Source organism: Novosphingobium decolorationis, assembly GCF_018417475.1.
In the GTDB taxonomy this organism is placed as follows: Bacteria; Pseudomonadota; Alphaproteobacteria; order Sphingomonadales; family Sphingomonadaceae; genus Novosphingobium; species Novosphingobium decolorationis.
This window is the reverse complement of the sequence record NZ_CP054856.1, coordinates 4235894-4351236: the sequence shown is the minus strand read 5'-3', so window position 1 is coordinate 4351236 and position 115343 is coordinate 4235894. Positions and strand designations below refer to the sequence as shown.

Genomic DNA, 115343 nt, shown 5'->3' with positions numbered 1-115343 from the left:
CCAGGCCGGCCAGCGCGCCGAGGATTTCGCCAAGACGATCCAGAGCGCCAAGGGCTGCGGCAACGTCGAGGAAGTCGCCGCCACCATCGGCGCGCAGGTCGTCACCAACGACCAGGTCAAGGCGCGCGACCTGCCCGCCCAGATCCAGTCGGCGATCCTCCAGCTCTCGCCGGGTGAAAGCCTGCCCCCGTTCGGCTCGCTCGAAGACGGCGTGCGCATGCTCATGCTGTGCGGCCGCGACGATCCGCAGTCGAGCAGCGGCCCCAACTTCGATCAGCTCATGGCGCAGATGGAAGACGAACGCATCAACAAGCGCGCGCAGATGTACCTGCGCGACCTTCGTCGCGATGCCGTCATCGAGTACAACTGACGCAAGGCCGAAACGCTGAGCCGATGGACAGCCCCGCCCCCGCTCCGACCGTGACTCCGACTGGGACGAGGTCAAGCGCCGCGCCCGTCGCGGTCTCGCTCGGCGATCCGGCGGGGATCGCCCCCGAGCTGATCGCCGAAGCCTGGCTGCAGCGCCGCGCGGCGGGACTCTCGCCCTTCTTCGCGGTCGGCGGAGCCCTGACTCTGGGTATGGCCGCCGCCTCGCGCGGACATACCCTGCCCGTGCGCCAGATCGAGCGTCCGGCCCAGGCACTCGAGATCTTCGAGGAGGCATTGCCTGTCCTGGGCGAAGCCGACTGCGCGCCGCAGTTCGGCGCGCCCGACGAGGCGGGCGCGCGCCTTGCCCTTCATTCGCTGACCGAGGCAACCGACCTTGCGCGCACCGGCGCGGCAGGCGCGGTCGTGACGGGCCCGATTGCCAAGGCGCGGCTTGCGACCGTCGGTTTCGCCCATCCGGGGCAGACCGAGTTTCTGGCCGAAGCCTGCGCGCTGGGCCCCGACGATGCCGTGATGATGCTCGCCGGACCCAACTTGCGCACCGTGCCGCTGACCGTGCATGAACCGCTTGCCCGTGTTCCCGGACTGATCACGCCGGAACTCATCACCCACAAGGCCCGCATCGTTGCCCGCGCACTGGTGCGTGACTTTGGCCTTGTGGCCCCGCGTATCGCGATCACCGGCCTCAACCCGCACGCGGGCGAGGACGGGCGCATGGGCGAGGAGGAAATTCGCATCATCGCGCCCGCCATTGCCCAGCTGCAGGCCGAGGGGCTGGCCGTCACCGGTCCGCATCCGGCCGACGCGCTGTTCGCCGCGCACGAGCGTTCAGGCTACGACGTGGCCTTGTGCATGTACCACGACCAGGCGCTGATCCCGATCAAGACGCTCGACTTCGATGCGGGCGTCAATGTGACGCTCGGCCTTCCCATCATCCGCACTTCGCCCGACCACGGCACCGCCTTTGGCATCGCGGGCCGCAACATCGCGAGCCCCGGCGCCATGATCGCGGCGCTGCGCATGGCCGGCGAATGCGCCGCCCGCCGCGCTGCGGGCCTTCTTCCATGAGCGATCCCCTGCCATGAGCACGCTTCCCCCCCTGCGCGAGGTTATCGCCCGCCACGGCCTCTCCGCCTCGAAGGCGCTGGGCCAGAACTTCCTCTTCGACGAGCAGCTGCTCGACCGCATTGCCGCCATTCCCGGATCACTCGCGGGTGAGAAGGTGCTCGAGGTCGGCCCCGGTCCTGGCGGCCTCACCCGCGCGCTCCTGCGCGCAGGGGCCGAGGTTACCGCGATCGAGATGGACCGGCGCTGCCTCCCCGCCCTCGCCGAAGTGGAAGCCGCCTTTCCCGGCAAGCTCAAGGTGATCGAGGGCGATGCGATGAAGATCGCGCCCGCCACGCTCTTCGACGGGCCCTACCACATCGTCGCGAACCTGCCCTACAACGTGGGCACCGCGCTGTTCACGGGCTGGCTTTCAGGCGAGGAATGGCCGCCGCAGTGGCGCTCGCTCACGCTCATGTTCCAGGAAGAGGTCGCCCGGCGCATCGTCGCCGAGACGAACACCTCGGCTTACGGGCGCCTTGCCGTGCTTGCGCAATGGCGCGCGAAGGCAAAGCTCGCGCTCAAGGTCCACCGCAGCGCCTTCACCCCGCCGCCCAAGGTCATGTCCGCCATCGTGCACGTGGTACCCGGCGAAGCCCCCGAAGGCGTCTCGATGCGCCTGCTCGAGCGCGTGACAGAGGCCGCTTTCGGACAGCGCCGCAAGATGCTGCGCCAGAGCCTCAAGGGCGTGCCCGGCGCGCTCGCCGCGCTCGAGGAACTGGAGATCGACCCCCAGCGCCGCGCGGAAACGCTCTCGGTCGCCGAGTTCGTAGCGATTGCCCGCACACTTGGTCAGTCAAAAAGCGCGTAAGGCGTCGTTGGCACGCCCATCACGGGCGGCGCGCTCAGCCGCGAAATCGCGAGCAGCGTGCAGAGTAGCGCAAGGACCAGCAGCGCCCCATTGAGCACGCGGCCCGATGGCGGCCCCTCGTGGATGATCGTTCGCAGGATACCGCGAGGCCCCCGATAGCTGTCACCGCGATGGGCCATCGGCGGTGGCCCGGCGGGTAGCAACCGGCCCACTTGCAGCGCCGTAACGTCAATCGTCTCGCGAAACGCGATACCGCAGCGATCCGCCCCGCGCCAGCGCACCTGCCCATCAAGATGACGACCGGCCACCCTCAGCGAAACCGCCGTTCCGCGCGGTGGCGGCGTATCGAGGAGAACCAGCACGCCTCCCGATGCGGCATTCACCAGGGTCACGGGGCAGTCGCGATCACCGACCTCGAGAATGGCCTCCAGATCCAGATCGATCCGCTCTTCGCGACGCTGTTTGTGGAACGGCATGGCAGGACCCTTTTGCGTGACGCGCCAGCTGCGTCTGCCCATCAATCTACCAGAAAATGCTATCCTGCAGATTAAAAAACGGAAACCTGCGCAAGACCTGAACTATCGGATCATTCCAACCGGTACGAATTTCTGCACCCTGCGCCCGGTTCCAACCTCGGTTGTGTAGACATTGCCGCGGCTATCGACCGCGACGGAATGAAGCCAGAAGAACTGGCCCGGATAGCGCCCGACGCGTCCGAAATTCCCGATCACCTCGCCGCTCTCGCGCCCCAGGATCCAGACCTTCGCATTGGCCATATCGGCGACGTACATATAGGTCCCGTCAGGAGAGAAGGCGACGTCCGAGGCCGAGCGCAGCCCTCCGGTCCCCGGCGCGATGACGATGTCGCGGACGAACTCCAGCCCACCCGAGGCCTCCCCATCGCCCTGCGTTTCCCGGAAGACCTGGATGCGGTTGTTGCGCCGATCGCAGACGTAGATGAGCCCCTCCGGCCCCCGCTCCACGCAGTGCACGATGTCACCGAAGGAGCGCGAGGCAGGATCCGCGCCGCCATCGCCGGTGCTGGCGGCCTGGCTCTGGTCGAATGGCTGCGCGCGCGTTCCACCTCCGGGCCTGGCACCATACGCCCCCCAGAACCGCAGGAACGACAGGTCCTTCTCCCTCAACTGCACGATCCGCTTGTTGATATAGCCATCGGAGACCAGCACGCTGTCCCCGTCGGCGAAGACATCGGACGGATTGCCGAGATAGCGCGAACTCTCGTTACCTTCGCTTTTCCCGCGCTGGCCGAACTGGCGCAGAAACCGGCCATCGGCAGTGAACTGAAGGACGACGTGATCGTCCTTCCCATTCCCGCCGATCCAGACCGTGCCATCGCGCGCGGCAAAGAGGCCGTGGACATTGGCCGGCCACTGCGAAGTCCCCCCGATATCGGGAGCGTGGCTTTCCCCGCCCCAGGCGCGGCGCAGCGTGCCATCTGGCGCGAAGTTGATGACGTGGGGCGCGGGCCGGCAGCAGCTGAGCGTCGTGGGGGGATCGGCGGCCAGCCCCGCCTCGTGCACGTCAAGCGAATTGGGCCGCTGGACGATCCACACGCTGTCGTCGGGCCCGACCGAGAGCCCCGGGATCTGCCCCAGGATCGTGTCGGCCGGAAGTCGTGGCCAGCTCGCATCCGCCTTGAAACGCGGCATCGGGACGGCAGGAGCCAGGTGCTCGCTCTCGACCGCAACCAGCGCAGCCTCAGGATCGCCCTGCCCCGAAACCGCAGCGCCTGTGCAAAGCGCCACGCTGCCCAGCAGCACGCCAAGCGACAGACGAAGTGAGCGTCGTAGAGCCATGAAAGATCCTCCCGGCAGCAGCCCTTGGCGGGCCTTGCACACGGGAGGATACCTTTCAGGCGGCAGCGCGCCTAGCCCTGCCCTGCGAGCAGGACCAGACGGCCACAGAGATCAGGCCGCGAGGACCAGCGACTTCTTCTTGAGGCGCCAGGCGTGCAGCAGGGGCTCGGTGTACCCGCTCGGCTGCTCGACTCCCTTGAAGACAAGGTCGCACGCCGCCTGGAAGGCAAGACTGCGCTCCCAGTTTCCGTCCATCGGCTCGTAGAGAGGATCGCCTGCGTTCTGCGCATCGACCTTGGCCGCCATACGCTGCAGCGAATCCAGGACCTGTTCGCGGGTACAGACCCCGTGCAGCAGCCAATTGGCCATGTGCTGGCTGGAAATGCGCAAGGTCGCGCGGTCTTCCATCAGGCCCACGTCGTTGATGTCGGGAACCTTGGAGCAGCCGACACCCTGGTCGATCCAGCGCACGACATAGCCCAGCAGCCCTTGCGCGTTGTTGTCCAGCTCCTCGCGGATCTCCTCGGGCGACCAGTTGGCCCCGTTGGCGAGCGGGATCTGGAGCAACTGGTCGAGCCCCGGGATCGCCTCCTGCGCAATTTCCTCGCGCAGGCCGAAGACGTCGACCTGGTGGTAATGCATGGCGTGGAGCGTCGCGGCCGTGGGCGAAGGAACCCAGGCGGTGTTGGCGCCGGTGCGCGGGTGGCCGATCTTCTGCGCGAGCATGTCGTGCATCCTGTCGGGCGCCGCCCACATGCCCTTGCCGATCTGCGCGATGCCGGACAGGCCGTGCTTGAGGCCGATCGCGACGTTGCGCGTCTCGTAGGCGGCAATCCAGGTCGAGCCCTTGATGTCGGCCTTGCGGATCATCGGCCCTGCCCGCATCGAGGTGTGGATCTCGTCGCCGGTGCGGTCAAGGAAGCCGGTGTTGATGAAGACGACACGCTCCTTCACCGCCGCGATGCAGGCGGCCAGGTTCGCCGAGGTGCGGCGCTCCTCATCCATGACGCCAACCTTGATGGTGTGACGATCAAGACCGAGAAGATCCTCAACCGCGTTGAACAGATCGTCGGTGAAGGCGCATTCCTCGGGCCCATGCATCTTGGGCTTCACGATGTAGATGGAGCCCTGGCGGCTGTTGCCGTACCGCGTCAGCCCCTTCACGTCCTGCGTCGAGATGGCGCTGGTGACGACGGCATCGAGAATACCCTCGGGGATCTCACCGCCATCGGGCAGCAGGACCGCCGGGTTGGTCATCAGGTGGCCGACATTGCGGACGAATAGCAGCGAGCGGCCGGGAAGCGCGGTGCGTTCACCTTCGCGCGTCACCATCTGCGTGTCGGGCGCGAGCGTGCGGGTCTGCGTCTTTCCGCCCTTCTCGAAAGTGTCGGACAGATCGCCGCGGATGACGCCCAGCCAGTTCGCATAGGCCGCGATCTTGTCCTCGGCATCGACCGCGGCAACCGAATCCTCCAGATCGACGATCGTCGTGAGTGCGGCTTCGAGCACGATATCGGACAGGCCCATACGATCCCCCTGCCCAACCGGGCTCTGGGGATCGAAGACAAGCTCGATGGTGAGGCCGTTGTTGGTGAAGACCAGGCCCTTTTCCGTCTCGCCCAGGTACTGGGTCTCGTCGGCAAGTTCGCGCTCCGCGACATCGCTGAGGTCGGCCCAGGAGCCGTGTGCCAGCGGGATCGCGCGGTCCAGGAAATCACGTCCGGCCGCGATGACAGCACTCCCGCGCTGCGGATCGTAGCCGGGCCCCTGCGCGGGCGGCGCGTCGAGCGCATCGGTGCCATAGAAGGCATCGTAAAGGCTGCCGCGGCGCGCATTGGCCGCGTTGAGGAGGAAGCGCGCGTTGAGAACGGGCACGACGAGCTGCGGCCCGGCCATCGTCGCGATCTCGGGATCAACGTTCTTCGTGGCGATGGTGAAGTCCCCCGGCTCGGGGACGAGGTAGCCGATCTCGCGCAGGAAGGCCTCGTAGGCCTGCGCGTCAAGCGGCTGGCCAGCGCGCTCGCCGTGCCAGGCATCGATGCGCGCCTGCAGATCCTCGCGCGTTTGCAGAAGCGCGCGGTTACGCGGCGCGTATTCGCCCACAAGTGCGGCAAAGCCACTCCAGAACGCATCCGCGTCCTGGCCGATCGGGGGCAGAACCTCGTTCTCGATGAACTGCGCGAGAGCTGCATCGACGCGAAGGCCGCAGCGTTCGATCCTCTTGGTCATAAATCCTCACACCATGATGCGCGCGAGCTCCAACCGAGTCGGGCGCACTTCAGACAGTACCATGTATGTCCTGGGGAGGATTGAGCGCCCTATGCCGCAAATTCGCGCGATGCGCAAGTCTCGGCAAGGCGCAAGGCCCGCACGTTCCATCGGAAACGGTGTAGCCTCGTATTACACCAGGCGTCGGCATGCCTTACAAGTAAGGAGCTGTTAGTGATCGAGTCCCCCGGGATCGCGGTACTGGCACGCCCCTTGCTTGACAGGAGGAGCGCCAAGAGGATGGAAATGCTTCGAAAAGTCGCCCGCCTGTTCGTAATCAAGACCCATTGGGAAGCGTACATGATCATCTACGCTCTGGCGACGGGCGCCGTGCAGCGTGGACAGGCCTATCTCGTGCAGTTTCCCGGGACCGGGGGCAAGCTCCTCTTCCTCGCCTGCACGGGCGCGGTCTTCATGGCCGGCGCCAAGATCCTCGACTGCATCAAGTATGAGAAGGCCGCGTTTCTCGCCCGGCCTAGGCACGGCACGCCCAATGTCGCGACCATCCGCCACAGCGCGCCGCAGGACGATGCCCTTACCGCCGGACGCGAAGCGGCCTGACGCCGCGCCGCGGCGCGGTATCGCAAACCATCTCGAAATGTCGGAAACGGTGGGGTGATTCTGTTGCCAGGCTCACCCCGGGCCCCTGGAATCCGCTTCTGTTGCCCGGTGGGTCCAACCGCGCTTTAGCTTTGTAACTTCAGGGCGTTAGCCCCTAGAATTACGCGGCGAGAGCGAGTGCTTCGTTGTCGTTGGCACTTATGAGTTTTGAGCCTTTAACGGGTTACTCAGCCCGGACGAAAACACCGCTTTTCAACACACGTCGATCCTAGTTCGGCCCCGTCAACACCCCTGCGACAACAGGGTTGTCCCGCCCTTCCAAGGAAGCTGCGGGACGGGTGATGGTGGAGCCGCCGGGTACCGCCCCCGGGTCCGCTGTGCCTATTGCACGGTACACTTTATCGTCATAGTCGACCGAAGCCGACAGGTGCCCATATAGGGCGTTTTATCGGAATGTGAAGGGCGTGCGTCACGCCGCCGGAGGGGCTTTCCCCGACTTGCGCAGTTCCTCGAGAATCTCGCGCAGCGTGTCGAGCTGGGGATCGGTGGGAACCGCGGGTGCCTCAGCGGTGACCTCGGCCTCCTTCTTCTTGGATTCCATTTCGTCGATCACCTTGTTGATCGTGCGCACCAGCATGAAGAGCACGGCAGCGATAATCAGGAAATTGATGATCTGCGTAATGAACACGCCATACCCGATCATCGCGACGCCCGCCGCCTTGAGCGCGGTGTAGTCGGTAAGCGAGCCGGTATAATCTGCCGGGATCTCGCCCAGCAGGATGAAGTATTTGGAGAAGTCGAGATCGCCCATCAGGGCGCCGATGACCGGCATGATGACGTTCTCGGTGAGCGAGGTCACGATCTTGCCGAACGCGGCGCCGATCATCACGCCAACCGCCAAGTCGAGCACGTTTCCGCGCGAAATGAACTTCTTGAATTCTTCGAAGACTGTCATGCCTTTGCCCCATGGTGAACACGATGGCGGGACTATGCACAGGCAGCCCCGGCACACAAAGGTTTGTTGACGCTTGCGAACGCATAACGGTGTGTTTTGTTGCCCACAGCATGACCCGCTGCGGTTGAACCGTCATCCCCGAACGCTATCTAGGCTATATCGTGGAGAGTTTTCGCCTTCCCGCGCGAGGACTTCAAGTGGAGGACATACCCCAATGACCCTGTCGAACGCGGCCCGCAAGGGACGTATCCTGCTCGTCGGCCTCGCGGCGCTCTCGCTTGCGGCCTGCGGCTTCAACTCGGTGCCCACCAAGCAGGAAGCGGCCAAGGCCAAGTGGGCGGACGTCGAAGCCAACTTCCAGCGCCGCGCGAACCTTGTCCCCAACCTCGCCGCCGTCGCCAAGGGCGCGGCCGAGCAGGAGAAGGAAATCCTCACCGGCGTCACCGAGGCCCGCGCCAAGGCGACCTCGATCCAGATCACTGGCGATGACCTGGGCGATCCGGCCAAGATGGAGCAGTTCTCGCAGGCGCAGAGCCAGCTCTCGGCAGGTCTGGGCCGCCTGATGGCCAGCTTCGAGGCCTATCCCAACATCACGTCGAACGAGAATTACCGCATGCTGCAAAGCCAGCTGGAAGGTACCGAGAACCGCATCGCGGTCTCGATCCGCGACTACAACGCGGCCGTCCAGGACTACAACACCGAGGTGCGCACCTTCCCCTCGATGATCGGCGCGCAGCTGCGCGGTGCGGATCCGCTGGTCCCCTACAAGGCGACCACGCCCAACGCGGACGTAGCCCCTTCCCTCGAAGGCAAGCTCTGATCCGGTGACCCGTCTCCGGCAGGTTTTCGCCGCTCTCGCGCTGGCCCTGTGCTCCCTGCTTTTCGTGCAAGGGGCACAGGCCGCGCCGCAGTTTCCCAAGCTGACGGGCCGCGTGGTCGACCAAGCCGGGATCATTCCCGACGCCGAGGAAGCCCGCCTGACCCAGAAGCTTGCCGCGCTGGAAAAGCAGTCCGGCCGCCAGTTGGTCGTTGCCACGATCCCCGATCTGCAGGGCTACGACATTTCCGACTACGGCTACCAGCTGGGCCGTGCCTGGGGGATCGGCCAGAAGGAGACGAACAACGGCGCGCTCCTCATCGTCGCGCCCAACGCGCGCAAGGTCCGGATCGAGGTCGGCTATGGCTTGGAGCCGATCCTGACCGACGGCATGAGCCGCCTCATCATCGATGAGAACATCCTGCCCGCCTTCAAGAAGGGCGACTATCCCGGCGGCATCGCGGCAGGCACAGCCGCCATTGCCAAGCTCATCATGCTCCCGCCCGAAGAGGCCCGTAAATTGGCCGAGCAGGCCGACCAGCAGGCGCGCGAGGGCGGCAGCGGCATCTCGGCCGGCACCGTATTCTTCATCCTTCTCGTTCTCTTCTTCGTCGTCGCCCCCATGGTCAACGAGGCCCGGGGCGGGCGCGGACGGCGCCGTTCGAGTGGTCCCGGTTTCATCTGGATCCCCGGCGGAGGCTGGGGCGATGATGACGACCACTGGGGCGGCGGAGGCGGCTTCGGCGGCGGAGGCGGCTTTGGCGGCGGCGGATTTTCCGGTGGCGGCGGCAGCTTCGGCGGTGGCGGCGCGAGCGGCAGCTGGTAGGAGAGACGAGAATGAAACCTGCTCCCACCTATCTTACCGAGGCCGATCACGCGCAGATCAGCGCGGCGGTTGCGAAGGCCGAACTGCAGAGCGCGGGCGAGATCGTCACGATCCTCGCGGACCGTTCGGACGGCTACACCGATGTCGCGCTGACGTGGTGCGCGGGCGTGGCGCTGCTGGCCCTCGCCGCGCTCAGCCTTTTCCCCGAGTTCTACATGGGGCTTTACGACTGGGCGCTGGCCGACTGGGGCCACGAATGGACACCGCGCGCGATCGTGGGTCTGGCCGCAGGCTTTGCCACACTCAAGTTCGCGGGCGCCTACCTGCTGCAGCTGTGGACGCCGCTCAAGTTCGCCGTGATCCCGGGCCCTGTGAAGACCGCCCGCGTCCACGAGCGCGCGGTGCGCGCTTTCCGCATCGGCGCCGAGCAGCGCACCATGGGGCGTACCGGCGTCCTCATCTACCTCTCCATGCGTGAACACCGCGCCGAGATCCTCGCCGATCAGGCCATCGCCACCAAGGTGGACCCCGAGGTCTGGGGCGATGCCATGCAGGCGATGCTGGGCCACGTGCGCGAAGGACGCGTCGCAGACGGCATGTGTGCGGCTGTTCTCAAGGTGGGCGCCATCGTCGCGCCCCACTTCCCGCGCGCGGACGATGACATCAACGAACTTCCCGACAGGCTGATCGAAGTATGACCCTTCCCCCCGACGCCGATGCTCCCGAGGAAATCCGCTGGGAGGGACGTTTCATCACCGCCAAGACCCGGGGGCGCTGGGAGTTCGTCGGCCGCGCCCGCGGCATCAAGGCTGCGGTGATCCTCGCCATCGACGAAGAGGACAACGTGATCCTTGTCGACCAGTACCGCGTACCGCTCCAGCGCCGGTGCCTCGAACTTCCCGCAGGCCTTGTCGGCGATGAAAGCGACATGGCGGACGAGGACCCGGCCAATGCCGCCATCCGCGAGCTGGAGGAAGAGACCGGCTACCGCGCCGGGACCATGGAGAACATGGGTGAGTTCTTCTCCTCGCCGGGCATGGTGAGCGAGAGCTTCACGCTCTTTCGCGCCCGCGATCTCGTCAAGGTCGGCGAGGGCGGCGGAGTGGACGATGAAAACATCGTGGTGCACCGCGTGCCGCTGTCCCGGATCGGCGAGGTCATCGCGGACTTTCGCGCGAAGGACTATGCGATGGACGTGAAGATGCTCGCGCTGCTCGGCCCCGCGCTCCTGCGCTGACACGCCAGCCATGCGCACCCGGCCAGGCATCTGCCAGCGCAAGAAGCGCTTTGCGAATGAGGAAGAGGCCCTGCGCGTCGCCGAAAAGGCACCCTTCCCTTTGCGCCCTTATCGCTGCGAACTGTGCGGGGACGTTCATCTGACCGGGCGGACAAAGGGCATGAAGCTACCCGCCTTCGAGTTGGCCCGGCGGCGTGCTGCGAAGGCGGCCCGCGAGAATGCCGCGCGCTAGAGCGTCGTCAGGATCGCGCCGAAGTCCTTGCCCCCGCCGCCACTTTCGACAAACGCCTCGTAGATCGCCTTGGCGTGTCCGCCCAGAGGAACCTTCGCCCCCGCCCCTTCGGCTCCTGCCATCGCCAGCTTCAGGTCCTTGAGCATGAGCGCGGCGGCGAAACCGCCCGCATAATCGTTGTCGGCCGGGCTCGCCGCCCCCACCCCCGCCATCGGCGTGTAGTCGTTGAGCGACCAGCAATAGCCGGTCGATTTCGACGAGATATCGTAAAAGGTCTGCGGGTCGAGCCCGGCCTTCTCGGCCAGCTTGAGCGCCTCGCAGGTGCCGATCATGTGCACCGCCAGCAGCATGTTGTTGCACATCTTGGCGATCTGTCCGGCGCCACTTTCGCCCGCACGGATCACGGCCTTGGCCATGGGTTCAAGGACCGGCTCGGCGCGCGCAAAGGCCTCGTCCGAGCCGCCAACCATGAAGGTCAGCGTCCCTGCGCTTGCAGCCGCGATCCCGCCCGAAACGGGCGCATCGACCATCGGGTAACCCGCCTCCCGCGCCAGCAGGGTGACCTCGCGCGCGGTTTCCAGATCAATGGTCGAGCAGTCGATCAGCACCGCGCCTTTCGGTGCCACGCCGAGCACCTCCTGCGTGAGCACCGCCTTCACGATGGCGCCGTTGGGGAGCATCGAGAGGACCGCTTCGGCCCCCGCGACAGCCTCTTCCACGCTCGCGCACGGCGTGCAGCCCTGCTCGGCGGCGCGGGCCAGTGCCTCGGTCGAGAGGTCGAAGGCACGGACCGCGTGGCCCGCCTTGACCAGGTTCGCGGCCATGCCGCCGCCCATGTTGCCTAGTCCGATGAAGGCGATGTTCATTGCACAACTCTCCCGTCTTCGGGGGCGACGTCTTCGCCGTCCCCCGGTGATCTTCCCAAGTTATCCGGCGCGGTAGCCCGCGGTTACTTGCCCTTCCAGACGCCCGGACGCTTCTCGACGAAGGCCGCCATGCCCTCGGTCTTGTCCTCGGTGCCCGCGACGACCTGGAAGATGCGGCGCTCCATCAGGAGCCCGGCATCGAGCGTGGTTTCAAAGGCGACGTTCACCGCTTCCTTGTTCGCCTTGACCGCGAGCGGGGGCAGCGAAGCGATCTTCTCGGCGGCCTTCATCGCCTCGTCGAGGAGCTGGTCGGCGGGCACGATGCGGGCGACGAGGCCCGCGCGCTCGGCTTCCTGGGCATCCATCATGCGACCCGTCAGGCACAGGTCCATGGCCTTGGACTTGCCCACCGCGCGGGCAAGGCGCTGCGAGCCGCCCATGCCCGGAATGACGCCGAGCGTGATCTCGGGCTGGCCGAACTTCGCGTTCTCCGAGGCGATGATGAAGTCGGCCATCATCGCGACCTCGCAGCCACCGCCCAGCGCAAAGCCGTTGACGGCCGCGATCCAGGGCTTTCGGGTGGCCTTGACGACCTTGCTCGTCCACTCGGAGAAGAAGTCCTCCGAAAAGAATTCCGCGCCCGACTTGGTTGCCATCTCCTTGATGTCCGCGCCTGCGGCAAAGGCCTTTTCGCCAGCCCCCGTCACCACAGCGCAGCCCTGCGTGGGGTCGGCCTCGAACGCGGCCATGGCAGCCACCATCTCGGTCATCACGGTCGAATTGAGCGCGTTCAGAGCCTTGGGACGGTTAAGCGTGATCAGCGTTACGGCGCCCCGGGTCTCGACCAGGAGGGTTTCGTAGGTGGGCTCGGTCATAGGGGATTCCATTCCTCGGTTGGGGCAAGCGGCGCGAAGATGGCCGCGATGGCCGCATCTGTCACGCCCTCGGGCGTCGCCGGGTTCCAGGCCGGCGCATTGTCCTTGTCGACGATGACCGCGCGCACGCCCTCGGCAAAATCGGGCAGGACCAGCACGCGTGCCGCGATCCGGTATTCCATCGCCATTTCCTCGGCGAAGCTCTCCAGCGTGAGGGACTGGGCCAGTTCGTGCAGCGCGACCTTGCAGGCCTGCGGGCTCTTGGTGCGCAGCGTGGCCAGTTCCTTCGCAGCCCATTCGCTGTCGTCGGCTTCGAGCGAGGCGAAGATTTCTTCCAGCGTATCGAAGGCGAAGTGCCGCGCGATCCGCGCTTCATTGGCCGCAACCCTGGCTTCTGGCGGGACCTCGGCCAGGTCTGAGAGCACGGTCTCGATCCCCTCCCCCTCGCCGATCCGGCGCTTGGCCTCATCCTGCGCCGCAACGGGCAGATAATGCGTGGCAAGACCGGTGTGGAGGCACTCCGCCCCGTCAAACCGCGCGCCGGTCAGCGCCAGGAAATGGCCGATCCGCCCCGGCAGGCGCGAGAGGTACCAGCCCCCGCCCACATCCGGGAACAGACCGATGCCGGTTTCGGGCATGGCAAAGCGCGTATTCTCGGTCGCCACGCGGTAGGTCGCGGGCTGTGCGATACCCACGCCCCCGCCCATCGTGATCCCGTCCATGAAGGCCACGACCGGCTTGGCGTACGTGAACAGCAGGTGGTTGAGACGGTATTCGTGCAGGAAGAAGCGGCGGCCCGAAATGCCGCCGTCCTCCAGCGCCGAGCGGCGCAGGAGGTTGATGTCGCCCCCCGCACAGAAACCCCGTCCTTGCGCGTGCTCGATAATGACAACGCCCACGCTGTCGTCCTCGGCAAAAGCCTGGAGGGCCTCGATCATCGCCTCGCACATGGCCGTTGTCAGGGCGTGGATCGCCTTGGGACGGTTGAGCGATATAATGGCGGCAACACCCTCGCGCCGGGTCAGCACTTCATCAGTCATTTCATCACCCTAACGCCTAGTTCAGGAGGTCGCGACCGATAATCATGCGCATGACCTCGTTCGAGCCCTCGAGGATGCGATGAACCCGCAGATCCCGCCAGAACCGCTCGATCGGGTAGTCGCGCAAGTAGCCGTAGCCGCCGAAAAGCTGGAGCGCGCGGTCGACCACCGAGGAGCCGGTGTCGGTCGCCATCATCTTGGCCATGGCGGCAAAGCGGGTCTTGTCAGGCGCCCCGGTCGTAACCTTGGCCGCCGCCAGATAAAGAAGCGCGCGCGCGGCCTCGAGTTCGGTTGCCATCTCGGCAAGCTGGAACTGCGTGTTCTGGAACGCGGCGAGCGGCTGGTCGAACTGCTTGCGGTCCTTCACGTAGGCAATCGCCTCATCGAGACAGCGCTGCGCACCGCCAAGCGAACAGGCCCCGATGTTGAGACGCCCACCGTCGAGTCCGGCCATCGCGAACTTGAAGCCGTCGCCTTCCGCGCCCACGCGGTTGGCCGCGGGGACCCGGCAGTCCTCGAGGATCACCTGGGCGGTGGGCGAGGCGTTCCAGCCCAGCTTCTTCTCGGGCGCGCCGAAGGAGAGGCCCTCCATGCCTTTTTCCAGGAGGAAGCAGGAAATCCCGCGCGTCTTGTGCTCCCCCGTGCGCGCCATGACGAGGTAGATATCGTTCACCCCGCCGCCCGAAATGAACTGCTTGGTGCCATTGAGAACGTAATCGTCACCCTCACGCCGCGCGGTGGTCTTGAGCGCGGCCGCGTCCGAGCCCGAGGAGGGTTCGGTGAGGCAATACGACGCAATCGTCTCCATCGCGACGAGGCCGGGAAGATAGCGCTCCTTCAGCGCGGCATCGCCAAAGCTGTCGAGCATCCAGGTCGCCATGTTGTGGATGGAGATATAGGCGCTCGTCGCCGGGCACCCATAGGCCATCGCCTCCATGATGAGCGCGGCCTCCAGCCGGCCAAGCCCGATGCCCCCGCCTTCTTCCGAGACATAGATCGCCCCGAAGCCGAGTTCACCCGCCGCCTTCCAGACATCGACGGGGTAATGGGCGCTCTCATCCCATTCGGCCGCGAACGGGGTGATCTTCTCGGCGGTGAACTTCGCGGCCATGTCGCGGATCGCGACCTGGTCCTCGCTGAAGGCAAAGGGATCGGTCATCTTCGTTCAGGGCTCTCTCATCGAATTGCGGCCTCTTACGGGCACTTGGTGTAGGTCAGCGGCTCGGGCGCGGCGTCCGCGCCCTTGTCGGTGCGCACGAGGGTGGCGCCCCCGTCGGGCGAACGCAAGGTGACATCGAGGTCCCAGGTCTGCCCCTCCCCTTCGAAGGCAAAGGCACCTGTCACCGCGTTCTCGGCAATGGACTCGATCTCGCCCAGATCCGCCATCGATTCGTAGAATTCAAGATCCTTCGCACCGACCGTCATCAGCCCCTTGGCCGCGGCTGGATCGCCCGTGCAATCGAGCTTCACCAGCCCCCAGCGTCCACGCAACATCGGCGGGATCGAGGTGGTGTCGGCGAGGTCGGTTGCCGAGGCCGTGGGTTCGGGCAACGCTGGTTCGGTCATCCCGCCCGCCCCGGCCGCCGCAATTTCGCTGGCGGCTCCCTGCGGTTCGGGTTCGGAGGAGCAGGCCGCAAGCAGCGCGGCGAGAGGAAAGGCGAGAACGAGGCCGCGAGGTATCATGGAGCACTCCTGCAAGGCTGGATCGGCCGGCGCGGCCGACGAGAAGACATGCGACAAGAACCCCCGTTCCCCCGTTCGTGTTCCTTCTTGCTGCGCGGGCAGCGACTTTCCAAGTTCAGGCCTCAGGCCATCGTCGGGATGATGAAGGCGCTGTCCCCTGCCCCGCCGCCATCGGGCCAGCGCTGGGTGACGAGCTTGGTCTTCGTCCAGAACCGCAGCCCTTCCATCCCGTACTGGTTGTGATCGCCAAAGGCCGAGCGCTTCCAGCCCCCGAAGCTGTGGTAGGAGACCGGCACCGGGATAGGCACGTTGATGCCGACCATGCCCACCTCGACACGGGCGGCAAATTCGCGCGCGGCATGACCGTTGCGCGTGAAGATGGCCACACCGTTGCCGTACTGGTGACGCGAGGGAAGCGCGAGCGCCTCCTCGAAGCTCTCCGCCCGCACGATCTGGAGCACCGGCCCGAAGATCTCCTCCTTGTAGGCCGACATCTCCGGCGTCACCCGGTCGAACAGCGTAGGACCGAGGAAATAGCCCGCCTCAAAGCCCTGGAGCGTGAAGCCGCGTCCGTCCGTGACCAGCTCGGCCCCTTCCTTGACGCCGGTTGCAATCCAGTCCTCGATCCGCGCCTTGTGCTGCGCGGTGACGACAGGGCCGTACTGCGCCTCGGGATCGGTCGAGATACCGACCTTCAGCCCTTCAATGGCGCGAACGAGCCGGGCGCGCAGAGCCTCGGCGGTATCCTCGCCCACGGGCACGACGACAGGGAGCGCCATGCAGCGTTCGCCCGCCGAACCGAAGGCCGCGCCGACAAGGTCCTCGACGGTGCGATCCAGGTCGGCATCGGGCATGACAATGGCGTGGTTCTTCGCCCCGCCCATCGCCTGGACGCGCTTTCCGGCCGCGCTCCCGCGGCTGTAGACATAGTGCGCGATGTCCGAGGACCCGACGAAGCTGACCGCCGCGATATCAGGGTGATCGAGGATCGCATCGACCATGACCTTGTCGCCGTGGACGACCTGCAGCACGCCTTCGGGCGCGCCCGCCTCGCGGAACAGTTCGCACAGGCGGTTGGGCACGGACGGGTCGCGCTCGGAGGGCTTGAGGATGAAGGTATTGCCGCAGGCGACGGCGGGCGCGAACATCCACATCGGGATCATCGCGGGAAAGTTGAACGGAGTGATCCCCGCGCCCACGCCGAGCGGCTGGCGCATCGAATAGACATCGATGCCCGGCCCTGCGCCAAGGCTGTAGTCACCCTTCAACGCCTGTGGGATGCCGCAGCAGAATTCGACCACCTCAAGCCCGCGCTGGATATCGCCCTTGGCATCCTCGACCACCTTGCCGTGCTCGCTGGAGAGGAGCTCGGCCAGCTCCTGCATGTTCGCCTCGATCAGCTGCTTGAAGGCGAACAGCACGCGCGCCCGCTTTTGCGGGTTGAGCGCGGCCCAGGCGGGCTGGGCTTCCTTCGCGGCCGCGACGGCGCGGTCCAGGACGGCATCCTCTCCCAGGACGACTTCGGCCTGAACCACGCCGCGGTTGGGATCGTACACTGGTGCAGTCCGGGGCGCTCCGAAGCCGCCGCCCGCACCGCCTGCGATCCTGTGTTCGATCCGTCGCATCCTCTCTCCTCTCATCGTCGCCATGGGTAGCGCCCAAAGGCGCTCCCACATGCGCTGTGCCGCATCTTTTCAAGTTTGGCTGCAACCGGGATAAGACCCGCCGAATTTGCAGGCAAGGTGCAGTTTTGTAATACTGTACTGCAAATTTGCAGTCACAATCATACCCGCGAACGCAAGGTGCCCCATGCCCATTTCCGACGCCGACTGGAGCGACTTCCAGGCCTTCCTTGCCATCGCCCGCAGCGGCCAGCTGGCCCGTGCGGCCCGGCGCCTCGGCGTCAACCCGACCACGATGGGCCGCCGCCTGCGCCGTCTTGAAGCGGCGCTGGGCACTACTCTCTTCGAGCAGACACGCACCGGGCAGGTCCTCACCGAAGCGGGCGAGGCGCTGCTCGCCGCGGTCGAGCAGATGGACCGCGCCGCAGCCGGTATCACGGGTTCGGGCGAAGGCGAGGACGGGCTGACCGGCACCTTGCGGATCGGAACGCCGGAAGGCTTCGCCACCGATTTTCTCAGCCCCCGCCTTGCGCAGTTCCAGTCACGTCACCCCGGCCTTGCGATCGACCTTGTCTCCGCGCCCGGCGAGGCGCTCAGTCCCGGGCGGCGCGAGGCCGATGTCGCCATTGTCCTCGCCCGGCCGCGCAAGGGCCCGCTCGTCGCGCACAAGCTCGCCGACTATGCGCTCGGCCTCTACGCTTCGGCGGATTACCTTGCCGCGCACGGCGTTCCCCGGGCGCCCGCCGACCTCCTCGAAGGGCACCGCCTCGTGGGGTACATTCCCGACCGGCTCCACGCGCCCGAATTGCGCTATCTCGACGAGATCCACCCCGCCCTGAAAGCCAGCCTGCGCGCGCCCAGCATCACCGCGCAGCACAGCCTCATTGCCAACGGGGCCGGTGTCGGGGTGCTCCCCGCCTTCATGGCCCACACCGATCCCCGCCTCGTCCCGGTGCTGTCCGAGGTTCGGTTAGAGCGCGCCTTCTGGTTCGTCACACACGAGGATATCCGCCGTTTGCCGCGCATCCGCGCCTTCCGGCAATGGCTTGACGAAACGGTCCGTGCGGGCGAGGAGGTCCTCATGCCGCGAGGCGCACGCGCCGCGCCCGAAAACGCACGTAAAAAGGAACTTCCATCTTGACGACAACCACGATCGATCCGGCCGAATTCCGCAAGGTCCTCGGCAGCTACCCGACGGGTGTGTGCGTCATCACCGCGCTGGACGGCGAGAAGCCGGCCGGCATGGTCGTCGGCTCGTTCACCTCGGTCTCGCTCGATCCGCCGCTTGTCGGCTTCTTCCCGGACAAGTCCTCCTCGTCCTGGCCGCTGATCGAGAAGCACGGCCACTTCTGCGTCAACGTCATGGGCTCGGACCAGCAGGACGTGTGCCGCTCGGTCGCGGCCAAGGGCGCCGAGAAGTTCGTCGGTGTCGACTACGTCCTCTCGGACAACAAGCTGCCGGTCATCGCCAACTCGATCGCCAGCATCGAGTGCGAGCTCTACTCGGTCACCGAGGCGGGCGACCACTGGTTCGTACTGGGCCAGGTGCTGAAGATGGAGACCGTGCGCAACGAGGATCCCATGCTCTTCCACCGCGGCCGTTACGGCGGTTTTGCCGAGCGCATGTAAGCGCTGCCTACAACGCGGAACCGAAAAGGCCGCGCCCCCCGGATGGGTGGCGCGGCCTTTTTCATGGGGCCTGCCGGTCCGCCTCAGGTGCCGGGCGTCGGTGCCGGATCGGTCTTGGGCAGACGGTGCGTCTTGTGCCGCTTGAGCCCGATCAGCGGGCGCAGCGGCCCGACCTCGCGCCCGACGAGGTAGAACAGCCAGGACCCTATCGCGACCGAGCCGCACAGGATCGCGAACTCAGGGAGCGCGGTCAGCCCCCAGTCGCGGATCGGGTACATGACCAGGACCATGATCGTCTGGTGCGCGATGTAGACCGGAAACACCGCCTCGGACAGCGTCTGGCGCCAGGGGTGGTTGAAGTTCCAGAAGCGGTCCGCAATCCCGAACAGGGCGATGACCGCCGCCCAGCTCTCCACCGACTTGGCCAGGATCAGCGCGTGGCGCCATTCCTGGGGCGTCGCGATCCGGCCCGGGTAGAGCCAGGAATCACCCGCGACCCAGAAGAACCCGGCCATCGCGAGTACCGCCGCGATCGGCCACTGCCGGGCAATCGAGGCCCGCAGCGCGGACGAGCCGCGCAGGAGGAAGCCGAACAGGAACATGCCCCCATAATGGAGGTGTGCCGCACGGTCATTCAGCAAGTTGTGCATGTCGGTCCAGCCATAGGGCACGTAATTGCGCACCAGGTAGACCAGCAGAATGCCCGCCGGGATCAGCAGCGGCCCGGCAAACAGCCGCTCGAAACCAAGGCGCAGCGCCGCCTGCCAAGACGCGGGCAGCACCAGCATGATCCCGCACATCGCCAGCGTGTAGGCCAGCAGGTGGATCACGAACCACAGGTGCATGATGCGCGGCACGTATTCGTAGCGGATCTTCTGGAAGCTGAAGGCGTCGTGCAGGAAATAGTAGAGGTAGTCGTGCTCGTATCCGCTGTTGACGAGGCCCATGTAAGGCTGGGGCGGCACCACCACGATCAGCCCGAAGGCGAGCGGAATGCCCAAGCGCTTGATCCGGCTCCAGCCGAACTGCGACACCTGCCCCTTGTCGCGCACCAGCAGCGCCGCACTGGCATAGCCCGAGATCGCGAAGAGAAGCGCGAGGCGCCAGGCGCTCATGCCCAGAAGCGGGATCTCGGCCCACCACACCACGCCGCGCGTGGGCGTCTGGTAGCCCCAGGCGGTGAAGGAATAGCCCACGTGGTAGAAGATCAGGAGGATGAACGCACCGATGCGCAGCCAGTCCATTCCGTAGTGACGCTGTGAAGGGGCGGGAGTCATCGAGGTACCATCTCAGAGCCGCTCGGGCGGCAGGAAGGTTGGTCCTTTAGGCGGGTTCATCAGGCGGCGCAATTGCCGCATCCCCGCGCGGGAGGCCGCCGGCGGAGGAACGAACCTCTCCGTTTCGGATCGAACACCCTTGGCCAGCGCTGTCAGGACCGGGCACCAGTGTCTGCATGGCCAAGTCCGCCCCCACTTCTGCCACGCCGCCATCCGAAACCGGAGACACGGGCGAGGCCGCCGCGCCCACACATCTCACCGTGGCGGAACTGGCCGGTCTCGCGGGCGTCTCGGCCCAGACCATCCGGCGCTTCTTCAAGGACCCAACCTTGCTGGGCACGCGCATGCGCACACGTGTCGCGGCCGTGCTGGGCGAAATCGGGCTCGCAACTCCGCAGCTGGAAGAGAGAGCCGCCCAGGCACCTGAGCCAGAGCCAGAGCCGGAGCCAGAGCCGGAGCCGGAGACGGAGACGGAGACGGAGACGGAGACGGAGACGGAGACGGAGACGGAGACGGAGACGGAGACGGAGACGGAGCCAGCCGAAGCGCCGCCGGACGTGGCGGTCAAGGACGATGACCCGCATTTGTCGGACGCGCCACCGTCCGCCCCGCCTCCCGCCGAACCGGACGAACCCACCCCGCGTCCCCCGGTAAAGGATCCGGCACCGGATATCCTGCCCGCACCAGACACCATGGCGGACGACGGGCGCCTCACCATCAACGACATTGCCCGGCTCGCCAGCGTATCGACCAAGACGGTGAGCCGCTATCTCAACGACAGCCCGCTCCTCAGCGATACGATGCGCGCCCGCGTGCGCCGCGTGATCGAGGAGACAGGCTTCGTCCCCAACGCGCAGGCGCGCGCGCTGGCGCTGCGGCGCAACTTTCTGCTCGCGCTGGTCCACACTGGGGACGAGCGCGCCCGCGTCGAGCAGGTGGAGGACGGGATGCTCGCCGCCATGGCCGGAGGCGAACTTGCACTTCTCATCCAGCCACTCGAAGGCCCCGCCAGCCGCCGCCCGGCGCAGCTCCACACATTCCTGACCCGGCACAACCCGAGCGGCGTCGTCCTGCTCCCTCCCCTGGCGGAGGACGACAGAATCATAGAGGCCTGCAGGCACGCGGGAACACCCTGCATTCGCCTCGGCCCCTCGCCCGATGGCGCAGGGCTTTGCAGCGCGGACCGGGCCGCGATGGCGCAGGCTGTCGCCTGGCTTGTCGGACTTGGTCATAGCCGCATCGGGCTGGTCGCTGGCCCCGAGGGCGCACGTCTCGCCCAGGCGCGCGAACTGGGCTATCTCGATGCCATGGCTGACCACGGCCTCGACCGGGGCGCGGCCCTGATCGAGCCGGGCGACAACTCCTTCACCTCGGGGCTCGCGGCGGGCCGGGTGCTCCTCGAAGTCAGCCCGCGCCCCAGCGCCATCATCGCCTGCAACGACGCCATGGCCGCCGGGATTCTTCACGCGGCCGCCGAAGCGCGGATCACGGTTCCCGATGACCTCTCCGTGATCGGCTTCGATGACACCCCTCTCGCCCAGATGACCTGTCCGCCGCTCACCTCGATGCAGATCCCGTGGGCGGCACTCGGCGCAGAGGCTGTTCGCCGCCTGCAGGATGACCCACGTCAGGTCACGGACGATGCCGCGCCCCCACATTTCGGTGCCCGCCTCATCGAACGCGGATCAGTGGCCCCTCGCAAGGGGGCGCAGGAGGACAGCCGGGCCTCGCTTTCCGCAACCTGAGTGCGTCTTGCTGTCCAATTTTTACCGTTTGTTGCTGCAATTGAAACGGGCCGTTCGCACCCTAGATTCAAGGGCACGAAGTTTCACGAAACACAAGGAGTTGATGAAGCCGTGAACGGTTTGAAGACAGTCATGCTACTGTCGGCGCTGACCGCGCTTTTCATGGGGCTGGGCTACCTCTTCGGGGGAGCCGGCGGCGCCATGCTGGCGCTGCTCGTGGCCGCGGGCATGAACCTGTTCACCTTCTGGAACGCGGACCGCATCGTCCTTCGCATGCACAACGCGCGCGAGGTCGACGCCAGCAGCGCGCCGCGGTTCTACCGCATGATCGAGCGGCTCGCCCGCAACGCCGAGCTCCCGATGCCGCGAGTCTACATCGTGGACACCCCTGCCCCCAACGCCTTTGCCACCGGGCGCAATCCCCAGAACGCGGCCGTCGCGGCGACCACCGGCCTTCTCGACATGCTGGACGAAGACGAAGTCGCCGCCGTCATGGCCCATGAACTGGGCCACGTGCGCAACCGCGACACGCTCATCATGACGATGGTTGCGACGATTGCAGGCGCCATCTCGATGCTTGCCAATTTCGGCCTGTTCTTCGGGCATGGCGGTGGTGGGGGCGAGGATCGGCCCAACCCGGTCGCGGCCATTGCCGCCGTGTTCATGGCCCCCTTCGCCGCGATGATCGTGCAGATGGCGATCAGCCGCACCCGCGAGTACGGTGCCGACAAGGCTGGCGCGGAGATCTGCGGCGACCCGCAGGCGCTCGCCTCGGCGCTCTCCAAGATCGCCGGGCCCGCCGCGCACACCCGAAACCCCGCCGTGGAGCGCAACCCGGCGACGGCGCAGCTCTATATCGTGCCCTCCAGTGTTTCAGATCTCTTCTCCACCCACCCCGCCACGGAAAAGCGCATCGCAGCATTGATGGCGATGGAGGGCGGGAGCCGGGTCGTGCGCCACGCTTCGGGCGAACACCTTGAGGCGCCGTCGCGAAATTCGGCGCCCACGTCGTCGAACGCGGGGGGAAGCCGGCCTTCGGTTCCCTCCTCGCGCAAGAGCTCACCCGGGCGCTCCGCGCTCGATCCCAACCGCAGGCCCTGACCGCACCCTTCTTCCCGCCCCTGCGCCCTGTTGGTCGCTTGCCAAACTCTCACCTTGGCAAGCTCGCCCCACAGGCTGGAAATCGGACGTCCAGCGCCTTTGCCGCGCGCGGCCAGGTTTTCTCGGCCACGCGGGCACCTGATGGCGCCCACATCGCCATGAGGGTACGCGTGAAGGATGAAGTCCGCGTCAGCCTTTATGACGCCGCAACGCTTACCCCCTGACGCTCCTTCGCGGTGAGCAAGGATCAGGATGCCGACTGGCGGCACCGGGCCGGAAAGGATCGCCTGCTCGTCTCGCTCAGCCAGTCCGTTCCCTTTTACGATACCTATAACGCAAGCGATGTTCTCCATGGCGATCCGGACAGGCGGTTCCTGCTGATGAGCCTCCTCGCCACCGCCTACCACGCCCCTTGGTCCTGCGTTTCGAGGACGTATCTCCGGCCAACCAGATCGCCCGGCTGACCCGGCCCATCCTCGTTTCCCATGGCAAGAAGGATGGCCGTATCCCCTACAGCCAGTTCTACCTGCTCAAGAAGGCCGCCAAACTGGCGACCATCGCAATGGAGGCTGATCTTCGAGGATGAAGGCCACGGTTTCTCGGAAGCCGAGAACGAGGCCAACTGGTACGAAACGCTCGGCGCGTTCCTCGTCAGGCACAACCCGGCGGACAAGCCTTCGCAAAGGCTCACCCGCACGCGTTGAAAAGGCTCAGTCCTCGCCCGTGATGCCGTGGCGTTCGAGGAAGTCGAAGATCGTGTTCCAGACATGGACGCTGATCTTGGGACCACCGACCGAGTGGGTGTGGCCGGGGTAGAACATCATCTCGAAGGGCTTCGCCTCGTTCTGGAGCTTTGCGGCCAGCGCGGTCGAGTTCTCGAAGACGACGTTGTCATCGGCCATGCCGTGGATCAGCAGCAGCGGATCGGCGATCTTGGGCGCGTCCTCGATGGCGGCTGACGCCGCGTAGGCCTCGGGCACCTGGCGCGGATCGCCCATGTAGCGTTCGGTGTAGTGGGTGTCGTAGAGTTCCCACTTGGTCACCGGCGCGCCGGAGATACCGGCCGCGTAGAGCCCCTGGTCGGCTTCGAGCATCTTGAGCGTCATGTAGCCGCCATAGGACCAGCCATAGGTCACGATCTTGTCGGGATCGACGAAATCGAGCGTCTTGAGATACTGCGCGCCTGCCTTCTGGTCGGCCACCTCGACGGTGCCCATGGCCTCGCGGATCTGCTTTTCGAACTCCACGCCGCGATGCGCGCTGCCCCGGTTGTCGAGGCGGAAGTAGATGAAGCCCTTGTCGACGATGGCCTGTGGGCGCGCGCCCAGCCAGTCCTTCGAGACGGTCTGGACGTGCGGGCCGCCGTAGTGCTCGAAGAACACCGGGTAGGTCTTGCCCGGCTTCAGTTCGGGCGTGATCATCATCCAGTGCAGGTCCGAACCGTCCTCGGCCTTCACCGTCCCAAAGCTGGGCTCGCGGTGGCTGGCGAGATAGGGCGTGTAGGGATGCTCGGCGTCGAGCTTGTTCTCTTCCACCCAGGCGAGACGCGCGCCGGTGCCGTCCGCGATATAGCTCTGCGTTGGCTGATCGGGCGAGGATCGCGAGATGACCAGCGTCGAGGCGTCCTGACTGGCGACCGCCGAATTGGCCCATTCCAGCTCGGTCAGGCGCTCGGGCGCGCCGGGATTTTCGAGGTCAATCGCATAGACCTGGGGCGCCAGCACATCGTCGCGCGTGCCGGTGAAAATGACGCGGCCCTTGGCCTCATCCACGCCGACGAGGCTGGAGACTTCCCAGTTGCCGCTGGTGAGCGCCGTCCAGGCCCCGTCCTTGAAGCGGTAGAGGTGGCCAAAGCCGCTGCGCTCGGACCACCAGACAAGGCTGCCGTCCTTGAGGAAACGGTAGCTGTCGGAAAGGTTGGTCCAGCCTCCCTCTGCCGCAGTCTCGGTGAAGAGCACCTGCGAGGCGCCGGTCGCGGGGTCGACCGCCAGCATGTCGAGCCGGTCCTGCGCGCGGTTCTGGCGCTGAACGTAGAGCGTCTTGCCATCGCGCGACCAGTTGACGCGCGCGATGTAGATGTCCGGGTCCGCGCCCAGGTCCACCTCGACGCGGCCCGAACCATCGGGCTTCATCACATGGAGCGAGACGAGCACGTTCGGGGTACCCGCTGCGGGATAGCGCTGCGCGTAGATCTTGGTGCCTTCGGCGCCGATGGCGGCACGCTGGACCACCCCGACCGGGGCCTCGTCGTAACGCTCGACCGCGATGTGCGCCTCGTCGGGCGCCCACCAATAGCCAGTAAGGCGCGCCATTTCCTCCTGGGCGACGAACTCGGCCTCGCCCCAGTGGACCGTCTCGGATGTCTCTTGCGGCGTCACCGCCTTCTGCCCGCGGCCCGTCTTGCCCACAAGGAGCCGGCCGTCGCGGACATAGGAGACATAAGTGCCCGAGGGGCTCAGCGCGGGGTTCAGTTCATCGCCCTCATCATCGGTCAGGCGGGTAACCTTGCCATCGAGCCCGGCGAGAAAAAGATCGCCATCGAGTGGTACGAGCAGCGAGGCCGAATCCTCGTTCCAGGCGTAGTCGACGATCCCCTTGAGGTCGCCGATGCGCTGGCGTTCGCGCTGCATCTTCTCGGCTTCGCTGAGCTCGCGGCCGGTCCCCAGCGACAGCGAATCGACCAGCATGCGCCATTCGCCGCCCTTGCGGTCATAGCCCCACAGGTCATAGCGCTCGCGGTCATCCGGGCGGTTGCGCAGCAACGTCAGGTACCGGCCATCGGGCGAAATGCGCACCTGGCGCGGGCTCGGGCCATTGAGCGCGGGGCTGGCAAAGACACGCGTGAAATCGAGCGTGGCAGCGGAAGTCGGATCGGGCATGGACGTCTTTCCGGCGGTATCCGCCTTGGCGAAGGACAGGGTCGGCAGGGCAACCGGCAGGGCGGCAACAAGGCCGGCCATCAGCAGATGTCGTGTTTTCATGGCAAGGGGGATAGCAGACTGGCCGGGCGATGCCAGATGCCCGCGCGCCTCAATCCGCAGCGGTCAGCGCCGCCACCAGGTCCTTGACCTTCTTCTGACGCCATTGCGGGCGCGGGGCGAGCAGCCAGTAGGCCCGCCGACAGGGCTTGGCCTTGGCTTCCAGTTCCTGCGCGCTCCAGTTGGCAAGGCCTTGCGCCAAAAGCGCGGGCACGCGCACGCGGCCCATGCCCGCGTTCGCCGCGGCCACCGCCTGTCCGGCATCGCTGACGATGATCGGGGGCTTGTTCTCTTCGCTGTCCTCGCCCTGGCCGCAGGGATCGGGATCGCCCGGCCAGCCAATCCAGTCGCCCTCGCCGATCTCAACCCAGTCCGCGGTACCCAGTTGCACCCCTTCCAGATCGCCGGGACCATCGGTCCAGCGCACGGCGAGATCGAGATTGGCTTCGGTGAAATCGGTCATCTCGCCATCGACAAGCGCATAGCGCACCTGCGGGTTGGCCTTGCGGAACGCGGCAAGGCGCGGCGCAAGCCAGGCTGCGAAGAATTCGCGCGGAGCGGCAATGGTGTAGACAAGGCTCGACTGGCCCGCCTGCATCGACTGCACCGCGTCCTCGAACTGGAGAAACCCGCTGCGCAGCGCGGCAAGCCCCGCACCCGCCTCATCGGTAAGCTCCAGTCCCTTGCTGGTGCGGCGGAACAGGACAACACCCAGAACATCCTCGAGCGCGCGGATCTGCTGGCCGACGGCCGCAGGCGTCACCGCCAGCTCGTCAGCCGCGCGGGTGAAGGAGAGGTGTCGGGCCGCCGCGTCGAAAACGCGCAGGGCATTCAAGGGCAGGTGCGAACGCTTCATGGCGCTTTTCTAGGCCTGCGCGCGGCTACGGGCAAGCCGCTCCGCACCGCTTTGGCCTTCCTGTAAGGTGCGGAAAAATCAGCCTGCCGTCGCGGGTGCGGCGAGCGGGAAGAAGGGGATCTGTGTCTGCAGCTCCGAACCATCGTCGCGGCGGAAGATGTAGTGGCCTTCCATGCTGCCCTGGGGCGTGGGCAGAGGGCACCCGGACACATAGTCGTGCGAGGCACCGGGCGCGAGGACCGGCTGTTCGCCAACAACCCCGTCGCCATCCACCACACTGACTTCGCCATTGCCATCGGTGATGCGCCAGTGGCGGCTCATCAGCTTGATGGTGCCTTCCGTCCCGTTCTCGATACGGATGTGGTACACCCAGAACCATTTGCCCGCTTCGATCCGCGATTGCTCAGGAAGGAAGTTCACCGCGACGCGAACCGTCACGCCTTCGGAAATGGCGGCATGCTGAAACAGTTCTTTCATGGGTATAGAGTAGCGACAAAAGCCCGCCGGGACAACCTCGTTACCCACGTTCCGAACCCTTGTGCACGCTAGTCCAGTTCGGCCGCCCGGCATTCGAGTTGCCAGCAGAAACCGGCGACATCGTACGAGGTCACAACCTCTGCACTGAGTTTGACCCGCGGCACGTCAACGATGATGCGCGTGCCAAAGCCCTTGTGCTGCGGCGCCTCTACCGCCGGCCCGCCCCGCTCGCACCAGCGGATGCGGAAAATCGCATCGTCCTCTTCGCCGGTGGGTCCAGGTTCGCGCGTCCAGGATATCGTGACCCGTCCGCCCGGGTCGGAAAGCGCGCCATACTTGAGCGCGTTCGTACCCATCTCGTGCAGCGCCATGGCAAGCGCCTCGGCCGCGCCCGGCGAGAGCATGACGTCCGGGCCCTCGCACGAAACCTGCGCGCGCTGCTCACCGAGCGAGCGCAACTGCGCCTCGATCATCTCCATCACCGGGATGTCCGACCAGGCCCGGCGCACGAGCACGTCCTGGTTGGCGGCCAGCCCGCGGATGCGCTGCTCCAGGCGTTCGATGAAATCGGGGCGGCTGGCATCGCTGCGCCGCGCCAGCGACTGGATGATCGCCAGCATGTTCTTGGAGCGGTGGTTGACCTCCTGAAGGAGCAGTTCGATGCGCTGCTCGGCATCGCGCATCTCGGTCACGTCGGTGTTGGTGCCGAACCAGAACACGATCGCCCCATCTGCGTCCCGGATAGGCTTGGCGCGGGAAAGGAACCAGCGCCACTCCCCTTTGGCCGAGCGCAGGGGAAAGGTGTCTTCCCAGTCCGCGCCGGAGCGGTAGCAGGCGCTGATCCGCGCGACCACGCCCTCGACGTAGTCCGGGTGGTGCACACTCCTCCAGCCCCAGCCCCGCATCTCATCCAGGGTCGTTCCGGTGTAGTCGAACCAGCGCTTGTTGTACCAGAAGATTGCCCCCTCGCTGTCCGCGATCCAGGCCAACTGGCTCATGTTGTCGGCCAGAAGCCGGAAGCGCTGCTCGCTCTCGGCAAGCTGACGCTGGGTGGCCTTCTGGCCCGAGATGTCGCGCGCGATCTTGCTGGCCGCGACGACCTTCCCTTCGCGGTCGAGCAACGGCGACACGGTCACCGCGACATCGACAAGACTGCCGTCCTTGCGCAGGCGCACGGTCTCGAAGGTTGGCATGCGCAGGCCCTGCCGGATCCGCGCGATGATCGCGTCCTCCTCGTCCTGCCGGTCCTCGGGGATCAGCGTGCGGATGTTGCGCCCGACGATCTCATCGTGCGGCCAGCCGAACACCCGCTCGGCGGCCGCATTCCAGCTGAGGATCGTGCCGTCGAGCGTCTTGCCGACAATGGCGTCGTCGCTCGACTCCACGATGGCGGCAAGAAGCGCCGCCGGGTCGGTTCCGTGGGCGAGCGTGCTCAGAGCCCCGCCCGGTTCAGCGCCTGATCGACGTCCTCGATCAGATCGTCGATGTCTTCGAGGCCGACGTTGAAGCGCAGCATGCCTTCCGAGATGCCCATCGCCTCACGGCCCTCAGGCCCCATGTTGTGGTGGGTGGTCGAGGCCGGATGGCACATCAGCGAACGCGCATCACCGATGTTGTTCGAGATGTCGACCAGTTCGAGTGCATCGAGAAGCGCGTGCGCCTTCTCGCGCCCGCCTTCGACTTCGAAGGCGAAGATCGGGCCGCAGGCGTCCATCTGCTTTTGCGCCAGGTCCTTCTGCGGGTGGCTGTCGAGCCAGGGGTGCAGCACACGCTTGACGCGGCCTTCGATGAACTGGCCCATCTTGAGCGCGTTCTCGCTCTGACGCTTGGCGCGAAGGTCCAGCGTTTCCAGGCCGTGCATCACCACCCAGGCGTTGAAGGGCGAAAGGTTAGGCCCGGTGTTGCGCTGGAAGGGCAGCAGCTTGTCGTTGATGAATTCTTCCGAGCCACAGACTGCACCGGCGAGGACCCGGCCCTGCCCGTCCATCATCTTGGTTGCCGAATAGGCCACCACGTCGATGCCGTATTCGAGCGGACGCTGCAGCACCGGCGTGCAGAAGGCGTTGTCGACGACGGTGGTGATACCGTGCGCCTTGGCGATCTCGGCGATGGCGGCGAGATCCGCCACGTCCATTGTCGGGTTCGCCGGGGTCTCGAAGAAGAAGACCTTGGTGTTGGGGCGGATCGCCTCCTCCCAGGCCTTGGTGTCGCGCGCGTCGACGACGGTCACGTCGATGCCGAAGCGCGGCAGCAGGCTGTCACCCAGCCAGCGGCACGAACCGAAGGCGGCGCGCGCGGACACCATGTGATCGCCGGCCGAGAGCTGGCACAGGAGCGCCGTGGTCATGGCCGACATGCCCGAAGCCTGGGTACGGCACGCCTCGGCCCCTTCCATGAGCGCAATGCGTTCTTCCAGCATCTGCACGGTCGGGTTCTGCAGGCGCGAGTAGGTCATGCCGTCGTCCTCGCCCATGAAGCGGGCGGCGGCGGTGCCGGCGTTGTCGTAGCTGTACCCCGATGTCAGGAACAGCGCCTCGCTGGTTTCTCCCATTTCGGAGCGCCAGGTGCCTCCGCGAATGGCCTTGGTTGCGGGGCGCCAGAGGCGGGTCTTGCTGCGGTCCTGTCCAGTCGTGCGTTTCATGGTGCAACGCTCTAGGAGGCCAGACGAGTCGGCGCAAGCGACTGCAATGCAACACGCACGCGCTTGCGCGCGCGCCGGCCAGCGCCTATCCCGCTCAACCGATGCCGCTCAACACCCGTCCCGACCGCGATCCCCTGCTTTGGTGCACCGCGATCGCCTTCGCATTCCTGGCGCTGCTGCTCTGGCGCATCACCTTCCCCGTCGAGTTCTACTTCGACGAGATCCATTACGTGCCCGCCGCGCGCAAGCTCCTGGACCTGGTACCCGCGAACCGCGAACACCCCATGTTCGGCAAGGAAGTGATCGCAGGCTTCATCTGGCTGCTGGGCGACACCCCGCTGGCCTGGCGGCTGGGGCCGGTGCTGACAGGTGCGCTGGGTCTGTTCGGTTTCGGCCGCTTCTTGTGGCATGTCTCACACAAGCGCCGCGCCACGGTCCTGGGCATGGTCCTTCTCGCGACCAACTTCATGTGGTTCGTGCAAAGCCGCATTGCCATGCTCGACATGATCGAGGCGGGACTGTGCATGGTGGGCCTGTGGCAATTCGCCGCCGCACTCAGAGCTTCGAGCACAAGGAGCGCGCGCACCCACCTGCTCGCCGCCGGACTGGCGATGGGGCTTTCGCTCGGAGCCAAATGGTCGAGCGCGCCTGCCCTGATGGTCCCGGGCCTTGCCTTTCTCGCCCTGCGGCTTGCCGAAGGCGGCCCCTTCTTCTGGGGGCGCAAGGGCGGTGCGGGCACGATCCCGGGGATCTCGCTCCTCGAGGCGGCCTTCTGGCTCGGACTCTTCCCGCTCGCCATCTACTGGCTGACCTACCTGCCTGCGATGTTCTACGCCGACCGGCCGATCTGGTTCACCGGCTTCATCGAGCAGCACGAGTACATGATCCGCCTGCAGGACAGCGTGAAAAAGCCCCACCCCTACCGCTCGTACTGGTACATGTGGGCCACCGACTGGCGCGATATCTGGTACCTTTTCAAGGTGATCGACGGATCGCAGCGCGGTATCGTGATGCTGGGCAACCCGCTTTCGATGCTGACGGGGCTTGGCGCGCTGGTCTGGGGCCTTTGGGCGGTCCTGTTCCGACGCCGCTGGGACGTGGCGCTGCTCCTTGCGCTCTACACGCTGTGCCTCGGCATCTGGGCGATCAACGGCAAGCCGGTGCAGTTCTACTACCACTACCTGCTGCCGGGCGCCTTCCTGATGGGCATTCTGGCCTTTGCGCTCGAACCGCTGCTGGCCCGGCGCGATCGCTGGCGCTGGTTGGGCGTAGGCATTCCGGCGCTCTCGGCGCTGCTGTTCCTGGGCTTCTTCCCGATCCTCTCGGGACTGCCCTTGCCGACGCGCCAGTTCTACAATGTCTGGATGTGGCTGCCGAGCTGGCGCTGAGGCTGCCGGGGGCTCACGCGGAGCCCCCGCGGTTGCCGGATCAGTACTTGCCCCAGACGAACTTGGACGACAGCGCGAAGTTCCACACCGCACCCAGGATAATACCGACAAGAACGGCTACGAAATCGTGGAAGCCGATGGACTTGAGCACGGCGGCCGCGCCCACGTTGGTAAGCAGGCCAAGCGAGCAGGTCAGCGCAAACTGGGCCCAGCCGCGCAGCAGCGCGCTGAATCCGCGCAGCCGCTTGTCGGAATAGGTCAATTCGTTGTTGAGGACGAAGTTGAACGTCATCGCAACCACGGCCGCCAGCGTGTTGGCGGTGTTGAAGACCGCGCTCTCCGACCAGTTACCATAGACGAAGCGCTCCCCGAAGACGACGTGGAGGAGCACCCAGAGCGCCGCGAACTGGACGATGACGCCCAGAGCGCCGACAGTCCCGAACAGCGCGAAACGTGTCGGGATGATCCGGCCAAGCCACTTGTCGTAGAGGCCTACGAGAAATTCGAACACTACGGTCTGGTCCAGTTTGCTTTCGCCCTCGGCGCGGGCCGCGAAGTTGAGCGGAAATTCCTTGACGCGCAAGGGCGTTTCGGAGGTCGCCAGGATGTCGAGCAGGATCTTGAAGCCCACGCCCGAGAGGCGGTGCGCATCGGCGCGCAGGAACGCGGTGGGCAGCATGAAGAAGCCGCTCATCGGGTCGGTCAGTTCGACACCTGTCACCTTGTTGGCGATGCGGTTGGCAAGCCCGGAGACCTTCACGCGGTCGGGGCGTCCCCAGGCCTCGGTGCTCGCCCCTTCGGCAAAGCGCGAGGCGTAGGCCAGGTCGTAGTCGCCGCCCTTGAGCGCAGCGAGCATACCCACAAGCAGCGCAGGATCGTGCTGGTGATCCGCGTCCATCACCGCGACATAAGGCGCAGAGGTGGAGCACATGCCCTCGATCGCGGCGCTCGCGAGGCCGCGCCGCCCGATGCGCTGGATACAGCGCACCCTGGGATCGGTCTGCGCAATCATGCGCACTTCGTCGGAGGTGCCGTCCGGGCTGTTGTCATCGACATAGATGACTTCCCAGGCGATGCCCTGAAGCTCGCGGTCGATCCGCTCCACCATCGTCGCGATGTTGCGACGCTCGTTATAGGTGGGCAGGACAATCGCGAGTTCGAGCGGCCGTGTGGCTACGGCTGCATCGGACGGGGCGGACGCGTGCGAGACGGTATCGTTCATGGAAACGGGGCTGAAATCGGAGGAGGACAAGGGAAAACCGGAGCCTTACAGGTGCGCGAGAACCGCGTCACCGATTTCCACGGTGCCGGCCGTTCCGCCCAGGTCCCCACCCTTGATGCCCTCGGCAAGCGCCGCGGCCACCGCGTCCTCGATGCGCACCGCCTCGGCCTCCAGGCCGAAGGAGTGGCGCAGCATCATGGCGGCGGAAAGGATCGTCGCCATCGGATTGGCCAGGCCCTTGCCCGCGATGTCGGGCGCCGAACCGTGGATCGGCTCGTAAAGGCCGAAGCTGCCCTCCGCGAGGCTGGCCGAAGCCAGAAGGCCAATCGAGCCCACGCACATGCTCGCCTGGTCGGAAAGAATGTCACCGAACAGGTTGCCGGTCACGACCACGTCGAACTGCCCGGGGTTCTTCACGAGCTGCATCGCCGCGTTGTCGACGTACATGTGGCTGAGTTCGACCTCGGGGTAGTCCTTGGACACCTCGATCACGACATCACGCCAGAGCTGCGAGGTTTCGAGAACATTCGCCTTGTCGACCGAGCACAGCTTCTTGCCGCGTGTCATCGCCGCCTTGAAACCAGCATGCGCGATGCGGCGCACCTCGTCCTCGGCGTAGGACATCATATCCCAGCCCTGACGGCGGCCGTCTTCAAGCGTGCGCATGCCCTTTTCGCCGAAGTAGACGTCGCCGTTAAGCTCACGCACGATCAGGAGGTCAATTTCCTGCGCGACTTCCGGGCGCAGCGAGGTCAGACCCTCGAGCCCCTTGAACACGCGCGCCGGGCGCAGGTTGGCGAACAGGCCCAGTTCCTTGCGCAGACCCAGCACGGCCTGCTCGGGGCGCAGGTGGCGTTCAAGGTGGTCGAGATCGAAGTCGCCGACCGCGCCGAACAGGATGGCATCGGCCGAACGGGCGATCTCCAGCGTGGCTTCGGGAAGCGGGTGGCCATGCTTGCGGTAGGCCGCGCCGCCGACGTCGCCCTCCACCAGTTCGAGGTCCGGCAGGCCCAGCTTCTCGAGAACGCGCACGGCCTCACCCGTGACTTCCGGACCGATCCCGTCGCCTGCAAAAACCGCGATGCGCATGCCTGTTTCCCTAGCTGCTGTCTTAGTCAGAAATTCGCCCCAACCGCTCGCGCAGCTGGGTGCGGGCCGCCATAACGTCTTTGCGCCGTTCGGCAAGCGGATAGCGATCCAGTTCGCGCCCGATCCTGTCGAAAGTCCGCAGAATCGCGTCCCAGTCCCGGTCATCCGGACGCGGCACGGGCACGCCGTAGCCCAGTTCGCGCAGCAGCAGGACCTCGTAGGAGAGGAGCGGCAGCGCCCATCCGCGCGCGGACGGTGCCACACAGATCGCCTCCAGCAGACCACCCAGCGCCTGGTGGAGCGCGGGGTAGGCATGCCGCTCGGGCAGGCTCGCGGCGGTGAGCGAGGTCAGCCAGGAAAAGGCTGCGGCGGGCAAAGGCTCGGACAGCCAGGGGCCGCGCGAGCGCACAAGTTCGACACGCGCGAAGGGCAGCTGCCCTTCCGAACGCGCACGGATATCAACGGCAACGATGTTTCCGGGAATGAGCACGGGCCGCAAGGTGCGGCCTCGCGCTCCGGCGACATAAGCCGCGACGACGCCCTCTTCCTGGGTCAGGAAGCGGACGATGGCCGCCGCCTCGCCGTGCGAGCGCACGGCGCAGACGATCGCCTCGGTACGCAGCTCCATCATGACACGCACCCACGCGTCATGCGCGAGAGGTCCCGCATCCCGAGCCCGGCACCGTCTCGATTCCTTCGGGTGTCACCCCGCGAGGGATCAGCCGTTGCGCAGCTGCTTGGCTTCGATCTCGTCAAGACGGGCCTTGAGGGCTTCGCATTCCGCGCGGGCGGTCGCGGCCATTTCCTTGACCGCCTCGAATTCCTCGCGGCTCACGAAGTCCATGTCGCCCATGAACTCCTTGGCGCGCTCGCGCATGTTGTCACGCGCTTCGCGGGTCATGCCGGCAAACGTGCCGGCAGCGCTGTTCATCATCTTGACGAAATCGGCGACGAAAGGGTTTTCGCTTTGCATGGGAGCCTAAATGGTACAGCCCGCCCCCCTGCGCAAGAGGGTTCGATGGCGTTGGTGGAGGAGAATCGCGCGCTCACCGAGAAGATCACGGCAAAGGCCCGCCCAGCTCAGATCTCGTAGCGGATCTCCGCGCCCGAGGGCGTCTTGCCGTCAAGGTCGCGATTGATCTGGAGGAAGGCGTAGTTGAGGTACGTCGCGAAGAGAATCCAGGCGAGATAGGGCACAAGCAGCAGCCCCGCCTTGACGCGGATGCGCCAGAACAGCGCGATCGTGACGAGCACGAGGACATCGAGCACGGCGATGACCACCAGCGCGCCCGTGATGCGGTGCATCCCGAAGAAGACCGGCGACCAGGCGAGATTAACCAGGAACTGGAGCGCGAAGATGCCACAGGCCAGGCCACGCCCGGCCGCTCCGCGCGCGGCCAGGATCAGCGCGAGGGCAAAGCCCATCATGGCATAAAGGATGGTCCAGACGATCCCGAAGGCGGCGGGCGGCGGATAGACGGCGGGCTTGGCCAGCGCGGCGAACCAGACGTTCTGCGGCCCGCTCTGCGCGAGCGCTCCTGAAAGGAACCCGCACAGCACGAGCGCGGGAACACAGACCAGCGACCAGCGCAGGAAACTCGCGCGCAACTGACCGGAAGAGGCAAGCAGATTCATACCCGGATCATCTCTCAAAACGGGGAGCCGTCACAGCCGCCCAACCCTAACCGATGGTTCGTATTACGTTACTTGCGGGAATCTGGCGCACAAGGAAAGCCCCGCGCCGCTCAGGCCCCGCGCGCGATCTCGCCTGCGACCTCGCACCCGCGCGCCGCCGACACGAGAAATTCGACATTGCCTTCGGGCCCCGTGATCGGGCTTTCGACGATACCCTGGATGGTCCAGCCGCCCTCTTCCAGCCAGAGGCGCACTTCCTCGCAGACACGCGCATGGAGCGCGGGATCGCGTACGACGCCGCCCTTGCCCACCTCGCCGCGTCCGACCTCGAACTGCGGCTTGATGAGCGCGACGAGGCGGCAATCCGGTCCGGCCAGGTTCAGGGGCACTTCCAGTACCTTGGCAAGGCCGATGAAACTCGCATCGCAGACCACCCAGTTGCAGCCTTGCGTGATGTGCTCGCCTGTCAGGATGCGGGCGCTGGTCTGCTCCAGCACCGTGACGCGCGGGTCCTGGCGCAACTTCCAGGCGAGCTGGTTGGTGCCCGAATCGACCGCAAAGACGTGGCTCGCGCCCTTGGTGAGGAGCACGTCCGTAAAGCCCCCCGTGGAGGAGCCGACATCGATCGCCACCGCACCCGCCGGATCGAGCCCGAAGTGCTCGATGGCATGGGCAAGCTTGATCCCCCCGCGCGAAACCCAGGGGTGGTCGCGTCCGCGCACTTCAAGCGGCGCGTCGGCCTTGAGCGTTTGCCCCGCCTTGGCGATCTTGGTTTCCCCGGAAAAAACGTGCCCCGCCATGATCAGCGCCTGCGCACGCGTGCGGCTCTCGGCAAGGCCACGGTCGACAAGCATCTGGTCAACGCGCGCCTTCCCTGTGGATTTGCCATGCGGTTTCGCCCCTTTACCCCGGTTTTCGGGGGCGGAGGACTTTTCGGTGGATGGAGACTGGGACGCGTCGGACATGGGGCACTGCACACTTGAGAAGAGGCGCTCGTCATTCCATACCGGACGCATGAAGGCAAATCCGCGCGGTCGCGCTCTCCCCGTCCGTCTCGTTTCGGCACCGGCTCTCGCCCTGACCCTGTTTGCGGCTGGCTGCATTCCCGCGCCGCCAGCCTCGACGCCCACGCCCAGCGCCTCGCGCCCGGCACAGCCGCGGGTGCCGCCGACGGCGACACCCGCGCCCCGTCCGCTGCCCGAGCCTGCAAACTGGCGCGATGCGCCCGTAACGCCAGGCACTTGGAGCTGGGCGCAGAGTGGCCCCCGCTCGGTCGCCGATTTCGGAGGCAGTCTGTTCACGATGCGCTGTGACACGCGCAACGCCACCGTGACCCTTGAACGCCGCGCCCAGGGTGCGGCGGGCCGTGTCACCATGGGCATCACCACGATGCAGGACACGCACACCGTCACGGCCGAGGCCCGCCAGGGCTACTATGTCGCGACCCTGCCCGCGCGCAGCCCGATCCTCGACGACATGGCCTTCACCCGTGGCCGCTTTGCGCTTTCCACGCAGGGCCAGCCCACGCTCTACATCCCGAGCTGGACCGAAGTGTCGCGCGTGATCGAGGATTGCCGCTGACAGCACCTGCCAGGCGGGGCTGGCCGCATACGGGACACGCCTCGCCGAACCGCCTGTGCGATATGGGCGACACGAGCACCTTGCAGGTCGGATGCGGGGCGCCAGACACAGCCCAGGCTACCGCGAAAAACCGGCAGAAACGCGGGCTTTTCAGCTGGGGAAAACTTCAGCGAAGGCATGATAATGCCGCGAAAAAACTTGAATTCAAGTCTTGTGGTGCGCTGCGGAATAAGACACATTTTCTCTCAGGACGACGGAACCCGAGGAAGCCCTCCTCGGAGCTACCGAAGTCCAGTCGCTCTCGGGCGGCGAACCCTATGGCTCAACAGCGCGAAAGGAGGTGATCCGATGTCTCATGGTTCAGCATGGAGGTCGGCAATTTCCGTCGCGAGGCATTATCGCTGATTTCAGATACGCGATAAAGGTACTCGCTGGCGGCACTTCCGGCCGCTGACCATGTGAAAGGCCGTACCGGCGCTCCCGGTGCGGCCTTTCTCATTTCTGGCCATCCGGCGCGCGAAAGCGGCAAACCCGCGTTCTACACAATCGCGCAAGGCCGCATGCGCGCAGCGCAAGAGCGCCTCTACCCTCACCGGCGCAAGCCCCCGAATTTGCGCGCTTTCAGCAGGACACTTGCCTCCAACGCACCGCGTGCTACACCTGAAACCATACGTATCAATATTACTTTACGGTTGCGTACGGCGTAATTTTCATACACCTGCGCCTTCGCAACCCCAAGACAGAGGACTGAGTTTTCATGGCGAGTCCCGCCGAAGCCGCGCTGACGTTTTCCCTTGAGCCCAACCCCGCCCCTGCCAGCGACGCGACGCGCGCGGCGGTATTGGCCAATCCGGGCTTCGGCACGCACTTCACCGACCACATGGTCACGATCGACTGGAGCGAAGGCACCGGCTGGCACGATGCCAAGGTTTCGGCCTACGCGCCCATCCCGCTCGATCCGGCCGCTGCGGTTCTGCACTACGCCCAGGAAATCTTCGAGGGGCTCAAGGCCTACAAGCAGGCCGACAGCTCGATCTCGCTGTTCCGTCCCGACGCCAATGCAGAGCGCTTCAACCAGTCCGCCACGCGCCTGGCCATGCCCACGCTGCCCGAGAGCCTCTTCATCGAGGCGATCGAGAAGCTGGTCGAGCTCGACAAGGCCTGGATCCCCGACGCCGAGGGTGCCTCGCTCTACCTGCGCCCCTTCATGATCGCGACCGAGGCGTTCCTGGGCGTGCGCCCGGCCAAGACCTACAAGTTCATCCTCATCGCCAGCCCGGCGGGCAACTACTTCAAGTCGGGCGCCCCGGCCGTGTCGATCTGGGTCTCGGACTACACCCGCGCGGCTCCGGGCGGCACGGGTGCGGCCAAGTGCGGCGGCAACTACGCAGCCAGCCTCGTCCCCCAGGGCGAAGCCCTTGCACGCGGCCACGACCAGGTCGTCTTCCTCGACGCTGCCGAGCACAAGTGGATCGAGGAACTGGGCGGCATGAACCTGTTCTACGTGTTCGATGACGGCACGATCCTCACCCCCGCGCTGACCGGCACGATCCTGCCTGGCATCACCCGCCGCAGCCTCATCGCTCTCCTGCGCGAAGAGGGCCTGACCGTGAACGAGGGCCGCTACAGCCTCGACCAGTGGCGCGAGGATGCGACCAGCGGCAAGCTCGTCGAGACCTTCGCCTGCGGCACGGCGGCTGTCGTCACCGCGGTCGGCAAGGTCGCGGGCAATGACGGCGAATTCACCATCGGTTCGGGCGGCCCCGGCCAGCTGACCGAGAAGGTCAAAGCCCGCCTTGTCGCGATCCAGCGCGGCCAGGCCGAGGACACCCACGGCTGGGTTCGCAAGATCGCCTGATCACGCCAGTTCCTGACCCGAACGAAGAACCCGGCCGGCCCCGCGCCCGCCGGGTTTTTTCGTGCATAGCCGGCAGGCCCCTCTTGCTCCGCTGCGCGCACGTGCCATCTCGGGAGCGAAATTCCCTCCTGAAGACGAGAGCGCCATGACCGACACCGCCCCCTACCCCATCGGCACCCCCGGCACGCCCTGGGGCGCGCGTGAGGTCGAGGCCTGGCGGGCCACGCAGGCCGCCCAGCGCCGCTACGGACAGGACGTCGAGCCGCGCATCCTCGCGCTGGCCGACCGCTTTACGCTTCAGGAGTACGGCACGCTCGACTACGCGGGCGAGCGCTTCACGCTCTACGCGCTCTCGAATGGTCCGATCGACGCCAGCTTGCCCACCGCCCTCGTCACGGGCGGCGTCCATGGCTACGAGACGAGCGGCGTGATGGGCGCGCTCGAATTCCTCGAAACACGCGCGGCAGACTATGCGGGCCGGGTCAACCTGCTCGTCGCGCCTTGCGTCAGCCCCTGGGCCTACGAGCGGGTCAACCGCTGGAATTACGACGCCATCGACCCCAACCGCAATTTCACCGCCGACAGCCCGGCGGGCGAATGCCGGGCGCTGGTCGCCCTCGTCGCCGCGCAGGAGGTGCCCTTCCTGCTCCACATCGACCTGCACGAGACCACCGACAGCGACGAGGAAGAGTTCCGCCCTGCCCTCGCCGCGCGTGATGGCCAGGACTACGATCCCGACACCATCCCCGACGGCTTCTACCTCGTCGACGATGCCGACAACCGCCAGCCCGCCTTCTGCGAGGCGATTATCGAAGCGGTCGAAAAGGTCACCCACATCGCGCCCGCCGACCCGCAGGGCAACATCATCGGCTCACCCGTCGTGCAGAAGGGCGTTATCGAATACCCGCAAGGCAAGTACGGCATGTGTGCGGCCATCACGGGCGCACGCTTCACGACCACCACCGAGGTCTATCCCGACAGCCCGAGCGCAACGCCCGAGGAATGCAACGCCGCGCAGGTCGCTGCCGTGTGCGCCGCGCTCGACTACGCGCTCAGCGCCTGACAGGGCGCGCTCAAAGGCCCGCCGCCGCCATTTCGCGGCGCGCGGCGGCGAGTTGCGCCTGAAAGACAGGATCGGACTGAACGCGTGCGAATGTCGCGGCCGCCACCACGCGTCCGCCCACCGTGTCGCTCATCCAGTGGACGCGGCAGATCACGCGACTGAAGCCGAAGTCGTAGCCGCGCTGGAGCACCGCGTCGGCACGGCTCGGCACCAGTTCGGCCAGCACCAGCGCCATCATCCAACCCGCCGTGGTGTGACCGGACGGATAGGACCCGTCGTGGCGCAGGGTTTCCTCCTCCTCGGGCGTACACGATCCGCCACCATTTTCGGCGAAGGGGCGCACGCGCTGGTAGTGGTTCTTCGCCTTGTAGCTGGCGAGCCCCGCGTCGGCCATCGCCCGGCGCAGAAGCATCTCGGTATGGGGCTTGCTCCCGTCCGACAGCGAGGTGCCGACAAGCGGCTCGAAGGAACTGACGATGGCCGGCCAGTTGAGGTCGGCATCGGAGGTCGCCAGCGCAAAGCGTTCGGACGATGCCCCCTTGGCCGCTTCCCAGGCGGCTTGGTCGGCGGCCTTGGCGGCGCTCCCCGCCGCTGGCGGCGGAGGCAGGAGGGCCAGGCTGTCGGGAAGCTGTGACATCTCCAGATAGCCCTTGGGAAGCGGGATCTCGGGCGAGATCACACCGACTTCTGCCACCGTAACCGGGGGCAGCTCGGCGGAACGCGTGTCGCTCGTCGCCGTACTCGTGCATCCCGCCAGCACAAGCAGGCATCCTCCTGCGAAAATTCCCAGTGTGCCCGTGCTCTGCATATGCTCCATCCCTTCGCAGCGTATTGATCGCATGGCCCATTCTATCGGCGCGCGACGGTGTCCGGCATCGGGGTTAACCCTCGGACGTGAAAGCACGAAGACGCCGGGATCGGGCACCTGCCGCTCCCCGAACATTGGCACCTGCGCCTCTTGTTGCGCCCCTCCTCGGCACCTACCTAGCGCGTTCTCCCTCTCCCGGCGCCTGCAACAAGGAGCTCAGCGCACATGGCCGACACCACCTACACGCCCCCCAAGGTCTGGACCCACGACGCCGAGAACGGGGGCACCTGGGCCAGCATCAACCGCCCCACCGCCGGTGCGCGCGAAGAGAAGGAACTGCCCCGCGGCGAGCATCCCTTCCAGCTCTATTCGCTGGGCACGCCCAACGGCCAGAAGGTCACCATCCTATTCGAGGAACTGCTGGCGGCTGGCGTCAGCGAGGCGGAGTACGACGCCTGGCTCGTCAACATCGGCGAAGGCACGCAGTTCACCTCGGGCTTTGTCGAGATCAACCCCAATTCCAAGATCCCTGCCCTGCTCGATTGCTCGGGCGAGACGCCGGTGCGGGTCTTCGAATCGGGTGCGATCCTGTTCCACCTCGCCGAGAAGTTCGGGATGTTCCTGCCCAAGGACGGCGCCGCGCGCACCGAGTGCATGTCCTGGCTGATGTGGCAGATGTCGACCGCGCCCATCATCGGCGGCGGGTTCGGGCACTTCTACGCCTACGCGCCTGAAAAGTTCGAGTATCCGATCAACCGCTTCGCGATGGAAACCAAGCGCATCATGGATGTCGCCGACAAGCGCCTCGCCGAGACGCGCTATCTGGCGGGCGATGACTACACCATCGCCGACATCGCGGCCTATGGCTGGCTTGGCGGCTTCGTGCGCGGCGAATCCTACACCGACGCGGCGACTTTCCTCAGCGTCCACGAATACACCAACCTCATGCGCTGGGGCGAGGAACTGGGCGAACGCACGGGCGTGAAGCGCGGCCTTGTCGTCAACCGCGACGCACCGGGCAAGATCAAGGAGCGCCACAGCGCGGCCGACATTGACGCCGTCCTCGGCGCCTGACCGCTTTTCCCCGGCGCGGGGAAGGTCCGATGCGAAAAGGGCCTTTTCAGCGCCGGGATAAGCCGCTAAGCGCGCAGTCCCATCGCGGTGCACGCAGCGTGCCACCCGATCCTGCTGGGGCGTAGCCAAGCGGTAAGGCAGCGGTTTTTGGTACCGCCATGCGCAGGTTCGAATCCTGCCGCCCCAGCCATTCTCAAATCTCACCACCTCTCAAGGCCTTCATACCAAGGGACAAGACCTACAAGCGCTTCGATGCGGCCGGAGACACGCGCACTCGCCTGGACGCCGCGATATGCCGATCTCGTCACCCGAAGGCTCGAAAGCGACATCTTCCCCGCCTTGCGAACGCCACCGCCAACCTGTCACCGCCCGAAGGTTTCGGCGCACGGCCTGACGATCGAAATCTCGTGCCGTGATCCGTTCCCCCAGCAGCTTGAAGCCATGCATTTTCGTTTCGACCAGGCTGCGCAGGTGATCGCTGCTCCATCACTTCCAGTTCGCCCTGCCAAACCGCCGACTTGAGCGAACAATTTCATGGCGGGAGGTCCGGCCCCGTCTGCTCGGTTGAGAGCAATCATTCTGGCTCGCCATGCAGTAGGTGAGGCTTACACGGATCTTCGATGCAGCCGCAGCCCTCGTAGCGTTTCAAACTGCCGCATGGCGGAAAGGCAAGGCAGGCGTGTTTTGTCTTTCGGGCGCTTAGGGGCATGTCGCAAGGACCTGATAACGACAGCTCCCGGAAGGCCGCCCATGCACTTGAAACGACGTACGCTTTTGACAGGAGCCTTGGCCGGGCTGGTCCCCGGTACCGTTGGTCGGGTTTCTGCAGCCTCCAGACGCGTCTTTCCCGAGGGGTTCCTGTGGGGCGCGGCAACGGCCGCCTACCAGGTGGAAGGCAACAATACGAATTCCGATACCTGGGCGCTCGAACATGCCGATCCCACGACGTTCACCGAGGTGTCCGGCGATGCGGCAAACAGCTTCCAGCTCTGGCCGCGTGATCTGGATCTTGTCGCCACGCTGGGCCTCGACACCTACCGCTTCAGCCTTGAATGGGCGCGGATCGAGCCTGCGCGGGGGCAATTTTCGGTCGCCATGCTCGACCATTACAAGCGCATCATCGAAGGCTGCCATGCCCGCGACATCACGCCGGTCGTGACCTTCAACCACTTCACGACGCCAATCTGGTTTGCGGCCAACGGCGGCTGGAGCAGCCCCGAGGCGGTCGATCTCTTCGCCCGTTTCTGCGAGATGGCCGCGCGGCATCTGGCCGATGGCATGGCAGTCGCGACCACGCTCAACGAGCCCAATCTTGTCGGCATGCTCGAAGTCGCCCTGCCCGGCGGCCGGGGCAAGCAGCTGATGGGCCCCGACAAGGCGATGAGCGAGGCGGTTGCCCGGCGCTTGGGTGTCGATCTGTTCCTGGCCGGAAATCCGATCTACGTGCCCGACCGCCATGTGGTGCAGGCCAATCTCATTGCCGGGCACAAGGCCGGGCGCGCCGCGATCAAGTCTGTGCGCGGTGATCTGCCCGTCGGAGTGAGCCTGGCCATCAATGACGATCAGGCTATCGCGGGCGGCGAGCCCTTGCGTGATTCGATGCGACGTGAACTCTACGATCCCTGGCTGGAGACGGCGCGCGACGACGATTTCCTGGGCGTACAGAACTATTACCGCGCGGTCTGGGGGCCCGACGGCAAGGTTCCGATCCCCGACGACGCGATCGTCAATTCCAGCGGCTCGGAAATCTACGCCGCCTCGCTCGCCGGTGCGGTGCGCTATGCCTATTCACGCTGCCCGCGCCCGGTCTTCGTGACCGAACATGGCGTGGCAACCGATGACGATGCGCAGCGCGCGGCCTTCATTCCGGCTGCACTGCGCGCGCTGTATGGCGTGATGCAGGAGGGAATCCCGCTCAAGGGCTATCTGCACTGGTCCCTGCTCGACAATTACGAGTGGTTCCACGGCTATGGGCCGCGCTACGGGCTGTGCGATGTGGACCGTACCAGCTTTGCGCGCACCCCCAAGCCGAGCGCCCATGTGCTGGGCGCGCTGGCGCGGGCGAACGCGGTCTGAACCGCTGTCGGGCGCCGGGCGGGCATGGCCCGGCGCCGCGCGGGTCAGGTGATCTCTTTTTCCTGCTCAAGGCTGGCAAAGAGCGACTGACGCATGAGGAATGCGCGCCGCGCGTCCGGATCTGCGTGAACCGCGCGCATCTTGGCACGCTTGGCCTCGAGGATCTCGCCTTCGGCGCGGCCCATGTTCTCCATGTTCTCGATGGTCTGGGCCTGGATCACCGAGCGGGTAACGGCCTGGCGCTGCCGTTCGAACAGGTCGAGCGCCTCGCGTCCGGCGTCCTTGCGCAGGATCTGCCACAGCTTGTCAGCCAGGTTCCAGCCATCGTGGATACCCGAGTTCATGCCAAAGCCGCCCAATGGGTTGTTGAGGTGGGCGGCATCGCCGATGATGATCATGCGCCCCTTCACGAACTCCTGCGCAACGCGCTGGTGGACCCGGTAGATCGTGCGGTGGGTCGTCTCCACGTTGCCGTGCCCGACGATGCGGCGGAACACCGCGTCGCGGTTGGCATCGCTGATGAGGTCCTCGTCGCTGAGGTTGCCGTCCGCGGGCACCAGCACGCGCCAGACACTGGGCACCTTGAGCAGAACCAGCCATTCTTCCGGGTCGGAGATGTAGTTGACGTAGCTGAGATCGGTGATGACCTCGTTGATCGGGAAGGTCGTCGACATCGAGACGAACTTCTCCTCGTAAGTAAAGCCGTCAAAGCCCGTGCCGATCTGCTTGCGCACCGCCGAACGCGATCCGTCCGCGCCCACCACGAAGCGGGCTTCGACTTCAATCGTCTCGCCGCCCTGCTCCAGCGTCGCGATGACCCCCTCGCCTGTCTCGTGGGCCGAGATGAAGCGGCAGTTGAAGCGCAGGTCCACGTTGGGAAGCGCGTCAAGCCGCTCGCTCAGCAGCCGTGCCATGTTGTACTGCTCGCACTGAAGGCGGAAGGGAAAGCGCGTGAAATCGGCCAGTTCGCCCAGGTCGAAAAGCAGCTTCTCGCCCGTGCGGCGATCGCGCATCTGGTAGACCGGAGCCTTCAGACCAATGTCGATCAGCGGCTGTGCGGCGTCGATCTCGTCCAGCATCTCCAGCGTGGAGGCATGGATCGTGGTAGCCCGGAGATCGTGGGTGCTGGTGGCCTCGGCCTCGATGATCATGACATCCAGGCCCATCGCCGCAAGGCGCGAGGCACAGGTGGTCCCGACCGGCCCGGCCCCGACGACCAGGACTTCGCATTTCTTCATGGTGTATTGAACTCCCGCTCACATCAGGTCGGGAGTTCCGACCTCGCGAAGCCGGGGAAATGGCACCGGGGAGTAGGCCGGGGGAAGCAACGGCCGCGCATACTTCCGTATCGCGGATGCCTGCTTGACAGGAACGCGGGGCGATTCCTAGCATCACGGTGCGGGCACCAAGACCCGGCAAAGGGTTCGCAACAAGATGACACAGTCCCACCATGACCTCGGCGAGGCGCGACCGCGCGGCGAAAAGGACACGATACGCTCGTTATCGCGCTCGATTCATGTCATTCAGGCCATCAATCGCTATGGTTCTCTGGGGCTGTCTGAAATTGCCAAGGCGGCGAACGTGCCGATGCCCACCGCCTTTCGCATCATCAACACCCTGATCGAGGAAGGGTTGGTCGAACGGGAGCGGGAGCGCCGCAAGTATCGTCCCACCGCGCTCATCCAGACACTGGCCTGTGGCTTTCAGAACCATGATCGCCTGGTGAATGCCGCACGCACGGTGATGTCCGATTTCACGCACCTGCATCACTGGCCACTGTCCATCGTGACCCGCGTGGGCAACCGGATGGTGGTGCGCTACCACACGGCCGCGCAGACCACGCTTACCTACAATAACTACTATCCTGGCTGGCAGGTGCCGATTCTCGCGTCGGCTTCCGGACAGGTCTATGTCGCCTACACCGATGAGCTGACCCGTGCCCGACTGATCGACAGCGCCGCCGAACTGGAAGAAGCCTATGGCCAGTACATGCTCGAGCAGTTCCAGTCCGGCGCGGCCACCCGGCGCATTCGCGCCGACGGCTACGCCACGGTCGAGAAGTCCTGGTACTCGGCCAATCCGGGCAAGACGTCCGCGGTCGCGGTGCCGATCTTCGATGGCGAGGAGCTCATTGGTGCGCTGGCAGTCGTCTTCTTTGCCGCCGGCCTGTCGGTCGACGCGGCGGTCGAGCGCTACCTCGCGCCGATCCAGGAGGTTTCGCGCACCATTCGCGCGAACCTCGCGGCGGGGGAAATGCCCGGTCCCGTAGGGGACTAAGCCCCAGTGCGAGGCTTTGCGGGGAGAGCGGGCCTGAGCATCCGCCATGCGAAAGGGGAGGACGCGTCGCGTTGCCTTGAGGCGGCCGGAGCTTCCATCTGCAGGCCCTATTCGGTGCCAGGGAGGCAAACACCATGAGGCCGCACATTGTCGATCTTGCCGTGGATGAACTGGCCTGGGAGCCGCTTGGCCCGGCGGGTCTCTATTCCCGACTGCTGAGCCGCGACGCCGAGACCGGCGCACGCACCGCGCTCCAGAAGCTCGTCCCCGAGGATGGCTACACGCCGCCGCAGACCGCGCACTACCACCACACGTACGAAGAGATCATCGGGATCTCGGGCTGCTTCAGCTTTGATTCGCGCCGCTGGGTGGAAAAGGGCACGTATGTCTTCCACCCGCCCCAGACGGTCCATGGCTTTGCCAGCGCCATCCGGAGCGAGTCGACCTTCCTCTCCCGCGTGGGGCGCGATCTGGATTTCAACTTCGTGGAAGAACCCGAGCACGACGACCTCTACCCTGTCGAAGGGGCGAACCCGGCGCGCGCGGCCGTTGCACTCGATCATGAGGACGTGCTGACCAACCTTGCGGTAGGCTCTTTCCTGGAGAGCGAGGCGAAAGTGCGCCTGTTGAGCCGTCATCCCGAGCATGGCGAGGGCTCGGCCATAGTCCGGCTTTCGGCGGGCTGGAGCTCGCAGATCAGACGTCTCCCGCATTACCTCGAAATGTTTGTCATGGAGGGGAGCGTGGGCGTTGATGGGGCGCGTATCGAGCCCCGCCGAGCGTACTTCTTCTACCCTCCAGAAACCCCGATCAACGCTCTTTCCTGCCACACCGACGCGCTGGTCTACGTCAATTTCGGAGGGCCACTCAACCTTTGAGCCACCGCGTCTCGCGGTCTGGCGACAAGTGCAAACGGGCGGTTCCGGCGGACGGGACCGCCCGTTTGTCGTCTTGCACGCCCGAAACGGATTTCGGCAGGAGGAGCTCAAGCCGCAATTTCAGTCTGTGGTTCAGGGTTGAGAACGGCGGAGCAATATTCGACCACGCTAGCGGCGGGATAGTCCTGCTGCGGGCGGCGTAAAAGTCGTCCACCTTGAAGCCTTTCTGCCAAGTCAGGGAGGTGTGGGGATCTACAGCGTGGAACTTTATCTTCAGGTCCGTTTGGCTTGCGCGGATGGCATGAGCCAGCGGGCGGCGGCGAAGCGTTTCAATGTGTCGCGCGACACGGTGCGCAAGATGCTGTCGTTTTCATCGCCACCGGGTTACCGGCGTCAATCTGTCCCGCAGCGTCCGAAGCTGGACGGGTTTGTGGCGATCATTGATGGATGGCTTGAAGGGGACCGCTGCGTCCCGCGCAAACAGCGCCATACGGCGAAGCGGGTATTCGACCGCTTGCGCGCCGAGCATGGTTTCACCGGCGGCTATACGATCATCAAGGATTACATCCGCGAGCGTGAGCAACGCAGCCGGGAGATGTTCGTGCCGCTGGCCCACCCGGCGGGGGATGCGCAGGCCGATTTCGGGGAAGCGCTGGTGGAGATCGGCGGGGTGCAGCAGAAGGCCTACTTCTTCGCACTCGATCTGCCGCACAGTGATGCCTGCTATGTGCGGGCCTATCCGGCGGCGGTGGCGGAGGCACGGGTGGACGGACACGTTCATGCCTTCGCGTTCTTCGGCGCGGTGCCGCGCTCGATCGTCTATGACAACGATCGCTGCCTTGTGGCGAAGATCCTGCCAGACGGCACGCGTAAGCGTGCCACGCTGTTCAGCGCTTTCCTGTCGCATTACGTGATCCGCGACCGCTATGCCCGCCCGGGCAAGGGGAACGAGAAAGGCAATGTGGAAGGGCTGGTTGGTTACTGCCGCCGCAATTTCATGGTGCCGATCCCGAAGTTCCCGACCTGGGAGGCCTTCAACCTATGGCTGGAGGAGCAATGCCGCAAGCGCCAGCAGGACAAGGTGCGCGGACAGAGCGAGACGATCGGTGAGCGCTTGCAACGCGATCTGGCAGCCATGCAGCCTCTGCCCGCTACACCCTTCGAGGCCTGCGATCAGACGAGCGGGCGGGTCTCCTCGCAATCACGGTGCGCTACAGGACCAACGATTATTCGGTTCCGGTGGCCTGGGGCCATCAGGAGGTCTGGATCAGGGCCTATGTCGATGAGGTGGTGGTCGGCTGCCGCAGCGAAGTCATCGCCCGTCATCCTCGTTGTTATGCCCGCGAGGAGGTTATCTTCGACCCGCTCCACTATCTCCCGCTGATCGAGCAGAAGATCAACGCATTCGACCAGGCCGCGCCTTTGCAGGGCTGGGATTTGCCAAGCGTTCACGACACTGCAGCGGTTGATGGAAGGCCGCATGCACAAGCATGGCAGGCGTGAATATGTACAGGTGCTGCGCCTGTTGGAAACGTTCACCCTCGCCGATCTCCAGGCGGCGGTGGAACAGGCCATTGATCTTGGCGCCATCGGCTTCGATGCCGTCAAGCACCTCGCCCTGTGCCGGGTCGAACGCGTACCGCCCAGGCTGGACCTGGACGTCTATCCCTTCCTGCCACGCACAACGGTCGAGAAGACCTTTGCCAGAGCCTATCTGAGCCTGCTCTCCGACCAGCAGGAGGCCGCATGAGCGATCAGACCCCGGAGCTTCTTCTCGCTCACAATCTCAAGGCACTCAAGCTGCCTACGTGCCTGCGAGAGCACCACAAGCTCGCCCGGCAATGTGCCGCTGAAGGCGTCGATCATATCCGCTTCCTCGCCCGCCTTGTCGAGATGGAGATGATCGACAGGGAGCGTCGTATGGTCGAGCGGCGCATCAAGGCCGCGCGCTTCCCCGCCGTCAAAAGCCTCGACAGCTTCGACTTCACCGTCATCCCGAGGCTCAACAAGATGCAGGTGCTCGAGATGGCGCGCTGCGAGTGGATCGAGCGGCGTGAGAACGCCATCGCTCTGGGGCCATCGGGCACCGGAAAGACGCACGTAGCGTTGGGGCTCGGACTGGCAGCATGCCAGAAAGGGCTGTCGGTGGGCTTCACCACTGCGGCGGCGCTGGTCAGCGAAATGATGGAGGCGCGCGACGAGCGGCGTCTCCTGCGCTTCCAGAAGCAGATGGTCGGATACAAACTGCTCATCATCGACGAACTGGGCTTCGTACCGCTCTCCAAGACCGGCGCCGAACTGCTGTTCGAGCTGATCTCCCAGCGTTACGAACGCGGCTCCACCTTGATCACCAGCAACCTGCCCTTCGACGAATGGACCGAAACCTTCGGATCCGAGCGTCTCACAGGCGCGCTCCTCGATCGCCTGACCCATCACGTCAGCATCCTCGAGATGAACGGCGAAAGCTATCGCCTCGCTCACAGCCGGGCCCGCAAGGCCAAAATCAGACCCTGAAAAGCAAGCCAATGCCGGGGGGAGTGGCCCTCGGGCTACGCCCTCACGCCACTCCCCCCGGCGTGTAACACGATGGCCTGGTTTTACGCCGCCCCATGGCCGACTTTTGCTCCGCCGTTGACACTCGGTCGGCAATGAGCGCAGCGCGACCGTCGGAGACCACCAGCTCGACACGATCGGACATACCCGCCGCATCGAAGTCACCGCGCCGTCCTTCACCGCCGTTCCCTGGCTGCTTGCAGGCACGCGCCGATTGACCCTGATGCACAGCCGCTTCGCGCGCATCGTGCGCGCGCAGTTCGGCCTTGCCTGCGCCCCTCTCCCCGTCGACCTGCCGCCGCTGCGCCAGATCGTCCATTTCCACGAGACCCGCGCCCACGACGATGGCGTCGCCTGGCTGATCGCGCGGATCCGGGAACAGGCGGGCCCGAACGTCATCGATGCGGCGAGCTAGCAGGAGACGGAACGCCCCGGAGCCCTGAAGGTCTGGAAGAGGAGAAAAGGACGGTCCGAGGGCCATCGCCCTCGGGCTCCCAAAACTGGCCCCCTCACCTTTTGCCTGCCGGCTCAGCCAGGGCTGGTGAAGAGGCCAAGCGGCAATGATTGCTTCGGCTTGGGCTCAGCCCCCGGTCGCCGCGACGCGGGGCGCCTTGCCTCTCGGCGTACGCAGGAGGCTCCACAAGACGATTGCGGCCAGCACGTCGAGCGCGCCGAGCATGACGAAAAGCGGGTTGTAGCCGAATTCATCCGCGCTCTGGCCAATGATGAAGGTGAAGGCCATGCCCCCGATCCACGCGATCGAGCCCGCCATGCCGCTCGCAGTGCCAACCGCACGGGTGTCGAAGACATCGGCGCACAGCGTGATGAGCGCCCCGTTCAGCATCTGGTGAGCAAAGCCGCCCACGCAGAACAGCGCGATGGCAAGCCCCGGCGAGGTCGCAAGACCAATGCACGCCGGGCCCAGCATGCACAGCGCGCCCACCGTCATCGTCACCTTGCGCGAGGTGACCATGGCCGCGCCCCGGCGCATGAGGACATTGGGCAGGATGCCAGCGGCAAGCGAGCCGAAATCGGCCGCCAGGAACGGCATCCAGGCCCACAGCGCAACATCGCGCAGGTCCAGCTTCCACACCGTCACGAGGTAGAGCGGGATGAAGAAGCTGAAAGTCTGCCAGGCCGGTTCAGCCAGGAAACGGGGAATGGCAATGCCCCAGAATCCGCGGCTGCGCAGCACTTCCCTACGCCGGGCCGGGCGCACTTCGCTGGCGTTGGCCCTGCGGTCCTCCTCCAGCGCGGCAAGATCCTCGGCCGGCAGGCGGGGGTGCTGTTCGGGCGCGCGGTAGCCGAACCACCAGATCAGGGCCCACAGCACGCTCATGCCGCCCGTCACCAGGAAGGCCGACTGCCAGCCCCACCACAGGATGCAGAAGGCCACCAGCGGCGGCGCCAGCATCGAGCCCACACTGGTGCCCATCTGGAAGCAGCTTGTCGCCAGCGAGCGCTCGCGCGCCGGAAACCACTCGGACGTTACCTTGGCCCCGGCGGGAATGGCCGCGGCCTCGGTCGCACCAAGCGCGGCGCGAAAGGCCGCGAGGCTCGGCCAGCCGCTGGCAAAGGCGTGGCCCATGTTGGAGAGCGCCCAGCCCATCGCGAAGATGAAGAAGCCAAGGCGCGTACCCAGGATATCGAGCACCGTTCCCGCAACCGTCTGCATCACCGTGTAGCTGGCCTGGAACGCCAGGATGACCCAACTGTAATCCTCGGTCGACATCCCGAACTCGGCCTTGAGCGTGGGCGCGGCGACCGAGAGCGTTGAGCGCGCGAGGTAATTCATGATCGTGCCCAGCGTCACGAGGCTGATCATCCACCAGCGCAGCTTGATCCTGGAAAGGCCCATTCGCGTATTCATCCTCTTCCCTGTGCGGTGGCGGGCTTATCGCGCCCGTTCGACCTCGATGTTGGAGACCAGTGCCTCGGGTTTCGTGGCGCCCGCAGAGGGCGTGAAGGCAAGGTCGAGCCCTTCTCCCGCCACATCGACCTCGAAGCTGCGGGCCAGAAGCCGGTTGGTGGCCCCCGCCTCAGCGGCAATATCAAGGCTACTCAGGACCCTGGCCGCATTGGCCGACACGTCGAACCGGCGCTCACCCGGGGCGGCCTCAGGCTCGATGAAGCGCAAGGTCACGCGGTAGTGCCCCGGTGTGAGCGGCAGGTGATAGGTGAAATCACCCTTGCGGAAGCGCGCCAGCGCGTCGCGCTGCTCAGCAGGCGCGATCTCGGCGCGCAGCGGGGGGCGCCCGCGTCGCGGCGTATCGGCCGTGCCCGCTTCGCCGCCTTTGAAGAAGGCATCCGAGCCATACCCGGAGGAGGCTACGAGCGCGCCAGCGTCGATGAAGAAGGCGTGCGCGCGTGAGGCATCCAACTGCCAGTCGATCGCGTCCGTGACGTCCTGGGTCCCGCCTGCGGCGTCCGCGAAGTGGCCCGTGGCCTCGATCCGATTCGCGCCCGAGGCGAGGCGCACGCCCGGCCAGACACAGACGCGGTTCGGACAATCGCCCTTCGCTCCCAGGTCTTCTCCGTTAACGCGCAGCGTGACGGACGGGGCATTGGAATAGACCCGAACGTCGGTCACCGGATAGGCAAGCTGGCGATAGCGGCGACCCGTCACATGGACCGTGGGCGCATCCGACCACTGCGCGCGGTAGTAGTAGAAGGCGTCCTTGCGGATCGCCCCGTCGTAGCTGACCAGACCCTTGGTGTTGATGTCGGTGGAATCGCCTTCCTTGCGCGTCACGGTCGCAAAATCGAACGAATTCCAGAGCCAGCGGCCCCACAGATAGGGCCGTTTGGCCAGCTCCGGCCAGGTCTGTTCATGCACCCAGCTGGCGTATTCCTCGGGCTGGTCGCGCCCACCCATGTCGTGGGGGCCGCCCTGCGGATCATCGGTATGGATCGAGAAAGCCGCGCCTGCGCCGTACTCGGAAATGGCCTGGGGCTGGTCGGGACGCGCAGCGTGCAAGGCATCGAAGTGCCCCCCCACGAAGGCGGGCTTGCCATAGTACCACCCGAAGTAGCGATTGCCCGCCGATACCGGCACGGCGTCCGCGACCTCGGGCACCTTGGGCATACCCGTCCCTTCGCAGCAGGTCGCGAGCGTCGGAGCGCGCAAGGGGTCTTCCGCCTGCGCCAGGCTGACAAGTTCCTCCACCAGCGGCGTGGGATCGGCAGGGTCAGCGCTGTTCCCCCGGCCCAGGAACTCGGGCCGGTTGGGGCCGAAATCGACCTCGTTCGCCACGCCCCAGACCGCGACCGAGGCATGGTTGTAGTTCTGGCGGATCATCTCGGTGAGCTGCTGGCGCGCGTTGGCGACGATGCCGGCCGGAGCCGGTCCAGCCTCCGGATCGAGGCTCCAGGCGGTCACCAGCGCGATCTCGTCCCAGACCACAAGGCCATACTTGTCCGCCAGTTCATGGACCGGCTGGCCGTGCTGGTAATGTGTGAGGCGCACCGTGTTCGCGCCCATGTCGCGGATCGTGTCGATCTGCCGCGCGACGTCCGCACGCGTGAGCGCCCAGCCGTGCGCCATCGTGTCCTGATGCAGCCCCACGCCCTGGAGGCGCACCGGCCTGCCGTTGATGAGGAAGCCCTTGTCCGGATCGATAGCGAACTGGCGGATGCCAAAGTCCTGTTCGACGGTATCGAGGACATTACCCGCGCCATCCCGCAACCGCGCGACGAGAGTGTAGAGATAGGGATCCTCGACGCCCTGCCACAGGTGCGGATCCGCAACATCCAGCGCCGCGCGCACCTCCTGCCCTTCACCCACAGCCAGTTCCAGTGGACGGCGCACGCGGGCGACGAGCTTGCCAGCACGGTCGCGCAGTTCCAGCTCCAGAGCAGCCTTCGCGCGATCCGCGCGTGCGTTGGAAAGGCGGGCCAGCACCTCGATCCGGGCCCGGTCATCGGCGATCGCGGTGGTCTGCGCATAGACGCCCGGCCCGCCAAAATCGCGCATCGCAAAGTGCGCATTGGCGGTCTCGATCAGGCGCACGGGACGATAGAGCCCGCCCTGCACGAAGAAGTCCCCCGCGAGCGGCAAGGTGTTGGCCGTGGCGTTGCCCGGCGCGGGATCGGTGTTGTCGACCTTGACGGTCAGCACGTTGGGCCCCTCGGCCTGCAGTGCGGCCGTGGCCTCGAGCCGGAAGCGGCTGAAACCACCCTCGTGGCGCCCGAGATGGACGCCGTTGAGCCAGACATCGGCGGTCCGGCTTGCCGCATCGAATTCCAGCCAGGCTCTGCGCCCGGGTGCCAATGCTCGCGCAGGCAGTTCGAGCCGGTACCAGCCCACGCCGCGGTAGTCGTCAAGCTCCCGGTTCACGGCTCCGGGTACACCCGCCGCAGCCTCGTAAGTGCCGATGCGGTTCCAGGTATGTGGCACCGCCACGACTGCCCAGCCCGATGCATCGAAATCGGGAGAGGAGGGATCGGCGGAGGTGTCCAGTTCGCTGACCTTGCGAAAGCGCCAGCCCGTGGCGAGCTGCGTCACCGCGCGCCCGCTCGCGTGAAGCCCGGCATCGGCACCAAGCTGCGTGCCCGGACCCGGCGCACGGGCCTGAACGGGGCCCACACCCAGCACGAGCGGCATTCCCAGGACGATCGGCGCCAGGCCGGCCAGGGTGTTGGTCTTCACGTCAAGCATCTCCCTTGTATCCCGTGTGCTGCCGCGCGCTCCCTTGTTCCGGGTGCGTTGTTGCGCGCGGCACGGCTGGCGCTATCCGCTGGGCGCCGCCGCTGCCGGAGCCCCATAGGGAGCCCCGTGATCCCTGTCGGGGATGGCCCCCCGACGCATGATGACCCACCCCGCGATGGCATGACCGGCCGCCGCGGAACTGGCCGGACCAATCCCGCGCAGACGCCCGGCCAGATAACCCGCATTGAAGGCATCCCCGGCCCCGCTCGTATCGACGGGATCGAGGCGCTGTGGCGGCGCAAGGAGGGTTCCATCAGGAAGGCGACAGCCCTGCGCCCCCAGCTTCACCACCGTCTCGCCACAGCCCAATTCCTGCCAGTGCGCGGCCACGGCCTCGGCTGTGTCCTCACCGGAAATCTGGGTCTCGTCTTCCAGCGTGGGCAGGCCGAAATCGGCAACCGCAATCGCCGCATCGCGCCAGTGCCGGGCCGTTGCAACATCGCCCCAGAGGCGCGCCCGGTAATTGCCATCGAGCGCGACCTTCCCGCCTTTGGCGCGCACATCGCGGGCCAGGTCCAGCAGGGCTTCGCGCCCCGTATCGGGAAGGATCGCCAGGGAAATCAGCGAGAAGGACAAGAGATCTGCCCCACCCACTTCGGCGCGGGCCCGGGCCAGAGCCTCGCCCATGACCGGGCCACCTTCGAACAGGGCGCGGGCTGCGCTCGTGTCGCGCCAGTAGGAAAAGGTACGCTCGCCCGCATCATCGGTCGCGATCGCGTAGAGTCCGGGCTGGCGCGTGGGATGGCGCAGCACAAGGCTGCAATCGAGCCCCTGCGCCTGCCACTTCTCCACCAGATCGCCGCTCAGGCCATCTGTGCCCAGCGCGGTCATGTAGGCGACATCATGCCCGAAGCGCGCAAGGTGGATGGCGGTATTGAGCGTGTCCCCGCCATAGCCCATGCGCCAGGCCGTATCCGCAGGTACGCCGCCCGGCTCCCCCATTTGCGAGAGTTCGAGCATGGCCTCACCAAGGCACACGATCCGCGTCACGTCGCCGGTTCCTCCTACCAGTTCCACATCGTCCCGTCCTCGAGCCGGGCGACCGGCAGGTAGGCGGGCTTGTAGGGGTACTTCGCGGCCAGTTCCTCGTCGATGTCCACCCCGTGACCGGGTGTGTCCCCCACCGTCAGATGGCCATCGTCAAAGCTGTAGTCGTGCGGGAAGACCGCGTCGGTCTCCTCGGTGTGGCGCATGTATTCCTGGATCCCGAAGTTGGGCACCCAGGTATCGAAATGGAGTGCGCAGCCCATCGTGACAGGCGACAGGTCGGTCGCGCCGTGGCAACCGGTGCGCACCTGGTAGAGCGATGCCAGATCCGCAATGCGGCGCAAGTGCGTCAGGCCGCCTGCCCCCACCACGGTCGCGCGGATATAGTCGATGAGCTGGTTCTGGATCAGGTCCTTGGCGTCCCAGATCGTGTTGAAGATTTCACCCACGGCCAGCGGCGTTACCGTGTGCTCACGCACGAGGCGGAAGGCCTCCTGGTTCTCGGCCGGGGTGCAGTCCTCCAGCCAGAACAGCTGATAGGGCTCGAGCATCTTGCCCAGGTTCGCGGCCTCCTGCGGCGTATAGCGATGGTGCCCATCGTGCAGCAGGTGGTGATCAAAGCCGTAGGTCGCGCGCAGCTTCTCGAACATCTTGGGCACGTAATTCAGGGCCTTGCGCGTGTCCCACCCGGTCAGAGAGGGCAGCTGGGCATCGGCCGGCTCATAGTAGAGCTTGCCGCGGCCCACCCCATAGGCATCCTTGATGCCCGGCACGCCGGTCTGCGCGCGAATCGCCTTGTAGCCCATGTCGATGTACTGGCCGACTGCCTCGACGGTCTCATCGATATCGCTGCCGTTGGCATGGCCATAGACCATGACCCGCTCGCGGCTCTTGCCACCCAGCAGGTCATAGACCGGCATGCCCGCCATCTTGCCCTTGATGTCCCACAGCGCCATGTCGACCGCCGCGATGGCGCGCATGGTCACCGGACCACGCCGCCAATAGGCCCCGCGGTAGAGATACTGCCAGATATCCTCGATCCGGCGCGGGTCCATGCCGATAAGGCACGGCACGACATGGTCCTCCAGATAGGAAACCACTGCCTTTTCCCGGCCGTTCAGCGTGGCATCACCGATGCCGTAGACACCTTGGTCGGTCACGATCTTCAAGGTCACGAAATTGCGCCCGGGGCACGTGACGATCACGCGGGCCGCTTCAATCTTCATCTTGGCTATTCCCCCCCAGAGTTCTGACTGGTACGTTAGGTCCCGTCTTGACGACCTTAAATTGGTCTGTCAATCCTTCAATAATTGGTCAGACCAACGAGATCTCGATGTCCAGACAGACACATGCACCAGCCTCTGCCTCGGAAAGCGCACCCGCCAAGCCGCAGGACCGCCTCTACCAGGAACTCTCCCAGACACTGCTGCGCGAGATCTCCGAGGGCGTGTTTCCGGTGGGCTCGCGCCTTCCCGCCGAGCGCGAACTGGCCACACGCTATGACGTGAGCCGCACCACGGTGCGCGAGACGATGATCGCGCTCGAGGTGCAGGGCGTGGTCGAAGTGCGCGTGGGCTCGGGCGCCTACGTGCTGCAGATGCCCGGCGCGGCCGCCCAGCCCGGGATCAACGTCACCGCCTTCGAGCTGACCGAGGCCCGCCTCCTGATCGAGGGCGAGAGCGCGGCTCTTGCCGCTACGCAGGCAAGCGAAAAGGATATCGCCGCCATCGCCGCCTCGCTCGAGGCCATCGCGCGCGAAACCAACGACGTCACCGAAAGCGAGCTGGCTGACCGCGACTTTCACCTCGGCATCGCCCGCGCAACGCGCAACCGCGCCATCTACGAGGCCGTGGAGCACCTGTGGAACCAGCGCGAGAGCTCACCCGAATGCGCGCTCGTCCACGCCAAGGCGCGCACCGCCAATATCAAACCCGTGGTCGAGGAGCACTCGGCCATTCTCGACGCGCTGCGGGCTGGCGATCCTGCCGCCGCGCGCAACGCCATGCGCGCCCACCTGAGCGCGGTTCTTGAAAGCCTGCTCTTTGCAACGGAGGAAATGGCGGTTGAAAAGGCGCGTGAGGCCTCGCGCTCGAAGCGCGCGATCTACGCCCGGCTGACCGCCTGACACACCCATGACCCGACCGCTACGCCTGCATCCCGACCGGCTGCTGCCGGCCGATCCCGCCACGCGCACTCTCGCCCGCGACCTTTATGAGAGCGTGGCCGGCCTGCCGATCATCAGCCCCCACGGGCACACCGATCCGCGCTGGTTTGCGACCAACGCGCCCTTCGGCAACGCCACCGAGCTGCTGCTCGCGCCCGATCACTACATCTTCCGCATGCTCTATTCGCAAGGCGTGCGTCTCGAGGACCTCGGCCTTGGCGGCTCGGGCGCGGATCCGCGCGCAGCCTGGCGCCTCTTTGCCGAACGCTACCAGCTGTTCCGGGGCACGCCTTCGCGCATCTGGCTCGACTGGGTCTTTGCCGAAGCCTTCGGGATCGACGTCGCGCTGGAAGCGCAGACGAGCGATCTCTACTTCGACACCATCACCGAAAAGCTGGCGAGCCCGGACTATGCCCCGCGCGCGCTGTTCGAGCGCTTCAACATCGAGGTCATCGCGACCACAGAGAGCCCGCTCGACACGCTGGAGCACCATGACGCCATTCGCGCCTCGGGTTGGCAGGGGCGGGTCATCACCGCCTACCGCCCCGATCCGGTGATCGACCCCGAGTTCGAAGGCTTCCAGGCCAATATTGACCGTTTCAGCGCGATCACCGGCGAAGATTGCCGCACCTGGCAGGGCTACCTTGCCGCGCACCGCCAGCGCCGCGCCTTCTTCGCCCGGATGGGCGCGACGAGCACCGACCACGGCCACCCCACCGCACGCACGGCCGACCTCCCCCACGCCGAGGCCGAAGCGCTTTTCGACAGGGTCGTCACGGGCAAGGGCACATCGGGAGATGCCGAGCTGTTCCGCGCCCAGATGCTGACCGAAATGGCGGCGATGAGCCTGGAGGACGGGCTCGTCATGCAGCTCCACCCCGGCTCCTTCCGCAACCACAACGCCCGCGTGTTCGAGCGTTTCGGGCGCGACAAGGGCGCCGACATTCCGGTTTCGACCGAGTACGTCCGGGCCCTCAAGCCCCTGCTCGACCGGTTCGGCAACGAGGCTGACTTCACGCTCATCCTCTTCACGCTGGACGAGAGCGTCTACGCGCGCGAACTGGCGCCGCTGGCCGGGCACTATCCCTGCCTGCGCCTGGGCCCGGCCTGGTGGTTCCACGACAGTCCCGAAGGCATGCGCCGCTTCCGCCGCTCGGTCACCGAGACCGCCGGTTTCTATAACACCGTGGGCTTCAACGACGACACCCGCGCTTTCCTGTCGATCCCCGCGCGCCATGACCTGGCGCGCCGGATCGACTGCGGCTTCCTGGCCGAACTGGTCATGGAGCACCGCCTGGAAGACTGGGAAGCGGCCGAACTCGCCCGCGATCTCGCCTACGATCTTGCCAAAAAGGCCTACAAGCTGTGACCGACGCCCTGCCTCGCCTGTCGCCTGAGACCCTGGCCAGCGTCCCGGCAGACGCGCGCTTCACGCATGACCGTGCACAGACGCGCATGGGCATTGTCCACTTCGGCATCGGCGCCTTCCACCGCGCGCACCAGGCCTGGTACACCGACCGCGCAATGGACGCGGGCGATACGCGCTGGGGCATCTGCGGGATCTCGCTGCGCTCGGCCAGCGTGGCCGAGCAGCTCATGCCGCAAGGAGGGCTCTACACCGTCGCGGAGCGCGGTGCGGGCACGCCGCGCCTGCGCGTGGTCGGCGCCGTCCACGAAGTCCTCGTGGGCCCGGCCGACCGTGCCGCCATCCTGGAGCGCCTCGCGGCCCCGGACACGCACATCGCCAGCTTCACCGTCACCGAGAAGGGCTATTGCCGCAAGGGCGATGGGAGCCTCGACCTCGAACGCGCCGATGAAGGTTCGATCTACGGCTTCCTTGGCGAGGGGCTCGCGCGCCGGCGCGCGCTGGGGCTGCCGGGCCTCACACTCCTGTCGTGCGACAACCTCGCGGACAATGGGCGCACGCTGGAGAGGCTGCTGGGCCAATGGTGTGCGCATCACGATCCCGAACTGGGTGCCTGGATCGCACAGACCTGCACCTTCCCCGGCACGATGGTCGACCGCATCGTGCCCGCGACGACCGACGCCGACCGCGTGGCTGTCGCCCAGCAGCTTGGCCTGGCCGACGAAGCCTGCGTCGTCACCGAGGCCTTCAGCCAGTGGGTGATCGAGGATCGCTTCGCAGGGCCCCGCCCTGCCTGGGAGGATGTCGGCGTGCAGATCGTAGCCGAGGTCACGCCGTACGAAGCCGCCAAGCTGCGCATGCTGAACGGCGCGCACTCCGCGCTCGCCTATATCGGCCTCGCCGCCGGGCACACCTTCGTGCACGAGGCCGTGGCCGATCCGGCCATCCGCCCGGTGATCGAGGACCTCATGCGCAGGGAAGCCGCGCCCACGCTGACACCCGCGCCCGGCCAGGACCTGGATGCCTACGCCAAGGCCCTGCTTGCGCGCTTCGAGAACCCCGCGCTGGAGCATCGCCTCGCCCAGATCGCGATGGACGGCAGCCAGAAGATCCCGCAGCGTTGGCTCGAAACGCTTGAAGCCAACCGTGAGGCCGGGCGCTCCTGCCCGGCCATCCTCACCGCGCTCAAGGCCTGGTTTCGCCATCTGCGCGGCGCGAACGGCCCACTCGAAGACCCCATGACGGATGAGTTGGCGACGCTGGCCCGGACCCACGAGGACACCGAATTGGCCCGCCAGCTGTTTGCACCAGAGGGCCTTCTTGGCGGCACCTGGAATGCCGATACAGCGGAGGTTTTTGCCGGATGATCTCCTGACTTCAAGTTCAGGAAAAAGGGTTCCGAGGGCCATCGCCTTCGCCCTCCCCTAACTGTCGAGATCATCGTTCACCGGCCAGTTTGGTCGGGTACGGGCGAACGCACCTTTTCCTTGGGCTGTTGCGGCGGGCTCTTTGCGTATTAGGCCTATGAGAGTACGTGTGGCTTAACACGAAATTTAGCATCCTGCTCCTAACCGCCGAGGACCATGCGGCTCGCAACCATCACCAATTGGGCCTACGGGGCCACGGTTCTCCTCACGCTCGTGTCCGGAACCACGATGCTCCTTTCCTCCAGCGCGCAGGAGCAGGAGCGTGTCGCCGTGGAGCGGCGCTTTGCCCTCGACCGCGCGACCGAGCGACTTGCCGAGGATGTGTATCGGCTGACCGATCGCGCGCGCCAGTATCTCAACACCGACGATGCCACCTACCAGGTGCTCTACACCCGCGAGGCGGCCGATACCGACAAGCTGGAAGAACGGCTGCGCCGCATCGCCGAGGCCGGGGCCACGCCCGGAGAGGTCGCGGTCCTGCGTGAAGGCCTGCGCTGGGCCGATTCGCTGCGCGATGAACAGACAGAGGCCCTCGCCGCGCAAGCCGCTGGCAACACGCCGCGCGCACGCCAGATCCTGTTCGGCGCCGAATACGAACGCGAACTCGATCGCGCCATCACCATGGTCGAACGCTTTCAGGAACAGCTCGACCAACGCACCGAAATCGAGATCGCCGAGGCGACCCGAATTTCCCGTATCTGGCGCACGACTTCCGAAGTCATGCTGGCGATCACCGCGTTCCTGTTCCTGTGCGTCCTCTACTTCGTGTTCAAGCGACGGGTCCTGCGCCCGGTCGTGCGCCTCTCCGACGTCGTCAACCGTCTTGCCGCGCAGGACTACGGCGTGGAGCCCCCTACGTACGAGGATGTCGACGAGATCGGCGACATGGCCCAGGCGATCCGCGTGTTCCGCGAGAACGGCATCGAGCGCCAGCGCCTCGAAGCGGTCCAGGAGGCCGAACGTGCCTCGCGCGCACTCCTCGCCCGCATGACCCAGCGCATGCAAGGTTGCGATACCCTGGATGCACTTACTGACGTGGTCCGGCGCTTCGTACCCGAGATCGTGCCCGGCTTTGCAGGACGGCTCTATGTGCTCGACCCGGACAGCAATCGCCTGGAGGAGACCGGAAACTGGCTGGATCCCCAGCACTCGGGGCGCGCGTTTTCGACGTTGGACTGCTGGGCGCTTCGTCGCGGCCTGCCGCACCGCCCAGCGGGCGAGACCATCGACGTGCCCTGCACGCACCTCGATCTGGATGGCGCGGACGAGCTTCCCGATACACTCTGCCTGCCCCTGATTGCCCAGCGCCAGACGCTGGGGCTGATCTACTTCGAGTCGCGCAAGGCCCGCGGCGAGCAGCGGTTCCCGGAAAACTATCTCCAGATGCTGAGCGAGAATATCGGCCTCGCGCTTTCCAACCTGCGGCTGCGCGAGCGGCTCCAGGCCATGGCGCTCACCGATTCGCTGACCGGGCTGTCCAACCGCCGCAATTTCGAAGAGGAACTGCCTCTCTCGCTGGCCAAGGCCGAACGGGAGGCAGGCGTCCTCTCCTTCCTGATGCTGGACATCGACCATTTCAAGCGCATCAACGACGGCTTTGGCCACGAAGCTGGCGATGCGGTCCTGCGCGCCATTGGCACCGCGCTGCGCCAGGCCTTGCGCGAGGACACCCGGATCTTCCGATACGGCGGCGAGGAGTTCCTCGTCATGTTGCCCGGTACCGACAGCGCGCAGGCGATGGAACGCGCCGAGGATCTGCGCGCACGGATCGGCGGCCTCGAAATCCTGCATCATGGGGAGCCGCTTGGCCCGGTCACCGTTTCGATCGGACTGGCGACCACGCCCGACCATTGCCCGGCCGCCAAGCTTCTGCGCACCGCCGATGCGGCGCTCTACCGCGCCAAGGACCTGGGCCGAAACCGCGTCGAGGTAGCCCAGCCCCGCAAGGACGAGCGCCGGGCGACTTGATGCCCCCCTGCCCGCAAGCGAAAACGCCTCTCCGTCCATTCCCGACGAAGAGGCGTTTCTGCTGATTAGTCCGTCACAAGCGACTTAGTCGGTTGCGCCCGCCTGGTCCTCGACCACGACATCGGCGCCGCCCCCGAGCGAGCGGTAGAGCTCGATCAGGTTGGTCGCTTCCAGAAGCCGCGTATTCACGAGCTGCTGTTCGGCGGCATAGGCCGTGCGCTGGCTGTCGAGCGTCGTCAGGAACGAATCCACGCCGCTGCGGAACCGCGCCTCGGCCAGGTTTGCCGAGACCTGCGCCGCCTTGGTCCGGCGCATCTGCGCCGCGACCTGTTCGTTGATGCGGCCACGCTGGGCCAGGGCATCGCTGACTTCGCGAAACGCGGTCTGGATCGCCTTCTCGTACGTGGCCACCGCAGCCTGCTTGGACGCCTTGGCATAGGCCAGGTTGCCCGAACGCGCGCCGCCGTCGAACAGCGGCAAGCTGGCCGAAGGCGCGGCGTTGTAGGTGTAGCTGCCGTCCTTGAAGAGCCCCGACAGCGCGGTGCTGATCGTGCCCAGCGTGCCCGTCAGCGAGATCGTCGGGAAGAAGGCCGCGCGCGCCGCACCGATGTTCGCGTTCTCGGCGATCAGCTGGTGCTCGGCCTGGAGCACGTCGGGACGCGAGAGGAGAACATCGGAGGACAGCCCCACCGGAAGATCCTGACGCACCAGATCCTCGGTGCCCAGCGTCGAGGGCAGCAGTTCGCGCGGAACGGTCGTCCCGGCCAGCAGGTTGAGCGCGTTCTGGTCCTGCGCCAGCGCAGTCTCGAGCACGGCGATGTCGTTGACCGCGCCCTCGTAGCTGGTTTCGGCCTGGCGCACCTCCAGCTCGCTGCCGGTGCCGATCTCGAACTGCGCCCGCGTGAGATCCAGCGTCTTCTCGAAAGCGTCCTTGGTCCGGCGGGCAAGCGCCAGCTGGTCCGCATCGCTCGCCATCGTCAGCCAGGCGTTGGCGATCTCCGCGATCAGGCTGATGCGGGTGGAGCGCTGCGCTTCCTCGCTTGCGAAGAACTGCTCCTGCGCCGCGCGCGACTGGTTGCGTACGCGCCCGAACAGATCAAGTTCGAAGGCCGAGATACCGAGCGTTCCCTGATAGATCTCGATATCGCTCGAGTTCTGGGTCTGCCCCGTCATCGCCGCGAAGTTGTTGGTGTAGGTCGCGGTGCCCCCCGCGCTCAGCGTCGGGAACAACGCCGCGCGCTGGGTGGTGAACTGGGCGCGGGCCTGGAGGACATTGGCCGCGGCAATGCGCAGATCCCGGTTCTCCTCCAGCCCCATCGCGATGACCTGGCGCAGACGTTCCTCGAGGAAGAAGTCCTGCCAGCCCGTGCGCGACATGTCCGGGGCATCGCTTGCCGCACTCGGATAGACCCCGCCCTGCGGCATGGCCTGGGGAATGGCGCCGGTCGGCCGCTCATAGTCGGGTGCCATGTTGCACCCGGCCAGGAGCAGCGCGCCCGCCGCGATCGGTAGAATGCGTGTCTTCATCTCAGTTGCCCTCCGGGGCCTGGCTGCCCGAGGCAGCGCCCTGGTTCGCTTCGTTGCCTTCCTCCTGCGAGGTCTCGTTGTCGCGGCCATGTCCGAAGAGATGGCTGACGACCACGAAGAACATCGGCACGAAGAAGATCGCGAGGACGGTCGCGGTGAACATGCCGCCCACGACCGCACGGCCGATGGCGTTCTGTCCGCCCGCACCCGCGCCCGAGGAGATCGCGAGCGGGATCACACCGATGCCGAAGGCCAGCGAGGTCATCAGGATCGGACGCAGGCGCAGCCTGGCCGCCTCGATGGCCGCGCTGAAGGCATCCATGCCCGATTGCACGCGCTCTTCGGCGAACTCGATGATGAGGATCGCGTTCTTGGCCGAGACACCGATCGTGGTGATGATGCCCACCTGCAGGTAGATGTCGTTGTTGAGCCCGGTCAGCCAGGCAGCTCCCAGCGCGCCGAGCACGCCGAGCGGAACCACCAGGATCACCGCGATCGGCACCGACCAGCTTTCGTAGAGCGCGGCAAGGCACAGGAACACGACCGCGAGCGAGAGCGCGTAGAGCGCGGGCGCCTGGCCCGACCCCATGCGTTCCTCATAGGACAGCCCCGTCCAGTCGAGGCTCGTGCCCGGCGGAAGCTGGGCGTGGAGTTCCGTCATCTTGGCCATGGCATCGCCCGTGCTCAGTCCGGCCGCCGGAGCGCCCTGGAGTTCCATCGCAGGACGCCCGTTGTAGCGGGTGAGCATGGTCGGTGCATTGCGCCAGGACACATCCGAGAACGCCGAATAGGGGCTCATCTGGCCATCGGCGCCGCGCACGTAGAAGGAATCCAGGTCATCGGGCGAATCGCGGTATTCCTCCTGCGCCTGCAGGTAGACGCGCTTGGTACGGCCGCGATCGAGGAAGTCGTTGACGTAGGCGCCGCCCCAGGCGGTCGAGATCTCGGTGTTGATGGTGCCCAGGTCGAGGCCCAGCGCGCTGGCCTTGTCCTGGTCGACATCGACCTTGAGCTGCGGCGCATCGTCGAGACTGACCGGCATGATCTGCATGATCGCCGGATCGGCCATCGCCGCGCCCATCAGCTGGTTGCGCGCGGCCAGGAGCTTGTCGTGGCCGATGCCATCGGTGTCGGTCAGCCATACGTCGAAGCCTGCCGCGTTGCCCAGTTCCGAGACGGCCGGCGGGATCAGCGCGAAGATGGTGGCGTCGCGGTACTGGCCCAGTGCCCCCATCGCGCGGCCAACGATGGCCTGCGCCGCATTTTCGCTGCCCGAACGCTCTTCCCAGTCCTTCAGGCGGACGAAGGCAATCGCCGCGTTCTGGCCACGGCCCATGAACGAGAAGCCCGAAATCGTGAACACCGCCTGGACGTTGTCCTTCTCATCCTCAAGGAAGTGGCGACGCACTTCCTTGAGCGCTTCCTCGGTGCGCGGCAGGGTCGAGCCCGGAGGCGCCATGACCTGGGTCAGGACGACGCCCTGGTCCTCGTCCGGAAGAAAGCCGCCGGGAAGGCGGAAGAAAATGAAGCCGACACCCGCAACCAGCAGGAGGTAGAGGAGGCCCGAACGCTTCCAGCTGCGCGCGGTGCGCTTGACGCCCTTCTCATAGCGGTCCGTACCGCGATCGAAAGTGTCGTTGAACCAGCGGAAGAAGCGCGCCAGCAGGCCATTGCCTTCCAGCTTGGACGGATCGTGGGGTTTCAGGATCGTGGCGCAGAGCGCCGGGGTGAGGATCAGCGCGACCAGCACCGAGAGCACCATCGAGGAGACGATGGTGAGCGAGAACTGGCGGAAGATCACGCCGGTGGAACCGCTCTGGAAGGCCATCGGCAGGAACACCGCCGACAGCACCATGGCAATACCGATCAGCGCGCCGCTGATCTCGTCCATGGACTTTCGTGCCGCGTCCTTGGGAGAGAGGTGCTCGGTCTGGATCAGACGCTCGACGTTCTCGACCACCACGATGGCGTCGTCGACCAGAAGACCGATCGCGAGCACCATGCCGAACAAGGTGAGCTGGTTGATGGTGTAGCCCAGCCCCGCCATGATCCCGAAGGTGCCCAGAAGGACGACCGGAACCGCGATGGTCGGGATCAGGGTCGCGCGCCAGTTCTGCAGGAACAGGAACATGACGAGGAAGACGAGCACGACCGCCTCGACGAGCGTGTGGATCACCTGCTCGACCGAGAGACGCACGAACGGCGTGGTGTCGTAAGGATAGACGACCTTCACGTCCGGCGGGAAGCCTTCGGAGATGCGGGACACCTCTTCCTTGACGGCCTCCACCGTGTCGAGCGCGTTGGCACCTGAAGCCAGGCGCACACCAAAGCCCGAGGCAGGCTTGCCGTTGTACTGGACGTCAAAGCCATAGGTATCCGCGCCCAGCTCGGTGCGCGCGACATCGCGCAGACGCACGACCCCGCCGCCCGCGTTGGTGGCAAGGCGGATGTTGTCGAATTCGTCCGGCGAGGTCAGGCGCGACTGGACCGAGACGGTGGCGTTGAGCTGCTGCTCCTTCGAGGACGGCAGCTGGCCGATCTGGCCGGCCGAAACCTGCGCGTTCTGGGCCTCGATAGCCGCGCGCACGTCGCCCATGGTGAGGTTGTAGCTACGCAGCTTGAGCGGATCGACCCAGACGCGCATTGCGTACTGGGTGCCGAAGACCATGAGCTCACCCACACCGTTGATGCGGCTGACCGGGTCCTGGACCTGGCTGACGACATAGTCCGAAAGGTCGTTGGCGCTGTGGCTCCCGTCTTCGGAATAGAGGCCGACAACGACGAGGAAGCTCGCCGCCGACTTGGCGACGGTCACGCCCTGGCGCTGCACCGGCTGAGGCAGCAGCGACTGCGCGGCCTGCAGCTTGTTCTGCACCTGAACCTGCGCGATGTCGGGATCGGTGCCCTGCTCGAAGGTCAGGGTGATCGTCACCGCACCCGCCGAAGACGACTGCGAGGAGAAGTAGCGCAGGTTATCGATGCCCTTGAGCTGCTGCTCGATGATCTGCGTGGTCGTCTGCTCCAACGTGTCCGCATCCGCGCCCGGATAGGTCGCGTTGATGGTCACCGTGGGCGGCGCGATCTCGGGGAACTGCGAGACCGGAAGGCTGCGGATCGCGAGGATGCCGAACATCATCGCGACAATGGCGATGACCCATGCGAAGATGGGTCTGTCGATGAAATAGCGTGCCATGTGGGATCAACGCCCCTCGGACGGATTTTCAGTCTCGGCCGAGGGTGCCTCGACCTCCTTGCCCGAGCGCGCGCCGACTTCACCCGGCTTCTTCACCACCGGCTTGACAGTGCTGCCCGGACGCGCGTTCTGCGAGCCTTCGACGACGATTTTCTCGCCTTCCTTGAGGCCGCCCGTGACCAGCCAGTTGGTACCCGCGGTACGGTCGGTCTCGATCACGCGCTGCGACACCTTGCCGTCCTTGCCGACGACCAGGACGACGGGCTGGCCCTTCTCATCGCGCTGCACCGCGCGCTGGGGGACCAGCAGGCCATCGGCCTTGGTGCCTTCGACGAAGCTCGCACGCACGTACATGCCCGGAAGCAGAAGGCCCTGCTTGTTGGGGAAGACCGCGCGGATGACCTGGCTGCCCGTGCTGGGATCGACGGTCACGTCGGTGAACTTGAGGCGCCCTTCGGCCGGATAGGTGCTGCCGTCCTCAAGCTTCAGGTTGACCGTGGCGGCCGCGCCATTGCCGGCAAGCTTGCCGGCCAGGATCTCCTGGCGCAGGCGCAGCACGTCCGCGCTCGACTGCTGGATGTCGACATAGATCGGATCGAGGTTCTGGATCGTCGTCAGGGGCTCGGCCTGCGAGGCTGAAACGAGCGCGCCGGTGGTGTAGGTCGAACGTCCGATGCGCCCCGAGATCGGCGCGCGCACGGTGGTGCGGGCGAGATCGATCTGCGCGCTGCGCAGCGCGGCTTCCTGGGCCTGGACGGTGGCGCGTGCCTGGGCGGCGGCGGCCTCGGCGTTCTCGGCCTCCTGCTTGGAGATCGCATTGATCTTGACGAGTTCGCCATAACGGCGGGCCTGGGCCTCGCTCGCGGCGATCTGCGACCTGGCCTGGGCCAGCGCGGCCCGCGCGCTTGCCACCTGCGCCTCGTAGGGCGCAGGGTCGATCTTGTAGAGCGCCTGCCCGGCGCGAACGTTGTCGCCTTCCTCGAAGAGGCGGCGCAGGATGAGCCCGTTGACCTGCGGACGCACGTCCGAGGTCTCGTAGGCGCTGGTGCGCCCGGGCAGCTCGGCCTGGAGGTCGACCGTCTCGGTGCGCACGGCCATCACGCCGACTTCCGGCGGCTGCGGTTCGGCTTGTTGCGACCCGCCGCCGCACGCCGAGACGAGCAGCCCGAGGATAGGGATCAACTTCTTCATGGTTCGCACCCGATAACGATGATATGCAGTTTGTGAGTGATCGTTCACTCACGATTGCACGGCCCACTACTGCAATGCAGCAAAAAGCACAAGCGACGCACGGGATAAAAGTGATGGAAGACACCGCCAGCCACAGGACAGCGCGCTGCGACGAGCGCCGCCGCAAGCTGATTGCAACCGCGCGCCGACTGTTCGCGAATCAGGGGTTTCATCTGACCGGCGTGTCCCAGATCGCACGCGAATCGGGCATTGCGGTGGGGCAGATCTATCGCGACTTCGCGAGCAAGGAAGCGGTGATTGCCGCCATCTGCGAGGAAAGCCTGCAGGTCTGGCTCGAGGAAGAGACGCTGAACCAGGCCATCGCCGAAGATGACAAGGGCACCATCGCAGCCTGGATCACGCATCTCCTCCAGGAGGAATACGAGTTCGAGGAAAGGCGCATGCTGATGGAGATCATGGCCGAGTCGGGGCGCAGCGAGAGCATCGCCCAGATCAACGCCTGCATCCTGGGACGATTCCGCCCGCAGCTCAACCGCGCCCTCACCTCGATTGCGCCGCATCTGGACGAGAGCGCCCGCACGCTCATCATTAACCTGGTCCAGGTCCTGAGTTGGGGTATTGCCGCGGGCGAACAGCTCGACCCGGCAATGGATCGCGCAGCCTTGCGCACCTACGTGACGACGCTGGTGCGGCGCGAAATCGGTATCGACTAACCCTGCGCGAAAGTGGGTCCAGAGCGGTCAAGGCCCGACCTTCCGGGCCAACCGCTCCAGCCGCCCGGGTTCGCAAGCGCGACCGATCAGATGGATCCATCTGATCGGTCACTGCCCGGCCAACCCGGCGGAGCGCAAGGACCTGCCCCACCGAGAGGCAAAGGGATCAGTTCACGCGGCGACGGTGTTTGCCACCATAGCGCTTGCCGCAATATTCATCGAGTTCGCGCATCTCGCGCGCCGCCGCACGGGCAATGGCCGCATCACAGGGAAGGTCTGCCGATCCCGACGCTTCGGCCCGGACCGCCTTTTCCGCCCGCGCATCCTCCATCCGCGCCTCGACGCGTTCGCGCAGGACCTCGATGTCGGCGCGTGAAAGGATGTTCTTTTCGCGCAGGTAACAAATCATCGTCTGCAAGAGGATCATGGCCTTGTCGCCGCTGTCGACTTCCGCAAAGTCCGTATCGACACAGGCTCCGCCTGCAGGCGCACCCTTTCCTTCGATCATTTCAGCACTCTCCGTCATGGTCACGCCGTATTGTTCGTGCGTTTCATGCCGAAGTTACCGATTCTTCCGAAGATTTCCAGCGCGTATATATTTGTGTAGCTACCTAACTACTCCGCCTCCTTGGTGAGGGTATTGTGCGGTGCCGCGTCCGCGGCCTCCCAGCCACCGCCAAGCGCCTTGTAGAGCCGCACCAGCCCTCCCCTCACGGCCGTTTCGGACAAGGCCAGACGGTCCTCCCCCTCCAGCAGGGTTGCCTGCGCCAGGGTCACATCCAGAAGCCCCACCGCGCCTTCGCGGTACATGTCGCGCGCGGCGGCCAGGGCCGTACGGTCCTGCCCGACTTCGCGGGCCAGGCGGTCGCGCTGCGCCTGGATATCGGCGTAGGAGACCAGCGCGTTGTCAACATCGTTGAGCGCCTCGACCACCGCCTTCTGATATACCAGCGCGGCCTCGCGCTGCTCGCTCTTGCGCAGCTCCAGCGTACCCTTGAGGCGCCCGCCCTGGAAGATCGGCAGACTGATCACCGGCCCGACACTGAACGCCCGGCTTGCCCACTCGCCAATATTCTTCGCGTGGAAACCTTCGGTACCGAAGCGCCCGCCGAGGCTGATCGAGGGATAGAAGTCCGCCACCGCAACGCCGGTCTCGGCCGTGGCGGCATGGAGGCGCTGCTCGGCCTCGCGGATATCCGGGCGGCGGCGCATGAGGTCTCCGGGCAGGCCGACCGGCACACTTGGCGGCACGCCCGGCAGCGCGCGGACCGGTGCCAGCTCGGCCTCGAGTTCGCGCGGCGGCTTGGCAAGGAGCGTACCCAGCGCATTGATAAGCTGGACGCGACGGCTGTGCAGTTCAGGGAGGCGCGCCGAAATCGCCTCGACCTGCCCGCGCGCCCGCGCGACATCGAGGCGCGTACCCAGGCCATTGGCAAAACGGTCCTCGACCACCGTCAAGGTGCGCTGTGCCGTTTCGAGGTTGTCCTGCGCAATCGCCTCGCGCGCCTGTACACCGCGCAGCTCCATGTAGTGTCCGGCAAGCTCGCCCACGGCATCGAGCGCGACCGCGTGGCGCACCTCGATCACCGCGCCGGTGCGCGCGTCAGCCGCCTCCACGGCCCGGCGCACCTTGCCGAAGAGATCGAGCTCCCACGAAGCACCCAGCGCATCGGCAAACTCGTTCACTTCCGGGTTCGAGCCGGGGGCCGGCATCAGCTGCGAGAAGAGGCCCTGCGGACTGCGGCGGGTGCGCGCGTAGCTTGCCTGCGCGCCCAGCTGGGGGCGCCCTTGTGCCCCTGTCACCCGGCTCTGGGCCTGCGCCTGCTGGATGCGTTCGGCCGCGACGGCCAGATCGAGGTTCTGCGCCAAGAGGCGCTCGACCAGCGCCGAGAGCTGCGGATCCTGGAAAGTCTCCCACCAGCGCCCGTCGACTTCGCCGCCGATGGTTGTGCTCGGCGCCTCGGGACGCTCGGCCCATTGCGGCGGTGCCTTGGCCACGGGACGGGTGTAGTCCGGGCCGACCGTGCAGGCCGAGAGCGCGGCCAGGGAACTTGCGGCCAGCGCGAGCGCTGCAAAACGAGGCCCCATCACTCCACCGCCTCCTTGGCGCCGAGATAGGCGGTCTGCCTCTTGCCCCCGATCACATCGGCAAAGTGGGTCTCGATGCGGGTCTCGACTGACATGCCCATGCGCAGGTGGCGCACCTCGGGCTGCCCTGCGGCAAAGCGGATCTTGACTGGCAGGCGCTGGACGATCTTGGTGAAATTGCCGGTCGCGTTCTCCGGCCCCACCGGAGAGAACGCCGCGCCGGTCGCCGGAGGCACGCTATCGACCACGCCGTCGAGATCAATGTCGTAGGCATCGACGTGGATGCGCACGCGCTGGCCCGGCGCCACGTGCTTGAGTGCGACTTCGCGGTAGTTCGCTTCGACGAAGGTCTCCTCCAGCGGCACGACCGCCATCAGCGCTGCGCCGGGCGCCACGTAGTTGCCGGGCTCGGCCTCGCGCTGACCGACCATGCCATCGACCGGGGCGGTGATACGAGTGTACCCGAGGTCCAGCTTGGCCTGCGCGAGCCGCGCCCGGTCAGCCTTTACCGCCGACAGCGCCGCTTCGCGCGCGGCGCGCAGGACCGCCAATTCGCGGGTCGCGGCCTGGACGGCGGCCCGGGCCTCCTCCACGCGCGAAGCCTGCTCGCGCTGGGTCGCGCGCGCCTGCTGCTGGGCCTGGCGCGATCCGGACCCCGAATTGGCGAGGTTGTCATAGCGCGTGGCGTTGGCCTCGGCGAGGTCGAGACGCGCGCTGGCCTGGCGTACCTGCGCCTGTTCCTGGGCGACCAGCGCCGGCTGACGCGCCAGCGCGGCTTCGGCGTTGGCGACCTGCGCGAGATCACGGTCGAGCTGCGCCTGCGCCTCGTCCACCGCCACACGGAAATCACGATCATCGAGGCGGGCAAGGAGCTGCCCCTTCTTGACCATCTGGTTGTCCTCGACATCGACCGAGACGACCTGGCCAGCGACGCGCGGGGCGATCACGGCGTAGTGCGCAGTGACACGCGCATCGTCGGTGGTCACCTCCGAGCGCGGCACGAAAAGGCTGAACAGGACGTAGGCGATAAAGGCCAGGATCACGAACCCGCCCGCGTACCAGGGCCAGTGCGGATGGAGGACATAGCGGTCGTTGTCGCCCGGGATGATGATCGTCCCGACGATCCAGGGGCGGCGTGCCCCGCGCTCGGCGGAAGGTAGTGTGTCGGACATGTGGGGTTCCAGGAAGTTCGGCGATGGAAGAGAGATGAAGGAGTGCGACGCCCGGCTCAGGCCGGCACGGGAACGAGAGCCGGAGCTGGGGCCGGTGGCACCTCGGTCTTGGCGGGAGGCGCCTGGCCCGGCGTCGCCTTTACGAGGGCGACATGCGGGGGATAGGTGCGCACCGGCAGCAGGATCAGGACGAGGAGGACGAACCCGGCAAGCCCGGCGAGGAACAGGTACTGGTCGCTCGCCACCATGACCGCCTGCTGGCGCACGATGGCCTCGTGGAAGGCACCCAGGGCCTCGGCGCTGCGCGGGCTGCCATCTGCGGCCAGCGGGGGCGCGTGGCGCGGGTCGAGCGCAGGGCCCCGGATCAGGGCGAAGGCGTGGCTCCCGGCCCGCTCGATCAGGCGCGTGCCATGCAACTCGCCGCGGAAATGGGCCACCAGTTCGAGAAGGCATGTGCCCAGCGCCTGCGCCACCGCGCGCGGCATGTTGATGAGCGGGGAGACCTGCGGCCCCTCCTGCGGCACCACCGCGTTCGTACCCATCATCAGGAGCGAGACGACGACGAACGCCTGGCCCAGGCCCGAGATGGCCTGCCACATGTAGAACTGCTCACGGTTCCAGGCCGAGGTCAGCTGGCTGCACCCGATGCAGGCGACCATGATGCACACGAGGCCAAAGCCGTTGACCCAGCGCGAATCCACCCAGTCCTGCTTCAGCACGTAGACCGCGAGCGGCAGGTAGAGAAACTGGAGCGCGGCGATCTCCAGCATGATCGTGGCGGATTGCAGCGGGCGGTAGCCCTGCACTTCGGCGAGGTAGGCCATCGGCACCGCCGAAGACGACATGCCGATCATGATGAAGCAGAACAGCGTGATGACCGCATAGGCCACGTTGGGCCGTCCGAGCAGACGGACTCCGATAAGCGGGGCCGGACTGCGCCATTCGTTGAGGACGAAAAGCGGCACTGCCACCGCGCTCACCAGCGCCAGCACGCAGATGAGGGGCGAGTTGAACCAGTCGAGCCGGTTGCCGTGTTCCAGCATCGTCGTCAGCGCGCCCATCCCCAGGATGACAAGGGCCGTTCCGCTCCAGTCGCACTGGCGGATGCGCGCCAGGTTCATCGGGTCCTGCGGCATACCGTGCCACACCAGCAGCCCCGCCAGCGTGCAGAGAGGAATCGCTTCCCAGAAGACAAAGCGCCAGTCGACAAACTCGGTCCACAGCGCCGCAACGCCCGCGCTGAGATTGGGAAAGAAGGTCGCGGTCAGGGCGTAGCAGCACAGCCCCCAAAGCCGGATCGGCGGCGGCAGGAAGCGCAGCGCCGCAGCCATCAGCAGGGGAATCGTGAAACCCTGAGCAAGGCCCTGGAAGATGCGCAGGAGATAGAGAATCTCGATATTGGTCGCGAACGGGATGAGCACGCTGGACACGAGATTGAGGCCAATCGCGAAGAGCACCATGCGCCGCAACGTCACGACCGTGGACCAGAACGGCGAAAGCGCCATGCCGATCACCATCGCGGTGACGTAGAGGCTCTCGATCCAGGTGCCCGCGTCATGGCCGATGCCCATCGCGCCGCGCACGTCGACAAGGGCAATGGCGCTGACCTGGTCGTTGAATTCGGCCGCCATGGCCGCAACGATCGCGCCGGCAAGGCCCAGCAGGGGTTTCTTGTCCATACCCGTTCAGCCGCGCCCGTCTGCTCCGGGACAGCGGCCGCCACGTCCCACCCGCAGGACTGCTGCCCTCGTGCCTTGTACCATGAATTGAACCCAATCTTTCAGTTGATATAAGTCAACTGAAAGATTGGGTTGTCTTTGTCAACCGACAAAGGTGTGAACATGGGACAGCTTCGTTCCCACCGCAGGCACCGTTCAGCGCAGGTCTGGCACGCCCCATTGCCGATTTGTTTCGCGGCGGCCTGCAACAAGTTTCCCGTTCAAAAGTTGCCTCATCCGATCCCAATACGTAGACGATGGCCCTGATGAGCGAAGATCCCCCCCCCAATCCGAACGTCAGCGAGCTGACAGAACGCCCATCCGGGTTCCGCATGGCGGTCAATCCACCGGTGTTCTTCACCTCCGCAGTCCTGATCCTCGCCTTCGCACTGGCGGCTGTCCTTGCCCCCAAGCGCGCGGAACGGATCTTCACCCATGTCCAGGAGTTCCTGGTCCAGAATTTCGGATGGTTCTACATCCTGGCGGTGGCGGGCTTCCTCGTCTTCGTGATCTTCCTGATGCTCAGCCGGCACGGCAACATCAAGCTGGGGCCTGACGACAGCGAGCCGGAATACAGCTACCTGTCCTGGTTCGCGATGCTGTTCAGCGCAGGGATGGGCATCGGCCTCGTCTTCTTCGGGGTGGCAGAACCGATCCAGCACTTCGCCTCGCCGCCAAGCGGCGAGCCCGGCAGCATCGATGCGGCCCGGCGCGCGCTGGTGCTGACCTTCTTCCACTGGGGCGTGCACGCCTGGGCAGTCTACATCGTCGTTGGCCTGGCCCTTGCCTACTTCTCGTTCCGTCGCGGCCTCCCCCTCACCATCCGTTCGGCGCTGTTCCCGCTGATCGGGCGCAAGATCAATGGGCCCATCGGCGATGCCATCGACATCTTCGCGGTACTGGGCACAATGTTCGGTGTGGCGACCTCGCTCGGCCTCGGCGTACTTCAGGTCAACGCGGGCTTCAGCTACCTCTTCGGCCTTCCCATCGACACCGCCGTACAGCTGGTCCTGATCGCGGTCATTACCGCGCTCGCCACGCTCTCGGTCGTCCTCGGCCTCGACAAGGGCGTGAAGCGCTTGTCCGAGCTCAACATCATCATGGCCGTGCTGCTGCTGGGCTTCGTCCTCTTTGCCGGCTCGACCGTGTTCCTGCTCCAGGCCTACGTCCAGAACATCGGCGCCTACCTTGGCGCCCTCGTCTCGCGCACCTTCCGCATGTACGCGTACGAACCCAACCCCTGGCTGGCGGACTGGACGCTGTTTTACTGGGGCTGGTGGATCGCCTGGTCGCCGTTCGTGGGCATGTTCATCGCGCGCATTTCGCGCGGACGCACCATCCGCGAATTCGTGGGCGGCGTGCTGCTCGTCCCCGCGCTCTTCACCTTCCTGTGGATGACCGTCTTCGGCAACACCGCGATCGCGCTCGACATGTCGGGCGTGGCCCCGATTGCCGAAACCGTGAAGAACAACATGCCCGTCGCCCTGTTCGAGACGCTGCAGGCCCTGCCCTTCGGCACGATCACCTCGTTCATCGCGACCATCCTCATCGTCACCTTCTTCGTGACCTCGGCGGACTCCGGTGCGCTCGTGATCGACATGATCACCTCGGGCGCGGCCGAGAACCCGCCGGTGTGGCAGCGCATCTTCTGGGCGGTCTGCGCGGGCGGCATTGCTGCAGCCCTGCTCGTCGCCGGTGGCCTCGATGCACTGCAGACCGCCGCGATCGCGAGCGCCCTGCCTTTCGCGATCATCATGGTCTTCATGTGCTATGGCCTGCTCAAGGCTCTGAACGGCGAACGTGAAGGCGAGACAAGCGACCTTTCGGCTTCACTCACGCCCTCCGCTCCGCGCGCCGAAATGAACTGGCAGCGCCGTCTCGGCGCAATTGCCGGTGTCTTCCACGAGGCCGAGATCGACGCTTTTCTGACCGACACCGTCAGCCCCGCGCTCGACGCCGTGGCGGACGAGATGCGCGACAACGGGCTCGTGCCCGAACTCGACGCGGACAAGGGCCACGTGCGCCTTGTCGTGGCCCACGGCGATCGCGGCGACTTCGTCTATCAGGTGCGTAGCCGCCCCTATCTCAAGCCCAGCTTCGTCTGGGCCGAGACCCGCAAGTCCCACGATTCCGAACGCCGCCACTTCCGCGCCATGGCACAGGCCTCCGACGCCAGCGCCCCGCACGATGTCACCGGCTTCTCCCGTGCCCAGGTCATCGACGACCTCCTGACCCGCTACGGCCGCTTCCGCCACTTGCGCCGCATCTCGTGATCCCGCAGCGCTGCGCGACCGGGCCGGTTCATCCGCCCCGGTAGTGCAGCGCCTTCACGAATTCGGAGAAGGCGGGCGTGGGCTGGCGGCGGCTCGGGTAATAGAGCTGGTAGCCCTCGAAGGGCAGCGAATAGTCCTCCAGCACGGCCTCCAGGCCCCCACTTTCCAGATGCTCGGCCGCATGGATGTCGAGCACGCACCCGATCCCGGCCCCATCGAGCGCGGCCTGCATGATCGGGAAGATGCTGTTGAAGATGAGCTGGCCGCCCACGCGCACATCGAGCGCCTGCCCCTGCTCCTCGAACTCCCAGGCGTAGATCCCCCCGTTCGATGTGAAGCGGTAGTTGAGGCAAGCGTGATCGACCAGGTCACGCGGTGTCCTGGGCCGTCCATGTTTCGCGAAGTAAGCAGGTGCGGCGACGGCGAGCATCCGCAGCGGCGGCGAGATTGCGACCCCGATCATGTCCTTCTCGACCACCCCGCCAAGCCGCACGCCCGCATCGGCGCCACTCGCCACGATGTCCGTGAAGCCGTTGTCGATGGTGACTTCGACGTTGATGTCGGGAAAGCGCGGTAGGAAATCGCGCAACATCGGCCAGAGGATCTTGTGCGCGGCCAGTTCGTCCGAGTTCACCCGGATGTTTCCCGCCGGCCGGTCACGCAGCTCGGCCAGCTGGGCGATATCGGCCTCGATCCCATCGAGTTTCGCCCCGACCGACCCGAGCAGCCGTTCCCCGGCTTCGGTCGGCGAGACGCTGCGCGTCGTGCGGTTGAGGAGGCGGATGCCCAGACGCGCCTCCAGCGCCTTCATGCGGTGGCTGAGCGCTGACGGTGTCACCCCCAGCTGTGCCGCCGCACGGGTAAAGCTGCGCAGGCGCGCGATCGTCACGAAGGCAACGAAGTCGGACAGGTCATGGCGTTCCATTCCTGAGCCTTACTCATAAAGCATTCAAGAAAATACCCTCTAATTCAATTGCGAGAGATCCCCTAGAGGGCACGCTCCCCGACCACGCACGGCACAGACCTGCCCGAACCGGACCTGATAACCATGAATTCCCCGCACACCTCCCCCACCTCGCCATCGCCGTCTGAAAGCCCAGCCCATTGGGGCGCGGTCTATGCGATGGCCCTGTGCAGCTTCGTGCTGGTCGCCTCCGAATTCCTGCCGGTCAGCCTGCTGAGCCCGATGGCCGCCTCGCTTGACCTGACCGAGGGCCAGGCTGGGCAGACCATCGCCGCCTCCGGTCTCTTTGCCGTCATCGCCAGCCTCTCGCTCGGCCGTCTGACCCGCAGCCTGCAGCGCCAGCACGTCCTGCTTGCCCTGACCACGCTCCTCGTCATCGCGAGCGTGCTTGTCTCGCTTGCGCCCAGCTACGCCGTACTGATGACCGGCCGTGCGTTCCTGGGCCTTGCCCTGGGGGGCTTCTGGTCGATGTCCGCGGCCGTTTCGATCCGCCTCGTGCCCGATGCCGACGTGCCCAAGGCGCTGGCGATCATCAACGGCGGCAATGCGCTGGCGATGACGCTGGCCGCGCCGCTGGGAAGCCTGCTGGGCGGATGGATCGGGTGGCGCGGCGCGTTCTGGTGCGTTGTTCCACTGGCGGTCCTGGCCGTAGCCTGGCAGGCCTTTGCGCTCCCGCGCCTGCACCCTGACCGCAAGGCCCAGGGCGGACGCCTGCTCGACCTGCTGCGCCATGCTCCTCTGACCGCGGGCCTCGTGACGGTCGCGCTCCTTTTCATTGGCCAGTTTTCGCTCTTCACCTACCTGCGCCCCTTCCTGGAACAGGTGACCGGCGTGGGCGTCTCGTTGCTCTCCACGCTGCTGCTCGTCGTAGGCGGTTCGGGCTTCGTCGGCACACTCGTCGTCGGGCGTATTGTCGAGGGGCGCCTGTTTGCCCTGCTGGCCGCCCTTCCTGCGGTCATGGCCGCGGTCGCGCTGGCCCTTGCCCAGTTCGGCGACATGCTGCCTGTCACCATTCCGCTGCTCGCCATCTGGGGCTTCGCCGCCACGTCCGCGCCTGTCGCCTGGTGGACCTGGCTGGCCCGCACCGTGCCCGAAGACGCCGAAGCGGGTGGCGGCCTGATGGTCGCGATCATCCAGGTCTCCATTACCCTGGGCGCAACGCTGGGCGGGATCGGCTTCGACACGCTGGGCGCGGTGCACGAGTTCATGGTGAGCGCGCTCGTCCTTACCCTCGCCGCCGCCGCCGCCATCGCACTGGCCCGCTTCCAGAAGACCCGCGCAGTGACCGCCTGAACCGGACTTCCCTTGCAAGGTCGGGGGCGTGATCCGTAGAACGCGCCCCATGTCCTTGCCTATTCACGGAAGTTTGGCCGTCATCGCCGCCGCGCTCGCCGCCGCCCCAGCCTATGGCACGCCCTCCGAGGCCGTCGAGAAGCCCTACCAGCGCGACTATTCCGAAGCCGAGCTCTGCGCCGTATCCCAGCGCGACGCCTTCACCGGCATTCTCGATCTTCGCGCAGCTGACGGCAGCTTGCGCCGCCGCGTCGAGTGCCGCGACGGGCGCAAGGACGGGCTCGACCGCCAGTTCTATCCCACAGGCGCCCTGGCGCTGGAACGCAGCTGGAGCGAGGGCGCGCTCGATGGCCTCTACCGCCACTGGTCGCAAGACGGCACCCTCCTCGAACGCTGGACCTATGGCCCCAGCGGCCTTGAGGGCGACTACTACGTCTTTCACGAGAACGGCCAGCTCGCCTCCAAGGCACACTGGCACGAGGGCAAGCGCGACGGCCCCTACATCAACTACGCGCGCGACGGGCGGCTCAAGGAATTCGGCAACTACCGCCAGGGTCGCGCCGATGGCGACCAGGTAGAATTCCGGAGCTCAGGCGCGGTCGGCCACAAGCACTACGCCATGGGGCGCCCTGTCGGTCCGCAACCGCTGTGGAGCAAGGACGGCACTCTCCTCGCCTTGGCCGAATACGACGAGGCGGGGCGCTTCCTGCGCGGCGCGGCCTACAACCCAGACGGCTCGATGCGGCGCGAGAGCCATCCCCTCGACATTCCCGGGCACGGCCGCGGGCTGGAGACCACCGAGTACAACGGCTGCGAGACACGCACCGTCATCCAGAGCGGAACCGACGATCCCCGCCGCCTTGCCGAAATGGGCTATTCGCTAGCGCCCGGTGTCTATCGCCTGGAAACAATCCGCCGGTGCGGCAAGCTGGTCGAGCGGGTCGAGGCCTTCGACCATGAACTTCTCACGCCCGCTTTCCACGCCGAGCCGCCCGACGACTGTCCTTAATCGGCGCTCCCAAGCGTATGGGCGATGGCGGCCTTCGCCAGCGGGGCCATGATCGCATAGCCCTTCGCGGTGGGGTGCACGCCGTCCGAAGAAAGCCCCTCCCGCATCGCCCCGTCGGGGGCCGCAAGTGCGCTCCAGTAGTCGACATAGGTGAACCCTTCGCGCGCCACATAGGCCTTTAGCCAGGCGTTGAGCGCGCGCACCTGGGGATCGGGGTGCTTGTCGCGCGCCCAGGGAAAGGCCTTTGCCGGGGGCACCGAGCCCAGGATGACCTTGATCCCGTGCGCACGGGCGAGTTCGGCCATGGTCTCGATGTTGCCGGTGACCTGCGCCATCGTCGCCGCCCCGGTGTTCCCGGCGATGTCGTTGGTGGCCGCCAGGATATGGACCGCGCGGGGCTTCAGCTTGAGCACGTCTTCCCGGTAGCGCACCAGCATCTGCTGCGTTGTCTGGCCCGAGATGCCCCTGTCCACGCGGCCGTTCGTCCAGAAATCCGGGTCGATGTTCTGCCAGTTGTCAGTGATCGAATCGCCCATGAAGACAACCTCCACCGGAGCGTTCTTTGCCTTGAGCGCCGTGTTCGCCTCGGCGTAGCGGCACATCTGGCCGAAGTCGCGCGTCAGCATGTGGAGATTCCAGATGTGCCACCCGTCCCCGTCGCTCGGCATCGCATGGTGCGGGCACGGCTCTTCGACGATGCCCACCGGGTCCTGCACATGGGGATCGCCCTCCACGCGCGTCTGTGCACCGGCAGGCACCCCGAGTGCTGTGCTCAGGGCAAGGGCTCCGGCAATCGCGGTGGCGGCATGGCGCATGGGTCTACTCATCCTCTCGTGAGCGGGACGTTCCCGCAGTGCGTTTCATTCGGGGCAGAGCTAGACCAGCGCGGCGCACTTGAAAACGGCGAACTTTCTCAGTCCCCGGGGGCTGCCTTCCTTGTGGCCGGTCGTGGATTGCGCGGCACGAAGGACAGGCTGGCAACGTGAACGTACCGCACGGACATGCAACCAAGGAAAAGGCCCGGCCGCTCCCACGAGCGACCGGGCCTTTCTCATTCCGTCAGATGCGTGGCTTAGTGGCCGCGGCGGTCCGGGACGTAGCGCTCCCCCTTGCGGTCGGCCTCGATCTTGGCCTCGGTGTCAGGATAGAGGTCGTTCATCTTGCCCGGAAGGTTGGGCTCTGCGTACCACTCGCTCGGGAAGTCGGCCGCGCGGTGACCATCCTTGTGGCGCAGGACCAGGCCCTTGCTGGCGCGCTGCGTGTAGGGGATGTCGTGCTTGCCCCGCTGGTTGGCGAGGTCGGCATAGAGGGCGGCGCGCAGCTCGTTCTTACGGTCAAGCTGGGCGGGATCCTCGATGCGGTTGTGCAGTTCCTCGGGGTCCTGCGCCACGTTGTAGAGTTCCTCGGTATCCCAGATGCCGTGGTACTGGATGTACTTCCACCCGTCGCGCTCGATGGCGAAGGTGGTCGGTGTCTGCGGGAACTGCCAGTCCCAGTAATACTCGTAGACGAAGTCGCCCGCCTTCCAGTTTTCCGGCGCGGTGCGTCCCTCGGCGAGCGAGAGGAAGCTCTTGCCTTCCATCTGTTCAGGCTCAGCCACGCCCGCCAGATCGAGGAACGTCGGGGCGAGGTCGAGATTGCGCACCAGGTTGGGCACGGTCTTGCCCTCGGGCACGATCTCGGGCGCCCAGACCACCATCGGCATGCGCACCGAAGGCTCGTAGGCGTTGCGCTTGTCGATCAGGCCGTGGTCGCCGAACAGAAAACCGTTGTCGGAATAGAACACGATCATCGTGCTGCGATCGAGCTTGTTCTTGCGCAGGTACGTGAGGATGCGGCCAAGGCTGTCGTCGACCGAGCCCAGCGTCTCGTAATAGCGCCGGATATACTCGGGCAGCGGCTCGTCGGTGTGGTAGGGGAAGTCCGCGCCGTGCCAGCTGTTGCGCTGGTTGCGCACCCACATGGGCTTGCCTTCGTTGTTGCGCGGCGTGTCCGCCCAGCTCTCGGGCAGATCGACATCAAGATCCGCGTATTCGCCCTTGTGGCTTTCCTCGGGCGTCGGGTCGGAATGGACCGCCTTATGGCTGAGGTAGAGGAAGAAGGGCTGCTTCGTGTCGCGCTCCTTCAGCCAGTCGAGCGCATAGTCGGTAAGCTCGGTCGTGATGTACTTCTGGCGGTTCACCTCCACGCCATCGACGTTGAGCTGCTGGCGCTTGCCCGCCGCAATTTCCTCCGGCGAAAGACGCTCGGTCGGGAAATAGGTGCCCTGCCCCTGGAAGCTGACCCAGCGGTCGAATCCGGGGCGCGGGTCCGCATTGGCATCGCCCATGTGCCACTTGCCGAAGAAGCCGGTCTGGTAGCCCGCCTGCTGAAGGTAGCTGGGGAAGAAGGTGAGGCCCTTCTCGCTCGAATTGGTATTGTCGATCACGCCGTGGTTGCGCGCGGTCTGGCCGGTCAGGATCGTCGCCCGGCTCGGGCTGCACAGCGAAGAAGTCACCACCGCGTTGGGGAAATAGGTCCCGTGGCTGGCGAGATAGTCGATGTTGGGCGTGTTGAGGCCCGGCGTCAGGAAGCCCATGGCATCGAAACGCAGGTCATCGACAAGCACGAAGATCATGTTCATCGGCTTGCCATCGACGGTGCGCACCGGCTGCGCGCCGGCTTCGGCCCTTGGGGCCGCCGACTGGGCCTGCACCGGCGCCGTGGACAGCGGCAGGCTGGCAATCGCCGCCGTGCCTGCAAGGGCCAGGGCGAGCTTCTTCATGCGCGCGCCAAGTGGGCTCTTGCGCGAGGGGAGGTTCTTCATGCCACATTTTCCTTCCGGGCAGATGCCTTGAGGCCGGCCATGCCCACCAGCAGCAGGACGAGAGCCAGCGGCGAGGCCACCGCGCACACGAGCGAAATGGATTCGCCCACCCGCGCCGGGTCGCCAAAGACGAGGTCGGTCACCAGCGCCACGGCCGTCGGGCCGAGGGTGGAACCGATCAGGTTGATCGAGAGCATGTAGACGACGGAGACCATCGCCCGCATGCGGTTGGGGGTCAGCCCCTGAAGAGCAGCAAGACCGCCGCCAAAGTTGAACCCTGCAAAGAAGTTCATCGCCCCGATCCCGGCGAGCGCCAGCGAGGCGGTCGGCATCAGCGGGAAGCCGATGGTAAGCGGGATCAGCGCGGTAAAGCCGATGACGGCGGCCTTGAGGTTGCCATAGGGCGTGCGCTTTTCCAGCGCGCTCGCCACGAAGCCGCCCGAAAGCGCGCCGCCGGTGCCGCAGAAGAACACGATCCAGCCATAGGACGCGCCGATCTCGCTGATGTTCATGCCGTAGGAACGTTCCAGGAAGGCCGGGATCCAGGCGCCTGTGCCGTTGCCCACGAAGATCATCAGCGAGAAGCCGACGATGATCCCGAAGTAGGCGCGTCCGTGCGTGCGCAGCTGGCTGAAGAAGTGGCCCATGGGCGCCGCTGCGGGCTGTGCGTCGCTGACGCTGCCACGGCGCTTGGGCTCGCGCACGAGGAACATCGCAAGCGAGAGCAGCGCGCCCGGAATACCCAGCAGCAGGAAGATGATGTGCCAGCCCTTCATCGTGCCGAGCAGCGGAATGAGAACATCGGAATTGGGCGGAATGGCGCCTGCAATGAGGCCACCCAGGATCAGCGCGCCCGCGCCGCCGAAGTAGACGCCCATGTTGTAGACGCCCATCGCCAGGCCCAGCTTCTCCTTGGGGAAGTAGTCGGCGAGGATCGAGTAGGCCGAGGGCGAAAGGCCGCCCTCGCCCACGCCCACCGCGATGCGCGCGGTGAACAGGCCGGTGAAGCTGCGCACCATGCCGCAGGCCGCCGTCGCCAGGCTCCAGATGAAGATCGAGGCCGCGATGATGTTGCGCCGGTTCGAGCGGTCCGCCACCCAGGCGACCGGGATCCCGACGAGGACGTAGAACAGCGTGAACGAGAGGCCGTAGAGCAGGCTCATCGCGGTATCGCTGACCCCGAAGTCCTCCTTGATCGGCTGCACCAGAAGCGCCAGCGCCTGGCGGTCGACAAAGGCCAGCGTATAGGCCAGCATGAGCAGGAACGCGGCGGTCCAGGCTTCGCGCGCAGGTGGCCAGGGCGCCTCGGTGGCGGCCTCGGATGCGGGGGTGGCGGTCATCGGGATCCTCTCGCAGTGCGCATTATCGTTTGCGCCGTGTTCTTTAGCGTGCAGTCTGGCGACACGAAGCGATTGCACCTGTACGAACTGTCTTGCAAGACAGGACGGCATGACGCAATGTAGCGCTAAATTGCTAGTGAAAGCTCGGGCCTTTGTCAACCAGCCCGGGGAAGACCGGGGACGTGGATGATGGACAAGAAAGTGGGCACACGATCGCGCAGGCGTTCGGGCGGCGGGGTCACGATGGCCGCCGTCGCGCGCCATGCCGGTGTCTCCTCGATGACGGTTTCCAATGTTCTCAACAACAAGCCGAGTGTTCTTCCCGCCACGCGCGACGCCGTGCTGAAGGCCATCGCCGAACTCGACTACCGGCCCAACACCGCCGCCCGTGCGCTGGCCAGCGCCAGCAATTACCGCATCGGCCTGCTCCACCGCGACAGCGACAGCGCGCTCTTGAGCGCGATGCTGGTCGGCACGCTCAATGCCTCGGCCCGGCTCGGCGTGCAGCTCAACATCAAGGTCTACGACCAGAAGAACCCGCTGGATTCGGTGCGCGAGTTCCTGAACACGTCACCCGACGGCCTGCTCCTGCCCCCACCGCTGTGCGAACGGGTGAGCGCGGCCGGCCTGCCGGAGGAATACGACGTCCCCATGGTCGCCCTCGCCGCGGGCCGGGAACTGGCCAACATGCACTGCGTGCGCATCGACGACGAACAGGCGGCCTATGAGACGACCGGCATCCTGCTGCGCGCGGGCCACCGTCGCATCGGCTTCGTGCGTATTCCCAGCCTTGCCGGGGAAAGCCGCTTTGCCGGCTACGCCCGCGCGCTCTCCGACCAGGGCCTGACACTGGATGAAGCGCTGGTCTGGAACGCCCGCCCAACCTTCGATGCGGGCCTGCGCCTCGCCGAAGAAATCCTGCCCGGCAAGCGCACGATCACCGCCATGTTCGCAGGCAACGACGACATGGCCGCTGCCTTCGTGAACGTGGCGCTGCGCACGAACCTGCGCATTCCCGAAGATATCTCGGTGGTGGGCTTTGACGACACGCCCATCGCCGTAAAGATCTGGCCCGCGCTCACCACTGTGCGCCAGCCGCTCGGCGAGATCGCCGAAGTCGCCACCCGTCATCTCGTGGCCGAGCTGCAGGCGCGCGACAAGGAGACGAAGGCGGCTCCAGGGGGAACCACCTTCGTCGACTACCAGATCATCGAGCGGAATTCGGTTGCGCCCCCTTCGTCCTGAGGCGCGTTGCGACCCGAAGCGCTCCGGTTTCAGTAGCGAAGCTGCTCTTCGCCACAGAAGGGATCGACCGGGCTCACACCCGTGAACGGCGCCTTGCCGAGCAGCCGTTCGACCAGCGCGGACTGCACCGAGGGCAGCGCGCTGTAGCCATTGATGTAGGTGCGCACGTCGGGCGCATCGTAGAGATAATAGGGCTGGCCCAGCGAGATCATCAGCGTCGGGATCTCGCGCGAGAAGCGCTTCATCGCCTTGCGCGCGCCGCCGTGAAGCGCGGTCCAGTCAAGATAGATGTGCGAGAGGCTGGCGGTTGCCTCCTGGCCGATGAGGTAGACGACAAGGTCGGTGTCTTCAGGCGCCGGAGGGGTCTCGGCATCGTACATGCGCAAGTCGAAACCGGCCTGGCGCATGTCCTCGCAGAAGACATCGAGACTGCGCGGCAGCGCGCCGGAGATGAAGTTCCAGCCTTCCTCGGCCAGTAGCACCACGCGCCTGTGCCGTGCAGGGTCAAGCGGCAGCAGGTCCTGCGTGTCCTTGACCAGCGTGATCGCGCGCGCGTTGGCCTCGGCCGCCACGGCCTCGCTCTCGGGCGTGGAGAGGCGTGTGGTGCCCTCCTCAAGCGGGGGCACCCATTCATCCAGGGCCATGCGGTGAAGGCCAAGCCGGGCCTTCAGCGTCAGGATCATGCGCACGGCATCTTCAAGGCGCTGCTCGCTCAGCGCGCCGCGGCGCAGGCCGTCCATCATGTGGCGATAATCCCCGCCCGGATCGGGCGAGAACAGGAACATGTCGCAGCCGTTCTCGATCACGGCAGGCACGGCCTCGGCGCGCTCTTGCCAGCCGGTGAGCCCGCCCATGGGAGTCGCGTCGGAAACGATCAGGCCCTTGAAGCCCAGTTCGCCGCGCAGGAGTTCGAGGTTGAGGCGCTTCGAAACCGAGGCGGGTACGAACCGCCCGGCCCCGGCATCGGCGGGAAAGGCGGCGGGCAACGCGATATGCGCGGACATCACCGACATGACGCCCTTGGCAAACATCGTGCGGTAGATCTCGCCGAAGCTCGCGTGCCACGCGTCCATGGAGAGGCCGTTGACGCTGGTGACGAGATGCTGGTCGCGGTCATCGATGCCATCGCCCGGCCAGTGCTTGGCGCAAGTGGCGATGCCGCCCGCCTGGAGCACCTCGGTCATGATTCCGGCTTCGCGCAGGATCGTCGCCATGTCCGAACCGTAGGATCGCGTGCCCACGACCGGGTTGCGAAAATTGCGGTTGATGTCGACGACCGGACTGAAGGTCCAGTTGAAGCCCTGACGGCGCGCTTCGCGAAGGACGATCGCCGAGATACGGCGCGAGAGGTCCTCGTCTGCGCAGGCGGCCAGGCCCATCTGGTTGGGAACGGCGGTGGCGAAGGCCTGGCTGACCGTGCCCCCTTCGATATCACCGCTGATGAGCGGGGGAATGCGTGATCCCTGGATGGCCGCGCGGGTCGCTTCCCAGGCCGCCTTGAGGTCGTGCCCGGGGAAGCGGTGGATCCCGCCCACGCCCAGTGCGCAGTGGCGGGAAATTTCGGCGAGGTCATCGCCGATCGAACTGAGTGCGAAGAGCTGACCGACCTTGCCCTCGACGCTGAGCGTGTCGAGCGTGGCCTCGACCCAGGCCCGATCCTCGGGCGCAAGCGCCAGGGGATCGATGGTCACAGGGTCATTCAGTTCGCATTCGGTCATCTAGGCCAGGTCCATCTTGGTGGCGGATGTGCTGGCGGCGGCCCTGGGAGGAGGAGGAGAGAGCGGGCCGCCGCCAGACGGTTTTCCTGAGGGAGGGTGGGCCCTCAGAAACTGTAGGACGCGCGCACCCCCCAGTAGCGTGCGCCATCGCGCAGGACCTGCTGGTAGGTACGACCGCCATTGAAGCCGGAGTCGAAGATGTTGGACACGTTGTTCTGGTCGAACAGATTGCGCACGAAGACAGTCACCGAGTAGCTGTCATCCTTCGATTCCACACCGGCCGAGAGGTTCACCAGGCCAAAGCCCCCCTGCGCGGCACGCGGGTTCTGGTCAATCTGGTAGGACACCTTGGTCTGGTAGCTGCCATCGACCATCACGAAGCCATCGACGGGCGCGCTGTCACCGAAGGGCACGGTCTGACGCAGCGAGCCGGTGAGACGGAAGTCGGGCGCGTTGGGCAGATCGCCGCCCGCCAGATCCTGCACTCCATCGACGCAGCCCTCGGCCGCGGTCTGGCCACGATAGCACGGGCCGAGCGGGAAGGAGTCGATGCGCGCATCGAGCAGTGTCATGCCCAGGTTCACCGTGGTGAGCGAAGTCGGGCGAATGGTACCTTCCAGCTCGATACCCTTGGTCGAGGTCGAACCGGCGTTGAGCAGGTAGAACGCGACGTCACCGGGCAGCTGCGCCTGCGACTGGAAGTTCTTGTACTTGGTGTAGAACACCGCCGCGTTGAGCGACCACACGCCGTCCAGGCTCTGCAGCTTGGCGCCGACTTCGAAGGCGTCGGACTGCTCAGCGTCGACCGGCTCGTAGTTGGGCTGCGCGGCGAAGATCAGGTTGAAGCCCTTGCCCTTGTAGCCACGCGAATAGCTGGCGTAGGCGTTGCCAAGGCTGCCCAGCTGGTAGCGCAGACCGATCTTGCCGACGAGCGCGGTGTCGCTGGTCTTGCCATCGAAGTCGGCCGCAACGCCCGCAGCCCCGCCAAGCGCGCTGTCTCCGGCGACAAGCACATCGGCCGGGTCACGGTACACGTCCCAGTCCAACGTCTCATGGAGGAGGCGCAGGCCACCGAACATCTCGAGCGTGTCGGTGAGGTAGATGTTGGTGCTGGCAAAGACGGCAAGGTTGGTGTTCTTGGTCGAACCCGTGAACTGGCCGCTGCGCGGACCGGCCGGGAAGATCTGGCGACGCTGGAAGCCGGTGTCGAGGTCGAGCAGGAAGGCATAGCCGCCGAACAGCACGTCGAAGCCGCCGAGGTCACCCGAGACCACGCGCAGTTCCTGCGAGTACTGCTTGAGGTTGGTGGTGCCGGTGTTGACGTCCCACAGGTTCACGCCGGGCACCGGCTCGGAAAGCGAGGTGTAGTCGACGTCCGAACGGGCGGTGAAGTCCCAGCCGCGCACGGCGGTGATCGAGACCAGCTGGAGGTCGTCGTTCAGGCGCGCCTGGATGCGGCCCGAGACGCCCCACTGTTCGCTGTCGTTGGTGGTGTCCGCGTTGAGGTTGACGTCGCGGTTGTCGGGCGAGGCCACGACCGGCGCGATCGCGTCGGCATAGGCCTGGCCATCGACCGCGCGCAGGGTCGGGCTCGCATCGTTGGTGCCGTTGCGGTAGTCGCCGATCAGCGTGATCTTGAGGTCGTTGTGGGGCTCGTAGACGAACTTGGCACGGCCGCCGTAGTTGCGATAGCCGCCCAGCTTGTCATCGCCGATGCCCGAGACATTGTCGATGAAGCCATCGTAATCCTTGTAGTAGCCGCTGACGCTGAGGCCCGCATCCTTGGCCACCGGACCCGAGATGATGCCGCGTGCCTGCCATTCGCCGCCCTGGGCGAAGCTGCCGTCGACCTTGCCCGAGAGGTAGGAGGTCGGATCCGACGTCGTGACCGAGACCAGGCCAGCCGAGGCGTTCTTGCCGAACAGGGTCGACTGGGGACCGCGCAGGACTTCGACGCGCTGCACGTCGATGAGGTCCTGGAAGCCCTGCCCTGCGCGCGCCATCACGACGTCGTCGACGACGATCGAGACGGCAGGCTCGGTCGCGACCGAGAACACGGTGGTGCCGATACCGCGAATGTTGAGCGAGCTGTCACCCGGATTGTCGCCCTGGGTGAAGGTGAGCGAGGGAGAGACCTGGACAAGACCCTCGACCGCGCTGACGCCCGCTGCCTGCAGCTGCTCGCCGCTGACGACCGAAACCGCGATGGGGACTTCCTGAAGCGTTTCCTCACGCATGTTCGCGGTGACGATGATGGCATTGCCGGTGACGGTGTCGTCGGCGCCCGCTTCGGCTGCCATGTCCTGCGCGAAGGCCGGAGCGCCCAGCGCCAGTGCCATCACACCGGCCGCGATACCGCAGGCCAGCTCAGTCTTTCGGAAATTCATCGGATCCTCTCCACTAAACACGTCAGGCTTCAATGCGCTCCGCATCTGCCTGTTGTTTTTAGCGCTAAATCATTTGCCCGGATTTCGTCAAGCCAAATTGGCAAGTCGCTGATTGTGCGGCGGCTTTCCCGGGAATGCGTTGCAAAATGCGCACAGTGGACCGGCCTCGAAACACCCTGAAAGCCCCGATTCGTGCGGCTTTGAGGGCCTTTGCGAATCTGCGTTGAGGGGGAGCCGCGACAGAGACGATCGGTCCTGCGGCATGCAAAAAGCCCCCGGTCTGCACCGGGGGCTGAGGCACTTCCTGCGCGATGCCCGACAGGCGGCCAGGAGGGAGCGACACCTAGGCGCCGTCCCCTCCCCACCGGCCTGTCGCCGCACTTTACCACTTCACAGTGACGCTGCCCCGAAGCGCCAGGGCGACCTCGCCGTGACGGCGGTCAGCCGAGAGCTCGCCGCCCATGATGAAGCCGCTGGGGCCACCATAGGCCCGCAGGCGCCCGTACCAGCCGCCGGTCGTACCATCGGGATCGAGCCGGAACGCCTCGCCCGGCTCGACCTCACCGGTACCGAAGCGCGCCGTGGTCGCGCCAAGACCGCCGCTCAGCACCTCGCGCCAGCCGCCTTCGGTCTCGATCCGCATCCAGCCTTCATCGCCCGCCGACATGCCCAGCACATCGACGCCCACGGTCATCCCCGCATTGAGGCCAAGCTCGTCGCTGGTGCGATCCTCGACCAGGAGGCCCAGCGCATCGTCGCCGGTTTCGCCGTAGCCGTCTTCCTTCAGGCGCACGTAGTCGAGCGAGACCTGCGGGCGGAAGAAGAAGTGCTGGCTGCCTCCCTCGGCCGAGATGCCGCCGATGGCGCTGACGAAGCGGCCGTTCCAGCTGCCATCGATCGTGCGCGAGACGGTCTCCTGCGCCGTCACGCCCGAGAAGGTGCGCTCGCTGTCGAAGTCGGCATGGCCGATGGAGGCGCGCGCAAAGCCCCCGATCGGGCCGAAATGCCCACGCCAGTGCACCGCGCCCTCGACCGACTGGGACTTGACCTCGCTCGCCGCGCCGCTCGTGTGCTGGTTCCAGATGTAGGAAGCCGTCGCACCGAAATAGCCGATGCCGGTGCGGTATTCCCCGGTAAGCGACCAGGCATAGCCATTGAGGTCATAGGCCGCAGTCGCCCCGGTATCCTTCTCGCTCCCCCAGAAGGCCAGGTTCACGTTGGTCGAGAAGCGGCTTTTATCGCCTGCGGGATGCGGCGGATCCTGGAGCTGGCGGGCCAGCGTGCGTACGCCCAGGCTGATACCCTCGAAGCCTCCGCCCGCATGGTCGGGGAGCATCTGCCCCACGGTGTCGCGGAAGGTGTCGCCATCGGTGATGGCAAGGAACACATCCTCGATCTCCTCATCGGCGGCAAGGGCGGCAAAGGCCGCGTCATAGGCGCTCGCCTGCGAACGGTTGAGCCCCAGTTCCTCGCGCGTGCGGCGCGCGATGTCGACGACGATGGAATTGGCGCCGGCCTCTTCATCAAGCTGTGCCTTGAACATGAAGGGCACCAGGTCGGTGACGGTCTCGATATTGTCGCGCCCTTCCAGCGTGCCCGCCGTCAGGACCTCGTAGCTGCCTTCGGCGGTCGTGACATCGGCCAGCCGCAAGGCAAGGCGCGAGCCCTCCGCGAACCGCGCGGTACCCGCCACATTGTAGGCGCTGCCCTGTCCCGGCGCGGAATCGAGCGTGGCCACCAGGACACTGCCCTCCCCCACCTCGAGCGAGCCGATGCTGGCCGGGCTGCGCAGATCCAGCGCACCGCCCGAGAGCGTGACCGCAGCCTGGCCTGCGTTGACGAGCGCGCCCATGAAATAGGCATTCCCGGCAAGATCAAGCCGGTCCGCACCGCCGCCGAAATCGAGCGTGCCTTCATAGCTGGCCGAGCCTTCCAAGCTCACCCGATCCGCGCCCGAGCCGAACGTCACATCGCCTGTCTGCACGGCATCGCCCGAGAGCGTCAGCGTGTTGTCGCCCGCCCCGAACGCGACATTGCCGGTCAGCGTGCCATCGGCAATCGAGAGCGTGTCGTTGCCGCTGCCAAGGCGTACATCGCCCGTAATCTCGGGAGCATCGTAGCCCGCCGCGACCGCCGTCTGGCGCACCGTCACATCTCCGCTTGCCGCGGACAGGTCTATCGCCACGTTCGTGCCGTCCGCACCGCTGGCGATGATCGCGCCGCTGTTGTCGAGCGCGGCCAGCGTGCCGCTCTCATCGCGCACGGCGTAGGTCGTGCCGTCCTCGCCGCTCGTCGCCTGGATCGTACCGCTGTTGCGCAGCGCCCCAAGAGATGCGCCCTGCTCCACGTGAATGGCGCCGACCTGCTCCCCGCCCGAGGCGCGGATGGTCCCGGCATTGCGCAGTTCGGGGACATCCGCGCCCGCACCGATACGCACCGCCGTTGCATTGCCGCCATCGGACAGCGCAGCAATGGTGCCGTTGACGCCGATACCATTGGCAATCGCGACCTCGCCGCCCTGCCCGCCGATGACGAGCGCGTTTGCGTCAACGCCTTCGTAAAGGCCACGCCCCTCAATCACGCCATCGACCTGGAGCCCGTAACCACGCGCCGTGCCCTCGACCGCGCCAATGGCGATATCCCTGTCCGCTGCCCCGATGACCATGGCCGGGGCCTCGCCGTAGGAGATGACCCGGGCGCTGCCTTCGTCGGCATCGGGCAGGCCGTCGCCATCCTCATCATCGACATCAGGATCGGTGTCAGCTGGCGCGACGGCGAGCGCGATGCCGCCCGCGACATCGCCGCCAATCACGAGCGCCGAGCCGCCCTGGAGCAGGTCATCCGCATCAAGGTCCGAAGGATCGGCCGGAACACTGGTATAGCGGTAGCCGGTGGCAGCAAGCGTGCCCTGCACCACCATCGCACCGCCCACATCGCCAGAGACGCGCGCGCCAATGGCATCCTCGCCCTGCGCGCGGATCGTCCCGGCAAGGCGCACGTCGCCGGAGATGTCCCCGGCCTCGATGCCAACCGAGCGATCGCCCGTCACCACCGTTTCGCCCTCATGGACAAGGTCGCCGGTCAGCGGACCGCCAAGGGCGATACCGGCCGAATCGTTGCCCTGCACTGCAATTTCACCGCTGTTCGTGATCGTGCCCTCGTGCGCGCCCATCGTGCGGATGCCGTACCGATTGGAACCCAGCGCGAAGGGGCCGTCGAGATCGCCGTCGTTATCCTCGTCTTCAGGCGCGTAAGGCTCATCCACCGTGATCGTGCCGGTGTTGGTGATGTCGCCCTGTGTTCCGGCCTGGGCGAGGATCCCGGCCTGGCCGTTGCTCACCGCGATTTCGCCCGCGTTGGAGACGGCGTGATTACTGTCCATCGTCACCGCCGTGCCGCCCGTGAGAGTGACCGAGCCATCCTCGGTGATCGCGATGGACCCGGGCGCGCCATCGGCAATGGTCGAAGTGCGCAAAGGGGATGTGCGGGCGTCGGTGACGTCCTCGGCTAGTGCCGGCTGCGCAGCGGCGGCGAGGGCAAGAACGGCAGTAGAGGCTAGCAGGTATCGCGGCATTTCAGTCCCTTCAGGTCGTTTTGACCGATAGGACGGAGCCACGGGCGGACAGCCTTGAAAAAAATTCAGAACGCGGTGTCGAGACCGATGCGCAGCGTGCGCGGACGCAGCGGCGTGACCTGCTCGCGCCCGGTGCCAAACGGCGTCCCCAGGGCGAAACGGTTGCCGCGCACATCGGCGATATTGGTGATGCCAAGGCTCACGCCAAGACGCTCGGTGCCCACGCGCAGCAGCGCGCCGGTGTCGAGGTAATCGCCTTGCGGCGCGCCGAGTTCGGGCCCCACGCCCAGACGCGAACGCCCGACGTAGCTGGCCCAGCCCTGCGCCTTCAGCCGGATATCGCCGCCAAGCTCGCGATCCCAGCTCATCGCCACACGCGCGGCCAGATGGGCAATGTTGGGCACCTGCATCGAGCGCGTGGAGAGGAGCATGAGCGGCAGTGCAGGCTCGTCCACCTTGCTGCGGTTCCATGAAATGCCTGCCTCGGCCCGAAGTCCCCGGGCCAGCCGCAGCCCCCCGGACACGCTCGCCGTCCAGATCCGTCCGTCCCCGATATTGGCCGTACTGGGCAGGCCGCTCGCGTCGATGAAGTCGGCCTGGATGTCCTGCCAGCGCGTGTAGGAGAGCGAGAGCGCGAAATCGAACGCGCCGCGCCCCCGCTGGCCGCGACGTGCGCCCACCTCGAAGGTCTGCGTGTGGTCATCGCGAAAGCGCCGGACGTACTCGCTCTCGATGGCCAGGCCGCCGGGGCGGAAACCTTCCTGGTAGCGCAGGAAAAGCGAGGCCTCGGGCGCGAGTGTCAGGTTGAGCGCTGCCGAGGGCAGGACAGTCGTGAAGGAGCGGCGCGCGGCGATGTCCATCGCGGCATGGGCGAGCTGGATCTCGGGCCGGATGTCCTCACCCCCGCCGCCCAGCCGCGAATGGGTGATGCGCGCCCCCGCGGTCGCGACGAGCGGCGCGGCAAGGCGCAGGCTGGCCTCGCCATAGAGCGTGCCCTCGTCCACGACATTGCGCACGCCAGCCGGGATCGCGCGCAGTGCAAATGACGTCAGCGAGCGGTTGAGGCGCGTTTCGTTGTGGGTAAAACTCACCCCTGCGACCCAGCCCACGCCCCCGCGCTCGGGCTGCCAGAGCCGGGTTTCGTGCGCCACCATGCGCGTGCGGTTGGCCTGCGTGAAGAGGCGCGGCGGCCCGCCTTGCGGGGTCGCATCGAAATTCTCCCGCAAGGTCTGGCGCACGAGGCCCGTCGTCGAGCGCAGACGGACGGCCCCGAGCCTTCCCGCGACGACGAGTTGCCCCATCGCGTAGTCCGCATCGGCCCGCTCGGCCACGCGCGCGCCGTTCTCCAGCCTGGATCCCTCCCGGTCGGCATACTGGCTGTCGGCGTTGTCGGTCCGTTGGCCAAGGGCCATCAGGGTCACCGACCAGTCGGGCGCAGGTTCAAGCCGCAAGGCCACGCGCCCACCCAGGATATCGCTGCCGTTGACGTTGCGGCCATCGATACGGGCCTTGTCGATGTAGCCACCCGTGCGCTGAGCATCGAGCGAGGCCCGCAGGCCTACGCGTCCCTCGACCAGCGGCAGGTTGAGCATGGCGCTGCCATCGACGCCCGGTTCGCCATGGCGCGTGAGCGAGCCGCCCAGAACGGCGGAACCCGCGATGTCGTCCAGGTCCGGCGCATGGGGGACAAGCCGGATGATGCCGCCCAGCGAGCCAGCACCATAGAGCGTGCCCTGCGGCCCCTCCAGCACCTCGACGCGGGCCATGTCGGTGAGGCGCAGGTCCGGGTCGGGCGCATTATAGGTGAGGCGCATGTCGCCCAGATACTGCCCCACAGTCGCCTGCGTGGGGCCGGTGAAGCTGGAATCCGCGATGCCGCGAATGAACAGCTTGTTGCGCCCGCTGCCCAGGTGCGTGGAGGCCACCGTCGGAAGCTGGCGGGTGATCTTCTCGGTCCCGCCGATGCCGCCCGCCTCCAGTTCCTCGGGCTCCAGGATCGCGACCTGGGCCGGAAGGTCGCCAAGCGCCAGCTCGCGCTTGCTGGAAAGGACAATGATCGGCGCGCCGGTGATTTCGCGGGGGGCTTCGGGCACCTGCGGCGCGGCGCGGAGCGTGCGGGCCGGACGGGAAACCGGCTCGATGCGCCAGGCCGCCGGGCCGGTCGCCACGACCCGTCCCCCCGCCGCACGCGCCAGCCGCCGCACGGCCTCGGCCGCAGGAATGTGCGCGTCGAGCGCGGGCACCGCGCGGCGCGCGAGTGCGGGGTCCACGATGACGACACTCGCCCCCGTCTGGCGCGCAATCGCGATGGCCGCCTGCGAGGCGCTACCAGCTTGGGTGTGGACACGGCTTTCCTGCCCCCGCGCAGCTACGGACACGGGCCACGCGCTGCCCAGCACCAGGGCAGCGCCCAGAGAAAGGCTCAGGACCTGGCGCATGGCTCAGCGGGGACCCAGGCTCCATCCTGCGCCTTCGCGCGCAACACCAAGGCCAAGCAGCGCGCCGAGCGATTGCGGATCCTTTCGGATCGGCTCGATCTGCAAGGAGCCTGAAACCGTGCGCCCGCGCGCCTCAGGGCGCACCGAAAACGCGATTCCCGTCGCGCGCGTGAGATCGGAAGCCACCTCGCCAAGTGGGGCATCGACGAAGGTCAGGCGTCCCGCGCGCCATTCCCCGACCTGTTCGGGCGCAATCGCGGCCAGTTCGAAACGATCCTCCCCGGCCGCCCGGGTCAGGACCTGCCCGGGCTTCACGCGGACCTTCTCGCGCTCGGGATTGACCTCGACCTCGCCCTCGGACACCGCAACCCGCAACGCCCCGTCCACGTGCCGTACGTCGAAGACGGTGCCGATATCGCGCAGCCGCTCCTCGCCCACGGCGACTTCAAAGGGCGCGTCGGGATCGTGGCGCACCGAGAACAGGGCCTGTCCCTGCTCCAGCCGGACAAAGCGTGCATTGCCCTGCTCCATCGCAAGGCGGGTATCCCCGCCCAGCGTGACGGTCGTCTCACCGCCCAGACGCACGGTGCGCGTCTCTCCCACTGCGGTGGCCACCTCGTAGGTAGTAGGGCCGCTTTGGTGCCAGATGCCGATCCCGGCCACGAGCGCCACGCTGGCCGCAAGCGCGCCTGCCAACCAGCGCCGACGCGGCACGCGGGCGTAGCTCTCCAGCGTATCCTCGACCCAGGCCGCGTTGCCCTCGGCCTCATCCGGCGAGGCAATCGCGGGCTCGGTATCGTTGGCAGGAGCGGTCCGCGCCAGGAGGTCGGCGCCGTCCAGCGCCGCCGCGCAGGCCGCATCGTAGGCGACGCCATGCGCCGGATCCTGCTCCAGCCAGATGGTGAAGCTCTCCCAGTGGTCAAAACCGGGGTCCTGTGTCCGCACGGCCCAGTCGAGGGCCTGCGCGCGGATCGTCTCGTCAATGGGCACCACACGTTCCTTTCATGACGCAGACGGAGACATCGGCCTGCAGCCTCATGGCTCCTCCCCTTCGCCGTGCCGTTTCCATTCCTCCAGCGCGCGGTAGGCCTTGCGCAGATCGCCCTCGACCGTGCTGAGACCGATACCGACTTCGCGGGCCACGTCCTTTTGCGCCATGCCCTCCACCCGGTGGAGGCGGAACACCCGGGCGACCCGCGCGCCGAGGCCATCGAGCATCGCCAGCACGCGCGCGGCTTCGCGTGCGGCAAAGACCTCGCGCTCGGCCGAGGGCTGCGGCGAGGCTTCCCCGGTCAGCGTCTGCGCCGCGCTCCATTCGCGCTCGCGCGCCTGGGCCTTCTGCTGCGAGCGATAGCGGTCAATCATCAGCGAGTTGGCGACCGAATGCAGGTAGGCCAAGGGCGCGGCCACTGGCCCGCTGTCGCGCGCACTCACGCGCAGCCAGACCTCGTGCAGGAGGTCCTCGGCCGCCTCGCCCGCGCCGCGCGCGCGCAGGAAACGCAGCAAGGTCTCGCGGTGCGCAAGGAAAGCGGCCTCAAGGCCCGATGGCGGCGTGGTCTCAGACATCCCGGTTCATTCGTTCACATCGCCTGATGTGCTAGACGCTAACCCTGACAAGGGAAAGCACCAAGGCCCTGCCCGCTCCATTCGGGGTCACCTGTCCCCGCCCGGACGTGCCCCGACAGAGGGCTCGTCCTTGGTGGGAGAAAGGCGGATGGTGAACGTCGTCGGTTCCACCTTCGGGCGGTAGCGGGGGAGCGGCTTGCCCTCCTCGCTCCACTGCGTGTCGCCACCCAGGCCCCACTGCGCCGCATCGACCAGCAACGTGCCGTGATCGTGGGGCCGGATATCGCTCGACTTCCAGGTGCCGGGCGCGCGGCGGTAGAGATCGGAATAGGGAAAGGCGAGCGCGTTCATCATCAGCGGCCGGTCGCCCGCGACGCGCAGGGCCCGCCCGGCTCCGCTCAGCGTCATCCAACGCACGTCGGTCTTGTTGCCGGTCTCCTGCGGGCGAATGTAGTCGTGGTCCTGGTCAGCGAGCGCGCCGCGCCACAGGCCGATCGGGGCCGAACTCTTGCGATCGACATAGCTTTCGTGGGGGCCGCGCCCATACCACTCCACCGTGTCGAGTTCCTCGGGCAGCGCGAACTTCACGCCGATGCGGAAGGGCGGCGGCAGGTCCTTTGCGACCGGCTCGAAATGGGCCGTGAGGCGTACGCTCCCGTCCCCGACCATGCGGTAGCGGTTGGTAAAGGTTGCCTGCCCCTCACCCAGCGTGAACGTGACGGCCACCTCTCGTGCGCCGTCCTTCGCGGGTTCGATGCGCAGGTCCGAGACGGTGCGCGTCTCGCTCAGGGTCTTCCAGACGGCGAGCTGATCTGCGGTGCGCGTACCGACATTGCTGTCGGTCAGCGCGCGCCAGAAATAGGGCTCGCCCCCTATGGCGAGCGCCTTGCCCTTGGCATCGAAGCTGCGGATAAGGCCGGTCTTGCGGCTGATCGCGAGCGAACTGCCCGCAGCCGAGAGGATAACCTCTCCGCCTTCGTCCGACAGGGACACCGCGCCCGAAGCCTCCTGCGGCAAGGACGGGACCGCACTGTCCAGCGCAAACTGTTCAAAGGCCATGACCTGCCCCGCCTCGACCAGCGGGATCTGCCCCTCGCCCGCCTTCGCCTCCACGGTCACGAAATACTCCGCGTCCGCCTTGCGCGGGTACGTGCCGAGATCGAGCGCCATTGTCCCACTCGCCCGCGCGGCAACGTCGGGCGCAGTCAGATCGCCGGTGGCAACGGCCACGCCGTTCTCCTGCAAGGTCCAGGTGAAGCGGTAGCCGGAGAGATCGGCGAAGTCCTGCCGGTTGTGGACCCTCAGCGTGCCGCCCGACAGGTCGATGTCGGAGAAGGCCACCGGCGCGTAGACCTTGCGCAGTTCGTACAAGGCCGGGTTGGGCGTGCGGTCGGACTGGATGATCCCGTCGCCGAACTCGATGTCGCCGCCCGGGTTGGGGCCGTACTCGCTGCCATCGGCCCAGTAGCGCGTGCCATCTTCGGCAGTGCCGAACATCGACTGGTCTACCCAGTCCCAGATGAAACCGCCCTGCAAGGTTTCGGGATGGGCGTGGATGGTGTCCCAGTACTCGGTCAGGTTGCCGCCCGAATTGCCCATCATGTGCGCGTACTCGCACTGGATCATGGGCTGGCCGTAGGACCAGTTGGTCGCGTAGTCGGCCATCTTCGCGGCCGGATCGTACATCGGCGCATAGATATCCGCATACCAGTTGGGGCGGTGATCGCCGAAGGGCAGCGGCCCCCAGCCCAGATAGCTGATGAGACGGCTCGGATCGCGTTCCCGCGTGGCCTTGGCCGCCTCCTCGAAGGTCGGGCCGATACCCGCCTCGTTGCCCAAGGACCAGAACAGGACCGAGGGGTGGTTCTTGTCGCGCTCGACCATGTTCGAGACGCGCGCGAGGTGCGCCGCCTTCCAGGCCGGGTCGAAGCCGATCTGGTACTTGGCGCGCTCCTCGGGATGGCGGTTGCCATAGTCCATGTACTGGTGGCTCTCGATGTTGGCCTCGTCCATGACGTAGAGGCCGTAGCGGTCCGCCAGCTCGTAGATGTAGGGATCGTTGGGGTAGTGCGCGGCGCGAATGGCGTTGACGTTGTTCGCCTTCATCAGCTCGACGTCGCGTTCCATCGAGGCGCGCGAAATGACGTGGAAGGTTTCGGGATCATGCTCATGGCGGTTCACGCCCTTGATCGTGATCGGCTTGCCGTTGACCGCAACCTGGCCGTTGCGCACCTCGACCGTGCGGAAGCCGATGCGCGTCGGCGTGGCCTGGAGAAGCACGCCGCGACCATCGTAGAGTTCGACGAGGAGCGTGTAGAGGTTAGGCGTCTCCGCGCTCCAGCGGCGCACGTCCGGGACCTCGCCCGTCAGCGTAACCCGCTGCTCGGCATCCGTTTTTGCGAGCTTCACCTCGCGCGTCAGCACCGTCTGTTCGCCGTCGAGCAGCGTGATCCGCGCGCGCACCGCAGCGCCCGGCGTCAAGGCGAGGTCCACGGCCAGTTCGCCGGTGCGGTAGGCGGCGTCGAGCCCGGCATGGGCGAAGACGTCGCGCACCCGGCGCGCGGGCACCGCCTTCAGGTAGACCGACCGCTCGATCCCCGAGACGCGCCAGAAGTCCTGGTCTTCCAGGTAGGAGCCATCCGACCAGCGGAAGACCTGGATCGCGATGGTGTTGCTCCCCGGCTTCAGCGCGGAGGTGACGTCAAACTCGGAAGGCAGCTTGCTGTCCTGCGCATAGCCCATCTTCTGCCCGTTCACCCACACGTAGTAGGCCGAGCCGGCCGCCCCGATGTGCAGGATCACCCGCTCGTCCCCGCTCCAGCTTTGCGGGAGGGTAAAATCCCGGCGGTAGGAGCCGACCGGGTTGGTTTCGTGCGGGATCAGCGGACGGTTGGCCGGGAAGGGATAGATCCAGTTGTTGTAGCGCGCCTGCCCGAAGCCTTCGGCCTGCCAGTCGGCGGGCACGGCAATGTCGCTCCAGCCCGACACATCGAAGGCGGGGCGCTCGAAGCCTTCCGGGAGCGCATCGGCGCTGGGCGAGAAGGCGAACTTCCAGGTTCCATCCAGGCTGAGATAGCGGTTCGAACCTTGCGGATCGCCTTCGAGCGCCCTGGCGCGGCTTTCATAGGGAAAACCCGTAGAACTGGCGGGAAGCGTCCCTTGCGCGAAGACCGCCGGATTCTCCCAGTCGGGGCGCGAAGGATCGACCTGCACGGCCTGCACCTGAAGATCGGCCCCGCCCGCAGGCGCGCCCGCCAGAAGCGTGGCCAGAGCAGCCAGACCTACGCCCGTCCCACCGCAGCGCGCCGTTGTCTTCGCGCGAACGCCCTCACCCGTCATATGCAATCCTGTCCCGTTCCTTCTTTCACGCAGCGGCGCTCTGGCCGCCTCGCGCGTTTCCCTCTGTCGTGCCCACAGGCCCTCTCGCGTCTATTGCGGTGTCGTGAGCAATTGTGGCCCTGCGCCTTCATCTCCCAGAACGTCGTCGGGGTTGCGTAACGGACAATCTTTCAAGGAAAGACAGCCACATCCGATGCAGGAGCCAAGCTGGTCACGCAACTGGGTCAGCGCCGTGATCCGCTCGTCCAACATCGCGTGCCAGTCCTGACTGATCCGCGCCCATTCGTCCACCGTGATCGGCGTTGCGGGAAAACGGTCGAGGTGCTGCTTGATAATCGAGAGCGAGACCCCGGCCTTCTGTGCGACCCGGATTATCGCGATCCGGCGCAAGGTGGCTCGGGCATAGCGCCGCTGGTTGCCGCCTGTGCGCCAGCCCTCGATCAAGTTCTTCTTTTCGTAGAAATGGATCGTGGAGACCGCGACGCCGCTGCGGCGGGCCAACTCCCCGACACTTAGCGATTTTTCCCGATTGACCGGCATCGTCCCAACCTCTCCACTTGCATTCGCTGCAAGAGGCAGCGGTCCGTGCGATCCACGAAGTGCCACAGATAGTGCTTGACCTCAACTATTGTTGAGGTTGTACGTGAAGTGTCGGATCGCCCCACAAGGGGCACCAGTCAGCGCAACTCAAGCGTCCGGAGCCGACATGAATTCTTCGCCTGCAAACCTGCCGAAAACCTGGGAAAGGTCGGCCCCTGTCCCGACCGCCCGCATGGGGAGGCCGGCATGAGCGAATCGCAAAACGGCCCCGAGACGCAGACGCAAGCGCAAGGCCCCGACACCGCGAGCACCTCGCCGCGCCGCACGCGGACCATCCTCGTCACCGTGCTCGTGCTGGTGGTGCTGATGGCCGCACTTTATGGCTGGCGGACCTGGCGCATGGGCGGCGGCGCGGGCTGGCCGCAACAGGCAACGCCCGTCACCGCGACCATCCTTGCCGCGCGCACCGTTCCCGATACGATGGACGTCGTCGGCTCGCTCAGCGCGGTGCGCGAGGTCACGCTGGCGCCGGAAACGAGCGGGCGCGTCTCGGGTCTTCATTTCCGTGCCGGGCAACACGTGGGCACCAATGCCCTGATCGTCCAGCTCTATGACGGCCCGGAAAAGGCCGATCTTGCCGCCGCCCGCGCCCGCGCGGACTTTGCCGCGCTTCAGCTCAAACGCTCGGAAGAACTGGCACCGACAGGCGCAGAGCCGCGCGAAGTGCTCCAGCAGCGCCGCGCCGAACTGGCGCAGGCCCGTGCCGAGGTCGGCCAGATCGAAGCGCGCCTGCGCCAGAAGCAGGTGCGCGCGCCCTTTTCCGGCAAGCTCGGCATCCGCCGCGTGAACCCGGGCCAGTACATGAACCCGGGCGATCCGGTCGCCACGCTGACCGCGCTCGACCGGCTCTACGTCGACTTCACCCTGCCCCAGCAGGACCTGGGGCGCCTGGGCGACGGGGCCAGCCTGACACTGACCAGCGATGCCTGGCCCGGCCGCACCTTCACCGCGCGCATCTCCACCATCGAGCCGCAGGTGAGCAAGGACACGCGCAACGTGACCGCGCAGGCCGTGCTCGCCAATCCCGATGGCGCGCTGCGTCCGGGCATGTACGTCTCGGTCGCGCTGAAGCTGGGTGAACAGGACGACGCGCTCGTCCTTCCCGTCACCGCGATCCAGACCTCGGCGCAGGGCGACAGCGTGATCGTCGTGCGCGGAAAGAACGCGCGCAAGGGCGGCAAGGCCGAGATCGTGCCTGTCACCACCGGCCGCCGCATGGGCGACGAGGTGGTCGTGACCGGCAAGCTTGCCCCCGGCGACGTCGTTGTTGCGCAAGGCCAGCTGCGCGTGCAGCCGGGCAGCGAGGTAACCGTCGCGAAGCTGATCGGCAGCGAGGCCGCCAAGGCCCCCAAGGCCGCGGTCCCGGCCAAGGCCGACAGCGCCGATGCAGGAGCGTGGTAAGATGCGCTTCACCGACCTGTTCATCCGCCGCCCCATCGCGGCCATCGTGGTCAGCCTGCTGATCCTGCTGGTGGGCATCTCCGCCGTCTTCGGGCTGCAGATCCGCCAGTACCCGCGCATGGAAAGCGCCACGATCACCATCGACACCCAGCTTCCCGGCGCCACCCAGGACGTCATGCAGGGCTTCGTCACCACCCCCATCGCCCAGGAGATCGCAACCGCCAGCGGGATCGAGTACCTCTCCTCCACCTCGACCTCGGGCAAGAGCCATATCGCGGCCAAGCTGGTGCTGAACGCGGACGCCGACCGCTCGATGACCGAGATCCTCTCCAAGGTGCAGCAGGTGAAGTACCGCCTGCCCGAAGGGGCCTTCGACCCGGTCATTTCCAAGATCACCGACGGCGCCTCGGCGGTGCAGTACATCAGCTTCACCAGCCCGACGATGGCGCCTTCGCAGATCAACGACTTCGTGACCCGCGTTGCACGCCCGCTGCTGACATCGGTCCCGGGCGTAGCCTCGGTTGAGATCAACGGCGGCGCGCCGCTGGCCATGCGCATCTGGGTCGATCCCGACAAGCTCGCCGGGCGCGGCATGACGGCGGGCGACATTGCGACGGCACTGCGCGCCAACAACGTCCAGGCCGCCCCTGGCCAGCTCAAGGGCAGCGCGACGGCGATCAACATCACCGCCGAGACCGATCTGCGCAGCGCGGCCTCGTTCCGCGACATGGTGGTCAAGACAGGGCCGGATGGCATCGTGCGCCTGGGCGACGTCGCCACGGTCGAACTGGGCGGCCAGAACTACGACGATGCCGCGATGGGGGCGGGCAAGGACGCGATCCTGCTGCCGATCTCACCCACGCCCGACGGCAACCCGCTCGAGATCGTCGATGCGGTCAACGAACTCCTGCCCCAGCTCGAGCGCATGGCGCCTCCGGGTCTGGAGATCAAATCGATGTTCGACCGCGCCCGCTTCGTCGATGCCTCGATCGAGGAAGTCGAGCACACTCTGGTCGAAGCCGTCATCATCGTCATCGTCGTCATCTTCCTGTTCCTCGGCACCTTCCGGGCCGTCATCATCCCCATCGTCACCATTCCGCTCTCGCTGCTGGGAACAGCCGCGCTGATGCTGCTCTTCGGGTTTTCGCTCAACCTCCTCACCCTTCTTGCGATGGTCCTTGCCATCGGCCTTGTGGTCGATGACGCCATCGTCGTGGTCGAGAACATCCACCGCCACATCGAGGAAGGTCTCTCCCCCATCAACGCGGCGCTGCAAGGCGCGCGCGAGATCGTGGGCCCGGTCATTGCCATGACCATCACCCTTGCCGCCGTCTATGCGCCCATCGGGCTCATGGGCGGCCTTACTGGCGCGCTCTTTCGCGAGTTCGCCTTTACCCTCGCCGGATCTGTGATCGTCTCGGGCGTCGTGGCCCTGACGCTCTCGCCGATGATGAGCAGCCGCCTCCTGCACAACAGGATGGGCGAGAGCCGTCTGGAAAAGACCATCGAGCGTTCGATGCACGGCCTCACCCACCGCTACGAGCGGCTGCTCGGCAAGACGCTGGTCAACCGCGCGGCAGTCCTTGTCGCAGGCGCGGCGATCCTGGCCGCGAGCGTCGTCTTCTTCCTCGGCGCCAAGCGCGAACTCGCGCCGCCCGAGGACATGGGCTACGTCTTCGTCCAGACCAAGGCGCCGCAGTACGCCAGCGTCGATTACACCGTGCGCTTCTCCAAAGAGGTCGAAGCCCTGTTCCACGACCTGCCCGAGTTCGACGGCAGCTTCTACGCGATGGGCGGCGCGCAAGGCGCCAACATCGGCTTTGGCGGCATCATCCTCTCGCCCTGGGCCGAGCGCACGCGCACCGCCGAGGACGTGCAGCAGGAACTGGCGGGCAAGACCGCCGGTGTCACCGGCGTCACCTCCACCGTCTTCCAGGACAGCCCCTTGCCCGCGGGCAGCGGCGGCCTGCCGGTGCAGATGGTAATCCGCTCGCCCGATGACTTCGCCGCGATCAACCGCACGCTTGACCAGCTCAAGGGCGCGGCCTGGCAGAGCGGCCTGTTCGCCTTCGTCGATGCCGACCTCGCCTTCGACAGCCAGCAGGCGCACATCACCGTGGACCGCGACAAGGCGGGCGACATGGGCATCCCCATGTCGGAAATCGCCGACACACTGGCGCTGATGGTGGGCGAGAATTACGTCAACCGCTTCAACTGGCACGACCGCTCCTACGACGTGATCACGCAAGTTCCGCGCGGCGAACGCGCCACCCCCGGCGATCTCGGCGGCTACTACGTGCGCGCAGGGTCCGGCGATCTTGTCCCCCTCTCCACCGTCGCCAAAGTCGAGATCGAGCCCCAGCCCAACCTCCTGCCCCAGTTCAACCAGATGAACTCGGCGACGATGTCGGCCGTGCTCATGCCCGGCGTGACGATGGGCCAGGCGGTCGCCTTCTTCCAGGCCCAGGACCTGCCCGAGGGCACCAGCGTCGACTGGCTCTCGAACAGCCGCCAGTACGTCCAGGAAGGCAACCAGCTGACGGTCTCCTTCGCCTTTGCGCTGGTCGTCATCTTCCTGGTGCTCGCCGCCCAGTTCGAGAGCTTCCGCGATCCGCTGGTGATCCTCGTCACCGTGCCGCTGGCGATCTCGGGCGCGCTTCTGCCGCTGTTCCTGGGCTTTGCCACGCTCAACATCTACACGCAGATCGGCCTTGTCACCCTGATCGGGCTCATCACCAAGCACGGCATCCTGATGGTGTCCTTCGCCAACCAGATGCAGCGCGATGAAGGCTGGAGCCGCCACGAGGCCATCGCCCACGCCGCCGCGGTGCGTATGCGCCCGGTGCTGATGACGACCGCGGCGATGGTGGCGGGCCTGGTGCCCCTGCTCTTCGCCTCGGGCGCAGGTGCGGCCAGCCGCTTTGCCATCGGCATCGTGGTGGTCATGGGCATGCTCATCGGCACGCTCTTCACGCTCTTCGTTCTTCCCACCATCTACACGCTGCTGGCGGGCGATCACCGCGCCCACACGCCGGAGGACGAGGACGCCTCCGAAACCGACGCCGCCACGCGTGAAGGGAGCCTTTCCCATGCCTGACACCCCCACCCCGCCCCGGCGTAGCGGGAGACGCCTCGCGGCTCTCCTCGCGCCCCTTCTGGTTGGCGCCTGCGCCGTTGGCCCGGACTATACCGCACCTGTGACGCCGCCCCGCGCCGCAGGGGATTTCGTCACCACCGATGCCCGCTTCGATGCCGCAGCCCCGCTGCCGGACGACTGGTGGCACCTTTACAAGGACCCTGTCCTCGACGCCTTGGTCGAACAGGCGCTGGCCGCCAATACGGACTTGCGCGTGGCCAACGCCAACCTGGCCCGCGCGCAGGCCGTCCTTTCCGAGAGCCGAGCCGCACGGCTCCCCACCACCAACCTCAATGGCGGCCTCTCCTGGGGCGATGCCGTGCAGTTCGGTGGCGCAGGCCAGGGGGGCGGTAGCGGCCAGGGCGGCGGCTTTGCGAACCTGGGCGAAACGCAAGTCACCACCAACGCCAACGCCAGCCTTGCCTGGGAGGCGGACCTGTTCGGCCGCGTGTCCCGCTCCATCGAGGCCGCGCGCGCGGATGCCGCCGCCATCGAGGCCGCGCGCGACGGCGTACGCGTGCTGGTCGCGGCCGAAACCACCCGCGCCTACCTCCAGGCCTGCACGCAAGCGCAGGGACTGGAGGTCGCGCGCCAGTCGGTCGAGACCACGCGGCGCACGCTTGAACTGACGCAGGCGCTGGAGCGCGCGGGCTCGGTGGGCAAGGCGGACGTGGAGCGTGCCGGAAGCGCCCACGCGTCTGCACGCGCCGCGATTCCTACCATCGAGGCCGGGCGGCGCGTCGCGCTGTTCGAGCTGGCCGCCCTGCTGGGCCAGACCCCGGATTCCGTCCCTCAGGCAGCGCGGTCCTGTTCCGCCCCCCCATCCCCCGGGGCCGCGCTACCGGTCGGCGACGGCGCCGCGCTTCTGCGGCGCCGTCCCGACTTGCGCGAAGCCGAACGCAACCTGGCGGCCGAGACCGCGCGGATCGGCGTCGCCACCGCCGACCTTTATCCGCGCATCTCGCTGGGCGGCTCGGGCAATTTCCTGCGCAACGACATGATCAAGGGGAGCGACTCGTTTTCCTTCGGTCTCGGGCCTCTGATCAGCTGGACCTTCCCCGATTTCGGCGCGGCCCATGCCCGGATCCGGCAGGCCGAAGCGCAGACCGATGTCGCGCTCGCGCAGTTTGACGGGCAGGTCCTGACCGCGCTCAAGGAAGTCGAGCAGGGCCTCTCGCGCGTGGCTGGCGGCGAAGCCCAGATGGCGGATCTGGATGAGGCCGAGACCCGCGCCGAACGCGCCTGGCAGTTGACGCAGCAGCGTCAGCGGGCGGGATCCTCCTCGGCGCTGGACGTGCTGGCCGCGCAAGCCGATCTTCTCGCCGCGCGCCGCGCCGTGGTGGAGGCCCGCGCGCAGCTCGCCTCGGACCGGGTGGACCTGTTCAAGGCGCTGGGCGGGGGATGGCAGACGCCGCCCGCCTCCTGATCCGCCTACCGTCTCACACACGAAAAGGGCCGCTCCCCCATCGGGAAGCGGCCCTTTCTTCCATGCGCTGCGCGCGGGAGACTTACTTCAGGTTGTCGTTGAAGAAGCTCTCGATCGCATCGAAGGGGATCACGTCGGTCTTGTCGTAGAGGTCGACGTGGTTGGCGCCCGGGACGACATGAAGTTTGATGTTGTCGTCATTCGCCACGTCTTCGCTGAAATAGGCCGAGTGGGCGACTTCACCGATGACCAGGAGCGCCTTGCGCGGCGCGATCCAGTCGATCTTGTCGAGCAGCGGGAAGTTCATGAACGAGGGACCGCTGGTCATCGTGAACTGCGCGATCGAGTTGGGGTGATAACCGCGCGGACGCGAGTAGAATTCCCCGAACTCGGTGCCGACCGGGTTGTTCTCCGGATCGAGTTCGAGCAGCGCGCCGCGCGGGGTCAGCGTGGCGGGCTCGCCCTCGAACTCGGCGTAGCGGTGCTCGGCGATCTGGGCGAGCTGGGCCTTGCGGTCCTCTTCGCTCAGCGAACCGCCGAAGCCCTCGGCGTGCATGCGCGAGATGTCGTACATGCTGGCCGTCGCGATGGCCTTGATGCGCGGGTCGACCGAGGCGGCGCTCAGTGCAAAGCCGCCGCTACCGCAAATGCCGAGCGCGCCGATCTTCTCGCGGTCCACGAATTCACGCGTGCCCAGGAAGTCGACCGCCGCGTGGAAGTCTTCCACGAAGACATCGGGCGAGGACAGGTGGCGGGTCTCACCGCCGCTATAGCCGTTGTACGAAGGATCGAAAGTCAGCACCACGAAGCCGCGCTGCGCGAGTTCGTTGGCGTAGACGCCCGGGCCCTGCTCCTTCACGCCGCCATAGGGCGCGCCGATGACCAGCGCCGGGGCAGGCACGGTCTCGTCGAAATCGACGGCGGTGTAGAGATCGGCCGAGATCGTGATGCCATAGCGCGTCAGGTAGCTGACGGGCGTGCGCACGACGTTGTCGCTGAGTTCAAAAATATAGTTGTCGGCGAGTGCCATGGGAAATTCCTTTGCTGGTCGGGGCGGGCGCACACCGGCCTGTGCGGTCGTCGTGCGCGCCCTGCCATTCAGCCCCGGTGCAACCCGAGGGGCTGTCGAGACACGGGATCGTGCCGGATCAGTCCTTCTTGACCGGACCCGACAGGTATTCCTCGTCCGAAACCGCTTCCATCCAGGTCACCGGGGTGCCGTCGATGGCTTCGGTGATGGCGATGTGCTGCATGTAGGTGGTGTCGGTGGCGCCGTGCCAGTGGCGCTTGCCGCAGTTGCACCACACGGTGTCGCCCGCGCGGATCTCGGTCTTTTCACCGCCTTCGCACTTGTGCCAGCCCACGCCCTGCGTGACGACCAGCGTCTGGCCGGCCGGGTGGGTGTGCCAGTTGGTGCGTGCGCCCGGCTCGAAGTTGACGATTGCAAAACCGGCGCGGGCGGGCGCGGGCGGATTGAAGATGCGGTCGATGCGCACGGTGCCGGTGAAGGTCTGCTCGGGGCCCTTGATCGCTTCGGCCGTGCCGTTGCGAAGGATAACGGCGTCCTGCTTGGTGAGGTCGTTCGTGTCGCTCATGATATATGCTCCTGCATTCAATAGCAGGCGAAACGCCCGCCATCCCGGAATGGCTCCCATGTGCGCCCTCCCCCGCCGCTCGACAATGGCCTCGTCCCTACACACAGTGTTGAGTTGAACTCATGGACCCGACAGGGAACTGCTGCGTTAGAGGGGCATCGCGCAAGGTCCGACGCGCCCGTTTCGCGGGTGGAGACCCGGCCACCGCGCACCCTTGACGCACCACACTTCAGGAGACTGCCCCATGTCGAAATTCGCCCTCGCCGCCGCCCTCGCCGGAGCGGGCCTTGCCTGCAGCGCCACTGCGATCAGCGCACAGGACAAGGGCCAGGACGCCGACCAGGTCGTGGTCAGCCAGTCCGAAGTGGAAGGGACCACCCCGCCCGCCGACTACTTCACTGGCAAGGTGTACCTCTACATGCTGACCAAGCCGACCGCGCCCGGCCAGGCGGGGACGGCGCTCGTCACCTTCACCCCCGGCGCACGCACCAACTGGCACTCGCACCCGGCCGGTCAGACCTTCTACGTAACCCAGGGCTGCGGCTGGACCCAGGCCGAAGGCCAGGCACCGCAGCGCGTCTGCGCCGGCGACATGGCCTACGTGAAGCCGGGCGTGCGCCACTGGCACGGCGCGACCGCGAACGAGGCCATGTCGCATATCGCCATCACCGAGTCGCTCAACGGCAAGAACGTGGAATGGCAGGAGCCGGTCACCGACGCGCAGTTCACCGGCCCCGCCAACTGACCTCCTCGCCAAGAGCACACCGCAGCCGTTGCGCGGGGAAGGAAGCTCTCTCCTCCCTCGCGCCGGTTGCGGTATCGCGCGCAAGGGCTCATTAGGGAGCCATGTCCATAAGTCGCACCGACATCGCCGATTTCTCCTACTTCCTCGCGATTGCCCGCCACGGCAGTTTCCGGAAAGCCGCCCTCGAGATCGGCGTCAGCCCTTCGGCGCTCAGCCATTCGTTGCGCGGGCTTGAAGAACGCCTCGGCGTGCGGCTCCTCAACCGCACCAACCGTTCGGTCACGCTGACCTCGGCCGGCGAGGAACTGCGCGAGGCGATCAGCGACCCCTTCGCGCGCATCGACCAGGCGCGCGACGCGCTCAACCGCTTTCGCGATACGCCCACCGGGCGCATCCGCCTAAACGTCGCGGCCGATGCCGCGGCCCTGCTCCTGTCTCCGGTGATCCCGGTGTTCATGGAGCGCTACCCCGATGTCGAGGTCGACATCGTCGCCTCCAACCGCATGGTCGATGTCGTTGCCTCGGGTTTCGATGCCGGGATCCGCTACGGCGGAACCGTGCCCGAGGACATGATCGCCCAGCGCCTCTCGCCCGACATCCGCTGGATCGTCGCCGCAGCGCCCGCCTATCTGGAGCGCTTCGGCACCCCGCAGGACCCGAAGGAACTGAAGGAACACCGCTGCCTCGGCGTCCGGCTCGGCGATGACCGTATCTACCGCTGGGAGTTCATGGGCCGCGACGGCGAGGAATTCGACATCGCCGTCCCCGGCCAGATCACCGTCGATGAAAGCCGCTCGATGGTCTCCATTGCCATTGGCGGAGGCGGCCTGATGTACGGGCCCGAACCCGTTGTCGCCCCCTTCATCGCCAATGGCCAGTTGCAGACCGTGCTCGACGACTGGGCGACCAACGGTCCGGGCTTCCAGATCTACTATCCCAGCCGCCGCCAGGTGCCGACAGGGCTGCGCCTGCTGATCGAACTTGTCCGCGAGATGGCCCCGCTCGGCCTCTGAGAGCTGCAGGTGCGTTCCCGGGCCATGGATGAAAATGGCTCAACGCTCCATCGAACACGCGGCGGCTAATCGCAAAGCCTCCCCTGTCCTATCTGGAGAAGCGAACCACCGCTATCCAGCATAGGACACCGATATGACCAAGGCTTACGGCGCCACCGCCGCCGATCGTCCGCTCGAGGAAATGACCATCACGCGCCGCGCGCCCGGCGCGAACGACGTTGCCATCGCCATCGATTATTGCGGCGTGTGCCACTCGGACCTGCACACCGTGCGCGGCGAATGGGGCGGCACGCTGTTCCCCTGCGTGCCCGGCCACGAGATCGTCGGCCGCGTAAGCGCGGTGGGCAGCGATGTCTCCGCCTTCAAGGTCGGCGACGTGGTGGGCGTGGGCTGCATGGTCGACAGCTGCCAGCATTGCCATCCGTGCGAACAGGGCCTCGAGCAGTTCTGCGAGAACGGCATGACGCCCACCTACAACGGCGACTGCGAGGAAGCGCCGGGCCACACGCTGGGCGGCTATTCGCAGGACATCGTCGTCAGCGACAAGTTCGTGCTCAAGATCACCCATCCCACCGAACAGCTCGCCGCCGTCGCGCCGCTGCTGTGCGCCGGGATCACCACCTATTCGCCGCTGCGCCACTGGAAGGCAGGCCCGGGCAAGAAGGTCGGCATCGTCGGTATCGGCGGTCTTGGCCATGTCGCGGTCAAGCTCGCCAAGGCGATGGGCGCGCACGTCGTCGCCTTCACGACCTCGGAAAGCAAGCGCGAGGACGCGCTGAAGCTGGGCGCAGACGAGGTCGTCGTCTCGCGCAATGCCGGTGAGATGGCCGCGCACCGGGGCAGCTTCGACTTCATCCTCGACACCGTCGCCGCGCCGCACAAGCTCGGCGACTACACCGGCCTTCTCACCCTCGACGGCACGCTGACCCTCGTCGGCCTGCCCGACAGCCCGCACCCCTCGCCCAACATCGGCTACCTCATCATGGGCCGCCGCTCGATTGCCGGCTCGCTCATCGGCGGCATTCCCGAGACCCAGGAAATGCTCGATTTCTGTGCCGAGCACGGGATCACCGCGGACATCGAGATGATCCGCGCCGACGGCATCGACGAGGCCTACGAGCGCATGAAGCGTTCGGACGTGAAGTACCGCTTCGTGATCGACATCGCGACGATGGACGCCTGAGCCCAACCGGCCCGTCCTCTCCCCCATTCCATTTCAGGAGTAACTTCCATGAACCCCACTTATGATTTCTCCGGCCAGGTTGCCCTCGTCACCGGCGCGGCTTCCGGCATGGGCCTTGCCGCCGCCGAGGCCTACGCCAAGGCGGGCGCCTCGGTCGCCATGCTCGACAACCGCGCCGACGTCCTTGCCGAAGCGGCCAAGAGCCTTTCGGACAAGGGCTTCACCGTCCTTCCCATCACCTGCAATGTTCTCGAGGCCACCGAGGTCGAGGCGGCTGTAGCCAGGACCGTGGAAACCTACGGCCGTCTCGACATGGCCTTCAACAACGCCGGCATCCAGAGCGATGTCGCCGACCTGGCCGAAACGTCGGTCGAGGCCTTCGACCACATGACCGGCATCAACCTTCGCGGCGTGTTCCTCGCCATGAAGTACGAGCTGGCGCAGATGAAGAAGCAGGGCTCGGGCGCCATCGTGAACAACTCCTCGCTCGGCGGCTTCGTCGGCGTCCCCGGGCGTTCGACCTACCACGCGGCCAAGCATGGCGTGCATGGCCTGACCAAGACGGCCGGGCTTGAATATGCCGCGCAGGGCATCCGCGTGAACGCGGTTGCGCCGGGCATCATCAACACCCCGATGGTCGCCGAGATGATGGAGCGCGAGAACGCTGTCGATGGCATGATGCGCGACGTCCCGATCGACCGTCTGGGCACCGCCGAGGAAGTTGCGAACGCCGTCATGTGGCTCTCGAGCCCTGGCGCCAGCTTCGTGGTCGGCCACGTGATCGCCGTCGACGGCGGCTACGTCGCCCGCTGATTGGCGCCAACGACAACCTGACGAGAAGAGGACACGTCCCATGCCCCACGTCGCGATCAAGATGTACCCGGGCCATAACGATGCCGAAAAGCAGGAACTGGCAGACCGCATCACCGCCCTCATCGCCGAAACCCTCGGTCATGGCGCGCACTCGGTCTCGGTCGGGATCGAGGACGTGTCCCCTTCGAAATGGATGAACAGTGTCTACGCGCCGGAAATCCAGGCGAAGGAAAAGACGCTGTTCAAGCGCCCCGGTTACGGCCCCCTGGCCTGAGCCGGACGAGCGCCGACGGGACGATGAACGCATCTCATCGTCCCGTCGCATTATCCTCACGCTGGCACGCGGGAGCCTTGAGGGGTGTCAGTCGTCATTCCATTACGATATTGGAGAAGACAATGAACAAGCACATCCTCGCCGCGGCCGCAGCCGTCGCCATGCCCGGAGCCGCTTCGGCCGCCGAATCGGTCGCGCCCGACTACATGCAGCGCGCCGCCCCCGCGCTTGCCCGCTACACCGACAACGTCCTGTTCGGCGATGTCTGGAAGCGCGAAGAGCTCTCGCCGCGCGACCGCAGCGTGGTGACCCTCTCGGTCCTCGTCTCGACCGGCAAGAGCGCGCAGATCCGCCCGCACCTCGAACGCGCGCTCGACAATGGCGTCACGCCCGCCGAGATCGGCGGCCTCATTACCCAGCTTGCCTTCTACTCGGGCTGGCCCAATGCGGTCTCGGCCGTCCAGATCGCCGACGAGGTGTTCCAGGAGCGCGGTATCGAGGCCTCGGCCATCCAGCCCGCGACAACCCCGCTCAACGACAAGCCCGCCAACGATGGCCAGCGCGAGAACGCGGTCAACAACGGCGTGGGCCAGATCGCCCCGACGCTCGGCGAGATGACCAACGAGGTGCTCTTCGACGAACTCTGGCTGCGCCAGGACCTGGCCCCGCGTGACCGCAGCCTCGTGACCATCGTCGCACTGACCGCCAGCGGCGATGCCGACCAGCTTGGCTTCCACCTCCAGCGCGGGATCGAGAACGGTCTCACCAAGGCGGAACTTGGTGCGGCCATGGGCCACCTGGCCTTCTACGCGGGTTGGCCCAAGGCCTTCTCGGGCGCGACCGCGCTCGGCAAACTTGGCAACGGCAACTGATCGCCTGAATGACCAGCACCAGTTCCCCTGACGCACACCGGGACGCGGGCGCGCAGCGTGAAGCCACGCAGGCGCTCACCATCGTCTCGCTCGCAACGGCCCTGGTGCTGGTCGTTTTCACACTCCCCCTCACAACGCTCGCCGCGACCTCCGAAGCGCTCGGTGCAGGCGCGGGCGCGCAGGCCTGGATCCTGAGCGCCATGCCGCTGGGCTGCGCCATCGGCCTCCTTCCCGGCGGCGCACTCGCCGACGATTACGGGCGCAAGCGCGTGTTCGTGGCGGGCCTGGCCATCATGGGGGCAACGCTCGCCGCAGGAGGCCTCGCGACCGGCCCCGTCCCGCTCATCCTCCTGCGCGTGGCCCAGGGCATGGGTGGTTCAGGGATCATGGCCGCCGGGCTCGGCCTCCTGGCCCAGAGCTTTCCCGATCCCACCCGCCGCCGCCACGCCACCGGCATCTGGGCGATGGCGCTGGGCGCGGGCGTCGCAGCAGGGCCCCTGCTCGCCGCCGCGCTCGAAGTCCTGGGTGGCTGGGTCGTGGTCTATCTCGTCGAAGGCATCATTTCGCTCACCCTCGCGGCCGCGGCACACCGTATCCTACGCGAATCCCACGCCGGAACGCCGCGCCCGCTCGACCTTGGCGGCACCGTCACGCTGGGCGGAGGCATCGCCTCCCTGCTTGCGGCGATGACGCAGGCCCGCGGAGCCAATTCCGGCACGCTCGTTATGGGCCTGATTGCTTTGGGCCTGATCCTTCTCACCACGTTCGTCGTGATCGAGAAGCGCCGGTCCGCGCCCATGCTCGATCTCGACCTGTTCCGCCGCCCCGACTTCACCGGAGCGACCCTCGGAGCCTATTTCTCGGGCGCGGGCGTGCTGGGCCTGATGTCGGTGAGCGCCACCGTGCTCGAGCGCGCCTACGGCCTCTCGCCCGTGATCGGCGCGCTGGTCCTCATGGCCTGGTCCGCAACCAGTTCGGTGACCGCCATGGGCGCGCGCTACCTGCCCGAAAGCGCCACCCCGCCCCGGGTCATCGTCGCCGGACTTCTCGCCTGCGGGATCGGCCAGTTCGCCACTGGCTTTGCCGACGAGATGGGCGGCGTGATCGGCTTTGTCCCCGGCATGTTGCTGGCAGGCGCGGCCAACGGCTACCTCAACGCCGCGCTTGGCCAGCAAGCCATCGCCAGCGTCCCGCCGCGCGATGCGGCCATCGGCAGCGGCGCGAACAACACCGCACGCTATCTCGGCTCGGCGACCGGCCTTACCCTTGTCGCCCTGATGATTGCGAATGCGCCGGGCGGTGACATCCTTGTCGGGTGGCGCCAGGCCGCCATCGTTTCGGCCGGACTTTCCGTCCTGGGCGCGGCCCTGTGCCTTGTCACCCTGCGCCCGCGCCGCAAGGAACCTGAGCCAGGCTGACATCCCGCTCCCCACGGCCCGTGGCCTTCGGACGAGAACGCTATCAACGCTGCGCGCCTACTCTGTGCGGGAAGAGGCTTGCGCCATAAAATGATTGCGCTAACAGTAGCCCGACAAGAAGACATGGGAGCGGGTAGTGAAAAGCGCGATATCAGCGGGCATGGCCCTTGTTCTGGGCGGAACATCGCTGGCGGCGAGCGCCGCGCCCGACAGCGCCGTGCGCCACATCAGCATTGATGCTGCAAAGACCACGGGCCCAATAGACCGGTTCGCCACGCAATCGGTCGGCTCGGACTTTCCCGGAACGCTCATCCGCCCCGACAGTCAGGCCCAGCTTCAGACCGTCTCGGACGAACTGGGCTTTCGCTACATTCGCTTCCACGACATCTTCCACGACACGCTGGGCACGGTGAAGGAGGTCGACGGGAAGATCGTCTACGACTGGACCGGGATCGACCGGCTCTACGATGCGCTGCTGGCCAAGAACATCCGCCCCTTCGTCGAACTGGGCTGGACCCCTGCGGTGATGCGCACCTCCGATCTCCAGCTGTTCTACTGGAAGGGCAACACCTCGCATCCCCAGCCCGACAAGTGGCGCGACCTGGTCCACGCCTTCGTCACACACCTGCGTGACCGCTACGGTGCGGCCGAAGTGCGCCGCTGGTATTTCGAGCTGTGGAACGAGCCCAACCTCGACGGGTTCTGGGAGAACGCCGACCGCGACGCCTACTTCGGCCTCTACGCCGACACCGCGCGCACCATCAAGGCGATCGACCCGGCCCTGCGCGTGGGCGGTCCGGCGACGGCAGGCGCGGCCTGGGTGCCCGAATTCCTGTCCTATGCCCACGCCAACGACCTTCCGGTCGATTTCGTCGCGACCCACAGCTACGGCGTGGAAGGCGGCTTCCTCGACGAAGAGGGCAAGCAGGACACCAAGCTTTCGGACAAGCCCGACGCGGTCATTTCCGATGTCCTGAACGTACGCGAACAGATCGAGGCCTCCGCCTTTCCGGGAATCCCACTCTTCTTCACCGAATGGAGCACGAGCTACACGCCCCGCGACTTCGTGCACGACAGCTACATCTCGGCCCCCTACATCCTCTCGCGCCTCAAGGGCACGCAAGGCGCGGTTCAGGGCATGAGCTACTGAGAACGGCGGAGCAATATTCGACCACGCTAGCGGCGGGATAGTCCTGCTGCGGGCGGCGTAAAAGTCGTCCACCTTGAAGCCTTTCTGCCAAGTCAGGGAGGTGTGGGGATCTACAGCGTGGAACTTTATCTTCAGGTCCGTTTGGCTTGCGCGGATGGCATGAGCCAGCGGGCGGCGGCGAAGCGTTTCAATGTGTCGCGCGACACGGTGCGCAAGATGCTGTCGTTTTCATCGCC

At 66.4% G+C, this 115343-nt stretch carries 93 protein-coding genes, 1 tRNA gene, 1 other RNA gene and 3 pseudogenes (2 of these 98 running past the window's edge); 47 read left to right on the top strand and 51 right to left on the bottom strand.

Going from position 1 to position 115343, the window contains the following annotated elements:
• The 3 genes in view from HT578_RS20160 to rsmA are tightly spaced (at most 23 nt apart) and all read left to right on the top strand, a layout consistent with a single transcriptional unit that may run on beyond the window.
• Positions 1-370, top strand: the 3' end of a protein-coding gene (locus tag HT578_RS20160; RefSeq protein ID WP_039395850.1) for a peptidylprolyl isomerase. It extends 989 nt beyond the left edge of the window; only the last 370 of its 1359 coding nucleotides appear in the window; the start codon falls outside the window, past its left edge; it ends in the stop codon at positions 368-370.
• Between the two features lie 23 nt (positions 371-393).
• Positions 394-1455 (top strand): 4-hydroxythreonine-4-phosphate dehydrogenase PdxA, encoded by a 1062-nt coding sequence (gene pdxA / locus HT578_RS20155; protein ID WP_213501215.1) that lies wholly within the window; start codon positions 394-396, stop codon positions 1453-1455.
• A gap of 13 nt (positions 1456-1468) precedes the next feature.
• Positions 1469-2302, top strand: coding sequence for a 16S rRNA (adenine(1518)-N(6)/adenine(1519)-N(6))-dimethyltransferase RsmA (gene rsmA, locus HT578_RS20150; RefSeq protein WP_213501214.1), 834 nt, complete (start codon positions 1469-1471; stop codon positions 2300-2302).
• Here the strand turns inward: rsmA and HT578_RS20145 are convergent.
• The 3 genes from HT578_RS20145 to HT578_RS20135 all read right to left on the bottom strand — a co-directional run bounded on the left by HT578_RS20145 (position 2284) and on the right by HT578_RS20135 (position 6348).
• Positions 2284-2778, bottom strand: a complete 495-nt coding sequence (locus tag HT578_RS20145) for a PilZ domain-containing protein (RefSeq protein ID WP_213501213.1) — start codon at positions 2776-2778, stop codon at positions 2284-2286. The genes rsmA and HT578_RS20145 overlap by 19 nt on opposite strands.
• Before the next feature lie 102 nt (positions 2779-2880).
• On the bottom strand, positions 2881-4119 hold the full coding sequence (locus HT578_RS20140) for an NHL repeat-containing protein (protein WP_213501212.1): 1239 nt from the start codon (positions 4117-4119) through the stop codon (positions 2881-2883).
• A gap of 111 nt (positions 4120-4230) precedes the next feature.
• On the bottom strand, positions 4231-6348 hold the full coding sequence (locus HT578_RS20135) for a malate synthase G (RefSeq protein WP_213501211.1): 2118 nt from the start codon (positions 6346-6348) through the stop codon (positions 4231-4233).
• A 339-nt stretch (positions 6349-6687) separates the two neighbouring features.
• On the opposite strand from HT578_RS20135, the gene HT578_RS20130 reads away from it, so the two are divergent.
• Positions 6688-6948 carry a hypothetical protein gene (locus HT578_RS20130; protein WP_422394360.1) on the top strand — a complete coding sequence of 87 codons (261 nt, stop codon included), beginning with the start codon at positions 6688-6690 and terminating at the stop codon, positions 6946-6948.
• An 87-nt stretch (positions 6949-7035) separates the two neighbouring features.
• On the opposite strand, the gene ssrA is transcribed toward HT578_RS20130, so the two are convergent.
• Together ssrA and mscL are read right to left on the bottom strand one after the other, a co-directional pair.
• Positions 7036-7412, bottom strand: a transfer-messenger RNA (tmRNA) gene (gene ssrA / locus HT578_RS20125).
• Positions 7413-7417: 5 nt separating this feature from the next.
• On the bottom strand, positions 7418-7903 hold the full coding sequence (gene mscL, locus HT578_RS20120; protein WP_213501210.1) for a large conductance mechanosensitive channel protein MscL: 486 nt from the start codon (positions 7901-7903) through the stop codon (positions 7418-7420).
• A gap of 214 nt (positions 7904-8117) precedes the next feature.
• Here mscL and HT578_RS20115 point away from each other — a divergent pair, with 214 nt between their 5' ends.
• Genes HT578_RS20115 through HT578_RS20095 form a run of 5 tightly spaced genes read left to right on the top strand, consistent with a single transcriptional unit; the run spans position 8118 to position 11015 of the window.
• A complete protein-coding gene (locus HT578_RS20115; protein WP_213501209.1) occupies positions 8118-8723 on the top strand; it encodes a LemA family protein in 606 nt (201 codons plus the stop codon).
• A 4-nt stretch (positions 8724-8727) separates the two neighbouring features.
• Complete coding sequence (locus HT578_RS20110; RefSeq protein WP_213501208.1) at positions 8728-9546, top strand: TPM domain-containing protein; 819 nt, start codon at positions 8728-8730, stop codon at positions 9544-9546.
• A gap of 11 nt (positions 9547-9557) precedes the next feature.
• On the top strand, positions 9558-10244 hold the full coding sequence (locus HT578_RS20105) for a TPM domain-containing protein (protein ID WP_213501207.1): 687 nt from the start codon (positions 9558-9560) through the stop codon (positions 10242-10244).
• Positions 10241-10783, top strand: a complete 543-nt coding sequence (locus tag HT578_RS20100) for an NUDIX hydrolase (RefSeq protein ID WP_213501206.1) — start codon at positions 10241-10243, stop codon at positions 10781-10783. The genes HT578_RS20105 and HT578_RS20100 overlap by 4 nt, the downstream gene beginning before the upstream one ends.
• 10 nt (positions 10784-10793) lie before the next feature.
• Positions 10794-11015, top strand: a complete 222-nt coding sequence (locus HT578_RS20095) for a hypothetical protein (protein WP_213501205.1) — start codon at positions 10794-10796, stop codon at positions 11013-11015.
• Here the strand turns inward: HT578_RS20095 and mmsB are convergent.
• The 6 genes from mmsB to HT578_RS20065 all read right to left on the bottom strand — a co-directional run bounded on the left by mmsB (position 11012) and on the right by HT578_RS20065 (position 17104).
• Positions 11012-11932: a 3-hydroxyisobutyrate dehydrogenase gene (gene mmsB, locus HT578_RS20090; protein ID WP_277884207.1), complete on the bottom strand. Its 921-nt coding sequence runs from the start codon at positions 11930-11932 to the stop codon at positions 11012-11014. The two genes, HT578_RS20095 and mmsB, sit on opposite strands and share 4 nt — an antisense overlap.
• A 32-nt stretch (positions 11933-11964) precedes the next feature.
• On the bottom strand, positions 11965-12756 hold the full coding sequence (locus HT578_RS20085; RefSeq protein WP_239026380.1) for an enoyl-CoA hydratase-related protein: 792 nt from the start codon (positions 12754-12756) through the stop codon (positions 11965-11967).
• Positions 12753-13796, bottom strand: coding sequence for an enoyl-CoA hydratase/isomerase family protein (locus HT578_RS20080; protein WP_213501202.1), 1044 nt, complete (start codon positions 13794-13796; stop codon positions 12753-12755). Before HT578_RS20080 ends, HT578_RS20085 begins: the two co-directional genes overlap by 4 nt.
• Before the next feature lie 16 nt (positions 13797-13812).
• Positions 13813-14955, bottom strand: a complete 1143-nt coding sequence (locus HT578_RS20075; protein ID WP_213501201.1) for an acyl-CoA dehydrogenase family protein — start codon at positions 14953-14955, stop codon at positions 13813-13815.
• A gap of 35 nt (positions 14956-14990) precedes the next feature.
• Positions 14991-15479 (bottom strand): hypothetical protein, encoded by a 489-nt coding sequence (locus tag HT578_RS20070; protein ID WP_213501200.1) that lies wholly within the window; start codon positions 15477-15479, stop codon positions 14991-14993.
• Between the two features lie 122 nt (positions 15480-15601).
• A complete protein-coding gene (locus HT578_RS20065) occupies positions 15602-17104 on the bottom strand; it encodes a CoA-acylating methylmalonate-semialdehyde dehydrogenase (protein WP_213501199.1) in 1503 nt (500 codons plus the stop codon).
• Between the two features lie 184 nt (positions 17105-17288).
• Between HT578_RS20065 and HT578_RS20060 the strand changes: the two genes are divergently transcribed.
• Positions 17289-18242 (top strand): LysR family transcriptional regulator, encoded by a 954-nt coding sequence (locus HT578_RS20060; RefSeq protein ID WP_213501198.1) that lies wholly within the window; start codon positions 17289-17291, stop codon positions 18240-18242.
• Positions 18239-18730 (top strand): flavin reductase family protein, encoded by a 492-nt coding sequence (locus HT578_RS20055; RefSeq protein ID WP_039394749.1) that lies wholly within the window; start codon positions 18239-18241, stop codon positions 18728-18730. The genes HT578_RS20060 and HT578_RS20055 overlap by 4 nt, the downstream gene beginning before the upstream one ends.
• 83 nt (positions 18731-18813) lie before the next feature.
• Here the strand turns inward: HT578_RS20055 and HT578_RS20050 are convergent, their stop codons facing one another.
• Positions 18814-20007: an acyltransferase family protein gene (locus tag HT578_RS20050; RefSeq protein WP_213501197.1), complete on the bottom strand. Its 1194-nt coding sequence runs from the start codon at positions 20005-20007 to the stop codon at positions 18814-18816.
• Between the two features lie 176 nt (positions 20008-20183).
• Here HT578_RS20050 and HT578_RS20045 point away from each other — a divergent pair, with 176 nt between their 5' ends.
• The 3 genes from HT578_RS20045 to HT578_RS20035 all read left to right on the top strand — a co-directional run bounded on the left by HT578_RS20045 (position 20184) and on the right by HT578_RS20035 (position 23439).
• Positions 20184-21752 carry a substrate-binding domain-containing protein gene (locus HT578_RS20045; protein ID WP_213501196.1) on the top strand — a complete coding sequence of 523 codons (1569 nt, stop codon included), beginning with the start codon at positions 20184-20186 and terminating at the stop codon, positions 21750-21752.
• 111 nt (positions 21753-21863) lie between these two features.
• Positions 21864-22853, top strand: coding sequence for a zinc metalloprotease HtpX (gene htpX / locus HT578_RS20040; protein WP_213501195.1), 990 nt, complete (start codon positions 21864-21866; stop codon positions 22851-22853).
• 412 nt (positions 22854-23265) lie between these two features.
• The gene (locus HT578_RS20035) at positions 23266-23439 is read left to right on the top strand and encodes an alpha/beta hydrolase family protein (protein WP_213501194.1); all 174 of its coding nucleotides are present in this window, start codon (positions 23266-23268) and stop codon (positions 23437-23439) included.
• A gap of 124 nt (positions 23440-23563) precedes the next feature.
• Here HT578_RS20035 and HT578_RS20030 read toward each other — a convergent pair whose 3' ends face one another.
• The 5 genes from HT578_RS20030 to metZ all read right to left on the bottom strand — a co-directional run bounded on the left by HT578_RS20030 (position 23564) and on the right by metZ (position 29805).
• A complete protein-coding gene (locus tag HT578_RS20030; RefSeq protein ID WP_239026379.1) occupies positions 23564-25813 on the bottom strand; it encodes a S9 family peptidase in 2250 nt (749 codons plus the stop codon).
• 70 nt (positions 25814-25883) lie between these two features.
• Positions 25884-26687: a LysR family transcriptional regulator gene (locus HT578_RS20025; RefSeq protein WP_213501192.1), complete on the bottom strand. Its 804-nt coding sequence runs from the start codon at positions 26685-26687 to the stop codon at positions 25884-25886.
• 78 nt (positions 26688-26765) lie between these two features.
• On the bottom strand, positions 26766-27164 hold the full coding sequence (apaG, locus tag HT578_RS20020; RefSeq protein ID WP_213504511.1) for a Co2+/Mg2+ efflux protein ApaG: 399 nt from the start codon (positions 27162-27164) through the stop codon (positions 26766-26768).
• A 68-nt stretch (positions 27165-27232) separates the two neighbouring features.
• A complete protein-coding gene (locus tag HT578_RS20015; protein WP_277884206.1) occupies positions 27233-28600 on the bottom strand; it encodes a PAS domain S-box protein in 1368 nt (455 codons plus the stop codon).
• On the bottom strand, positions 28597-29805 hold the full coding sequence (metZ, locus tag HT578_RS20010; RefSeq protein WP_213501191.1) for an O-succinylhomoserine sulfhydrylase: 1209 nt from the start codon (positions 29803-29805) through the stop codon (positions 28597-28599). Before metZ ends, HT578_RS20015 begins: the two co-directional genes overlap by 4 nt.
• A gap of 101 nt (positions 29806-29906) precedes the next feature.
• Between metZ and HT578_RS20005 the strand changes: the two genes are divergently transcribed.
• On the top strand, positions 29907-31193 hold the full coding sequence (locus HT578_RS20005) for a phospholipid carrier-dependent glycosyltransferase (RefSeq protein ID WP_213501190.1): 1287 nt from the start codon (positions 29907-29909) through the stop codon (positions 31191-31193).
• A 40-nt stretch (positions 31194-31233) separates the two neighbouring features.
• On the opposite strand, the gene HT578_RS20000 is transcribed toward HT578_RS20005, so the two are convergent.
• The 6 genes from HT578_RS20000 to HT578_RS19975 all read right to left on the bottom strand — a co-directional run bounded on the left by HT578_RS20000 (position 31234) and on the right by HT578_RS19975 (position 35993).
• Positions 31234-32415 carry a glycosyltransferase gene (locus HT578_RS20000; protein ID WP_213501189.1) on the bottom strand — a complete coding sequence of 394 codons (1182 nt, stop codon included), beginning with the start codon at positions 32413-32415 and terminating at the stop codon, positions 31234-31236.
• A 45-nt stretch (positions 32416-32460) separates the two neighbouring features.
• Positions 32461-33504, bottom strand: a complete 1044-nt coding sequence (leuB, locus tag HT578_RS19995; RefSeq protein ID WP_213501188.1) for a 3-isopropylmalate dehydrogenase — start codon at positions 33502-33504, stop codon at positions 32461-32463.
• A 22-nt stretch (positions 33505-33526) separates the two neighbouring features.
• Positions 33527-34132 (bottom strand): DNA repair protein RecO, encoded by a 606-nt coding sequence (gene recO, locus HT578_RS19990; RefSeq protein WP_213504507.1) that lies wholly within the window; start codon positions 34130-34132, stop codon positions 33527-33529.
• Between the two features lie 90 nt (positions 34133-34222).
• The gene (locus HT578_RS19985; RefSeq protein WP_039394780.1) at positions 34223-34477 is read right to left on the bottom strand and encodes an accessory factor UbiK family protein; all 255 of its coding nucleotides are present in this window, start codon (positions 34475-34477) and stop codon (positions 34223-34225) included.
• A 107-nt stretch (positions 34478-34584) separates the two neighbouring features.
• Positions 34585-35139, bottom strand: coding sequence for a TspO/MBR family protein (locus HT578_RS19980; RefSeq protein ID WP_213501187.1), 555 nt, complete (start codon positions 35137-35139; stop codon positions 34585-34587).
• 110 nt (positions 35140-35249) lie between these two features.
• The gene (locus HT578_RS19975) at positions 35250-35993 is read right to left on the bottom strand and encodes a TlyA family RNA methyltransferase (RefSeq protein ID WP_239026377.1); all 744 of its coding nucleotides are present in this window, start codon (positions 35991-35993) and stop codon (positions 35250-35252) included.
• Positions 35994-36153: 160 nt separating this feature from the next.
• On the opposite strand from HT578_RS19975, the gene HT578_RS19970 reads away from it, so the two are divergent.
• From HT578_RS19970 to HT578_RS19960, 3 genes are all read left to right on the top strand, one after another.
• Positions 36154-36720, top strand: coding sequence for a hypothetical protein (locus HT578_RS19970; protein ID WP_213501185.1), 567 nt, complete (start codon positions 36154-36156; stop codon positions 36718-36720).
• A gap of 757 nt (positions 36721-37477) precedes the next feature.
• Positions 37478-38578 (top strand): branched-chain amino acid aminotransferase, encoded by a 1101-nt coding sequence (locus tag HT578_RS19965; protein ID WP_213501184.1) that lies wholly within the window; start codon positions 37478-37480, stop codon positions 38576-38578.
• Between the two features lie 145 nt (positions 38579-38723).
• Positions 38724-39641, top strand: coding sequence for a M14 family metallopeptidase (locus HT578_RS19960; protein ID WP_213501183.1), 918 nt, complete (start codon positions 38724-38726; stop codon positions 39639-39641).
• A 10-nt stretch (positions 39642-39651) separates the two neighbouring features.
• On the opposite strand, the gene HT578_RS19955 is transcribed toward HT578_RS19960, so the two are convergent.
• Entirely contained in the window at positions 39652-40449 is a 798-nt protein-coding gene (locus tag HT578_RS19955; RefSeq protein ID WP_052322609.1) for an acid phosphatase, read from the bottom strand.
• A 225-nt stretch (positions 40450-40674) separates the two neighbouring features.
• Here HT578_RS19955 and yghU point away from each other — a divergent pair, with 225 nt between their 5' ends.
• Both yghU and HT578_RS19945 read left to right on the top strand, forming a co-directional pair.
• On the top strand, positions 40675-41523 hold the full coding sequence (yghU, locus tag HT578_RS19950) for a glutathione-dependent disulfide-bond oxidoreductase (RefSeq protein ID WP_039394795.1): 849 nt from the start codon (positions 40675-40677) through the stop codon (positions 41521-41523).
• 115 nt (positions 41524-41638) lie between these two features.
• A tRNA-Gln gene (locus HT578_RS19945) sits at positions 41639-41713 on the top strand.
• A gap of 146 nt (positions 41714-41859) precedes the next feature.
• Here HT578_RS19945 and HT578_RS19940 read toward each other — a convergent pair.
• A pseudogene (locus tag HT578_RS19940) lies at positions 41860-42084 on the bottom strand (IS5/IS1182 family transposase); the annotation flags it as partial.
• A gap of 189 nt (positions 42085-42273) precedes the next feature.
• Here HT578_RS19940 and HT578_RS19935 point away from each other — a divergent pair.
• Positions 42274-43599: a family 1 glycosylhydrolase gene (locus HT578_RS19935; RefSeq protein WP_213501182.1), complete on the top strand. Its 1326-nt coding sequence runs from the start codon at positions 42274-42276 to the stop codon at positions 43597-43599.
• A gap of 44 nt (positions 43600-43643) precedes the next feature.
• Here the strand turns inward: HT578_RS19935 and HT578_RS19930 are convergent, their stop codons facing one another.
• Positions 43644-44837, bottom strand: coding sequence for an FAD-dependent oxidoreductase (locus HT578_RS19930; protein ID WP_039389296.1), 1194 nt, complete (start codon positions 44835-44837; stop codon positions 43644-43646).
• 196 nt (positions 44838-45033) lie between these two features.
• Here HT578_RS19930 and HT578_RS19925 point away from each other — a divergent pair, with 196 nt between their 5' ends.
• The 5 genes and pseudogenes from HT578_RS19925 to HT578_RS19905 all read left to right on the top strand — a co-directional run bounded on the left by HT578_RS19925 (position 45034) and on the right by HT578_RS19905 (position 49722).
• Positions 45034-45876, top strand: coding sequence for a helix-turn-helix domain-containing protein (locus HT578_RS19925; RefSeq protein WP_213501181.1), 843 nt, complete (start codon positions 45034-45036; stop codon positions 45874-45876).
• A gap of 134 nt (positions 45877-46010) precedes the next feature.
• Positions 46011-46754, top strand: a complete 744-nt coding sequence (locus HT578_RS19920) for a cupin domain-containing protein (protein ID WP_213501180.1) — start codon at positions 46011-46013, stop codon at positions 46752-46754.
• Between the two features lie 259 nt (positions 46755-47013).
• A pseudogene (gene istA, locus HT578_RS19915) lies at positions 47014-48504 on the top strand (IS21 family transposase).
• On the top strand, positions 48501-49268 hold the full coding sequence (gene istB, locus HT578_RS19910; protein WP_213500153.1) for an IS21-like element helper ATPase IstB: 768 nt from the start codon (positions 48501-48503) through the stop codon (positions 49266-49268). The pseudogene istA (HT578_RS19915) and the gene istB overlap by 4 nt, the downstream one beginning before the upstream one ends.
• Positions 49269-49521: 253 nt before the next feature.
• Positions 49522-49722: a type 2 periplasmic-binding domain-containing protein gene (locus HT578_RS19905; RefSeq protein WP_213501179.1), complete on the top strand. Its 201-nt coding sequence runs from the start codon at positions 49522-49524 to the stop codon at positions 49720-49722.
• Between the two features lie 165 nt (positions 49723-49887).
• Here HT578_RS19905 and HT578_RS19900 read toward each other — a convergent pair whose 3' ends face one another.
• The 4 genes from HT578_RS19900 to manD all read right to left on the bottom strand — a co-directional run bounded on the left by HT578_RS19900 (position 49888) and on the right by manD (position 56228).
• Complete coding sequence (locus HT578_RS19900; RefSeq protein ID WP_213501178.1) at positions 49888-51165, bottom strand: MFS transporter; 1278 nt, start codon at positions 51163-51165, stop codon at positions 49888-49890.
• Between the two features lie 36 nt (positions 51166-51201).
• Positions 51202-53955, bottom strand: coding sequence for a glycoside hydrolase family 2 TIM barrel-domain containing protein (locus HT578_RS19895; RefSeq protein WP_239026375.1), 2754 nt, complete (start codon positions 53953-53955; stop codon positions 51202-51204).
• An 81-nt stretch (positions 53956-54036) separates the two neighbouring features.
• Complete coding sequence (locus HT578_RS19890) at positions 54037-55032, bottom strand: sugar kinase (RefSeq protein ID WP_277884177.1); 996 nt, start codon at positions 55030-55032, stop codon at positions 54037-54039.
• On the bottom strand, positions 55020-56228 hold the full coding sequence (manD, locus tag HT578_RS19885) for a D-mannonate dehydratase ManD (protein ID WP_213501177.1): 1209 nt from the start codon (positions 56226-56228) through the stop codon (positions 55020-55022). The genes HT578_RS19890 and manD overlap by 13 nt, the downstream gene beginning before the upstream one ends.
• Before the next feature lie 107 nt (positions 56229-56335).
• On the opposite strand from manD, the gene HT578_RS19880 reads away from it, so the two are divergent.
• From HT578_RS19880 to HT578_RS19865, 4 genes are all read left to right on the top strand, one after another.
• A complete protein-coding gene (locus HT578_RS19880) occupies positions 56336-57127 on the top strand; it encodes a FadR/GntR family transcriptional regulator (RefSeq protein ID WP_213501176.1) in 792 nt (263 codons plus the stop codon).
• Positions 57128-57134: 7 nt separating this feature from the next.
• Complete coding sequence (gene uxaC, locus HT578_RS19875; RefSeq protein WP_213501175.1) at positions 57135-58535, top strand: glucuronate isomerase; 1401 nt, start codon at positions 57135-57137, stop codon at positions 58533-58535.
• Positions 58532-59899 carry a mannitol dehydrogenase family protein gene (locus HT578_RS19870; RefSeq protein WP_239026374.1) on the top strand — a complete coding sequence of 456 codons (1368 nt, stop codon included), beginning with the start codon at positions 58532-58534 and terminating at the stop codon, positions 59897-59899. Before uxaC ends, HT578_RS19870 begins: the two co-directional genes overlap by 4 nt.
• A 216-nt stretch (positions 59900-60115) precedes the next feature.
• Positions 60116-61927 carry a sensor domain-containing diguanylate cyclase gene (locus HT578_RS19865; protein ID WP_213501174.1) on the top strand — a complete coding sequence of 604 codons (1812 nt, stop codon included), beginning with the start codon at positions 60116-60118 and terminating at the stop codon, positions 61925-61927.
• Positions 61928-62011: 84 nt separating this feature from the next.
• Here the strand turns inward: HT578_RS19865 and HT578_RS19860 are convergent, their stop codons facing one another.
• The 3 genes from HT578_RS19860 to HT578_RS19850 are packed head-to-tail and all read right to left on the bottom strand — an operon-like array spanning position 62012 to position 67838.
• The gene (locus HT578_RS19860; protein WP_213501173.1) at positions 62012-63454 is read right to left on the bottom strand and encodes an efflux transporter outer membrane subunit; all 1443 of its coding nucleotides are present in this window, start codon (positions 63452-63454) and stop codon (positions 62012-62014) included.
• A gap of 1 nt (position 63455) precedes the next feature.
• The gene (locus tag HT578_RS19855; protein ID WP_039387933.1) at positions 63456-66647 is read right to left on the bottom strand and encodes an efflux RND transporter permease subunit; all 3192 of its coding nucleotides are present in this window, start codon (positions 66645-66647) and stop codon (positions 63456-63458) included.
• A 6-nt stretch (positions 66648-66653) separates the two neighbouring features.
• Positions 66654-67838, bottom strand: coding sequence for an efflux RND transporter periplasmic adaptor subunit (locus tag HT578_RS19850; RefSeq protein WP_213501172.1), 1185 nt, complete (start codon positions 67836-67838; stop codon positions 66654-66656).
• A gap of 23 nt (positions 67839-67861) precedes the next feature.
• Between HT578_RS19850 and HT578_RS19845 the strand changes: the two genes are divergently transcribed.
• Positions 67862-68551, top strand: a complete 690-nt coding sequence (locus tag HT578_RS19845; protein WP_213501171.1) for a TetR/AcrR family transcriptional regulator — start codon at positions 67862-67864, stop codon at positions 68549-68551.
• 166 nt (positions 68552-68717) lie between these two features.
• On the opposite strand, the gene HT578_RS19840 is transcribed toward HT578_RS19845, so the two are convergent.
• The 4 genes from HT578_RS19840 to HT578_RS19825 form a co-directional block, all read right to left on the bottom strand.
• A complete protein-coding gene (locus HT578_RS19840; protein WP_239026373.1) occupies positions 68718-69059 on the bottom strand; it encodes a hypothetical protein in 342 nt (113 codons plus the stop codon).
• Positions 69060-69166: 107 nt separating this feature from the next.
• The gene (locus tag HT578_RS19835) at positions 69167-70639 is read right to left on the bottom strand and encodes an efflux transporter outer membrane subunit (protein ID WP_213501170.1); all 1473 of its coding nucleotides are present in this window, start codon (positions 70637-70639) and stop codon (positions 69167-69169) included.
• Positions 70639-71811, bottom strand: coding sequence for an HlyD family secretion protein (locus HT578_RS19830; protein WP_213501169.1), 1173 nt, complete (start codon positions 71809-71811; stop codon positions 70639-70641). The genes HT578_RS19835 and HT578_RS19830 overlap by 1 nt, the downstream gene beginning before the upstream one ends.
• Before the next feature lie 56 nt (positions 71812-71867).
• Positions 71868-73490: an MFS transporter gene (locus HT578_RS19825; protein ID WP_213501168.1), complete on the bottom strand. Its 1623-nt coding sequence runs from the start codon at positions 73488-73490 to the stop codon at positions 71868-71870.
• 371 nt (positions 73491-73861) lie between these two features.
• Here HT578_RS19825 and HT578_RS19820 point away from each other — a divergent pair, with 371 nt between their 5' ends.
• Positions 73862-75802 carry a BCCT family transporter gene (locus HT578_RS19820; protein ID WP_039391444.1) on the top strand — a complete coding sequence of 647 codons (1941 nt, stop codon included), beginning with the start codon at positions 73862-73864 and terminating at the stop codon, positions 75800-75802.
• A 28-nt stretch (positions 75803-75830) separates the two neighbouring features.
• Here the strand turns inward: HT578_RS19820 and HT578_RS19815 are convergent, their stop codons facing one another.
• The gene (locus HT578_RS19815) at positions 75831-76727 is read right to left on the bottom strand and encodes a LysR family transcriptional regulator (RefSeq protein WP_213501167.1); all 897 of its coding nucleotides are present in this window, start codon (positions 76725-76727) and stop codon (positions 75831-75833) included.
• Positions 76728-76850: 123 nt separating this feature from the next.
• Here HT578_RS19815 and HT578_RS19810 point away from each other — a divergent pair, with 123 nt between their 5' ends.
• Both HT578_RS19810 and HT578_RS19805 read left to right on the top strand, forming a co-directional pair.
• A complete protein-coding gene (locus tag HT578_RS19810) occupies positions 76851-78059 on the top strand; it encodes an MFS transporter (RefSeq protein ID WP_213501166.1) in 1209 nt (402 codons plus the stop codon).
• Positions 78060-78108: 49 nt separating this feature from the next.
• Positions 78109-79068, top strand: a complete 960-nt coding sequence (locus HT578_RS19805; protein WP_213501165.1) for a toxin-antitoxin system YwqK family antitoxin — start codon at positions 78109-78111, stop codon at positions 79066-79068.
• On the opposite strand, the gene HT578_RS19800 is transcribed toward HT578_RS19805, so the two are convergent.
• The 3 genes from HT578_RS19800 to HT578_RS19790 form a co-directional block, all read right to left on the bottom strand.
• Positions 79065-79895 (bottom strand): SGNH/GDSL hydrolase family protein, encoded by an 831-nt coding sequence (locus HT578_RS19800; RefSeq protein ID WP_239026372.1) that lies wholly within the window; start codon positions 79893-79895, stop codon positions 79065-79067. The genes HT578_RS19805 and HT578_RS19800 overlap by 4 nt on opposite strands.
• Before the next feature lie 245 nt (positions 79896-80140).
• Positions 80141-81874 (bottom strand): sulfatase family protein, encoded by a 1734-nt coding sequence (locus HT578_RS19795; protein ID WP_239026371.1) that lies wholly within the window; start codon positions 81872-81874, stop codon positions 80141-80143.
• Positions 81871-83214: an MFS transporter gene (locus HT578_RS19790; protein WP_052321893.1), complete on the bottom strand. Its 1344-nt coding sequence runs from the start codon at positions 83212-83214 to the stop codon at positions 81871-81873. The genes HT578_RS19795 and HT578_RS19790 overlap by 4 nt, the downstream gene beginning before the upstream one ends.
• Positions 83215-83400: 186 nt before the next feature.
• Here HT578_RS19790 and HT578_RS19785 point away from each other — a divergent pair, with 186 nt between their 5' ends.
• Positions 83401-84459 (top strand): LacI family DNA-binding transcriptional regulator, encoded by a 1059-nt coding sequence (locus HT578_RS19785; RefSeq protein ID WP_239026370.1) that lies wholly within the window; start codon positions 83401-83403, stop codon positions 84457-84459.
• A 29-nt stretch (positions 84460-84488) separates the two neighbouring features.
• Here HT578_RS19785 and HT578_RS19780 read toward each other — a convergent pair whose 3' ends face one another.
• The 8 genes from HT578_RS19780 to soxR form a co-directional block, all read right to left on the bottom strand.
• Positions 84489-86177: a glycoside hydrolase family 3 protein gene (locus HT578_RS19780; RefSeq protein WP_213501164.1), complete on the bottom strand. Its 1689-nt coding sequence runs from the start codon at positions 86175-86177 to the stop codon at positions 84489-84491.
• A 104-nt stretch (positions 86178-86281) separates the two neighbouring features.
• Positions 86282-88564, bottom strand: a complete 2283-nt coding sequence (locus HT578_RS19775) for a TonB-dependent receptor (protein ID WP_039387943.1) — start codon at positions 88562-88564, stop codon at positions 86282-86284.
• A 382-nt stretch (positions 88565-88946) separates the two neighbouring features.
• A complete protein-coding gene (locus tag HT578_RS19770; RefSeq protein ID WP_213501163.1) occupies positions 88947-92138 on the bottom strand; it encodes an autotransporter outer membrane beta-barrel domain-containing protein in 3192 nt (1063 codons plus the stop codon).
• A 65-nt stretch (positions 92139-92203) separates the two neighbouring features.
• On the bottom strand, positions 92204-94576 hold the full coding sequence (locus HT578_RS19765; RefSeq protein WP_213501162.1) for a TonB-dependent receptor: 2373 nt from the start codon (positions 94574-94576) through the stop codon (positions 92204-92206).
• Positions 94577-94579: 3 nt separating this feature from the next.
• Positions 94580-95566: a FecR family protein gene (locus HT578_RS19760; RefSeq protein WP_213501161.1), complete on the bottom strand. Its 987-nt coding sequence runs from the start codon at positions 95564-95566 to the stop codon at positions 94580-94582.
• A gap of 45 nt (positions 95567-95611) precedes the next feature.
• Positions 95612-96142: an RNA polymerase sigma factor gene (locus HT578_RS19755; RefSeq protein WP_213501160.1), complete on the bottom strand. Its 531-nt coding sequence runs from the start codon at positions 96140-96142 to the stop codon at positions 95612-95614.
• Positions 96143-96229: 87 nt separating this feature from the next.
• Positions 96230-99481 (bottom strand): glycoside hydrolase family 2 TIM barrel-domain containing protein, encoded by a 3252-nt coding sequence (locus tag HT578_RS19750; RefSeq protein WP_213501159.1) that lies wholly within the window; start codon positions 99479-99481, stop codon positions 96230-96232.
• Positions 99482-99571: 90 nt separating this feature from the next.
• Positions 99572-100021, bottom strand: coding sequence for a redox-sensitive transcriptional activator SoxR (gene soxR / locus HT578_RS19745; RefSeq protein WP_039387950.1), 450 nt, complete (start codon positions 100019-100021; stop codon positions 99572-99574).
• 246 nt (positions 100022-100267) lie between these two features.
• Here soxR and HT578_RS19740 point away from each other — a divergent pair, with 246 nt between their 5' ends.
• The 3 genes from HT578_RS19740 to HT578_RS19730 are packed head-to-tail and all read left to right on the top strand — an operon-like array spanning position 100268 to position 106044.
• Positions 100268-101482, top strand: coding sequence for an efflux RND transporter periplasmic adaptor subunit (locus HT578_RS19740; RefSeq protein WP_213501158.1), 1215 nt, complete (start codon positions 100268-100270; stop codon positions 101480-101482).
• Position 101483: 1 nt separating this feature from the next.
• Positions 101484-104579 carry an efflux RND transporter permease subunit gene (locus HT578_RS19735; protein WP_213501157.1) on the top strand — a complete coding sequence of 1032 codons (3096 nt, stop codon included), beginning with the start codon at positions 101484-101486 and terminating at the stop codon, positions 104577-104579.
• Entirely contained in the window at positions 104572-106044 is a 1473-nt protein-coding gene (locus HT578_RS19730; protein WP_213501156.1) for an efflux transporter outer membrane subunit, read from the top strand. Before HT578_RS19735 ends, HT578_RS19730 begins: the two co-directional genes overlap by 8 nt.
• An 82-nt stretch (positions 106045-106126) precedes the next feature.
• Here HT578_RS19730 and HT578_RS19725 read toward each other — a convergent pair whose 3' ends face one another.
• Together HT578_RS19725 and HT578_RS19720 are read right to left on the bottom strand one after the other, a co-directional pair.
• Positions 106127-107074 (bottom strand): alpha/beta hydrolase, encoded by a 948-nt coding sequence (locus HT578_RS19725; RefSeq protein ID WP_039387954.1) that lies wholly within the window; start codon positions 107072-107074, stop codon positions 106127-106129.
• A gap of 118 nt (positions 107075-107192) precedes the next feature.
• Positions 107193-107639, bottom strand: coding sequence for a (R)-mandelonitrile lyase (locus HT578_RS19720; RefSeq protein ID WP_039387956.1), 447 nt, complete (start codon positions 107637-107639; stop codon positions 107193-107195).
• 244 nt (positions 107640-107883) lie between these two features.
• On the opposite strand from HT578_RS19720, the gene HT578_RS19715 reads away from it, so the two are divergent.
• The 9 genes and pseudogenes from HT578_RS19715 to istA (HT578_RS19670) all read left to right on the top strand — a co-directional run.
• Positions 107884-108384, top strand: coding sequence for a (R)-mandelonitrile lyase (locus tag HT578_RS19715; protein WP_239026369.1), 501 nt, complete (start codon positions 107884-107886; stop codon positions 108382-108384).
• A 101-nt stretch (positions 108385-108485) separates the two neighbouring features.
• Positions 108486-109397 (top strand): LysR family transcriptional regulator, encoded by a 912-nt coding sequence (locus tag HT578_RS19710; RefSeq protein WP_213501155.1) that lies wholly within the window; start codon positions 108486-108488, stop codon positions 109395-109397.
• Positions 109398-109530: 133 nt separating this feature from the next.
• On the top strand, positions 109531-110580 hold the full coding sequence (locus HT578_RS19705; protein ID WP_213501154.1) for an NAD(P)-dependent alcohol dehydrogenase: 1050 nt from the start codon (positions 109531-109533) through the stop codon (positions 110578-110580).
• A 48-nt stretch (positions 110581-110628) separates the two neighbouring features.
• Positions 110629-111393, top strand: coding sequence for an SDR family NAD(P)-dependent oxidoreductase (locus HT578_RS19700; RefSeq protein WP_213501153.1), 765 nt, complete (start codon positions 110629-110631; stop codon positions 111391-111393).
• Positions 111394-111433: 40 nt separating this feature from the next.
• The gene (locus tag HT578_RS19695; protein WP_213501152.1) at positions 111434-111667 is read left to right on the top strand and encodes a tautomerase family protein; all 234 of its coding nucleotides are present in this window, start codon (positions 111434-111436) and stop codon (positions 111665-111667) included.
• A gap of 122 nt (positions 111668-111789) precedes the next feature.
• Positions 111790-112539: a carboxymuconolactone decarboxylase family protein gene (locus HT578_RS22335; RefSeq protein ID WP_052321897.1), complete on the top strand. Its 750-nt coding sequence runs from the start codon at positions 111790-111792 to the stop codon at positions 112537-112539.
• Between the two features lie 8 nt (positions 112540-112547).
• Positions 112548-113957, top strand: coding sequence for an MFS transporter (locus HT578_RS19680; protein WP_213501151.1), 1410 nt, complete (start codon positions 112548-112550; stop codon positions 113955-113957).
• Positions 113958-114093: 136 nt separating this feature from the next.
• Positions 114094-115107 (top strand): GH39 family glycosyl hydrolase, encoded by a 1014-nt coding sequence (locus tag HT578_RS19675; protein WP_239026368.1) that lies wholly within the window; start codon positions 114094-114096, stop codon positions 115105-115107.
• A gap of 117 nt (positions 115108-115224) precedes the next feature.
• A pseudogene (gene istA, locus HT578_RS19670) lies at positions 115225-115343 on the top strand (IS21 family transposase); it runs 1372 nt beyond the window's last position.

Coding starts and splice junctions, on each gene's coding strand:
- pdxA (WP_213501215.1), top strand. CDS start 394: ATGGACAGCCCCGCCCCCGCTCCGACCGTGACTCCGACTGGGACGAGG.
- rsmA (WP_213501214.1), top strand. CDS start 1,469: ATGAGCACGCTTCCCCCCCTGCGCGAGGTTATCGCCCGCCACGGCCTC.
- HT578_RS20145 (WP_213501213.1), bottom strand. CDS start 2,778: ATGCCGTTCCACAAACAGCGTCGCGAAGAGCGGATCGATCTGGATCTG.
- HT578_RS20140 (WP_213501212.1), bottom strand. CDS start 4,119: ATGGCTCTACGACGCTCACTTCGTCTGTCGCTTGGCGTGCTGCTGGGC.
- HT578_RS20135 (WP_213501211.1), bottom strand. CDS start 6,348: ATGACCAAGAGGATCGAACGCTGCGGCCTTCGCGTCGATGCAGCTCTC.
- HT578_RS20130 (WP_422394360.1), top strand. CDS start 6,688: ATGATCATCTACGCTCTGGCGACGGGCGCCGTGCAGCGTGGACAGGCC.
- mscL (WP_213501210.1), bottom strand. CDS start 7,903: ATGACAGTCTTCGAAGAATTCAAGAAGTTCATTTCGCGCGGAAACGTG.
- HT578_RS20115 (WP_213501209.1), top strand. CDS start 8,118: ATGACCCTGTCGAACGCGGCCCGCAAGGGACGTATCCTGCTCGTCGGC.
- HT578_RS20105 (WP_213501207.1), top strand. CDS start 9,558: ATGAAACCTGCTCCCACCTATCTTACCGAGGCCGATCACGCGCAGATC.
- HT578_RS20100 (WP_213501206.1), top strand. CDS start 10,241: ATGACCCTTCCCCCCGACGCCGATGCTCCCGAGGAAATCCGCTGGGAG.
- HT578_RS20095 (WP_213501205.1), top strand. CDS start 10,794: ATGCGCACCCGGCCAGGCATCTGCCAGCGCAAGAAGCGCTTTGCGAAT.
- HT578_RS20085 (WP_239026380.1), bottom strand. CDS start 12,756: ATGACCGAGCCCACCTACGAAACCCTCCTGGTCGAGACCCGGGGCGCC.
- HT578_RS20080 (WP_213501202.1), bottom strand. CDS start 13,796: ATGACTGATGAAGTGCTGACCCGGCGCGAGGGTGTTGCCGCCATTATA.
- HT578_RS20075 (WP_213501201.1), bottom strand. CDS start 14,955: ATGACCGATCCCTTTGCCTTCAGCGAGGACCAGGTCGCGATCCGCGAC.
- HT578_RS20070 (WP_213501200.1), bottom strand. CDS start 15,479: ATGATACCTCGCGGCCTCGTTCTCGCCTTTCCTCTCGCCGCGCTGCTT.
- HT578_RS20065 (WP_213501199.1), bottom strand. CDS start 17,104: ATGCGACGGATCGAACACAGGATCGCAGGCGGTGCGGGCGGCGGCTTC.
- HT578_RS20060 (WP_213501198.1), top strand. CDS start 17,289: ATGCCCATTTCCGACGCCGACTGGAGCGACTTCCAGGCCTTCCTTGCC.
- HT578_RS20050 (WP_213501197.1), bottom strand. CDS start 20,007: ATGACTCCCGCCCCTTCACAGCGTCACTACGGAATGGACTGGCTGCGC.
- HT578_RS20045 (WP_213501196.1), top strand. CDS start 20,184: ATGGCCAAGTCCGCCCCCACTTCTGCCACGCCGCCATCCGAAACCGGA.
- HT578_RS20030 (WP_239026379.1), bottom strand. CDS start 25,813: ATGGCCGGCCTTGTTGCCGCCCTGCCGGTTGCCCTGCCGACCCTGTCC.
- HT578_RS20025 (WP_213501192.1), bottom strand. CDS start 26,687: ATGAAGCGTTCGCACCTGCCCTTGAATGCCCTGCGCGTTTTCGACGCG.
- apaG (WP_213504511.1), bottom strand. CDS start 27,164: ATGAAAGAACTGTTTCAGCATGCCGCCATTTCCGAAGGCGTGACGGTT.
- metZ (WP_213501191.1), bottom strand. CDS start 29,805: ATGAAACGCACGACTGGACAGGACCGCAGCAAGACCCGCCTCTGGCGC.
- HT578_RS20005 (WP_213501190.1), top strand. CDS start 29,907: ATGCCGCTCAACACCCGTCCCGACCGCGATCCCCTGCTTTGGTGCACC.
- HT578_RS20000 (WP_213501189.1), bottom strand. CDS start 32,415: ATGAACGATACCGTCTCGCACGCGTCCGCCCCGTCCGATGCAGCCGTA.
- leuB (WP_213501188.1), bottom strand. CDS start 33,504: ATGCGCATCGCGGTTTTTGCAGGCGACGGGATCGGTCCGGAAGTCACG.
- recO (WP_213504507.1), bottom strand. CDS start 34,132: ATGGAGCTGCGTACCGAGGCGATCGTCTGCGCCGTGCGCTCGCACGGC.
- HT578_RS19985 (WP_039394780.1), bottom strand. CDS start 34,477: ATGCAAAGCGAAAACCCTTTCGTCGCCGATTTCGTCAAGATGATGAAC.
- HT578_RS19980 (WP_213501187.1), bottom strand. CDS start 35,139: ATGAATCTGCTTGCCTCTTCCGGTCAGTTGCGCGCGAGTTTCCTGCGC.
- HT578_RS19975 (WP_239026377.1), bottom strand. CDS start 35,993: ATGCTTGTCGACCGTGGCCTTGCCGAGAGCCGCACGCGTGCGCAGGCG.
- HT578_RS19970 (WP_213501185.1), top strand. CDS start 36,154: ATGAAGGCAAATCCGCGCGGTCGCGCTCTCCCCGTCCGTCTCGTTTCG.
- HT578_RS19965 (WP_213501184.1), top strand. CDS start 37,478: ATGGCGAGTCCCGCCGAAGCCGCGCTGACGTTTTCCCTTGAGCCCAAC.
- HT578_RS19960 (WP_213501183.1), top strand. CDS start 38,724: ATGACCGACACCGCCCCCTACCCCATCGGCACCCCCGGCACGCCCTGG.
- HT578_RS19955 (WP_052322609.1), bottom strand. CDS start 40,449: ATGCAGAGCACGGGCACACTGGGAATTTTCGCAGGAGGATGCCTGCTT.
- yghU (WP_039394795.1), top strand. CDS start 40,675: ATGGCCGACACCACCTACACGCCCCCCAAGGTCTGGACCCACGACGCC.
- HT578_RS19935 (WP_213501182.1), top strand. CDS start 42,274: ATGCACTTGAAACGACGTACGCTTTTGACAGGAGCCTTGGCCGGGCTG.
- HT578_RS19930 (WP_039389296.1), bottom strand. CDS start 44,837: ATGAAGAAATGCGAAGTCCTGGTCGTCGGGGCCGGGCCGGTCGGGACC.
- HT578_RS19925 (WP_213501181.1), top strand. CDS start 45,034: ATGACACAGTCCCACCATGACCTCGGCGAGGCGCGACCGCGCGGCGAA.
- HT578_RS19920 (WP_213501180.1), top strand. CDS start 46,011: ATGAGGCCGCACATTGTCGATCTTGCCGTGGATGAACTGGCCTGGGAG.
- istB (WP_213500153.1), top strand. CDS start 48,501: ATGAGCGATCAGACCCCGGAGCTTCTTCTCGCTCACAATCTCAAGGCA.
- HT578_RS19900 (WP_213501178.1), bottom strand. CDS start 51,165: ATGGGCCTTTCCAGGATCAAGCTGCGCTGGTGGATGATCAGCCTCGTG.
- manD (WP_213501177.1), bottom strand. CDS start 56,228: ATGAAGATTGAAGCGGCCCGCGTGATCGTCACGTGCCCCGGGCGCAAT.
- HT578_RS19880 (WP_213501176.1), top strand. CDS start 56,336: ATGTCCAGACAGACACATGCACCAGCCTCTGCCTCGGAAAGCGCACCC.
- uxaC (WP_213501175.1), top strand. CDS start 57,135: ATGACCCGACCGCTACGCCTGCATCCCGACCGGCTGCTGCCGGCCGAT.
- HT578_RS19865 (WP_213501174.1), top strand. CDS start 60,116: ATGCGGCTCGCAACCATCACCAATTGGGCCTACGGGGCCACGGTTCTC.
- HT578_RS19860 (WP_213501173.1), bottom strand. CDS start 63,454: ATGAAGACACGCATTCTACCGATCGCGGCGGGCGCGCTGCTCCTGGCC.
- HT578_RS19855 (WP_039387933.1), bottom strand. CDS start 66,647: ATGGCACGCTATTTCATCGACAGACCCATCTTCGCATGGGTCATCGCC.
- HT578_RS19850 (WP_213501172.1), bottom strand. CDS start 67,838: ATGAAGAAGTTGATCCCTATCCTCGGGCTGCTCGTCTCGGCGTGCGGC.
- HT578_RS19845 (WP_213501171.1), top strand. CDS start 67,862: ATGCAGTTTGTGAGTGATCGTTCACTCACGATTGCACGGCCCACTACT.
- HT578_RS19840 (WP_239026373.1), bottom strand. CDS start 69,059: ATGATCGAAGGAAAGGGTGCGCCTGCAGGCGGAGCCTGTGTCGATACG.
- HT578_RS19835 (WP_213501170.1), bottom strand. CDS start 70,639: ATGGGGCCTCGTTTTGCAGCGCTCGCGCTGGCCGCAAGTTCCCTGGCC.
- HT578_RS19830 (WP_213501169.1), bottom strand. CDS start 71,811: ATGTCCGACACACTACCTTCCGCCGAGCGCGGGGCACGCCGCCCCTGG.
- HT578_RS19825 (WP_213501168.1), bottom strand. CDS start 73,490: ATGGACAAGAAACCCCTGCTGGGCCTTGCCGGCGCGATCGTTGCGGCC.
- HT578_RS19820 (WP_039391444.1), top strand. CDS start 73,862: ATGGCGGTCAATCCACCGGTGTTCTTCACCTCCGCAGTCCTGATCCTC.
- HT578_RS19815 (WP_213501167.1), bottom strand. CDS start 76,727: ATGGAACGCCATGACCTGTCCGACTTCGTTGCCTTCGTGACGATCGCG.
- HT578_RS19810 (WP_213501166.1), top strand. CDS start 76,851: ATGAATTCCCCGCACACCTCCCCCACCTCGCCATCGCCGTCTGAAAGC.
- HT578_RS19805 (WP_213501165.1), top strand. CDS start 78,109: ATGTCCTTGCCTATTCACGGAAGTTTGGCCGTCATCGCCGCCGCGCTC.
- HT578_RS19800 (WP_239026372.1), bottom strand. CDS start 79,895: ATGAGTAGACCCATGCGCCATGCCGCCACCGCGATTGCCGGAGCCCTT.
- HT578_RS19795 (WP_239026371.1), bottom strand. CDS start 81,874: ATGAAGAACCTCCCCTCGCGCAAGAGCCCACTTGGCGCGCGCATGAAG.
- HT578_RS19790 (WP_052321893.1), bottom strand. CDS start 83,214: ATGACCGCCACCCCCGCATCCGAGGCCGCCACCGAGGCGCCCTGGCCA.
- HT578_RS19785 (WP_239026370.1), top strand. CDS start 83,401: ATGATGGACAAGAAAGTGGGCACACGATCGCGCAGGCGTTCGGGCGGC.
- HT578_RS19780 (WP_213501164.1), bottom strand. CDS start 86,177: ATGACCGAATGCGAACTGAATGACCCTGTGACCATCGATCCCCTGGCG.
- HT578_RS19775 (WP_039387943.1), bottom strand. CDS start 88,564: ATGAATTTCCGAAAGACTGAGCTGGCCTGCGGTATCGCGGCCGGTGTG.
- HT578_RS19770 (WP_213501163.1), bottom strand. CDS start 92,138: ATGCCGCGATACCTGCTAGCCTCTACTGCCGTTCTTGCCCTCGCCGCC.
- HT578_RS19765 (WP_213501162.1), bottom strand. CDS start 94,576: ATGCGCCAGGTCCTGAGCCTTTCTCTGGGCGCTGCCCTGGTGCTGGGC.
- HT578_RS19755 (WP_213501160.1), bottom strand. CDS start 96,142: ATGTCTGAGACCACGCCGCCATCGGGCCTTGAGGCCGCTTTCCTTGCG.
- HT578_RS19750 (WP_213501159.1), bottom strand. CDS start 99,481: ATGACGGGTGAGGGCGTTCGCGCGAAGACAACGGCGCGCTGCGGTGGG.
- soxR (WP_039387950.1), bottom strand. CDS start 100,021: ATGCCGGTCAATCGGGAAAAATCGCTAAGTGTCGGGGAGTTGGCCCGC.
- HT578_RS19740 (WP_213501158.1), top strand. CDS start 100,268: ATGAGCGAATCGCAAAACGGCCCCGAGACGCAGACGCAAGCGCAAGGC.
- HT578_RS19735 (WP_213501157.1), top strand. CDS start 101,484: ATGCGCTTCACCGACCTGTTCATCCGCCGCCCCATCGCGGCCATCGTG.
- HT578_RS19730 (WP_213501156.1), top strand. CDS start 104,572: ATGCCTGACACCCCCACCCCGCCCCGGCGTAGCGGGAGACGCCTCGCG.
- HT578_RS19725 (WP_039387954.1), bottom strand. CDS start 107,074: ATGGCACTCGCCGACAACTATATTTTTGAACTCAGCGACAACGTCGTG.
- HT578_RS19720 (WP_039387956.1), bottom strand. CDS start 107,639: ATGAGCGACACGAACGACCTCACCAAGCAGGACGCCGTTATCCTTCGC.
- HT578_RS19715 (WP_239026369.1), top strand. CDS start 107,884: ATGTCGAAATTCGCCCTCGCCGCCGCCCTCGCCGGAGCGGGCCTTGCC.
- HT578_RS19710 (WP_213501155.1), top strand. CDS start 108,486: ATGTCCATAAGTCGCACCGACATCGCCGATTTCTCCTACTTCCTCGCG.
- HT578_RS19705 (WP_213501154.1), top strand. CDS start 109,531: ATGACCAAGGCTTACGGCGCCACCGCCGCCGATCGTCCGCTCGAGGAA.
- HT578_RS19700 (WP_213501153.1), top strand. CDS start 110,629: ATGAACCCCACTTATGATTTCTCCGGCCAGGTTGCCCTCGTCACCGGC.
- HT578_RS19695 (WP_213501152.1), top strand. CDS start 111,434: ATGCCCCACGTCGCGATCAAGATGTACCCGGGCCATAACGATGCCGAA.
- HT578_RS22335 (WP_052321897.1), top strand. CDS start 111,790: ATGAACAAGCACATCCTCGCCGCGGCCGCAGCCGTCGCCATGCCCGGA.
- HT578_RS19680 (WP_213501151.1), top strand. CDS start 112,548: ATGACCAGCACCAGTTCCCCTGACGCACACCGGGACGCGGGCGCGCAG.